Source organism: Sphingomonas sp. P4_D12, from assembly GCF_056401895.1.
Genome location: NZ_JBFUIL010000010.1, coordinates 1 through 113749, shown reverse-complemented (window position 1 = coordinate 113749; position 113749 = coordinate 1). Strand labels below are relative to the sequence as shown.

General features: G+C 65.1%; 101 protein-coding genes, 1 tRNA gene and 2 pseudogenes (1 of these 104 cut by a window edge). 46 read left to right on the top strand and 58 right to left on the bottom strand.

All coding sequences use genetic code 11. The annotated features are described in order from the left end of the window. Both typA and AC1DSD_RS18565 read left to right on the top strand, forming a co-directional pair. A protein-coding gene (typA, locus tag AC1DSD_RS18570) for a translational GTPase TypA (protein ID WP_478032188.1) crosses the window boundary here: on the top strand, nucleotides 1–813 show its 3' end. The gene continues 1026 nt to the left of window position 1, outside the view; 813 of the gene's 1839 nt are visible here — the last part of the coding sequence; its start codon lies off the left edge, out of view; its stop codon occupies nucleotides 811–813. 141 nt (nucleotides 814–954) lie between these two features. Next, nucleotides 955–1404 (top strand): DUF805 domain-containing protein, encoded by a 450-nt coding sequence (locus AC1DSD_RS18565; RefSeq protein WP_478032186.1) that lies wholly within the window; start codon nucleotides 955–957, stop codon nucleotides 1402–1404. A gap of 22 nt (nucleotides 1405–1426) precedes the next feature. Here AC1DSD_RS18565 and AC1DSD_RS18560 read toward each other — a convergent pair whose 3' ends face one another. The 3 genes from AC1DSD_RS18560 to AC1DSD_RS18550 all read right to left on the bottom strand — a co-directional run bounded on the left by AC1DSD_RS18560 (nucleotide 1427) and on the right by AC1DSD_RS18550 (nucleotide 4456). After that, nucleotides 1427–2095 (bottom strand): peptidylprolyl isomerase, encoded by a 669-nt coding sequence (locus tag AC1DSD_RS18560; protein ID WP_478032184.1) that lies wholly within the window; start codon nucleotides 2093–2095, stop codon nucleotides 1427–1429. A gap of 69 nt (nucleotides 2096–2164) precedes the next feature. Next, nucleotides 2165–3592 carry a GH1 family beta-glucosidase gene (locus AC1DSD_RS18555; RefSeq protein WP_478032182.1) on the bottom strand — a complete coding sequence of 476 codons (1428 nt, stop codon included), beginning with the start codon at nucleotides 3590–3592 and terminating at the stop codon, nucleotides 2165–2167. A gap of 51 nt (nucleotides 3593–3643) precedes the next feature. Further along, nucleotides 3644–4456, bottom strand: coding sequence for an SDR family NAD(P)-dependent oxidoreductase (locus AC1DSD_RS18550; RefSeq protein WP_478032180.1), 813 nt, complete (start codon nucleotides 4454–4456; stop codon nucleotides 3644–3646). Nucleotides 4457–4529: 73 nt separating this feature from the next. Here AC1DSD_RS18550 and AC1DSD_RS18545 point away from each other — a divergent pair, with 73 nt between their 5' ends. After that, nucleotides 4530–4973 (top strand): winged helix-turn-helix transcriptional regulator, encoded by a 444-nt coding sequence (locus AC1DSD_RS18545; RefSeq protein ID WP_478032179.1) that lies wholly within the window; start codon nucleotides 4530–4532, stop codon nucleotides 4971–4973. 56 nt (nucleotides 4974–5029) lie between these two features. Here AC1DSD_RS18545 and AC1DSD_RS18540 read toward each other — a convergent pair whose 3' ends face one another. The 4 genes from AC1DSD_RS18540 to AC1DSD_RS18525 all read right to left on the bottom strand — a co-directional run bounded on the left by AC1DSD_RS18540 (nucleotide 5030) and on the right by AC1DSD_RS18525 (nucleotide 7464). Then, nucleotides 5030–5917 carry a hypothetical protein gene (locus tag AC1DSD_RS18540; protein ID WP_478032178.1) on the bottom strand — a complete coding sequence of 296 codons (888 nt, stop codon included), beginning with the start codon at nucleotides 5915–5917 and terminating at the stop codon, nucleotides 5030–5032. Beyond that, complete coding sequence (locus AC1DSD_RS18535; protein ID WP_478032176.1) at nucleotides 5914–6513, bottom strand: sigma-70 family RNA polymerase sigma factor; 600 nt, start codon at nucleotides 6511–6513, stop codon at nucleotides 5914–5916. The genes AC1DSD_RS18540 and AC1DSD_RS18535 overlap by 4 nt, the downstream gene beginning before the upstream one ends. Nucleotides 6514–6577: 64 nt before the next feature. Then, entirely contained in the window at nucleotides 6578–7066 is a 489-nt protein-coding gene (locus tag AC1DSD_RS18530; protein WP_478032175.1) for a P-loop nucleotide/nucleoside kinase family protein, read from the bottom strand. Continuing rightward, nucleotides 7063–7464: an EVE domain-containing protein gene (locus AC1DSD_RS18525; protein ID WP_478032173.1), complete on the bottom strand. Its 402-nt coding sequence runs from the start codon at nucleotides 7462–7464 to the stop codon at nucleotides 7063–7065. Before AC1DSD_RS18525 ends, AC1DSD_RS18530 begins: the two co-directional genes overlap by 4 nt. Nucleotides 7465–7602: 138 nt before the next feature. On the opposite strand from AC1DSD_RS18525, the gene AC1DSD_RS18520 reads away from it, so the two are divergent. From AC1DSD_RS18520 to AC1DSD_RS18510, 3 genes are all read left to right on the top strand, one after another. Beyond that, nucleotides 7603–7986, top strand: coding sequence for a hypothetical protein (locus AC1DSD_RS18520; protein WP_478032171.1), 384 nt, complete (start codon nucleotides 7603–7605; stop codon nucleotides 7984–7986). 216 nt (nucleotides 7987–8202) lie between these two features. Continuing rightward, nucleotides 8203–8475, top strand: coding sequence for a DUF3297 family protein (locus tag AC1DSD_RS18515; RefSeq protein WP_478032169.1), 273 nt, complete (start codon nucleotides 8203–8205; stop codon nucleotides 8473–8475). Between the two features lie 60 nt (nucleotides 8476–8535). Next, nucleotides 8536–11346: a bifunctional YncE family protein/alkaline phosphatase family protein gene (locus AC1DSD_RS18510; RefSeq protein ID WP_478032168.1), complete on the top strand. Its 2811-nt coding sequence runs from the start codon at nucleotides 8536–8538 to the stop codon at nucleotides 11344–11346. 235 nt (nucleotides 11347–11581) lie between these two features. Here AC1DSD_RS18510 and AC1DSD_RS18505 read toward each other — a convergent pair whose 3' ends face one another. Continuing rightward, the gene (locus AC1DSD_RS18505; RefSeq protein WP_478032167.1) at nucleotides 11582–12310 is read right to left on the bottom strand and encodes a DUF3142 domain-containing protein; all 729 of its coding nucleotides are present in this window, start codon (nucleotides 12308–12310) and stop codon (nucleotides 11582–11584) included. A 3-nt stretch (nucleotides 12311–12313) separates the two neighbouring features. Further along, nucleotides 12314–14407, bottom strand: coding sequence for a PA5441 family protein (locus AC1DSD_RS18500; protein WP_478032166.1), 2094 nt, complete (start codon nucleotides 14405–14407; stop codon nucleotides 12314–12316). Between the two features lie 252 nt (nucleotides 14408–14659). Between AC1DSD_RS18500 and infA the strand changes: the two genes are divergently transcribed. The 7 genes from infA (at nucleotide 14660) to AC1DSD_RS18465 (ending at nucleotide 17979) form a co-directional block, all read left to right on the top strand. Next, complete coding sequence (gene infA / locus AC1DSD_RS18495) at nucleotides 14660–14905, top strand: translation initiation factor IF-1 (RefSeq protein ID WP_026325702.1); 246 nt, start codon at nucleotides 14660–14662, stop codon at nucleotides 14903–14905. Between the two features lie 75 nt (nucleotides 14906–14980). Continuing rightward, nucleotides 14981–15550 (top strand): Maf family protein, encoded by a 570-nt coding sequence (locus tag AC1DSD_RS18490; protein ID WP_478032165.1) that lies wholly within the window; start codon nucleotides 14981–14983, stop codon nucleotides 15548–15550. Further along, complete coding sequence (locus AC1DSD_RS18485; protein ID WP_478032164.1) at nucleotides 15543–16481, top strand: ribonuclease; 939 nt, start codon at nucleotides 15543–15545, stop codon at nucleotides 16479–16481. The genes AC1DSD_RS18490 and AC1DSD_RS18485 overlap by 8 nt, the downstream gene beginning before the upstream one ends. After that, complete coding sequence (locus tag AC1DSD_RS18480; RefSeq protein ID WP_084238509.1) at nucleotides 16478–16654, top strand: DNA gyrase inhibitor YacG; 177 nt, start codon at nucleotides 16478–16480, stop codon at nucleotides 16652–16654. The genes AC1DSD_RS18485 and AC1DSD_RS18480 overlap by 4 nt, the downstream gene beginning before the upstream one ends. Nucleotides 16655–16684: 30 nt before the next feature. Then, nucleotides 16685–16760, top strand: a tRNA-Phe gene (locus AC1DSD_RS18475). A gap of 221 nt (nucleotides 16761–16981) precedes the next feature. Continuing rightward, nucleotides 16982–17215 carry a DUF6894 family protein gene (locus tag AC1DSD_RS18470; RefSeq protein WP_478032163.1) on the top strand — a complete coding sequence of 78 codons (234 nt, stop codon included), beginning with the start codon at nucleotides 16982–16984 and terminating at the stop codon, nucleotides 17213–17215. 287 nt (nucleotides 17216–17502) lie between these two features. Next, the gene (locus tag AC1DSD_RS18465) at nucleotides 17503–17979 is read left to right on the top strand and encodes a hypothetical protein (RefSeq protein ID WP_478032162.1); all 477 of its coding nucleotides are present in this window, start codon (nucleotides 17503–17505) and stop codon (nucleotides 17977–17979) included. On the opposite strand, the gene AC1DSD_RS18460 is transcribed toward AC1DSD_RS18465, so the two are convergent. The 3 genes from AC1DSD_RS18460 to ftsZ form a co-directional block, all read right to left on the bottom strand. Further along, entirely contained in the window at nucleotides 17929–18549 is a 621-nt protein-coding gene (locus AC1DSD_RS18460) for a response regulator transcription factor (protein ID WP_478032161.1), read from the bottom strand. The two genes, AC1DSD_RS18465 and AC1DSD_RS18460, sit on opposite strands and share 51 nt — an antisense overlap. Continuing rightward, on the bottom strand, nucleotides 18524–21112 hold the full coding sequence (locus AC1DSD_RS18455) for a PAS domain S-box protein (protein WP_478032160.1): 2589 nt from the start codon (nucleotides 21110–21112) through the stop codon (nucleotides 18524–18526). Before AC1DSD_RS18455 ends, AC1DSD_RS18460 begins: the two co-directional genes overlap by 26 nt. A 254-nt stretch (nucleotides 21113–21366) precedes the next feature. Continuing rightward, nucleotides 21367–22899: a cell division protein FtsZ gene (gene ftsZ, locus AC1DSD_RS18450; RefSeq protein WP_478032159.1), complete on the bottom strand. Its 1533-nt coding sequence runs from the start codon at nucleotides 22897–22899 to the stop codon at nucleotides 21367–21369. Between the two features lie 261 nt (nucleotides 22900–23160). On the opposite strand from ftsZ, the gene AC1DSD_RS18445 reads away from it, so the two are divergent. Next, the gene (locus AC1DSD_RS18445; protein WP_478032157.1) at nucleotides 23161–23739 is read left to right on the top strand and encodes a DUF2939 domain-containing protein; all 579 of its coding nucleotides are present in this window, start codon (nucleotides 23161–23163) and stop codon (nucleotides 23737–23739) included. 2 nt (nucleotides 23740–23741) lie between these two features. Here AC1DSD_RS18445 and AC1DSD_RS18440 read toward each other — a convergent pair whose 3' ends face one another. Further along, nucleotides 23742–25925, bottom strand: coding sequence for a penicillin acylase family protein (locus AC1DSD_RS18440; protein WP_478032155.1), 2184 nt, complete (start codon nucleotides 25923–25925; stop codon nucleotides 23742–23744). Between the two features lie 34 nt (nucleotides 25926–25959). Between AC1DSD_RS18440 and AC1DSD_RS18435 the strand changes: the two genes are divergently transcribed. Together AC1DSD_RS18435 and AC1DSD_RS18430 are read left to right on the top strand one after the other, a co-directional pair. Next, nucleotides 25960–27231, top strand: a complete 1272-nt coding sequence (locus AC1DSD_RS18435) for a metal-dependent hydrolase family protein (RefSeq protein ID WP_478032153.1) — start codon at nucleotides 25960–25962, stop codon at nucleotides 27229–27231. A gap of 15 nt (nucleotides 27232–27246) precedes the next feature. Further along, the gene (locus AC1DSD_RS18430; protein ID WP_478032152.1) at nucleotides 27247–28353 is read left to right on the top strand and encodes an acyltransferase family protein; all 1107 of its coding nucleotides are present in this window, start codon (nucleotides 27247–27249) and stop codon (nucleotides 28351–28353) included. A 127-nt stretch (nucleotides 28354–28480) separates the two neighbouring features. On the opposite strand, the gene AC1DSD_RS18425 is transcribed toward AC1DSD_RS18430, so the two are convergent. Further along, on the bottom strand, nucleotides 28481–29260 hold the full coding sequence (locus AC1DSD_RS18425; RefSeq protein ID WP_478032151.1) for a transglutaminase-like domain-containing protein: 780 nt from the start codon (nucleotides 29258–29260) through the stop codon (nucleotides 28481–28483). A gap of 91 nt (nucleotides 29261–29351) precedes the next feature. Here AC1DSD_RS18425 and AC1DSD_RS18420 point away from each other — a divergent pair, with 91 nt between their 5' ends. Then, nucleotides 29352–30200, top strand: a complete 849-nt coding sequence (locus tag AC1DSD_RS18420) for a YkgJ family cysteine cluster protein (protein WP_478032150.1) — start codon at nucleotides 29352–29354, stop codon at nucleotides 30198–30200. Between the two features lie 172 nt (nucleotides 30201–30372). Here the strand turns inward: AC1DSD_RS18420 and AC1DSD_RS18415 are convergent, their stop codons facing one another. The 6 genes from AC1DSD_RS18415 to AC1DSD_RS18390 form a co-directional block, all read right to left on the bottom strand. Next, complete coding sequence (locus AC1DSD_RS18415; protein WP_478032149.1) at nucleotides 30373–33459, bottom strand: type I restriction endonuclease subunit R; 3087 nt, start codon at nucleotides 33457–33459, stop codon at nucleotides 30373–30375. Between the two features lies 1 nt (nucleotide 33460). Next, the gene (locus tag AC1DSD_RS18410) at nucleotides 33461–34174 is read right to left on the bottom strand and encodes a TIR domain-containing protein (RefSeq protein ID WP_478032148.1); all 714 of its coding nucleotides are present in this window, start codon (nucleotides 34172–34174) and stop codon (nucleotides 33461–33463) included. Nucleotide 34175: 1 nt separating this feature from the next. Continuing rightward, nucleotides 34176–35441 carry a restriction endonuclease subunit S gene (locus AC1DSD_RS18405; RefSeq protein ID WP_478032146.1) on the bottom strand — a complete coding sequence of 422 codons (1266 nt, stop codon included), beginning with the start codon at nucleotides 35439–35441 and terminating at the stop codon, nucleotides 34176–34178. Further along, nucleotides 35438–37660 carry a type I restriction-modification system subunit M gene (locus tag AC1DSD_RS18400; RefSeq protein WP_478032145.1) on the bottom strand — a complete coding sequence of 741 codons (2223 nt, stop codon included), beginning with the start codon at nucleotides 37658–37660 and terminating at the stop codon, nucleotides 35438–35440. The genes AC1DSD_RS18405 and AC1DSD_RS18400 overlap by 4 nt, the downstream gene beginning before the upstream one ends. Before the next feature lie 87 nt (nucleotides 37661–37747). Then, entirely contained in the window at nucleotides 37748–38092 is a 345-nt protein-coding gene (locus AC1DSD_RS18395) for a helix-turn-helix domain-containing protein (protein ID WP_478032143.1), read from the bottom strand. After that, nucleotides 38089–38457, bottom strand: coding sequence for a type II toxin-antitoxin system RelE/ParE family toxin (locus tag AC1DSD_RS18390; protein ID WP_478032142.1), 369 nt, complete (start codon nucleotides 38455–38457; stop codon nucleotides 38089–38091). The genes AC1DSD_RS18395 and AC1DSD_RS18390 overlap by 4 nt, the downstream gene beginning before the upstream one ends. A 180-nt stretch (nucleotides 38458–38637) precedes the next feature. Between AC1DSD_RS18390 and AC1DSD_RS18385 the strand changes: the two genes are divergently transcribed. Further along, nucleotides 38638–39876, top strand: coding sequence for a PAS domain-containing protein (locus AC1DSD_RS18385; RefSeq protein WP_478032140.1), 1239 nt, complete (start codon nucleotides 38638–38640; stop codon nucleotides 39874–39876). A 251-nt stretch (nucleotides 39877–40127) separates the two neighbouring features. After that, nucleotides 40128–44735, top strand: a complete 4608-nt coding sequence (locus AC1DSD_RS18380) for an NAD-glutamate dehydrogenase (RefSeq protein ID WP_478032139.1) — start codon at nucleotides 40128–40130, stop codon at nucleotides 44733–44735. Between the two features lie 244 nt (nucleotides 44736–44979). Here the strand turns inward: AC1DSD_RS18380 and AC1DSD_RS18375 are convergent, their stop codons facing one another. The 9 genes from AC1DSD_RS18375 to AC1DSD_RS18335 form a co-directional block, all read right to left on the bottom strand. After that, nucleotides 44980–46095, bottom strand: coding sequence for a PepSY-associated TM helix domain-containing protein (locus AC1DSD_RS18375; protein WP_478032138.1), 1116 nt, complete (start codon nucleotides 46093–46095; stop codon nucleotides 44980–44982). 2 nt (nucleotides 46096–46097) lie between these two features. Then, the gene (locus AC1DSD_RS18370) at nucleotides 46098–46781 is read right to left on the bottom strand and encodes a Fe2+-dependent dioxygenase (protein WP_478032137.1); all 684 of its coding nucleotides are present in this window, start codon (nucleotides 46779–46781) and stop codon (nucleotides 46098–46100) included. Next, entirely contained in the window at nucleotides 46775–47467 is a 693-nt protein-coding gene (locus AC1DSD_RS18365) for a tetratricopeptide repeat protein (protein ID WP_478032136.1), read from the bottom strand. Before AC1DSD_RS18365 ends, AC1DSD_RS18370 begins: the two co-directional genes overlap by 7 nt. Before the next feature lie 38 nt (nucleotides 47468–47505). Further along, nucleotides 47506–50067, bottom strand: coding sequence for a TonB-dependent receptor (locus AC1DSD_RS18360; RefSeq protein ID WP_478032135.1), 2562 nt, complete (start codon nucleotides 50065–50067; stop codon nucleotides 47506–47508). Between the two features lie 70 nt (nucleotides 50068–50137). Continuing rightward, complete coding sequence (locus AC1DSD_RS18355) at nucleotides 50138–50404, bottom strand: ribbon-helix-helix domain-containing protein (protein WP_478032134.1); 267 nt, start codon at nucleotides 50402–50404, stop codon at nucleotides 50138–50140. A gap of 109 nt (nucleotides 50405–50513) precedes the next feature. After that, the gene (cobT, locus tag AC1DSD_RS18350) at nucleotides 50514–52340 is read right to left on the bottom strand and encodes a cobaltochelatase subunit CobT (protein ID WP_478032133.1); all 1827 of its coding nucleotides are present in this window, start codon (nucleotides 52338–52340) and stop codon (nucleotides 50514–50516) included. 10 nt (nucleotides 52341–52350) lie between these two features. Continuing rightward, nucleotides 52351–53355: a cobaltochelatase subunit CobS gene (cobS, locus tag AC1DSD_RS18345; protein ID WP_478032131.1), complete on the bottom strand. Its 1005-nt coding sequence runs from the start codon at nucleotides 53353–53355 to the stop codon at nucleotides 52351–52353. A gap of 111 nt (nucleotides 53356–53466) precedes the next feature. Continuing rightward, on the bottom strand, nucleotides 53467–53928 hold the full coding sequence (locus tag AC1DSD_RS18340; RefSeq protein ID WP_478032130.1) for an SRPBCC domain-containing protein: 462 nt from the start codon (nucleotides 53926–53928) through the stop codon (nucleotides 53467–53469). 2 nt (nucleotides 53929–53930) lie between these two features. Beyond that, nucleotides 53931–54614, bottom strand: a complete 684-nt coding sequence (locus AC1DSD_RS18335; protein WP_478032129.1) for a winged helix-turn-helix transcriptional regulator — start codon at nucleotides 54612–54614, stop codon at nucleotides 53931–53933. Between the two features lie 105 nt (nucleotides 54615–54719). On the opposite strand from AC1DSD_RS18335, the gene AC1DSD_RS18330 reads away from it, so the two are divergent. The 8 genes from AC1DSD_RS18330 (at nucleotide 54720) to AC1DSD_RS18295 (ending at nucleotide 60257) form a co-directional block, all read left to right on the top strand. Continuing rightward, nucleotides 54720–55157: a VOC family protein gene (locus AC1DSD_RS18330; protein ID WP_478032127.1), complete on the top strand. Its 438-nt coding sequence runs from the start codon at nucleotides 54720–54722 to the stop codon at nucleotides 55155–55157. Nucleotides 55158–55325: 168 nt separating this feature from the next. Beyond that, a complete protein-coding gene (locus AC1DSD_RS18325) occupies nucleotides 55326–55751 on the top strand; it encodes a DoxX family protein (RefSeq protein ID WP_478032125.1) in 426 nt (141 codons plus the stop codon). Between the two features lie 25 nt (nucleotides 55752–55776). Continuing rightward, nucleotides 55777–56493 (top strand): DUF1428 domain-containing protein, encoded by a 717-nt coding sequence (locus tag AC1DSD_RS18320; protein ID WP_478032123.1) that lies wholly within the window; start codon nucleotides 55777–55779, stop codon nucleotides 56491–56493. Between the two features lie 23 nt (nucleotides 56494–56516). Further along, entirely contained in the window at nucleotides 56517–57299 is a 783-nt protein-coding gene (locus AC1DSD_RS18315) for a VOC family protein (RefSeq protein WP_478032121.1), read from the top strand. Next, nucleotides 57296–57787 (top strand): VOC family protein, encoded by a 492-nt coding sequence (locus AC1DSD_RS18310; protein WP_478032119.1) that lies wholly within the window; start codon nucleotides 57296–57298, stop codon nucleotides 57785–57787. Before AC1DSD_RS18315 ends, AC1DSD_RS18310 begins: the two co-directional genes overlap by 4 nt. Then, complete coding sequence (locus AC1DSD_RS18305; RefSeq protein WP_478032117.1) at nucleotides 57784–58254, top strand: SRPBCC family protein; 471 nt, start codon at nucleotides 57784–57786, stop codon at nucleotides 58252–58254. The genes AC1DSD_RS18310 and AC1DSD_RS18305 overlap by 4 nt, the downstream gene beginning before the upstream one ends. Then, entirely contained in the window at nucleotides 58247–58909 is a 663-nt protein-coding gene (locus AC1DSD_RS18300; RefSeq protein ID WP_478032115.1) for a dihydrofolate reductase family protein, read from the top strand. The genes AC1DSD_RS18305 and AC1DSD_RS18300 overlap by 8 nt, the downstream gene beginning before the upstream one ends. A 64-nt stretch (nucleotides 58910–58973) precedes the next feature. Further along, nucleotides 58974–60257, top strand: a complete 1284-nt coding sequence (locus tag AC1DSD_RS18295) for a phospholipid carrier-dependent glycosyltransferase (protein WP_478032113.1) — start codon at nucleotides 58974–58976, stop codon at nucleotides 60255–60257. Between the two features lie 104 nt (nucleotides 60258–60361). On the opposite strand, the gene AC1DSD_RS18290 is transcribed toward AC1DSD_RS18295, so the two are convergent. Next, complete coding sequence (locus tag AC1DSD_RS18290; protein ID WP_478032112.1) at nucleotides 60362–60814, bottom strand: nuclear transport factor 2 family protein; 453 nt, start codon at nucleotides 60812–60814, stop codon at nucleotides 60362–60364. A gap of 88 nt (nucleotides 60815–60902) precedes the next feature. Continuing rightward, nucleotides 60903–61799, bottom strand: coding sequence for a LysR substrate-binding domain-containing protein (locus AC1DSD_RS18285; RefSeq protein ID WP_478032110.1), 897 nt, complete (start codon nucleotides 61797–61799; stop codon nucleotides 60903–60905). 165 nt (nucleotides 61800–61964) lie between these two features. Between AC1DSD_RS18285 and AC1DSD_RS18280 the strand changes: the two genes are divergently transcribed. From AC1DSD_RS18280 to AC1DSD_RS18270, 3 genes are read left to right on the top strand one after another with little or no spacing between them, the layout of a single operon-like run. Further along, on the top strand, nucleotides 61965–65150 hold the full coding sequence (locus AC1DSD_RS18280; RefSeq protein ID WP_478032109.1) for an efflux RND transporter permease subunit: 3186 nt from the start codon (nucleotides 61965–61967) through the stop codon (nucleotides 65148–65150). Continuing rightward, nucleotides 65143–66282 (top strand): efflux RND transporter periplasmic adaptor subunit, encoded by a 1140-nt coding sequence (locus tag AC1DSD_RS18275; RefSeq protein WP_478032107.1) that lies wholly within the window; start codon nucleotides 65143–65145, stop codon nucleotides 66280–66282. Before AC1DSD_RS18280 ends, AC1DSD_RS18275 begins: the two co-directional genes overlap by 8 nt. Continuing rightward, entirely contained in the window at nucleotides 66272–67675 is a 1404-nt protein-coding gene (locus tag AC1DSD_RS18270; RefSeq protein WP_478032105.1) for an efflux transporter outer membrane subunit, read from the top strand. Before AC1DSD_RS18275 ends, AC1DSD_RS18270 begins: the two co-directional genes overlap by 11 nt. 113 nt (nucleotides 67676–67788) lie before the next feature. On the opposite strand, the gene AC1DSD_RS18265 is transcribed toward AC1DSD_RS18270, so the two are convergent. The 4 genes from AC1DSD_RS18265 to AC1DSD_RS18250 are packed head-to-tail and all read right to left on the bottom strand — an operon-like array spanning nucleotide 67789 to nucleotide 71139. Then, the gene (locus tag AC1DSD_RS18265; RefSeq protein ID WP_478032104.1) at nucleotides 67789–68889 is read right to left on the bottom strand and encodes a glycosyltransferase family 2 protein; all 1101 of its coding nucleotides are present in this window, start codon (nucleotides 68887–68889) and stop codon (nucleotides 67789–67791) included. After that, on the bottom strand, nucleotides 68886–69950 hold the full coding sequence (gene leuB, locus AC1DSD_RS18260; RefSeq protein ID WP_478032102.1) for a 3-isopropylmalate dehydrogenase: 1065 nt from the start codon (nucleotides 69948–69950) through the stop codon (nucleotides 68886–68888). Before leuB ends, AC1DSD_RS18265 begins: the two co-directional genes overlap by 4 nt. A 33-nt stretch (nucleotides 69951–69983) precedes the next feature. Continuing rightward, the gene (recO, locus tag AC1DSD_RS18255) at nucleotides 69984–70595 is read right to left on the bottom strand and encodes a DNA repair protein RecO (protein WP_478032100.1); all 612 of its coding nucleotides are present in this window, start codon (nucleotides 70593–70595) and stop codon (nucleotides 69984–69986) included. 58 nt (nucleotides 70596–70653) lie between these two features. Next, nucleotides 70654–71139, bottom strand: a complete 486-nt coding sequence (locus tag AC1DSD_RS18250; protein ID WP_478032099.1) for a hypothetical protein — start codon at nucleotides 71137–71139, stop codon at nucleotides 70654–70656. 325 nt (nucleotides 71140–71464) lie between these two features. On the opposite strand from AC1DSD_RS18250, the gene AC1DSD_RS18245 reads away from it, so the two are divergent. Then, nucleotides 71465–72268 carry an arginyltransferase gene (locus tag AC1DSD_RS18245; RefSeq protein WP_478032097.1) on the top strand — a complete coding sequence of 268 codons (804 nt, stop codon included), beginning with the start codon at nucleotides 71465–71467 and terminating at the stop codon, nucleotides 72266–72268. Nucleotides 72269–72291: 23 nt separating this feature from the next. On the opposite strand, the gene AC1DSD_RS18240 is transcribed toward AC1DSD_RS18245, so the two are convergent. From AC1DSD_RS18240 to AC1DSD_RS18220, 5 genes are all read right to left on the bottom strand, one after another. Beyond that, nucleotides 72292–72990, bottom strand: coding sequence for a transglutaminase domain-containing protein (locus AC1DSD_RS18240; protein WP_478032095.1), 699 nt, complete (start codon nucleotides 72988–72990; stop codon nucleotides 72292–72294). Further along, on the bottom strand, nucleotides 72990–73925 hold the full coding sequence (locus AC1DSD_RS18235) for an alpha-E domain-containing protein (protein WP_478032093.1): 936 nt from the start codon (nucleotides 73923–73925) through the stop codon (nucleotides 72990–72992). The genes AC1DSD_RS18240 and AC1DSD_RS18235 overlap by 1 nt, the downstream gene beginning before the upstream one ends. A 157-nt stretch (nucleotides 73926–74082) precedes the next feature. Continuing rightward, the gene (locus tag AC1DSD_RS18230) at nucleotides 74083–75543 is read right to left on the bottom strand and encodes a circularly permuted type 2 ATP-grasp protein (RefSeq protein WP_478032091.1); all 1461 of its coding nucleotides are present in this window, start codon (nucleotides 75541–75543) and stop codon (nucleotides 74083–74085) included. A gap of 143 nt (nucleotides 75544–75686) precedes the next feature. Then, entirely contained in the window at nucleotides 75687–76523 is an 837-nt protein-coding gene (gene bla / locus AC1DSD_RS18225; RefSeq protein WP_478032089.1) for a subclass B3 metallo-beta-lactamase, read from the bottom strand. Then, nucleotides 76523–78559 (bottom strand): protein-disulfide reductase DsbD family protein, encoded by a 2037-nt coding sequence (locus AC1DSD_RS18220; protein WP_478032087.1) that lies wholly within the window; start codon nucleotides 78557–78559, stop codon nucleotides 76523–76525. Before AC1DSD_RS18220 ends, bla begins: the two co-directional genes overlap by 1 nt. Before the next feature lie 79 nt (nucleotides 78560–78638). Here AC1DSD_RS18220 and AC1DSD_RS18215 point away from each other — a divergent pair, with 79 nt between their 5' ends. Beyond that, nucleotides 78639–80279 carry an alkaline phosphatase family protein gene (locus AC1DSD_RS18215; RefSeq protein WP_478032086.1) on the top strand — a complete coding sequence of 547 codons (1641 nt, stop codon included), beginning with the start codon at nucleotides 78639–78641 and terminating at the stop codon, nucleotides 80277–80279. Beyond that, nucleotides 80276–80629: a VOC family protein gene (locus AC1DSD_RS18210; RefSeq protein ID WP_478032084.1), complete on the top strand. Its 354-nt coding sequence runs from the start codon at nucleotides 80276–80278 to the stop codon at nucleotides 80627–80629. The genes AC1DSD_RS18215 and AC1DSD_RS18210 overlap by 4 nt, the downstream gene beginning before the upstream one ends. 108 nt (nucleotides 80630–80737) lie before the next feature. Here AC1DSD_RS18210 and AC1DSD_RS18205 read toward each other — a convergent pair whose 3' ends face one another. From AC1DSD_RS18205 to AC1DSD_RS18180, 6 genes and pseudogenes are all read right to left on the bottom strand, one after another. Next, entirely contained in the window at nucleotides 80738–81673 is a 936-nt protein-coding gene (locus AC1DSD_RS18205; RefSeq protein ID WP_478032083.1) for a right-handed parallel beta-helix repeat-containing protein, read from the bottom strand. 300 nt (nucleotides 81674–81973) lie between these two features. Next, nucleotides 81974–82387: a nuclear transport factor 2 family protein gene (locus AC1DSD_RS18200; protein WP_478032081.1), complete on the bottom strand. Its 414-nt coding sequence runs from the start codon at nucleotides 82385–82387 to the stop codon at nucleotides 81974–81976. 85 nt (nucleotides 82388–82472) lie between these two features. Then, complete coding sequence (gene metH / locus AC1DSD_RS18195) at nucleotides 82473–85133, bottom strand: methionine synthase (protein ID WP_478032079.1); 2661 nt, start codon at nucleotides 85131–85133, stop codon at nucleotides 82473–82475. A gap of 100 nt (nucleotides 85134–85233) precedes the next feature. Continuing rightward, nucleotides 85234–86094: pseudogene (locus AC1DSD_RS18190) on the bottom strand (homocysteine S-methyltransferase family protein); the annotation flags it as partial. A gap of 63 nt (nucleotides 86095–86157) precedes the next feature. Continuing rightward, nucleotides 86158–87096 (bottom strand): methylenetetrahydrofolate reductase, encoded by a 939-nt coding sequence (metF, locus tag AC1DSD_RS18185; RefSeq protein WP_478032078.1) that lies wholly within the window; start codon nucleotides 87094–87096, stop codon nucleotides 86158–86160. Next, a complete protein-coding gene (locus AC1DSD_RS18180) occupies nucleotides 87096–88055 on the bottom strand; it encodes an ArsR/SmtB family transcription factor (protein WP_478032076.1) in 960 nt (319 codons plus the stop codon). Before AC1DSD_RS18180 ends, metF begins: the two co-directional genes overlap by 1 nt. Before the next feature lie 103 nt (nucleotides 88056–88158). On the opposite strand from AC1DSD_RS18180, the gene AC1DSD_RS18175 reads away from it, so the two are divergent. The 4 genes from AC1DSD_RS18175 to AC1DSD_RS18160 are packed head-to-tail and all read left to right on the top strand — an operon-like array spanning nucleotide 88159 to nucleotide 90445. Next, the gene (locus AC1DSD_RS18175; RefSeq protein WP_478032074.1) at nucleotides 88159–88458 is read left to right on the top strand and encodes a hypothetical protein; all 300 of its coding nucleotides are present in this window, start codon (nucleotides 88159–88161) and stop codon (nucleotides 88456–88458) included. Beyond that, nucleotides 88458–88655, top strand: a complete 198-nt coding sequence (locus AC1DSD_RS18170; RefSeq protein WP_478032073.1) for a hypothetical protein — start codon at nucleotides 88458–88460, stop codon at nucleotides 88653–88655. Before AC1DSD_RS18175 ends, AC1DSD_RS18170 begins: the two co-directional genes overlap by 1 nt. Further along, nucleotides 88652–89596 (top strand): aldo/keto reductase, encoded by a 945-nt coding sequence (locus AC1DSD_RS18165; protein ID WP_478032071.1) that lies wholly within the window; start codon nucleotides 88652–88654, stop codon nucleotides 89594–89596. The genes AC1DSD_RS18170 and AC1DSD_RS18165 overlap by 4 nt, the downstream gene beginning before the upstream one ends. Before the next feature lie 24 nt (nucleotides 89597–89620). After that, nucleotides 89621–90445 carry a protein phosphatase 2C domain-containing protein gene (locus tag AC1DSD_RS18160; RefSeq protein WP_478032070.1) on the top strand — a complete coding sequence of 275 codons (825 nt, stop codon included), beginning with the start codon at nucleotides 89621–89623 and terminating at the stop codon, nucleotides 90443–90445. A gap of 65 nt (nucleotides 90446–90510) precedes the next feature. Here AC1DSD_RS18160 and AC1DSD_RS18155 read toward each other — a convergent pair whose 3' ends face one another. Beyond that, entirely contained in the window at nucleotides 90511–90915 is a 405-nt protein-coding gene (locus tag AC1DSD_RS18155; protein WP_478032068.1) for a GFA family protein, read from the bottom strand. 86 nt (nucleotides 90916–91001) lie between these two features. Between AC1DSD_RS18155 and AC1DSD_RS18150 the strand changes: the two genes are divergently transcribed. Next, nucleotides 91002–91691, top strand: a complete 690-nt coding sequence (locus AC1DSD_RS18150) for a helix-turn-helix transcriptional regulator (RefSeq protein WP_478032066.1) — start codon at nucleotides 91002–91004, stop codon at nucleotides 91689–91691. A 245-nt stretch (nucleotides 91692–91936) separates the two neighbouring features. Here AC1DSD_RS18150 and AC1DSD_RS18145 read toward each other — a convergent pair whose 3' ends face one another. Together AC1DSD_RS18145 and AC1DSD_RS18140 are read right to left on the bottom strand one after the other, a co-directional pair. Beyond that, the gene (locus AC1DSD_RS18145; RefSeq protein ID WP_478032065.1) at nucleotides 91937–93532 is read right to left on the bottom strand and encodes an isocitrate lyase; all 1596 of its coding nucleotides are present in this window, start codon (nucleotides 93530–93532) and stop codon (nucleotides 91937–91939) included. Nucleotides 93533–93670: 138 nt separating this feature from the next. Beyond that, on the bottom strand, nucleotides 93671–94198 hold the full coding sequence (locus AC1DSD_RS18140; protein WP_478032063.1) for a lipocalin-like domain-containing protein: 528 nt from the start codon (nucleotides 94196–94198) through the stop codon (nucleotides 93671–93673). Between the two features lie 89 nt (nucleotides 94199–94287). Here AC1DSD_RS18140 and AC1DSD_RS18135 point away from each other — a divergent pair, with 89 nt between their 5' ends. Then, a complete protein-coding gene (locus AC1DSD_RS18135) occupies nucleotides 94288–95175 on the top strand; it encodes a LysR substrate-binding domain-containing protein (protein ID WP_478032062.1) in 888 nt (295 codons plus the stop codon). 3 nt (nucleotides 95176–95178) lie between these two features. On the opposite strand, the gene AC1DSD_RS18130 is transcribed toward AC1DSD_RS18135, so the two are convergent. From AC1DSD_RS18130 to AC1DSD_RS18110, 5 genes are all read right to left on the bottom strand, one after another. Further along, a complete protein-coding gene (locus tag AC1DSD_RS18130) occupies nucleotides 95179–95634 on the bottom strand; it encodes an AAC(3)-I family aminoglycoside N-acetyltransferase (RefSeq protein WP_478032061.1) in 456 nt (151 codons plus the stop codon). Between the two features lies 1 nt (nucleotide 95635). Then, nucleotides 95636–97027 (bottom strand): helix-turn-helix domain-containing protein, encoded by a 1392-nt coding sequence (locus tag AC1DSD_RS18125; protein WP_478032059.1) that lies wholly within the window; start codon nucleotides 97025–97027, stop codon nucleotides 95636–95638. A 320-nt stretch (nucleotides 97028–97347) separates the two neighbouring features. Further along, the gene (locus tag AC1DSD_RS18120) at nucleotides 97348–97965 is read right to left on the bottom strand and encodes a DUF4893 domain-containing protein (RefSeq protein WP_478032057.1); all 618 of its coding nucleotides are present in this window, start codon (nucleotides 97963–97965) and stop codon (nucleotides 97348–97350) included. Nucleotides 97966–98041: 76 nt separating this feature from the next. Further along, nucleotides 98042–98827, bottom strand: coding sequence for a 3-hydroxybutyrate dehydrogenase (locus AC1DSD_RS18115; RefSeq protein ID WP_478032055.1), 786 nt, complete (start codon nucleotides 98825–98827; stop codon nucleotides 98042–98044). 13 nt (nucleotides 98828–98840) lie between these two features. Continuing rightward, on the bottom strand, nucleotides 98841–99974 hold the full coding sequence (locus AC1DSD_RS18110) for a patatin-like phospholipase family protein (RefSeq protein WP_478032054.1): 1134 nt from the start codon (nucleotides 99972–99974) through the stop codon (nucleotides 98841–98843). Between the two features lie 107 nt (nucleotides 99975–100081). On the opposite strand from AC1DSD_RS18110, the gene ypfJ reads away from it, so the two are divergent. After that, on the top strand, nucleotides 100082–101005 hold the full coding sequence (ypfJ, locus tag AC1DSD_RS18105; protein WP_478032053.1) for a KPN_02809 family neutral zinc metallopeptidase: 924 nt from the start codon (nucleotides 100082–100084) through the stop codon (nucleotides 101003–101005). Nucleotides 101006–101084: 79 nt separating this feature from the next. Here the strand turns inward: ypfJ and AC1DSD_RS18100 are convergent, their stop codons facing one another. From AC1DSD_RS18100 to AC1DSD_RS18090, 3 genes are all read right to left on the bottom strand, one after another. Beyond that, on the bottom strand, nucleotides 101085–102746 hold the full coding sequence (locus AC1DSD_RS18100; RefSeq protein WP_478032051.1) for an ATP-binding cassette domain-containing protein: 1662 nt from the start codon (nucleotides 102744–102746) through the stop codon (nucleotides 101085–101087). A gap of 317 nt (nucleotides 102747–103063) precedes the next feature. Next, the gene (locus AC1DSD_RS18095; RefSeq protein WP_478032049.1) at nucleotides 103064–103663 is read right to left on the bottom strand and encodes an alpha/beta hydrolase; all 600 of its coding nucleotides are present in this window, start codon (nucleotides 103661–103663) and stop codon (nucleotides 103064–103066) included. Between the two features lie 150 nt (nucleotides 103664–103813). Then, entirely contained in the window at nucleotides 103814–106435 is a 2622-nt protein-coding gene (locus tag AC1DSD_RS18090; RefSeq protein ID WP_478032047.1) for a DUF4118 domain-containing protein, read from the bottom strand. 257 nt (nucleotides 106436–106692) lie between these two features. Here AC1DSD_RS18090 and kdpF point away from each other — a divergent pair, with 257 nt between their 5' ends. The 6 genes from kdpF to AC1DSD_RS18060 all read left to right on the top strand — a co-directional run bounded on the left by kdpF (nucleotide 106693) and on the right by AC1DSD_RS18060 (nucleotide 113417). After that, on the top strand, nucleotides 106693–106782 hold the full coding sequence (gene kdpF, locus AC1DSD_RS18085) for a K(+)-transporting ATPase subunit F (RefSeq protein ID WP_066809408.1): 90 nt from the start codon (nucleotides 106693–106695) through the stop codon (nucleotides 106780–106782). 10 nt (nucleotides 106783–106792) lie between these two features. Beyond that, entirely contained in the window at nucleotides 106793–108526 is a 1734-nt protein-coding gene (gene kdpA, locus AC1DSD_RS18080) for a potassium-transporting ATPase subunit KdpA (protein ID WP_478032045.1), read from the top strand. A 12-nt stretch (nucleotides 108527–108538) separates the two neighbouring features. Continuing rightward, nucleotides 108539–110560 carry a potassium-transporting ATPase subunit KdpB gene (gene kdpB / locus AC1DSD_RS18075; RefSeq protein WP_478032044.1) on the top strand — a complete coding sequence of 674 codons (2022 nt, stop codon included), beginning with the start codon at nucleotides 108539–108541 and terminating at the stop codon, nucleotides 110558–110560. Nucleotides 110561–110689: 129 nt separating this feature from the next. Continuing rightward, on the top strand, nucleotides 110690–111286 hold the full coding sequence (gene kdpC, locus AC1DSD_RS18070) for a potassium-transporting ATPase subunit KdpC (protein WP_478032043.1): 597 nt from the start codon (nucleotides 110690–110692) through the stop codon (nucleotides 111284–111286). Between the two features lie 279 nt (nucleotides 111287–111565). After that, nucleotides 111566–112258, top strand: coding sequence for a response regulator (locus tag AC1DSD_RS18065; RefSeq protein ID WP_478032041.1), 693 nt, complete (start codon nucleotides 111566–111568; stop codon nucleotides 112256–112258). Between the two features lie 109 nt (nucleotides 112259–112367). Continuing rightward, nucleotides 112368–113417 carry a LacI family DNA-binding transcriptional regulator gene (locus tag AC1DSD_RS18060; RefSeq protein WP_478032040.1) on the top strand — a complete coding sequence of 350 codons (1050 nt, stop codon included), beginning with the start codon at nucleotides 112368–112370 and terminating at the stop codon, nucleotides 113415–113417. A 77-nt stretch (nucleotides 113418–113494) separates the two neighbouring features. On the opposite strand, the pseudogene AC1DSD_RS18055 reads toward AC1DSD_RS18060, so the two are convergent. After that, nucleotides 113495–113749 (bottom strand): annotated as a pseudogene (locus tag AC1DSD_RS18055) (S8 family peptidase); the annotation flags it as partial.

The window sequence follows — 113749 nt, the reverse complement described above, 5'->3', positions numbered from 1 at the left end:
GCCGAGAGCAACGTCGCGATCAAGGTGACCGAAGCCGCCGACCGCGACAGCTACGAAGTCGCCGGCCGCGGCGAGCTCCAGCTCGGCGTGCTGATCGAGACGATGCGCCGCGAGGGCTTCGAGCTTGGCATCAGCCGCCCGCGCGTGCTGTTCGGCGAGGATGAGAGTGGCAAGAAGACCGAGCCCTACGAAACCGTCATCATCGACGTGGACGAGGAATATTCGGGCACGGTCGTCGAGAAGATGGCGATCCGCAAGGCCGAGCTGACCGACATGCGCCCGTCGGGCGGCGGCAAGACGCGCATCACCTTCTCGGCGCCCAGCCGCGGCATGATCGGCTATCACGGCGAATTCCTCTCGGACACGCGCGGCACCGGCATCATGAACCGGCTGTTCGAGAAATATGGCCCGCACAAAGGCAATATCGAGGGCCGCAAGAACGGCGTGCTCATCTCCAACGGATCGGGCGAGGCCAATAGCTACGCGCTCGGCCCGCTGGAAGAGCGCGGCATCCTGTTCGTCGGGCACGGCGAGGCGCTCTACGAGGGCATGATCGTCGGCGAGAATGCCAAGCCGGATGACCTCGAGGTCAATCCGATGAAGGCGAAGCAGCTGACCAACTTCCGCGCATCGGGCGGCAAGGACGACGCGATCCGCCTGACCCCGCCGAAGAAGATGACGCTGGAACAGGCGATCGCCTATATCGACGATGACGAAATGGTCGAAGTGACGCCCAAGTCGATCCGGTTGCGCAAGCGCTATCTCGACCCGCATGAGCGGAAGCGGGCCAGCCGGGCGAAGCAGGCAGCGTAAGGCAAACGGGCCGCGAGACACTCGACCGCAAGCGCGCGAAGCGAGTGAGCGAAGCGGCCTGATCGGTCGATCCGACCAACTGGTCAACAAGGCCCCGCGCGGCTAACGTCGCGTGGGGCTTCTGTTTTTTTGGGGGAAATGATGAAACCTTCGATCCGGTCGTGGCGCGATCCTTTCGACTTTAAAGGACGTTCAACGCGAACCGAATATGGCTTGTATCACCTTGCTGCGATCGCCCTGTTCGTCACGCTCGAAATCATATTTATTGGGATCAATATCGGACTCAGCGGGCCTATGGGAGCCTCCCACGACAATCCCGTCGTGATGATAGTTAGCCTACTTGGCGGGCTGACCTTCCTCGTCGGTCTACCGTTGCTCTATATCGCGCATGTCGCGATCAGCATCCGTCGCCTGCACGATCACGGCGAGCCTGGAATCAAGTTCCTGCTGACCTTCATTCCGCTCATCGGAATCATCTTTTGGGTGATGATGGTGTTCACCCGTGGCGACAGTTTTGAGAACGACTACGGACCCGATCCTCGCCAGCCCGAAGCGGGCGGCGGCAACGAACTCGGCGGCGTATTTTCCTGAGTGACTCGCCGGTCGGCGCCGATCACTTCATCCCGGCGAACAATTCCCACACTTTCGCGCGCCCGGTCGGCTTGGGCGTGCCGTCGAGCCGCTGCGCGCGGATGATCGTGACCGGGCGGATCAGCATCTGGCCTTTCATCGCACCTTCCCCGCCGGGGCTGGTCGGCATCGCCAGGATCCGCTTCACCACGTCCATGCCGCCGACGATGCGGCCGAACACGGCATAGCCGGGCGATCCCGGCCGCGCGTCCATATTGGGGCTGGCGCCGACCATCAGCGAAAAGTTGGCCGTCCCCGAATTGGGGCTGTCGTAGCGCGCCATCGAGATTGCGCCGTCGACATGATGCAGGCCCGTCTTGCTGGTCGGCTCGAGCGGCACCGGCTCAAGCCGGCGCCGCGCATCGGTATCGATCCCGCCCTGGACAAAGCCGAGATTGGGCGCGCCCTTGCGCCGCGCCGCGCGATAGAAGCGCGTGCCGTCGAGCCGGCCGTCATCGACATAGGCCAGGAAATTGGCACCGGTCTTCGGCGCGTGCCGGACATCGATCGCGAGCGTGATCACGCCGGCCGATGTGGTCATCCGGACGCGGACGATCGGCGGATCCTTGGGAGCAGCCGTCTTTTGCGGCGCCGCCGCCGAAACCGTCGCGCCGAAGGCCAAAGCCAGAACCGTCAGCTTCGCGAACCGCACGTCATATCTCCCAACTAAGCAGGAGACGCCGATAGCTGATCCCGCGCCCGGAGGAACCCCCGTCCGCCTCTAAACCAGCGCGTTGCGCCTGATCAGCTCGCGATACCAGGCGGCGCTCAGCTTGGGGATGCGCGCCTGCGTCTTGAAGTCGACATAGTGCAGCCCGAACCTCTTGCCGTAGCCATCGGCCCATTCGAAATTATCCATCAGGCTCCATAGGAAATAACCGGCCAGCGGCAACCCCTCCGCGGTCGCGCGCTGCGCCTGGCCGATATAATTACGCAAGTACATCACGCGGTCGGCATCGTCGATCCGCCCGTCGGTCACCGGATCGTCCGCCGAACAGCCGTTTTCGGTGATGTAGATCGCCTTGGGCTTCCACAAATCCGTCGTGTTGCGCACTGCCCAATAAGCGGATTCGGGTCCGACGCGCAGCCAGGGCGACGCCATACGCGGCGACGACGCCAGCATCGGCAGGACCGTATAGCCCTGGGCATTGGCGTCTGCCCGGACGAATTGCGGCGCGTAGACGTTGATCCCGACGAAATCGAGCGGGCTGCCGATCGCCTTCATATCGCCTTCCTCGACCTTGGGCGCGGCCGCGCCCTGCGCCGTCAGGTAGCTGTCGATATAGCGACCCTCCATCACCGCGGTCAGCGCGGCGGCGTTGACCTCGCGCATCGCCTTGCGTGCCGCGTCGATATGCTCGGGGGTCTCGATCACCGGGACGGTTATGGAGGGATTGTCGGCGAGCCCGATTTTCGTCCCCGCTTTCGCGCTTGCGCGGATCGCCTGGACGCCAAGACCATGCGCCAGGACGCCGTGATGGCGCACCTGATTGACCCCGGCGGGATCGAGTTGGAGTCCCGGAGCGTGGATCCCCACCTTGTGGCCAAGATCGGTGAAGCACGCGAATTCGTTGATCGTTATGAAATGCTTCACGCGATCGCTGAGCTTGCCCGCCATGAACCCGGCATAATCGGCGTACGCCTTGGCGGTGTCGCGCGATTGCCATCCGCCGGGCAATGCCGAGGGCAGATCCCAGTGGAACAAGGTGACGTAGGGCGTGATGCCGTTGGCCAGCAGGTCGTCGATCACGCGGCTATAATGGTCGATCCCGGCCTGGTTGGGCTGGCCGCGTCCTTCGGGAAAGATGCGCGACCAGGCGAGCGACATCCGGTAGGTCGAGACGCCGAGAGTCTTGAGCAGCTGGTGATCCGCGCGATAGCGATGATAGCTGTCGCAGGCGACGTCGCCGGTGTCGCCGTTCGCGACCTTGCCCGGCGTGTGCGAGAAGATGTCCCAATTGGTTTCGCCGCGGCCATCTTCCTTGACAGCGCCTTCGACCTGATAGGCGGCGGTCGCGCAGCCCCATTTGAATCCCTTGGGGAAACGACGCTCTTTCACCGCGCCGGCAGCCAGCGCCGGGCTGGTCGCCGCCATTGTTGAGAACGTTCCCAATATCGCGCCGATCTCACGCCGGGAAAACTCTGCCACGCGCCTCTCCTGTTCCTGGAATGGCGCGCAGCGAACGGGCGCCCGTCCGGTTCACACCAGCGCGGGTTGACGATAGCGGTCCGCGACCGCGCGGTTGCTGAGCTTACCGCCCAACGCGACGCGCGATGCCTGCATGGCGTCCCATTGCGGCAAATCGGCATCCGCGAGCGGTGGGATCGTCACGTTCTCGCGACGGTCGAACCCGGTCAGTGCCGCATCGACGAGATCATCGACATCCATCACCCATTCGGGCGGAAACGCATTGACGTCCTTGCCCGATCGTTCCCAGATTTCGGTCCGCGTCGCGCCCGGCAATACCGCCTGCACGTACAGGCCCTTGGCGCCATATTGCGCCGCCAGGCTCTGGCTCAGATTGAGCAGATAGGCCTTCGATCCCGAATAGACGCCGTCGAACATCTCAGTGACCAAGGCGAGAACCGAGGCGAGATTGATGATCGCCCCCTCGCCGCGCGCGACGAATGCCTTGCCCGCGGCGCCCGCCAGCACGGTCGGCGCAGTGATGTTCAACGCAACCAACCGCTCGATCTCGGCCGGCTCGACCGAGATCGCGTCCCCGGTCATCGACAGGCCGGCGTTATTGACGAGCAAGGTGATCGTCGGATCGCTGGCAAACCGTCCCGCCACGCGCGCCAAATCGGCGCGATCGGTGAGGTCGGCGCGGACCACCTCGATCGTACGGCCGGTTTCGCCGCGCAGCCGTTCGGCCAGCGCCTCCATCCGCGCCTGATCGCGCGCCACCAGGATCAGATCATAGCCGCGATGGGCCAGGCGATCGGCATAGACAGCGCCGATGCCGGTCGACCCGCCGGTGATGAGCGCGGTCTGGTTGAGAGCTTGAGTCATCGAATTTCTCCTTCGCGCCCGGCACCGAGTCGAGCGGCTTGCATTTTGATAGTTATGTGACTATCATTTTGCAATGGACACTGAGAAATTATCCTGGGGCGTCTGCCCTGTCGGCCGCGGACTGGCGCGGGCGGGCGATGCGTGGAGCATGCTGATCCTTCGCGATGCCGGGCTTGGCCAGACGCGGTTCGACGATTTTCAAAAGGGCTTGGGGATCGCGCCTAACATCCTGACGAAGCGGCTGGCTGCGTTGGTCGAAGCAGGCCTGCTCGAACGCCGGCGCTATAATGACCGCCCGCCACGCGACGAATATGTCCTGACCGAAGCAGGGCGCGATTATCTGCCGGTGCTGCAAGCGCTCGGCGGATGGGCGCGCAAGCATTTCGGCGAAGGCGCGATGAGCGACCTGATCGAGACGAGCAGTGGGCGGACGATCACCCCGCTGGTAGTCGATGCCGAGACTGGCGTGCCGCTGTCCGAAATTGCGGTGACGCTGCGCCAGCCCGGCGACGCCTGATCCAGAGCTAGCGACGGAGCTGCCGAAATTGGAGGAAGGCAGCCCCGTCTTTGCGTTCAACGCTCGGGCGTGCTCCGCCCTTCGTCGCGTCGATCGTCAGGCAACGGCCGGCCGGACTGCAACCGCATCGCGCGGCGCTGCAGCCACCATAGGCGGCGTGCCTGACGCCGTTCGAACCGCTCCTGCGGCGTGAGTCGATTGGCCATCGCGGCGTCGGGCCCGATCGTGCCGCCGGGAAGCGCGGCGTCCGGCTTGATCGGATCGCCCGCGGACGCGGCCAGCGCCGACCTCGCTTCCAGCCGCCTTTCCACCTGCGCAGCGACGCGCGGGTGGGTCGCGAGATAATCGGCCTTGAGCTTGGCGATCTCTACCTTGCGCTCGGGCGGTGGCAGCGCCTTGATCCGCCGCCATTCGGCAACCGCCGCCTGGCGCTGAGTCGCGGGCATCGCCCGGAAGCGCGCCATCAGCGCCCGGCGCACCAGCGGCCGCCTGACCGGCAGCCCCGCTGCGATGCGCGCCTGGCGCTGCGCGCGCCAGAGCGCCGGGGGCACCGGATCCGGTAGCAAGACCGGCGCCGCGTCGGGGATCGGCGCCAGTGCTTCGGTACGCCCGATCGACGGTTTGGGCTTTTCGACACGCACCAGGTGCTTGGGTTTCTTCACCTCGGGCGGTGCGGCAATGGTCCGCGTGATGCCGGGAATCGCGATCGGCAGCTTGCCAAACCAGCCGGTCGCCGCCGCGGTCGCGCTTGCCAGCAACAGCGCGCCGGCCCCGATCAGCACGCGGCTCTGCGCGCGCCATCCGCTCCGCGGGCCGCGCCGCGGCGGTACCCGAGTCCCTGACGCCGCGGCTGCGACGATATCGGCGGCCAGCCCCGGCCGCATCGCCGGGACCGTCACGCGGTCGAGCGCGGCACGTTCGGTCGCGGTGAAGTCGGCGCTCATGACGCGATCTCCCCCGCCAGCGAGGTCAGCCCTCGCGCCGCCAGCGCGGCACGCATCGCACCACGCGCGCGCAGCAACAGCGACTCGAACGCTTTCAGGTTCAGCTCCAGCGCGTCCGCGGCCATCGAATTGGGTAACTCCTCGTAATAAGTCAGCACGATCGCGGCGCGATGCCGCTCGCTGAGATCGCCCAGCGCGGCCCGCGCCGCGCCGCGCAAACGTTCTTCTTCGACCAGAGCCTCCGCCCCTGGCGCTTCGTCGGCGCGCTCGGGCGGCTCCTCGTCGCTGGCAAAGCGCCGCCGCCTGAGGCGATCGAGGCACTGGTTGACTGCGACTCGCGTCAGCCACGCCGCAATTCCCGCCTGACCCGGCCGCCAGCGTTCGGCCGACGCCCACAACCGCAGCAACGCCTCCTGCGCGACATCCTCGGCCTCTGCCGCGTCGCCGATCATGCGATAGGCGATGCGGTGGAGCATCGCGGCATGGGCATCGACCACGCGGCCAAACGCCACGGCATCGCGCCCGGCGATGCGCGTCATCAACGCATCGTCGTTGTCAGCCGCCGCGGCCTCCCGCGCGGCGCTCGAAAACCGCATCAACACGTATCCAATCTGGTCCTTGCCAGCTTAACGCGCGATAGCGTCGAACCCTTCGCGCAGATTATGCCGGCCCGTGCCGCACGATCGCAAAGCCTTCGTCGGCGTGCGGCGGCACGAAATGCGCGGTGAACTGGTCGAACTCGGCATCGCTCGCCTGATAGGCGTGGGTGCCGGCGGCGTTGCGCGCATGGAGGCGAGCGCGGCAAATCTCATCCGGCAGATCGAGGAAATGTAGCGTCGCGGTAATTCCCGCGTCGTCAGCCAGTCCGCGCATCCACGTCCGGCTGGCGACGGTATTGGCCGGAAAATCGAGGATGATCGTCAAGCCGCGCCGCAACAGGTCAACGATCAGTGGCGCGATTGCGGCACGGAAACGCACGCTCTCGCGCCGATAATCATCGAGCGACGTGATTTGCGCCGGATAGAGCGTCGGCAGCCAATGGTCCTCGGCCAGCACCAGCCCGCCCGTCTCCACCGCCAGCTTAGCGGAGAGCGTCGATTTGCCCGCGGCGATCTTGCCGGTGATCAGATGGAGGACGCCGGCGCTCACCCCTGCGCCATTTCCATCAGCACCGCCCATTCGTCGTCACGCACCGGCGTCACCGACAGCCGCGACTGACGTAGCACCTCGATTTTCGCGAGGCGCGGTTCGGCCTTCATTTCGGCAAGCGTGACATGGTGCTGCAATGGCCTGACGGGCTTGACCGCGACCGAAGCCCAATCGCCCTTCTCGCCGTCCGGTTTCCAGGTGCGTGTGATCTCCATGATCCCGGCACAGGCCTTTTCGGTGTTCGAATGATAAAGGATCGCCTGATCGCCGACCTGCATGTCCTTGAGGAAATTGCGCGCGGTGTAATTGCGGATGCCGTCCCATTCGGTGCCACCGTCGCGGACCAGGTGATCCCAGCCATAGACTTCGGGCTCCGACCGCAGGAACCAGTACGCCATCCGATATCTCCCTACCTAAATCCCAAGTGAACGCCCGTCTCAGCGGCCATTCAGACCGACTCGCATAGAAGGATGCAACAGGCTCGGACAGTCTGCGTTTAGTGTATGGTATCCGAGTGCTTGACGATGGAGTTTCACATGAACAAGTTCCTGACCAAGGCGGTGCTGGGCACCACGCTCGCAGCCACCGCACTGACCGCCGCCGCTCCGGCCGATGCACAGCGTTATCGCCGCTGGCACCGTGGCCATGACGATACCGGTGCGGTGCTCGCGGGCGGCATCGTCGGCCTGGCGCTGGGCGCGGCGATCGCATCCTCGTCGAACGACCGTTACGACCGTGATTATTATTATCGCAGCCGCGGCTATCGCGCTGATTACGATAATTATTATTATCGCGAGCGCGGCTATTATCCGCCGGACGGCTATTACGCCTATCGCTATCGCGACTATCGCCGCTGCTGGGTCGAGCGCCGCTACGACCCCTATTGGGATCGCAGCGTCCGGGTCCGCGTCTGCAACTGATCCTTTTCAGCTCCGCTGATCGGTGCCGGCCCGCTCCCCCACCCGGCCGCCCATAGAATACCCTGCCGGGTGGCCGGGTGGGGGAGCGGGCCGGCACCGCAACCGTTTCAGCTCTGCTGAAACCATAGAAGCCGACGCAGGCATGATTGGAACGGCGCGGGAGGCATCTCCCGCGCCGTTTGCTTTTTGGGTCGGCTCGCGGCAATAGCCCGCGCCATGACCGATACGCCCCCCGATCATTTGTCGAGCAATCCTCGCAGCCCCTTTTTCGACCAGGACGCGCTGCAGCGCGGCGTCGGCATCCGCTTCAAGGGTGCCGAGCGCACCGATGTCGAGGAATATTCGATTTCGGAAGGCTGGGTCCGCGTCGCGCTCGGCAAGAAGGTCGATCGCCACGGCAACCCGCTGACGATCAAACTGTCGGGTCCGGTCGAGGCCTATTTCCATACCGCTGCGGATTCGGACGAGGGCGCGGACGAGGCCGAGTAAGGCCCGTCATCGAAGCGTAGCAACCGCGTCCTATCCGCCCCGGATGAAGGGGAGACGTCAATGAGGATGCGCGCGCTAATCGGACTTGTCGCCGGGCTTGGCGCCGCGGCGTCCGCCCAGCAATTGCCCACCGGCCAGTCGCTCTCCCCACTCGCCGCGCCCGGCGCGGTGTTCCGTCCATTGGTGTCGCGGGTCGGCCCGCATCCCGATTATGTCGCCGACGGCGCCGCCGCGATCGCGGTCAGCCCCGATCGCCGCGAGATGCTGGTGCTGACCAGCGGGTTCAATCGCTTCAACGGCCCCGACGGCAAGATCGTCGCCGCGCAATCCGGCCAATATGTCTTCGCCTATCGCATCGATCGCGCCGGCGCGCGGTTGGAGCAGACATTGGTCGTGCCCAATGCCTATTCGGGCGTGGCCTGGACGCCCGACGGGCGAGGCTTTGCGGTCGGCGGCGGGGTCGACGACGTCGTTCATCTATTCCGCCGCGGCAAGACCGGTTTCGCGCCCGCCGGCAATCCGATCAAGCTCGGCCACGCGACCGGCAATGGCGTCGACGTCAAGCCGCAGGCGGCGGGCGTCGCGGTCAGCCCCGACGGCAAGCGCCTGCTGGTCGCCAATTATTACAACGACTCGGTCACCCTAATCGATCTCGCTACCCACGCGATTATCGCCGAACAGGATTTGCGGCCGGGCAAGATCGATCCCGCCGCCGCCGGCCAGCCCGGCGGGGAATTCCCCTTCGCGATCGTCTGGCGCGACAATAAGCGCGCTTATGTCTCGGCGCCGCGCGACCGCCAGATCGTCGCGCTCGACATCGCCGGTCGCGCCATCCGCGTCGCCAAACGCATCGCGACGACCGGCGAGCCGACCGCGATGCTGATCGCGCCGCGGACGCACCGCCTCTACGCTACCGAGGACAATGCCGATCGCCTGGCGATGGTCGACCTGACGACCGACACGCTCGCCGGCGAGCCACGGCTTGGCCTGCCCGACAGCCTGTCGACGGGCCCGCTCGGCAAGGGGCTGAACCCCAATGGCCTCGCGCTGACGCCGGCGGGGACCTTGCTGGTCACTTATGGCGGGATCAACGCGCTGGCGATAGTCACGCCGAGCGCAGCGACCGCCGAGGTGGTCGGCGTGGTGCCAACCGGCTGGTATCCCAGCGCGGTCGCGACCAGCGCCGATGGCGGACGCGTCTTCGTCGTCAATCGCAAGAGCCCGCCCGGCCCCAATCCCCAGGGCTGCGCACCCAAGATCGCTGTGCAAAAGGCGCAGCCGAGCGCGTGTGGCGCTGCCAATCAGTATATCTTCCAGCTCGAAAAAGCCGGACTGCTGACCTTCGCGATGCCCGACGGCCGCGCGCTGGCCAAGACCACGCTGCAGGTCGCCGACAATATCGGCCTGTCGAACGCCACGGCGCGCCGCGCGGCGGAGGCACGGATGGCCGAGGTCGCCAAGCGCATCAAGCACGTCGTCTTCATCGTTAAGGAAAACCGCACTTATGATCAGGTGCTGGGCGACCTCGAGGTCGGCAATGGCGATCCCCGCCTGGCGATCCTGGGCGAGGCGCTGAGCCCCAACCATCACAATATGGCGCGCAATTTCGTCACGCTCGACAATTTCTACGATTCGGGCGAGCAATCGAGCACCGGTTGGACCTGGACCACCGCCGCGCGCGTTCCCGATCTGCTCGAAAAGACCGCACCGGTGAATTACGCGGCACGCGGCTTGGCTTATGAATCGGAGGAAGCGGATCGCAACGTCGCGACCAGCCTCAGCCTGGCCGAGCGCCGCAAGGTCGATCCCCGCCATCCCGACGATCCCGATCTGATGCCCGGCCCCGCTCTGCTCAACGCGCCCGATGCCGATGACGACAAGCTGCCCGGCCAGGGCTATCTGTGGAACGCGGCGATCCGCGCCGGACTGACCGTGCGCAATTACGGGTTCGCCGACGCCTCGGTCTATGACAGCGAATCGCCCGGTTTCGTCCCGCTGCTGCGCGAGCCGTTCAAGGACAAGCGCACGATCTGGACGCCTGCCGATCGCGACCTCGCCAGCCGCAGCGATCCCTATTTCCGCGGCTTCGACCAGAAATTGCCCGATTATTGGCGTGTGCTCGAATGGCAGCGCGAGTTCGACCAGCAGGACAAGGCGGGAACGATGCCCGCGCTCACCCTGCTGCGCCTCAGCCACGACCATTTCGGCGACTTCAAGGAAGCGGTCGACGGGGTGAATACGGTCGAGGCCGAGATGGCCGACAATGATTATTCGGTCGGCATGGTGCTCGAACGTATCGCCAATAGCTCGTTCAAGGACTCGACCCTGGTGTTCGTGATCGAGGACGACGCTCAGAATGGCGGCGACCATGTCGATGCACGCCGCAGCATCGCCTTCGTCGTCGGGCCGTATGTCAAGCAGCACGCTCTGGTCACGACCCGCTACACCACCGTCAGCATGCTGCGGACGATCGAGGCGGTGCTCGGCCTGCCGCCGCTCGGGCTCAACGATGCGCTGGCGGCGCCGATGGCCGATGTGTTCGACCTCAACCAAAAGGACTGGACCTTCCGCGCGACAGCAGCCGACGTGCTGCGCGGCACCAAGCTGCCGATTCCGGCCGAGCGCTTCGTCGCTGCGAAGACGGCTGCGAATGTCTGCCCGCCGCGCGACGCCGGCTGGTGGGCGGCGGCGATGCAGGGCCAGAACTTCACCAGCGAGGACCGGCTCGACACGCCGCGGTTCAATGCCGCGTTGTGGAAGGGACTCGCCGATGGGCCCGAGCCACAGGCGCGGAGTGGCGCTGATTTGAGGGCCAACCGGGCGAGCTTGCTGCGAACGGCGGCGGCTGGGCGGGTGTGTCCGGGGTCTTAGGGGGCACCGATTTCTCTACGCTTCCCCGGCGAAGGCCGGCGCCCAGTCCCGATGCGCTCTCAGCCGCGGGACGCGATCGCTAATTCGCCTAAGCTTGGCCGCCTACGCCGCCGAGTAACAGCCGTCACCCCAGCGAAAGCTGGGGTCTCGTGCAGTATATCAATCGCATGAGATCCCAGCTTTCGCTGGGATGACGGAATGCCGGCCTTCGCCGGAGAGGCGTTGGGGAAGCGTTCTACTCTTTATTTTCGGGGGCGGTCGGATTGACCAAAAAAGTCACATACCCCTGAAACCACGGATTCTCCTCCAGCCCCGGCGGCGGCTGCCACTCACCCCCCTGCAGCAGGCCGATCCGGAACGGCAACTTCAACCGATCGAGTTTCGCCAGATACGCCTGATACCCAGGAATGACATGATCCCCCTGGTAGATTTGCAGCACCGCCTCATCGACTACACCAGCCAGCGCATCGAGCCCTTTCGGATCCCCGTTCGCACTCCAGTCGAGCAATCCAGTAATCCCCAGGTGACAGTCACCCGGCAACCGCGCGCGCAATCCGCGCAGGAAAGCGGCATAATCCTCCAGATGCCGCGTCCGCGCGTCGAAATCGATCTGGACGCCGACGACGCGACTGCCCGCCGCGCGCCACCGCCTCAGCGCCGCGAGCAATTGGTCATAGATGGCGGGCGACCAGGCGAGCGTCTCGACCCGCACCACCATCCAGACTTCGCGATTGCCCAGCCGCGGAATCGCCGCGCGTTGTGCCGCATAGCGGACCGGATCGGTCGCCTCGATTTGCCCCTGCAACAGATACAGCCGCCTGGCCGTCGCCAGCGCCGGCTGCGCCTTCACCCCGGCCCATAACCAGACCGCGTCATAGGCCGGCGCGACGCGCCCCTCCCGCGCGATCGGGACCGGCAGCAGCGCGATGCCCATAGCCGCGACGGCGATGGCGGCGCGGATCACTGCCTACCAATAATAGCGCAGCTCGCTCGCCCAGCGCGATTTGGGATAATCACTCTTGAGCCGCGTGAACCACGATTTGCGTATATTCTTGTCGACATCGGCCCCGCCGCACGAATTGTTGCCCGACGGCGCATAGCAATTGACCGCGCGGAACAAGGCATAGGCCTTGTCGTCGCCTGGCGCCTTGGGGTCGGCGACGATCGCTTTATAGACCTCCAGCCGCGAATAGACCGGCCCGGCGAACAGGGTCCTGGTCCCGCCGAGATCCTGTTTGGGCGGTTGGGTGTCGAGCACGAACTGGTCGAACCCATTGGCGCGGAAGAAATCGGCCAGGCACAGCCGGGCATGCGCGCTACCCGGCGCCGCGGCGAGATCCGACGCGAGGCGCTTGAGCGCGGGGCAGTCGATATCGCTCGCCTGGGTGGGCTTGAGGAACAGGCCGAGCGGCAATTGCTCTGACCCCAGCAAGTCGTAGAAATTGGTGTCGCTCGCAGCACCCGCCGGCACCAGCGCTAGGTCGGTCCCGAAATCGCGATACGCGCCGCGGCTCAATTCCTTGTAGAGCAAGGTGAACAAGGCGAGCTGACGTTCGTGCGGCGCCTTCGCCCCGGTCGCCTGTTTGCGCAGCAACCCGGCATCGGCGACGTTCATCAGCAGGATGCCGCGCAACGTCGCGTCGTCGACCGGCGAATCGGGCGCGAACACCCGCGCCAGCCCGCCGGTCCGCTCGTCATGCCAGGCAAGCGCGAGTTCGAGCGCCGAATGCTGCGCGTCGAGCTTCGCCCCCGGCAGCATCTCCAGCCAGAAGCCGCGCGCATTGCGATCGCCGACCGCGTCGAGCGCCATGCCGCGCAGCATCTGGCGGCTGAACTGGACCTCGCTGAAGCTCGATTGCCGCGCGGCATCGGGGATCAGCTTGAGCACTTCCGCCGGCTTCCTGCCGATATAGAATTGGTGCGCCGCGACCAGATAGTGGAACAGCGGCTGGTTGCCGGCGAACGCGGCGCGCTGGCCGGTGATCTCGGCGAGCGTGATCGGATTGGTGCAGCAGCCCGCGCTGACCTCGTCATCCGCCATCCGCATCCGCCGCAGATCGAGCACCGCGAGCAGGGTCGGATCGCGCGTGTCGCCGATCGTCAGATCGGGCAGCAGCTTGGTGTCCATCTCCTCGGCGAGATCGACATCGTTCAGTCCGCGCGCCGCCGCCGGCTGCGCGAACAAGGCGACATATTGCTGCGCGAGCAGATCGCGCTTGCTGCCGAACCAATAGACCCGCCGCAACAATCCCCGCGCCGACGCCGCGTAGAGCCCGTTGGGATAGTCCTTTATATAGCCGCGCAAGCCCGTATCGGCCGCGGCGACGGCCTTCTGGTCGACCGTCTTGAGATCCTTGATATTGCCGTATTCGTCGAACAGGCCGACCTGGATGCGGTTCACTTCGACCCGCGCCGCCATGTAGCGTGCGGTCTCGCGCAGCCACGCGTCACGCGCCCCGCCCAGACCGGCGAACCGCGTCCCCGCCGTGTCGAAATCGCCGTCGTAAAAAGCCTGCGCGCCGGCGAGATAGGCCGCGAACGCCTTGCCCGCGGGCGACTTGACCTGCCCATCGAGCACCGCGCTGACGCTCGCGCCGGGCTTGGCGCAATCCGGGCTGAGCGCCCTGCGCGCCGCGATCAACGCAGCGCCCTCGCCACCCGGCAATCTGGCCGCGTTGACGGCAGCCTCGAACGCCGCAGCGCCGCTGCCGTTGGTGCGGCAGCGCGACCCCTCGCCCGACGAATAGTCGCTGTCGCTATTGTCGGGGCGAACCGCCAACCAACCCGACAAGGTGCGCCAGTCGAACAAGGCCCCAAGCGGCTGCGGCGGCGCGCCCTCGCCCGGCTTGGGCAGCGACCCGCGGCGATCGAACAGCAGCATCGTCAAATTGGTCCGCGTGTCGTTGCCCGGCCCGAGCATCGCCATGTCGTCGCAACCGGTCAGATTGGCGTGGCTCAGCCGCCAACTCGGCGAACACCCGAAATCGCCGCTGGCGTCGGCGGGAAGGGGAACAGCGAAACAGGCAGCGAGCGCGGCAAGCGAAACGCAAAGACGACGCATGGTAAAACCCCCGGCGAATGACCAAGCGGCAAAAATGACATGCGGCCAGCGCCTTGCCTAGGCGATTTGCGTCATCGTGCGCACTTTGGGTCAATCCCTGGGAAGTGTCTTTGCTCTTGTCGCCCAAGAGCACAATCTCCATATCTTAGACGCGCGCGCCGCCCCGTCCCGGCAGCGCAGCTTCCCTTTTCGTTCCCCATCCGCTAAGGGCGCGCGTCACGCGGCGCGGCCCGCATACTCATGAGGCATTGTTTGGCTAAAGAAGAACTTCTCGAAATGCGTGGCCAGGTAGTCGAACTGCTGCCCAACGCCATGTTCCGCGTCCGGCTGGAAAACGACCATGAGATCCTGGGTCACACCGCCGGCAAGATGCGCAAGAACCGCATCCGCGTGCTGGTCGGCGACGAAGTTCTCGTCGAACTCACGCCTTACGACCTGACCAAGGGTCGCATCACCTATCGCTTCATGCCGGGCCGCGGCGGACCGGGGCCGCAATAATGCCCCGTCACCCCAGCGAACGCTGGGGTTCCTGCGGCACGAGATGCCAGCTTTCGCTGGCATGACGCCCTAAAAATGAAGCTCGTTCTCGCCTCGACCAGTCCTCGCCGCCGCGAATTGCTCGCGCGGATCGGGATCGTGCCCGCGCGCCTCGCCGCGCCCGACATCGACGAGACGCCACTCAAGGCCGAACCGCCGCGTGCCTATGTCGCGCGGCTTGCCGAGGCCAAGGCACTGGCGGTCGAGCGCGCGGCAGACGAGATCGTGCTGGCCGGCGACACGACCGTCGCGGTCGGACGCCGCATCCTGGAAAAACCGGCCGACGAGGCGGATCTGCGTCGCATGCTCGGGCAGTTGTCGGGCCGGCGGCATCATGTCTATTCGGGCGTGTGCGTGATCGGGCCGGACGGCCGTCCGCGCGTCCGCGTCGCCGACACGATCGTCGCGTTCAAGGCCCTCTCCCCCGCCGAGATCGACTGGTACGTCGCCAGCGGCGAAGGCATGGGCAAGGCCGGCGGCTACGCCATCCAGGGCAAGGCGGAAGCGTTTGTCCGCTATCTGGCCGGCAGCCATTCCAACGTGGTCGGGCTGCCGATCTTCGAGACGCGCTCGTTGCTGACCTCGGCAGGCCTGCCGCTTGGCTGAGTGGCTCTATGAGGCCGGGATCGGCGAAGCGCGCGCCGCTTTGGTCGAGGATGGCCGGATCATCGAAGCACGGATCGAGCGGCCGGGCGGGCTGAAGCTCGGCGCGGTGATCGAGGGTCAGCTGATCGAGCGCGTCGCCGCCGGGCTGAGCAGGATCGAAACGCCGTACGGCGGCGCGGTGATCGAGCGCTTGCCGTCCGGTATCACCTTGGGTGCGCGACTGAATGTCGAGGTCGTGCGTGAAGCCATTCCCGAACCGGGCCGCCCAAAGCTCGCCAAGGTAACGGCAAGCGAGGCCGCGCCGCGCGACGCCGACGACCTGTTGGCGCGGTGCCGGGCAAGCGACTTTCCGGTCCGCCTGTTGCGCGCCCATGAGCCGGACTCGCTCGAGGCCGCGGGCTGGTCCGAAGTGCTCGACGAAGCGGAGACTGGCGAGATCGCCTTTGCCGGCGGCGCACTGCGGATGTCGCCGACTCCGGCGATGACCTTGTTCGACGTCGACGGCCCCGGTGCCCCTGCCGCGCTCGCGCTCCAGGCGGCGCGCGCCGCGGCGATGGCGATCGTCCGACTCGATATCGGCGGATCGATCGGGATCGATTTCCCGACTCTGGGCAATAAGGCGGAACGCCAGGCAGCGGCAGAGGCGATCGATGCCGTCCTGCCCCAGCCATTCGAGCGCACCGCGATCAACGGCTTCGGGTTTCTCCAGATCGTCCGTCCACGCCGCCGCGCCGCGCTCCCCGAGTTGCTCCGCGCCGACCCCGTCGCGGCCGCGGCATTGGCCCTGCTGCGCACGATCGAACGCACGCCACCGCCGGTGCCGCCGGTACAGTCGGCCGGGCCGCGCGTCGCCGCCTGGTTGGCAGCGCATCCCGATTTGGTCGCCGAGTTGTCACGGCGGACCGGCGCCCCCATCTCGTTCGTGTCATGACCAAGGCCAATAGCTGCCCGCTTTGCGGCAACATCACCGATCCCGCGCACAAGCCGTTCTGCAGCCGCCGCTGCAAGGATCGCGACCTGCTGCAATGGCTGGGCGAAGGTTATCGCATCCCGGCGGGACCCGCCGACCCGGAAGCACTGGACAGCGGTGTTTCGAGCGATTAGAGGCCGCGTCTTCCGCGCTTAGCCGGATATGCCCAAGTAGCTCAGTTGGTAGAGCATGCGACTGAAAATCGCAGTGTCGGTGGTTCGATTCCGCCCTTGGGCACCATTTCTTACAGCCTCCGGAACGCAATAATCGTCCAGGCGCAATAGATTCGGGCGGACTTCGGCAGCTTTATTAGACGGCCGTGGTTGTAGAGAGCCTGATCCTAATCCATGTTAGTTGTATAGATCGTAAAACTAATCTAGATTAGGATTATCGCTTGCCATCGAAATAAGGCGCCAGCGACTGAGAGACGCCGAGCTCCCGCCTTAGGCCTGGAGCGAGTCATGCCACGCTATTTCTTCGACATCGTGGACGGCGATGATTTTACCGATCACCAGGGTTCTGAATGGCCCGATCTCGCGGCGGCGCGAATTGAGGCAGTGCGCTATGCGGCAGAAGTGCTCAAGGAGATGCCGGAGCGCTTCTGGAATACCGAGGAATGGGTAATGACCGTTCGGGATGCGCTGCGCAGGCCGATTCTCACCCTCGCATTTACCGCCGTCAACTTGGCACCCTAGCTTTTCACCGGCCGCCTTTCACCGGCGATCTCGACCGGGTTGAACGCGATTGCGGAGAATTGCCGGGGGAAAGCTGGCGTCAAGAATCGGGGGCGCAAGCGCGGGGCGGTACAATTTATCAAGCCGTTGAAGCATCGCGGCAAAATACTTAGGACACCAGTACCGGCCCAGTAACCGGGGGTGGACGAAGATAGCGGGGAACAGTTTCCGCTACGTAAGTTTCCCGAGCCGACGGTCTCAATGCGGCTCGCTAGCCTTTCGCAGCACCCTTCTATCTGGACGTTGCCGTGCCTCTGGATCTTGTTGTCCTGCAAATCTCCGAAGATGACCTGCGCAGCGCCCTGACGGCCAAGCTGACGATGCTGGGCTTCAATGTGATCACGCTGAGGCCTGGTCAGTTGACCGGCGGGCTGTCCGGCACGACGATCGAACAAGCAGTGCTGATCACCGACGACGACGCTTTGGCGGCCTGCACCCCGGCCCGGGCGTGTTCGCTGGCAAGGAGCGGTGTGCAGCGCGTAGCGGCGCTACGCGCAAGGACCGCGACGCAGACCAGCGGGCGCGCCCGGGCAATCACGACGCGGCGGGCGCCTTTTGGCGCATTGCAGCGCCTCTCGTCGGTCACGATGCATTTTGCATCGCTCCGCTCCTCGTTCCTCGCCCTGCGCCAAAATCCGCTCCGTCACGGCGGGGCAAACTCACGTCATCACGCTCTAGCCCGGCGAAATAAGGCCGGCGGCGAACGCCACGCGCAGCGCCTCTGACAGACTGCGCACACCCATCTTGGTCATCAGGTTCGCGCGATAGATCTCGACGGTACGAGGACTGATCGCGAGGTTGTAGGCGATGACCTTGTTCGACCGACCCTCGATCAGCCCGGTCAGCACATCGCGCTCTCGGGGCGAAAGGACGTCTACTTTGGCGCGCGCGCTTTCGATCTGCGCCGATCCCGCGCTGTCATGCTCCATCCGGTCGAACGCCTTGTTGATCGTTTCGAGCAGCGCGTCCGCTTTGTACGGCTTTTCGAGGAAATCCAACGCGCCGGCCTTCATCGCTTGCACCGCGACGTCGATATTGCCTTCGCCGGTCAGGATGATGGCCGGGAACCGCGCATGTGAAAACGAGCCGAGCTGCTCCAGAACCTCAAGCCCGTTCTTCCCGGGCATGTGATAATCGAGCAGCAGCACCCCCGATTCGAGGTCGGGGGCCCGCTCCAGAAACTGATCGCCCGAGCGAAAATTGCGCACGACGAGATCGGAGCGCAGCGACAGCAGACCGTGCAGCGACGCCCGCACGGCATCATCGTCATCAATCAGATAGATGTTCCGGATCATCTTCCAGCTCCTCGAACACCGGCAGGGTAAAGCAAAACGCTGCCCCTCCCCCCGGTTGGTTCTCCGCCGTCAGGACGCCGCCATGCGCCTCGACGATACGTCTCGAAATGGACAGGCCGATCCCCATCGCCGTGCCCGACTTGGTGGTTGAGAAACGCGCATAGAGCTGTTCGCCCAACGCGTCGGGGATGCCCGGTCCTGTGTCCTTGATCGAGAGCATGACCATGTCGTCGTCGCCGCGTTGCGACTTGATCATGATCCGCTGGGGCTGGCCCGCGTCGAGCGACCGCAGAGCCTCGACGGCATTGCGCAATAGATTGACCAGTACCTGCTGGATTTGCACGCGATCGGCGAAGATCGTGTCGCAGGTCGGATCGAGCTCGTAGCTGAGGTCCATCTCCTCGCGCCCGCTGCCGAAAAATACCAGTGCGACCGCGCCCCTGGTCACATCCTCGAGCGATTCGGGGCGCATTTCGATATCGCGCTTGGCCAGGAAGTCGCGCAATCGCCGAATGATGTCGCCCGATCGCTGGGTCTGCTCTTCCGCCATGTGGAGCAGATCGGCGACGCGCTCGCCGCTTGCGCCCTGTTCGATCAGCATCCGCGCCGCGGCGATGAAATTGGACGTCGCGCTGAGCGGCTGATTGAGTTCGTGCGCCAGATCGGCGGCGAGCTCGCTCATCGCACGCTGGCGGGAGATATGCGCCAGTTCCGCGCTGAGTTCGGATAGACGCTGCTCCTCGAACAGCCGCTTGGAGACGTCGCGAATGATTCCGGTAAAGATCCGCTCCTCACCGATCCGGGCCTCTCCGACATTGAGTTCGATCGGAAACTGCGTGCCGTCGGCGCGGCGCGCGGTCAGTTCGCGGGTCATGCCGATCACCTTGCGCTCCCCGGTGCGGAGATAATCGGCGATCGCCGCGTCGTGGCGCAACGCAAGCATGTCGGGCATCAGGATTTTGACGTTGCGCCCGATCACCGACGCGGCGGAATAACCGAACATCGCTTCGGCGGCCGGGCTGTAGCTCTTGATGATCGCGTGCTCGTCGATAACGATCGTCGCGTCGGGTACCGTCTCTATCATCGAATTGAGCCGCATTTCCGCTTCGCGGCGGTTACGCTGCGTGACATCAATGACCGAGCCGACCGATCGCACGAAATTGCCCTGCTCGTCATACAGGCAACGCGCGTTTCCTTCGAGCGTGCGCGGCGACCCCGCGTCGGGAAGGAAGCGATATTGGAAGGCGAAGCGATCGCGCCGATCTGCGACCGCGCTGTCGATCGACGCCATCACATCGAAAACATCCGCGGCCTCGACATGATCGCGCCACATATCGAACGTGTCGATCGCACCGGCGGGCAGCCCCAGCCGCTGCTCCGATCCGGGCGACCAGCTGATGCGCCCGCTCGCGACGTCCCAATCGAACACGCCGATCTCATTGACCTCTGCCGCGATCGCTAGGCGATTCTCACTGACGCGAAGTTCCTCCTCGGCCTGGACGCGCGACGTCAGGTCGAGCATCTTGAGCACGACCACGTCGTCGGGGCCCGAGCGCTGCAAGTATCGCCGCCGCTCCATCACGTTGAGGTCGATCCCGTCGCGGGTGCGCTCGAGGAATTCGGCCTCGCCGTCGGCGGACAATGGTGGCGGATCGGCGCCTCCGGTCGCGCGCGATTGCAACAATTCATGCTTGTTGCGTCCCACCGCTTCGGTGTCGGTCCAGCCGTAAAGCTCGGTGCATCCTCGCGTCCAGTGGAGGATCGTCCCGTCCGGTCGGACCAGTGCAATGGCGGCGCTGTCGAGCGCGTCGCTGAGGTCGCCCAGCGCCGTCCGCTGGCGGGTCAGGCGATCGGATACCAGCAACAGGATCGTGCCCATGATCAGCATATTGACCAGGATCGCGATCAAGGCGGCGCCTTCCGGCGGGACGCCGCTGGCCCTTATCGACCATTGTTCGAACACAATGGGGATTGCCGGAAGAACGAACAATATGGGGAAGACCAGCCAGCGCAGGGGTTGTCCCATCTGATCGGCGGACAGCAGCCCGGTCCATCCCGCCTCATGCTTCCACCACAGAAAAGAGCAGGAGAGCGCCAGCGATGCGACGCCGGCCGGCAACGGCGCGATGAAAAATTGGTTGAGCGGGGCTCCGGCGCCGATCCACATCAATGCTATCGTTGAATAGAGACCGAGACACAGTGCCAGCGCGGCAAGCACGTTCCCCGCCTGATCCAGCCAAGTCGACCGTCGCTGGGCGAACAGGATCGCCGCCGCGAGAAACACGAACGACAGCAGCGAATTGAATCCCGGTCGCCCGGGATTCGGCGCCGTCGTGCGTGCGAGTTGATCGGAAAAGAGCAACTGATCGATGCCCGGACGAATGCCCGATACGCTTTCGCCAATCACCAGCGCGGCCAGGACCAGGACCGCGATCGCCGCCACCGTCGCGACCCGCTGCCCAAGGATGACCGCGATCATCGCAAAGGACAGCAGCAAATAGCCGGTAGTCGTGAGCGGCCAGGCCGGCGCGTAACTCGCGCCAAATGAGGCGAGTGCCGGCATTCTTAACAGCCAGCCAAATAACGACGCAGATGCAGCAAGGGCGGCAATTCCAGCCAACACCAATGCAACTTTGTCACGCCTCGATGCGTCGCTGCCTCGACGCATTCGACCAGGCATTTTCCCCCGTCCTTATGTTACCAGCCATGCGGGACAGCCGCATTTTACTAACCGATTGGTAGCATCAGGGAATATTTTCAGAAATTCAATAACCTCGCGGTGTTTATCGGGATAAAAAGAATCCATTTCGGACGGAATTACGTCGCCAACGACGCCTTGCCGCCGCGATAGGCGATCATCGAATGACGCCCGAAGCCCAGCCGGAAGGTCATCGAGCGAAATAAGCCCTTCACTGCGTTGGATATCTGCTCGACCAGACTTGCGCGCCTGGGATCCTCCAATTGGAAATCGCCGAGCCAGAGTTCGTCCATCGTGCAGGTCTTGAGGTTGACCGCCGCGGGCGCCTCGGCGCGCGGTTGCACAGGCGTTTGCTGCTCCGCCGGCCGCGGTAGCCGCTCGATCAGGTCGAGCAACGGCGCGTCGCTCGCCGGTTCGACGAGCGCCGCGGTGAGATCGCCCGGGCTACTCGCTTGCGTCGCGCCGAGTGGCGCCGGGGCTGCGACAAAGGGGGTAGAGATGTCGGTCGCCGGCGCGACGACCATCGGCTCCGCTATCGCGACCGCGGCCGCGATCGCCGGCCTTGCTGCTACCGGTGGCTCGGCGGCAATGGTCATGCCCGGCGTGATGGTGGCCGGCTCCGGCGCGGCAACCGACGAGAAGATGGTCGCCATGGAGGCCGGTGCGGCGCGAACGACTGCCGCCTGCGGGCGCACTTGGGGCCGATGGCCCTGCGCGATGAGGGCGACGCGAACGACGCCGTCGAGCGCCTCCGACACCGACGCTCCCCAGGCGAGCTCGACGTCCGGCGCGGCCTGGTCGGCGATCGTCGCGACGATCGCGTCGAGTTCCATCAGCGACATGTCGGTGCCGCCGCTGATCGAGATCATCAACTTGCCCGCACCCGCGATTTCGTCGTCGATCAGCGGACAGGCCATTGCGCGTTCCGCTGCGAGCACCGCGCGGTCCGTGCGCTCGGTGGCCTCGCCGAACCCGATCACTGCCCGACCCATCTCGGCGATCACGTTGCGCATCTCGGCGAAACCGATCTGCTTGAGCCCCGGGGTTACCAGCAGATGGGCGATCCCCCCGACCGCATCGGCCAGTACCGCGTTAGATTCCAACATGGCGGATTTGAACGTCATCTCGAGATCGCCGATGCCGAGCAGCCTTTGGTTGGGAACGACGATCAAGGCGTCGACCAGCGGCTCGAGCGTGGCGATGCCCTGATCCGCCCTGCCCGCCCGCCGCAACCCTTCGAACTCGAATGGGCGGGTCACCACCGCGATGGTCGGAATGCCGCGTAGCCGGGCGCGCTCGGCGAAGATCGGCGCTGCGCCGGTCCCGGTGCCGCCGCCCATCCCGGCGGCGATGAAGCAGAAATCGACATTCTCGAGCGCTGCATCGATTTCATCCATGACTTCCTGCGCGGCGGCGCGACCGACTTCCGGCCAGGCGCCCGCCCCCAGCCCCTGGGTCGCCATCCGCCCGAGTTGCAGTTGCTGGCGAACGCCCAACATGCGCAGCGCCTGGGCGTCGGTATTGGCGACGATCAATTCGACGTTGGGCAGATTCTCATCGACCAGACCGGCAACACCGTTCCCGCCCGCACCGCCGACTCCGAAAACGGCGATCCGCGGCATCACCGCCTCGATAGTGCCCATAAAGCTCATGACCGTTCCCCCGACTCGCTGCATCCTGGGGACTCCTATCGCGGCAATGATGGTTAACGCGCCACGCTGGGAAACTACTATCGTAGAATCCCGGCAACTCTCCCCTCCCGCTTGCGGGAGGGGCTGGGGGAGGGCCTGTTTTTAGGCGCCATCGCTGACAGACACGCCCTCCCCTAACCCCTCCCGCAAGCGGGAGGGGGACAGCGACATTGCCGGGACGAACCCGCCACCTTAGGTTGGGCCGGGGGCCGAAAGGATCGCATGCGCAAGGGCTGGATCATCGCAATCGGCGCCGCGTTCGCGTTGTTCGCGCTGGCTTATGGTGCGTCGCCTTATGTCGCGGTGCGCGATTTCGTCGCCGCGGCGAAACAGGGTGACGCGGAGAAGCTGCGTGGCTCGGTCGATTTTCCCGCGGTGCGCGCCGACCTGAAACCGCAGCTGACGGCGGCGGTGACCACGCGAATGGAACGGGACCCAGCGATGCGGGGTAATCCGCTCGCCGGGCTCGGCGCGATGCTGATGCCGTCGATCCTCGACCGGATGATCGACAGCGTCGTGACGCCGGAAGGGATCGCGGCGTTGGTTCGGGCGGGCAGGGTCGGTAGCGGCGACACGGCTTCCGCGACGCCCCGGCGGGTTGATTATGGCTTTCACTATGTGGCGCTCAACCGTTTCGACGTCACCTTGCGACGCCAGGGCGCGGCTGACGACCCTGTGAACCTAGTGTTCCAACGGCGCGGCCTGTTCGCGTGGAAGCTCGTGCGTATCGCGCTGCCGCAGAGCAGCCTGGCCGGTCCCGCGGACGACAGCGCGCCAGATCCCGACGCGAACGCAGCCTGAGGTTATTCGCCCGGGCGGTAGCGCCGCTCGACATGTCCCGTGAGTTCGTCCGGATAGAAATAGACCGGACGCAGCCGTCCCTCGGCATAGCGGCCGATCTGGTCGGCGAAATGGCGCGAGGCCAGATCGCCGCTCTGCCCGCCGGCCATCACCGCCATCGCCTTCACCCTTGGCCCAAACTCCACCACCGCGACGAAGCTGTTGCCGCTGGTGCCGTAATAACGCTTGGTCCCCGGCCAGGTCTTGGCGCCGAATGACGCGAGGCTGCCCCACTGCGCCGAGGTGAAGGGTATTGGGGTCGAATCTCGGGCATCGTCGAAATGCGGCGCGATCGCGTCGTCGAGCCGCTGGAAACGGTTGATATTGGCCCACGGCACACGCCAGTCGCCGAAGTCGCGCTTGAGCCGGTCGGTGGCCGCCGCCAATGCGTCGAGCTTGTCGCCCGGTTTGACTCGCGTCGCGATATAATCGGGGACGTTCATCCGCTCGGCCTGGGCGAAACCGCCGACCTCGCGCCACAATTGGTCGCCCCAGAACACCGCCAGGCTGGTCGCGGTGGACTCATAGCCCCAGCGGCGATCCCAGTTGCGCAACAACGCGATCGGCTCGGCCAGTCGGGCGCGGCGCGGATCGTCGGCGGGGAGCCCATCCCAAGCCTTGACCAATCCGGGGATCAGCTCAGCGAAGGCGGGCAAATAGCTGTCGAACGCCGCGACACGCAGCTTTTCCGGCGTCCAGCCGCTCTTGCCCTTGAGCAGCAGGTCGGCATGCGCACCGCGCGCATTGGGACCGATCTGATCCATGTAGCGCGGATAGTTCGCCGCCTTGGGACTATCCGGGCCCGCCGCATCCCACGGCCAGTCATTGGTATTGTGCACCCAGCCGACGCGAGGGTTGAGCACGCTGGGCAGGCTGGGCAGCGTGTGCAGTCCTTTCCAGTCGGTCGCCGGATCGGCGCCGTCGACCGGCCGGGTATAGTCGAAGCGGTTGTCGCGCAGCGGCATGAATTGCGGCATCAGGAACGCGATTTCGCCCTTGCTGTCGGCGAACAAGGTGTCGTTCGACGAATTGGCTCGGCGCGATGCGACCTGAAGGAAGCTCTTGAGGTCGCTGGTCTTGGTCCTGAGCCAGCTCTGCTCGAGCGCGGGCACCGGCTTCCACATCAGGGCCTCAGCGATCCAGCGCCCGTTCTTCGCCGCGACGATCGGGCCGTGATGCGTGCGCCAGGTGGTGAAGCGGCGTTCGCCTAGCGACCCGTCGGATTTGCGATAGAGCAAGGTCACTGCCACGCTCGTCACCGTCCGCTCCGCACTGCCGTAGCGATAGACGTAGCCGCCGCCGCGCTTCGTCACGCGCTCGGCGAACTCGTCGACATTGTCGACGGTGGATGAGGTGTGCATCCACCCCGCTTTGGCGTTGAACCCCTGGTAGATGAAGAACTGCCCCCAGGTGGACGCGCCATAGACGTCGAGCCCTTGCGCGCTCGACATCTGCGCCTCGGAGCGGAAGTAGAAACTGGTGTGCGGGTTGATCAGCAGCAGTGCCTTGCCGCCCGAGGTCAGTTTGGGCGCGATCGCGATGCCGTTCGAGCCGGACGGCTCGCGCGGCACCATGCCGAGTTCCTCGGGCGTCGGCGGCGTCGGCTTGCCGTAGAAAGTCTTGAGATCGCTGAGCGAAATCCGCTCGATATCGCCGCCGATACTGCCCTCGGTGAAGCTCAGCGCCATCCACGGTTCGAAATGCGTGAGCACCTTGGGCTTGGTGCCGGGATGCCTCGCCAGGTAGAAATTGAGCCCGTCGGCCCAGGCATTCATCAGCGATTTCAGCCATGGCGCGCTGGCGGCATAGTGCGCCTTGAGCTCGGCGGGATCGACATAGAGGCGTTGGCGCAGATCGCCCCAGATCGCGTCCTCGCCCTCGGCCTCGGCGGTGCGGCCGAGCGCGGTCAGGTAATTCGCCTCGACGCGCGAGAAATCGTCCTCGGCCTGGGCATAGATCAGCCCGAACACCGCATCGGCATCGCTCTGCCCGCGGACGTGCGGGATGCCCCAATCGTCGCGCGTGATCGTGACGCGCGCCGCCTGCGCTCGCCAGCGCGCCATGTCAGCGGCAGCGGGGTCGGGCGCGGTCGGCGCCATGGTCAGTACGGCAAGGGCTAGGAGCGGGAGGCGGAGGGCTCTATCCATATCGGGAGCGTAACGCGACACCGGGGAGAAAACCATGCGCTGGGTGGCACTTGTACTGGCGATGTTGCTCGGGCCGGCGGCCGCCCTTCCCGCCGCCGAAGTGCCGAAACAAGTCGTGCTGCTGAAGCCCGCGCGCGTTTTCGACGGCTTGGACGGCAAGACGCATGCCGGCTGGCAAGTATTGGTCGAGGGCGATCGCATCGCCGCGGTCGGACCCAATTTGTCGGCGCCGGCCGACGCCAAGGTGATCGACTTGCCCGGCGAGACGCTGATGCCCGGGATGATCGAGGGGCACGGTCATCTGTTCCTCCACCCCTATAACGAGACCAGCTGGGACGATCAGGTGCTCCACGAGCCGCTCGCGCTGAGGACCGCGCGCGCGGTGGCGAGTGCCCGCGCGACCCTGCTCGCCGGGTTCACCAGCGAGCGCGACCTCGGCACCGAAGGCGCGGGCTATGCCGATGTCGGGCTGAAGGCGGCGATCGATCAGGGCATCGTCCCCGGTCCGCGGCTCAACGTCGCGACGCGCGCGATCGTCGCGCTGGGCGCTTACGGTCCCAAGGGGTTCGAACCCGGCGTCGCCATCCCGCAAGGCGCCGAGGAAGTGTCGGGAGTCGAGTCGATCGTCGCCGCGGTACGCCGCCAGATCGCCGGCGGCGCCGATTGGGTGAAGCTCTACGCCGATTATCGCTGGCGCCCCGGCGAGGACAGCCGCCCGACGCTCAGCCTGGAGGAGATGAAAGCCGCCGTCGCCGCCGCGCACGATGCCGGCCGCCCGGTCGCAGTCCATTCCGCCACCGCCGAAGGAATGCGCCGCGCGATCGCCGCGGGAGTCGATACGATCGAGCATGGCTATGGCGGCACGCCCGAGATATTCGCCGAGATGGCAAAGAAGGGCATCGCGCTCTGCCCGACGCTCGCCGCGTCGGACGCGACGTCGCGCTATCGCGGCTGGACCGGAACCGAGCCGGCGCCCGAAGCCGTCCAGATCAACCGCAGGAGTTTCCAGATGGCGATGAAGGCCGGCGTCCATCTCTGCATGGGCGGTGATGTCGGCGTGTTCGCGCATGGCCAGAACGCGCGGGAGATGGAGCTGATGGTCGCCGGCGGGATGACCCCGACCGACGTGCTGATCGCCGCGACTTGGGGCAATGCGCGTTGGTTCCACCTCGACAACAAGCTCGGCGCGGTGAAACCCGACCTGCTCGCCGATTTGATCGCGGTCGAGGGCGACCCCACGGCCGACATTGCCGCGGTCCGCCAGGTGCGGATGGTGATGAAGGGTGGCATGGTGATCGCGGGCTGATTAGGGACAGGACCAATGGATATGTCGAAACCGGTCCGCGTCCGCGACGAAGCGCTCGATGCGCTGCGCGGCTTTGCCATTTTCGGAATGGTGCTCGCCAACCTCCAGGGGTCGGAAGAGCACGCTTTCTGGTGGATCAACCATGCGCCGTGGAACGGGCTGACCTTCGCCGATCTGGTGTTTCCGATGTTCCTGCTCGCGGTCGGCCTCGCGCTGCCGCTGACGATGGACGGGAAGATGCCGCGGCCGTCGATCGCGAAGATCGTGCGACGCTCGGCGTTGCTGTGGTTCATCGGTTTCGCGATCGGCTTCATCGTCCATTTCAGTCTCAAGCTGGAGGAGATCCGCTTCACCGGCGTGCTCGAGCGGATCGGCATCGTCTATCTGGTCTGCGCGATCGCGTGCCGCCAGACGACGACGTGGAAAGCGCCGGCCATCGCCGCCGGCGTGCTGATGCTGGTTCATGGCGTGCTGCTTCATCTGCCAGCGCCGGGCGACCTGATCGCCAGCATGGCGCCGGGCGAAGGGATGAGCGGCTGGCTCGATCATGTCATCCTCGGCGGCACGCGGCTCTATGGCCAGCCCGATAACGGCCCGCCATTCGATCCCGAAGGGCCGCTATCGACGCTATCGGCGATCGCCACGACGATGATCGGGATCGCGGTCCAGCGCATGTCGGTGCGCCGCAAGAAGCCGGTAATCATGATCGCCGCGGTCGCCGTTCTGTGCCTCGGCCTGACGCTCGGCGCCGCCTGGTTCTGGCCGATCAACAAGAATTTGTGGACGCCGACCTTCACCCTGATCAACGCGGCGATCGGGCTCGGCCTGCTGGCGTTGCTCAAGATCGTCTGGCCGCGGATCGGTGCGTCGCGCCTCGCCCAGACGATCGCCGCGCTCGGCGCGGTGTCGCTGACGCTCTATGTCGTCCACGATGCGGTGGCGATCGTGCTGATGATGGTGCCGGTCGGCGGCGAGCATCTGGGCGAAAAGCTGCTGGCGGGGATCGCCGCGACGGGATTGCCGCTGGATTGGACGTCGATGCTGTATGCGGTGATTGCGGGGGGGATTTCGATCGCGATTACGCTGTTCCTGCGGGCGCGGGGTTGGGTGTTGAAGGTTTAGGTGAGGCAAATAAAGCCCCTCCCCTTCAGGGGAGGGGTTGGGGTGGGGCAGTCACAGGCGATGTGCTCTGCGAGGCATCCCCCACCCCCTACCCCTCCCCTGAAGGGGAGGGGCTTAAGCTACCCACTCACCCCACCCGCTCGACCGTAACACTCTGCGACAGGCATTCCGCCTCGCCGAAGATGGTCATGAAGCTGATATCGGTGGCATCGCGCCCAACCCCGATCCGCACCAACCCTTCTACCGGCGCCAGCCCGGTAGGGTCGATCAGCCGCCACGCGCCGTCCAGCCACACTTCCACCACCGCATGGAAATCGGGCGGATCGAGCCGCCAGGCATAGGCGGCGACCATCCGCGCGGGGATATCGGCGGCGCGGACGAAGGCGATCAGCAGATGCGCGAAATCGCGGCACACGCCGCGATGCGCGATATAGGTGTCGGCGGCGGTGGTGGTCGCGTCGCTCGACCCGACGACATAATCGAGATGCCCGCGGATCCACGCCGCCATCGCCTCGACCCGATCGCCGCCCGACAGCGCGCCGAACTCGCGCCGGACGAGCGCATCGAACCGGTCGGATTCGCAATAGCGGCTAGGGAACAGGAACGGCACCACGTCGGCCGGCAGCTGCTTGATGTCGTCGGCGGCGAGGCCGTGAAGCGTCGCGTCGGTCCGGTCGATCTCGACCGTCGCGGTATAATGCGCGGTCACCCGCCCCTCTCCCCGCGTCCAGGTGCGCCGCCCCAGCCCGTTATCCGCCGGGATCGGGCGCAATGCCTCCACCCCGCCGATGCGCAACAGGTCGGTGACCAGATGCTGATCGGGCGTCTGCGCCACTTCCAGCGCGAACAGCAGGTCGGCCGGCGCGGCAAGCCAATAGTCGAGCCGGGCGTCGATGGAGAGGCGCATGGAGTCTTTCTGGAACGGAGTCGCATCGATCCTATCCGATAACCGCCCTGCTCCGCTATGCTCGGGATCAGGAGAAGGGGAGCAGGCGAGCATGCCGTCCGACGACCCGACGCCGGCCCCGATGACGGCCGGCACGCGGTTCAGCTATCGCTGCACGCGCTGCAACAGTTGCTGCGTCGACAAGCGCATCCAGGTCAATCCGTATGAGATCGCGCGGCTGGCGCGCAATCGCGGCGTCTCCACTGCCCAGGCGCGCGACGATTTCACCATCGACGGCGCCTTGCGCCAGCAGGAGGACGGGCGCTGCATCTTCCTGGGCGATCAGGGCTGTACCGTCCATGCCGACCGCCCGCTGGTCTGCCGGTTGTTCCCGCTCGGCCGCGTGATCGATGCCGCGGGCAAGGTGCATTTCGTGCCCTATCCCGATCCCCTGGCCGCGCACGGCGAGTTCGGCAAGGCGGGCGTGGTCGCCGATTATCTGGAAGCGCAGGGCGCGACCGCGTTCATCGCCGCGGCCGACGCCTATTTCGCCTTTTTCTGCCGCGCCAATGCGCAGATGAGCGCAGGCACGCCGGTCGTCGCCGACCCCGACCGCGACCTGCTCGACATCGACAGCGAGCTCGCCGCGGCGTGCGCGGCCAGCGGCATCGCGGAGCCCGAGGATCTGCTCGAAATCCCATCGGATCGCGCGGCCTGTTGTTCCGGTGGCGGGTCGCCCCGCCGCCGCGCCGATTACTCGGCGACGTTGCTGGCGTTGGCCGTGACGTCGCTGACGTTCTCGTCGGTGATGTTGGTGGTGTCGGTCAGGTTCACGTCGTCGGTGTTGGTGACGACGACGGCGTTGTCGGCCGCCTTGTTGCCGCCGCAAGCCGCGAGGCCGAGCACGACAGGAGCAATCACCGAGAGAACTACGAGCTTCTTCATGGACAAATCTCCGTAAAATCCAGGCCGCGCCCCCGCTCGGCACAGCGCCTCGCGAATTGGTCCTGGGTCAGTCCGGCGGTGCGTATGGCGCAATTCCCATCGGATTGGTAGGGGAAAATGCACCGTTCGTCGCAAGGAGGGGGGAGCCGGTGGAGCGCAGTCCCTCGCGATACCGCTCGCAAGCAGGCTTAGCCGCTTTCGGACTCCCGGTGAATTTCCGCTCGAATTCGTTCGTAGACCTCGCGAGCAATATGCTCCTGCGCCGCGCCTCGAAACTGGTTGTCGCTCATCACGCGGCGGAAAATCTCCTCATTGCCGTCCATCCGATCGATAAACAGGTCTTCGAGTACCCGGCCGAAATAGGCAGCGAAGTTTGGGAAATTATTGGCCTGTGCGGCTTCCACTACCTTCTCGTCCCGCTCGGCGGTAGCCCGGACCTGATCGAAAAAGAGCTGATCCGCCTCGGTGAAGTCGGTTCCGAAACGCTCGTTGAGTTTGGCCACCAGCGTTGAGAGCGCGACATCCACGTCCCGCACTCTCGCGCTGCCAACGTCCGTCGGACCTTTGAGCGGGTAAGCCTCCCCTTGGGAAAGATCGATGATGCCGTCGCTGACCTGCTGGAGGCGAAAGAACTTCAGCGCCACGTCGTCATCCAGCGTGAACTTTGATCCATCGCCAGGGCGCGGCAGCTTCGGGGACAGGTTGCGCAGGAACGCGTAGAGCCGTTCGAGACCCTCATCGAAGTACGGCATGATCTGCGACAAGAAAGAATAGAGATTGTTGAAGGCGGTCATCTGACCGCGAAACTCCTCCTGCACCACCTCATCCAGATCATTGAAACGATCGACAGATCGGTCGAGCACAGCATTCATCAGCCGGTGATCCTGCCCACTATGATCGCGCCGAAGCTTGAACCAGACTTCGGCAAACTCATCTACGTCGACCGGCGTAAACACAGCCGGCTGCAATAGCTTGTGATGAAGTTCGTTGAGCTTTTGCGGGTCGGCATTTTCGCCGACCGGCGTGGCTTCGTAATATGGCTTGAACGCCTTGTAGATGTCCGCTTCCTCGTTCCTGAAATCCAGAACGAAAGTTCGAGTCTTGCCTGGGGCGGTGCGATTGAGGCGCGAAAGGGTCTGTACCGCCTGTACACCCGCAAGCTTCTTGACCACGTACATGGTCTGTAACAACGGCTGGTCGAAGCCTGTCTGGTACTTCTCGGCGACGATCAACACGCGATAATCGTCGCCGCCGAACCGTTCGGGAAGTTCGCGTTCGGGCAGGCCGTCGTTCATGCCGACTTCGGTGAACGATGATCCGGGATCGTCAGGATCTTCGACCGTTCCCGAAAAGGCGACCAGTGCGCGGATACCCTGATAGCCACGATCCTGAATGTACCGGTCGAACGCCCGCTTGTACTTGACCGCCGACAGACGCGATCCGGTCACAACCATCGCCTTCGCCCGGCCGCCGAGTTCGTGCATCACCCGCAGGCGGAAGTGCTCGATGATGACCGCGATCACCTGCTCGATGTTGACCGGGTGAAGCTCGAGATACTGGCCCAGAGCGTTGGCGGCCCTCTGCTTCGGCACGTCCGGGTCATGCTCGACCTGCTTCACCAACCCGAAGAAGCGCTTGTAGGTTACATAATTCTGCAGGACGTCGAGGATGAAGCCTTCTTCGATCGCCTGGCGCATCGAATATTCGTGGAATGGCGCGGCGCCGGTCGGTCCTGGTTCGTCAAACACCAGCTTGGTCTTGAACTTGGGTGTCGCAGTGAAGGCGAAAAAGCTCAGGTTAGGCTGGCGCGCGCGCTGCAACATCTGCTGGCGGATCGCGCCCTTGGCCTCCTCGGACAGATCGTCATCCTCCTCATCGCCTGCCTGCGCGGCGATGGCGTCGGCGATGCCGTCCTTGTTGAGGATGCCCTTGAGCGCGGCGACCGTATCGCCCGATTGCGAGCTATGCGCTTCGTCCACGATCACCGCGAAACGCCGGTTGCGGGTGTCGATGGCGACGCTTTCGCCCTTGGCCTCCAGCGTCCTGATCGCCTGAGAAATGAAGGGAAATTTCTGGATCGTCGAAATGATGATCGGAGTACCGTTCGACAGCGCCTTGGCAAGCTGCTGCGTGTTCTCGTCGATCTTTTCGACCACGCCGGTCTTATGCTCGAATTGGTAGATGGTGTTCTGCAATTGCTGGTCGAGCACGCGCCGGTCGGTGATGACGACCACCGAATGAAACACTTTATCGTCGGCTGCATCGTGGAGCGTTGCCAGCCGGTGCGCGAGCCACGCGATGCTGTTCGACTTGCCCGAACCGGCCGAGTGCTGAATCAGGTAATTGTGGCCGGACCCGTGCGCCTCGGCATGGGAAACCAGCTGCCGCACCGAGTCTAGCTGATGATAGCGAGGGAAGATCATCGCTTCCTTACGGATCGTGCGAAAGCCGGTCGAAGTCTCGATCGTCCGCTCGCTCACCTCCAGATGCATGAACCGCTGGAGAATATCGAGCAGGCTGTCGGCGCACAGCGCCTCGTCCCACAGATAGTGCGTTTTCCAATTGCCCTCGACCGGTGGGTTGCCCGCACCGTAATTGTGGCCGCGGTTGAACGGCAGGAAATAGGTATCCTCCCCCTTCAACTGCGTTGCCATCCATACTTCGTCGGGATCGACGGCAAAATGCACCAGCGCCCGCTCCTTGAAGCGAAACAATAGGTCGCGCCCATCGCGGTCCCGCATATATTGTTTGCAGGCATCTTCGGCGCGCTGGTGGGTGAGCGGGTTTTTGAGTTCCGCCGTTACGACCGGCAGCCCGTTGACCGACAGCACCACGTCGATGACGCATTTGCGCTTGCCGCCATCCGGACGCTTGAGCACGTCAGAGACGAACTCGACTTGCCGGGTGATGGTCAATCGGTTGGCGGCGTATCGCGCTGCGCTTTCCGGGTTCAGCCCGGAGTTGGGCCGGAAATAGGCGAGGCGCAGCGTCTTACCGTAACATTTGAAGCCGTGGCGCAGCACGCCCAGACTGCCCTTGCTCGCCAGTTCCTTGGTCAGGCTGTCGATAATCGTCGCCGCGGTGCGATCTTTGAGCATCGCCTCTAGCTGATCCCAGCGCGCGGACTGGCTGGCGCGGATGAAGCCGATCACCTCGCCGGGAAACAGCGCCGTTGCCGGATCGAAGGTTTTGGGATCACCCTTGGCGTAGCCACCGCCGGCGATCAGGCCGTATTCGATGGCGTATTCGAAGTCGGCTTCGGTGTGACCTGCCATATTAAAGCTTGGCCACGTCGATGTTATAGCCCTGCGCTGCCATTTCCTTCGCTAAGGCTGGTCCCGCCTCTCTCTGCAGGTCGTCTTTGAATGGTATGTAGATTAGACCCTGGATGTCGGAGGGACGCTCCATCTCGACTTGATTGCCGAGCATAATGGCGACCTTCGGCCGTCCCAGTTTGACAAGCAACATGCCTAGTTCAAGCACGACATTTTGGCGCGCGCGATAGGCTTTCTGGTCCTCATGATCCTTAGGAAAACCAAGATCGTCAGGCGTCGCTAGCACAACGCCAAAACCCACATCTTCGGTATAGTCTTCAAGTTTCTCAATAATGGTCTGCCCTTTGGACGGAAGCTGATCGAGAATGATCGGTTCAAGCCCCCAGCGTCGCAACATCGCATCGAGCTGCGTTCGGGCGCGCTCGTCGTGCCCGTAAACGACAAACACCTTTTTGTTGGGATCGGCGGGGGCGGCCGCTGCGACGGGGCCCGCTTGACCGTCGTCTATTGCCGAAAAAAGAGCTTCTAGGTCTTCTTTGCCCGGGGATCTTCCCTGTATCGAAACTGTGTTCGTGCTGGGCCAGTAACTCATCACTCCGCCCCGCAGAGACCGATACTGCAGGGAACCGTTTAGCTCTGACCAGTTGCCTTTCACTCCAGAGCCGTCCACCAGCGCCCTAAAGGCCTCCGGTCCATCGAAGAACTTTATGGCCATCCTAAATCTCCATTCGTCCGGTAACGGCGGACGTGACCAGTGCGGAACGGTGTTCGACAAGCAAGGAGATACTATCGAAAATCGCCCGCTCAACAACTTCGGCCTTTGCTACTGCGGCGCGAACGAATGTCGAAATGGCAACTTGTTCATCTTTTGGCGGCATTGGAAGTGAGTACTTCTTTATGACGTCTACGTTGACTCGTTTGAAGGTAGCCCCAACGAGGTAGCTTCCCAGTTGCGTCAAGCAGGCCGTTGAGTTCAGGAAATACTCAAGAAAGCTGGGTAAAACGGCCGAAGGCCGAACGAGACATAAATCCTGTCCAAGGCATATTGCGCGATTGTCCCGGACGAGAGCGGCAGAGCCAACGGACGCATTTCGACTATAGATGATGTCGTCCGTCCGGGGACGCCTACCACCCTCGGACATCACTGCCAACTCATCTTCACTGACCTGCCGTTTCGTTTGGTAATCGATCTTATAAGGCGATATTTCCGTGGTGCTAACCAACGGGATGCCATCATCGATGTATTCCGGCGTACGGTGTTTGCAATCAAGCACTTGTGAAACGAAGGAAAGCCGTTTCACTTCCCAATGCGCGGGGATTTGGCCGAGCCAGTTTATGCCGCTATCTTTCAAGGGCGCGCCGGGGTTCAGGCCTTTGGTAACGGCTTGAGTGATGATCGCCTGCCGTTTTTCAGCGAGGCGCTCCAGCAGCACTTGCTTGCGGGCAATCAGCGTGTCAATTCGAGTCGTCTTTTCATCCAGAACGGCGGCAATGCGCTTCTGGGTCTCGAGAGATGGCCATTTCCACGGTAGCTTGAGAATGTCTGCGGGATTGACCCGCTGATGGCTGCGTGTGGCCGACTGGACAATTGCCGACAGGCGATCCGTGACTTTCTCGCTTAGCCACACATAATAGCCATAACGTTGATGAAAGTGGTCCGATTGGATCGGTACAAACTCGCCCGACGCCAGCGTGACCATATCGCCCTGCGGCTCTGCAATGCAGATTGTCCGCTTGCGCGGGTTGAGCTTGGAAACCAAAAGTGTTGATTTTGAGATCAGCAGCTTGGTGCTGTCGATGTCATCGGCTGGCTCAATCAGCGGCCCGCCGGTCTCCTGCACCTGCGGGATGGAGTAGTGGGCGACCATATTCCCTTCAAATCGTTCGGGCGACACTGTTACGCGATAGGGGTTGCACAGAAAGTCAGCACGCAATTCCGACCACTCGGGCGGAAACTCCGCAAGCCAGTCCGCTTCGATCACGAGACCAACCCCTTGAGCAAGCCGGAAATCTCGCTCTCCAGCTTGTTGATGTCCGCCTCAATCTCGCCCAACGACCGCGGCGGTTTGTAAACGTAGAAATGCCGGTTGATCGGGATTTCATAGCCGACTTTGGTCTTGGAATAGTCCACCCAGGCATCGGGCACGTGGGGCAGCACTTCGGCGGCGATATAGGCTTGGATGGCGGGCTTCATCGCCGCGACCAGATCGTCATTGGGCATGTCCGGCCCGAACTTCATCGGCAGCTGTAGGGCGGTGCCGGGCGGCAGCGGAATATTCTCGGTATCGCGCAATTCGCTGTCCGGCTCCGGCCGGCCCTTGGTATCGCGGCAGATCTCCGCCGTGGCATCACGCTCGCCTAGAGCTGCGAAGATTGCTTTCTTGATCGGCGCGGGGAGCTTGAGCTTCGCGCGCTTAGCGGCAGCCTCCAGCGCGACCTCGAAGCGATCCCGGTCCTTATGCAGACCGCCGTCTGCGAACGTACCGAGCATGGACCGTATCGCCTCTTGCACGCCCCTGCCTTCGGCCTCTTCGGCTTCCGCCGCATTGGCGTCCTTGCGCTTTTTCGATACGGCGAGCGCGATAAAGGCCGATTGATCGTCCAGCCGCGCGATCCGCTCGGGCGTCGCCTCGAAATTGAGGCGCAAGGGCCGCTCGACAGTGACTTTCAGAAAGCCAAATTCGCGGTTCTCGAAGATGCGACTGACAACGCGCTCTTCCCACGTTCCAGCCTTTTCGTCAGCGCAGATCCGCGCCATCTCGCCATCGATGAAATTGTCATAGAGCCGGGTGAGGTCGGCGATATGCGCGTCGCTCAATTCGTTGCGCTTGTTATTGAGACTCTTTTTCATCTTGGCAAAAAAGCGAGTGCCGTCGATGAGCTGGACCTTGCCGCGCCGCTCTGGCTGCTTTCGGTTAGTGACGAGCCAGATATAAGTAAAAATGCCAGTGTTGTAAAAGAGTTGATCGGGCAGCGCGACGATAGCGTCGAGCCAGTCGTTCTCGATGATCCAGCGACGGATATTGGACGGACCGGACCCGGCATCGCCACTGAACAAAGGCGATCCGTTGAAGATGATCGCTATCTTCGATCCTGACCGATCAGGATCCCCCGCGGCATAGGGATGCATCTTGGCGATCATGTGCTGGAGGAACAGCAGCGAACCATCGTTGATCGCCGGCAGTCCCGCGCCGAATCGGCCGCCAAAGCCCAGTTCCTCTGCCTCCTTGGCGACGACTTTCTGCTGATCTTTCCACTCTACGCCGAAAGGCGGGTTGGCGAGCATGTAATCGAACTTCTTTTCTGGGAAGCCGTCGTGCGTCTTGCCATCACCCAGCGTGTCGCCAAGGATCAAGTTGTTGGTTTCCTCATCTTTGATGAGCATGTCCGAGCAGCAGATCGCCCAGCTTTCGTCGTTATATTCCTGCCCATATAGGCCGAGCTCGGCCTTGGGGTTTCCGGCGCGGATCGTTTCTTCGGAAACGGATAGCATGCCGCCGGTTCCGCAAGCCGGGTCATAGATTTCGCGATAAACGCGCGGTTTGTAGACATCTTCCTCGCCCGTATAGACGAGATGCGTCATTAGACGGATGACTTCGCGCGGGGTGAAATGATCCCCAGCCTCTTCGTTCGCCTGCTCGTTGAACTTCATCACGAGGTGTTCGAACAGATAGCCCATCTGCAAATTGTCGATGTCGTTGTCCGGGTGAAGATCCACCTCGGCCATCGCCTTGACGATCGTGTAGAGCCGGTTGCTCGCATCGAGTTTCTCGATCTGCTCGCCGAATTTGAACTTATCGAAGATCGCTCGAGCGGTTTCTGAGAACCCGTTGATGTAGGAGACGAGGTTCGGAGCGATGTTTTCGCTGTCCCCGAGCAGCTTCTGAAAGGTGAAGGGGCTGGTGTTGTAGAGCGGTTGCTTACGATCCTTGTCGACCACCCGGGTCAGCAGCCTGGGGATCGCGTTCTCCGGCGTGCCCGCCGCAACCAGCCGCTGATACTCCGCAACGACGGCCTCTTTGGTCGGCTCCAGCACACAGTCGAGCCGGCGCAACACAACCATGGGAAGCATGACTAAGCGATATTGTGGCGGCCGATACGGCCCTCTCAGGCGATTAGCGACTTCCCAGATTTTGCCGGCAATGAGCTTGTGGCGTTCAGTAAGCAAAATGACCCTCCCGTTCGGCTGGGGTCGTGCCAAACGGTGAACGAGATGTCACCGGAAACTTGGGTCGAGGTGATTGGATTTGAACCGCTTTGGGCGGGATTCGGGCTGCCACCCCTCCGCTCACGCCGTCTCCAACGCCCGATCAGTTTGCTCCACGCGGAGTTCGCCGACGCCGTCGTGTCGACCGGTGGCGATAGTGATGACCACGTCATGCCCTAGCTGTTGCAGACAATCCTCCAGACGCTCGCGCGAGATGTCCTTCAGTTTCCCCCGACAAATCTCCGAGATTCTGGCCTGTGGAATGCCGGTGCGCTGCTGGACCTGCCGCTGGCTGAGCCCAAGCTCCTGGATGGTCTTGGTGATGATGATCGCGAGCTTGGCCTTGGCGGCAAAGGATGGGCTGCGGCCGAGATGGTCAAGAACGCTCTCACCGGCGGGTACGGTGTATCCGATGTCGATGGTCATTTGCCTCGGTCCTTCTTCATCTGCTCAATCTTGATCCTGGCTGCCGCCAACCTGGCATCGATCGTCGCCTTGTCAGCCGCCGGGATCTCCCCGCCCTTCTTCGACTTCTTCTTGAAACAGTGGAGGACGAACACGACGTCCTCATGCTTCAAATAATAGACCGCCCGATAGGCATCGCCATCGTGGCTGTCCCTCAATTCCCACACGCCGTTTTCGAACGTCTTCGTAAGGTGCTTGGCGCCCTCTGGTGTTACGTCATTCTGGACAAGGCCGAGTTCGTAACCGAACTGATCGATGACCTCCTCCGGCATATCCAGGAGATCCTTGTAGGAGGATCCCAGGAAATCGACTCTCTTGTTGTCCATCTTGACGTGGCTCCCTAGTGAGTGTTGATATCAATACTGGTATCAATTGTCAATGGGCGAGCGCTCTCCATCCGCCCTACCACCCCAAAATCACCCCACCCCAACACCCTTTACGCTTCGTTTACCACGCCCGGCGCAAAACACGCTCTGTGCAGGGCGATGTGCGCTCAGGGGACGCTTATGGATTCGCAGCGCGGCTACGAAGAGGACCGGTCGGATGCCGATCGCGTCGTCGCGGATGATGGGATCGACGACACGGTGGCGGCGGCGATCGGCAACGATGAGCGGCGCATGCACGTGCGCGCGTACAACCATTGGGTGTCGTTGCTGCGTGGGCGCGCTTATCCGTCGATCGAGGATCTCGACCCCGCCAATATCGCCGATTTCGGCCCGCATTCGGTGCTGCTCGATTTCACCGCCGGGATCGAGGATCCGGCGATCGCCTATCTCGGCCGCGCGCTGCGCGACGAGACCGCGCTCGATCAGTCGATCACCCATATCTCGCAAGTGCCCAGCCGGTCGCTGCTGTCGCGGCTGACCGACCATTATCTTCAGATCATCGCCAACCGCGCCCCGATCGGGTTCGAGGCCGAGTTCGTCGGCACGCGCGGCTATAACACCATGTATCGCGGCATCCTGATGCCCTTCTCCTCGAACGACGACACGATCGATTTCATCTATGGCGTGATCAACTGGAAGGAACTGGTCGACGCCGAGACGCAAAAGAAGCTCGACGCCGAGGTCGATACCGCGCTGCGCGCCGCGCCCAAGCCTCAGGCGGCCGCCCCGGTCTGGGCCGATGGTCCCGCCGCCGACGTGTCGCCGGTCGCCGAGCCAGACGATCTGGCCGGCAAGCTGGAACAGGCGCGGCAAACCGCGCAGGCGGCGACCAATGCCGATACGCGCAGCCGCGCCGCGCTCTATCGCGCGCTGGGCCGCGCGCACGATTTCGGGCTCGCCGCCGAACAGGATAGCGACACTTACGACCGGTTGCTCGCCGATGCCGGGGTGACCGTGCAGGAGCGCGCGCCGATGACCGCGGTGGCGAAATTGGTGTTCGGCGCCGATTACGACAAAGCGCGGCTGACCGAATTCGCCGCGGTGCTGGCCCATGCCCGCCGCCACGCCATCCCCGTGGGGCAGCTGACGCCGTTGCTGGAAACCGTCAACGGCGGGATCAAGGCAGTGGTCGCGGCTGAGCGGGCGGCGCGTAATCCTGCGAAGGAAGAGGGGCGCGATCCGCTTGCGGATATTGCCGAGCGGCTGGTGCTGGCGAGTGTCGAGTTTGCTACCGGGCTGGAGCCTGGGGAGCTGGTCGTGCTGCTGGGGCGGGCGACGGGTGAAGGGACGGTGGATATCGTTGCTTCGGTGGCGAATGACCGGTCGCTCGCGGCTCGGACGTTGAAGGCGGCGAAGTAGTTCCAAAGCTCGGCGCATCTCCCGCGCTGTCTTACACTCCTGCGTCATCCCGGCCTTGTGCCGGGATCCACGGTGCCGCAAGCGCGGAACCCTGAGCCTCTTGCTTCTCAGCCAGCCTCCCGGTGGATCCCGGCACAAGGCCGGGATGACGGTTGGAATAGGCCGCACCCGCCCGTCTTATTACCCCCACAAACCAAGTTACACCCGAAACTATCCTTGAGCCCGCCGGTCCGCGGGGGCATAGGACGGCGATGGCCAAGACCACGCTGAAATCGCTGTCGGACGCGCTTGCGGACCGGCTGACCAAGGGCGCCTTGCCGGGAGAGCTGCAGGGGTTTGGAAAGGCGGAGCGCGCGGAAGCCGCGAACTTCGTCGCCACCGCCGCGTACAACCGCCCGCCGGGCGGGCCGACCATGGCGATCGAGCCGATCGCGGCCAACGATCCGCGCCGCCGCATGCGCGTGGCGATCGTTAATGACGACATGCCGTTCCTGGTCGATTCGGTCGCGGCGACCATCGCGGCGCAGGGCATTGCGGTGGATCGCATCATCCACCCGGTCATCCCGGTCACGCGCGACCCCTCGGGCGGGCTGATGGGCGTCGGCGACGGCAATCCCGAATCGATGATCTATATCGAGATGGAGCGGGCCGATGCGCGCGAGCGCCGGGCGCTGGTCACCGCGCTCGAAGACAATCTGAAGGACGTGCGCGCCGCGGTGTACGACTGGGTGCCGTTGCAGGAGGCGATGGCGACCGATGCCGCGACGCTGACCGGCACGGGCGCGGAATTGCTCCGCTGGTTCCTCGACCGCCATTTCACGCTGCTCGGTCACGGCAAGTTCGGCCGCGAAGGCGGCGCGCGCGATCCGCTCGGCATCTGCCGCAACAAGCACGAGACCCCGATCCTGGCCGAAGCCTCGCGCGCGCTGGCGATCGAATGGTTCGAAAAGGGCAATGAAGCGCCGTTGCTGCTCAAGTCGAACTTCATCTCCAGCGTGCATCGCCACATCCCGCTCGACCTGATCGTGGTGCCGATCCGCGATGGCAAGAAGGTTTCCGGCCTGTCGATCCATGCCGGCCTGTGGACCTCTTCCGCGCTCAACTCACCGCCCGACGACGTGCCCGGGCTGCGCACGCGGCTGGGCGATTTGCAGAAGAAATTCGGGTTCGATCCCAAGGGCCATGCCGGCAAGGCGCTCGAACACGCACTGACCACCCTGCCCCACGATCTGCTGATCGCCTTCACGCCCGAGGCGCTGGAGGACGTCGCGCTGACCGCGATGAGCCTGGCCGACCGGCCGCGGCCCAAATTGGTGTTGGCGCGGTCGATCCTGGGCCGGCATCTATTCTGTTTCGTGTGGCTGCCGCGCGACGAATTCACCACCGCGCGCCGCATCGCGATCGGCGACATGCTGGCCGAGGCGGCCGGCGGCGCCGTGCTCAACTGGGCGATCGCGATGGACGATCTGGTCGCGCTGATCCGCTATACGGTCGATCTGCGCGGCGAGAGCCGGATGCCCGACGTCGCCGCGCTCGATACCCGCCTGGCGCGGATGATGCGCGGCTGGGCGCCGGCGGTCGAAGCGGCGCTGGCCGAAACCGATGTGGCGCGGTCGACGCGATTGGCGCTGCGCTGGGCGAATTGCTTCCCGCAAGGCTATCGCACGGTCAACAGCGCCGACGAAGCGGCGCGCGACATCCTCAGCCTGTCGACGCTCGAAACGCCGGAGCAGCGCGCGGTCCGCCTCTATCGCGACGCGCGCGGCGAAGCGCGGCTGAAACTCTATCGCCTCGGCGGCTCGATCGCGCTGTCGGATGCGGTGCCGGTGCTGGAGAATTTCGGCTTCCGCGTGATCGAGGAAGTGCCGACCGCGCTGACCGACGAGGGTCAGGGCTACATCCACGAATTCCTGATCGAGGCGGCGGGCGGCGTCGGCGCGGTGTTCGACGGCAATACCAGCGTGCTGGAAAATGCGGTCGCCGCGGTGCTGGAAGGCAATGCGGAGAACGATGCGTTCAACCGCCTGATCGTCGACCTCAATATGGCGCCAAGCTCGGCGGTGCTGTTCCGCGCCTGGTTCCGCTATCTGCGCCAGGGCGGACTGAACTATGGCCTGACCACGGTGGTCGACGCGCTGCGCCGGGCGCCGGTGGTCACCGCCGCGCTGATCGACCGGTTCGACGCCGCGCACGGGCCGGGCGGCAAAAGCGAAGCCGGGGTGATCGCCGCCGATGAGGCGATCAAGGCCGGGCTCAACAATGTCTCAGCGATCGACGACGACCGCATCCTGCGCGCGATCCATGGCGTGATCGCCGCGACGTTGCGCACCAACGCTTTCACCCCCGCGGCGGACGAAGCGCTGGCGTTCAAGCTCGACAGCCACAAGGTGCCGGGCCTGCCCGCGCCGCTGCCTTGGCGCGAGATCTGGGTGTACAGCCCGCGGGTCGAGGGCATCCATCTGCGCGCCGGCCCGGTCGCGCGCGGCGGGCTGCGCTGGTCCGACCGGCGCGACGACTTCCGCACCGAGATTCTCGGCCTGATGAAGGCGCAGCGCGTCAAGAACGCGGTGATCGTGCCGACCGGCGCGAAGGGCGGCTTCTATCCCAAGCAGCTCCCCAGCCCCGCGGTCGATCGCGATGCCTGGTTCGCCGAAGGGACCGAGAGCTACCGCATCTTCATCCGCACTTTGCTGTCCGTCACCGACAATATCGTCGAGGGCAAGGTCGTCCATCCCAGGGGCGTGACGATCCTGGACGGCGACGATCCCTATTTCGTCGTCGCCGCCGACAAGGGCACCGCGACCTTCTCCGACGTCGCCAATGCGATCGCGATCGAGCGCGGCTTCTGGCTGGGCGACGCTTTCGCCTCGGGCGGCAGCTACGGCTATGACCACAAGGCGATGGCGATCACTGCCAAGGGCGCCTGGATCTCGGTCCAGCGCCATTTCGCCGAGCGCGGGGTCGACGTTCAGACGCAATCGATCCGCGTCGTCGGCTGCGGCGACATGTCGGGCGACGTGTTCGGCAATGGCATGTTGTTGAGCCAGGCGATCAAGCTGGTCGCGGCGTTCGACCACCGCCACATCTTCCTCGACCCCGATCCCGATCCGGCCGCGAGCTGGGCGGAGCGCGAGCGCATGTTCAACCTGCCGCGGTCGAGCTGGGCGGATTACAATCCCAAGCTGATCTCGAAAGGCGGCGGCGTGTTCCCGCGCAGCGCCAAGACGATCCCGCTGTCGAAACAGGTCAAGGCCGCGCTCGACATTCAGGCCGACGAGCTCGAGCCCGCCGCGTTGATCTCGGCGATCCTCAAATCGCCGGCCGACCTGATCTGGTTCGGCGGCATCGGCACCTATGTGAAGGCCGCGAGCGAGAACCATATCGAAGTCGGCGACCCGGCCAATGACCGCCTGCGCGTCAATGCCGAGGATCTGCGCGCGACCGCGATCGGCGAAGGCGCCAATCTGGGCGTGACCCAGGCGGGACGCATCGCCTTCGCGTCGAAGGGCGGCCGGATCAATACCGACTTCATCGACAATTCGGCCGGCGTCGATTGCTCGGATAACGAGGTCAATATCAAGATCGCGCTCAACCGCGAGATGATCGAAGGCCGGCTGCAATTCGAGGCGCGCAACAAATTGCTCGTCCAGATGACCGACGACGTCGCGCACCTGGTGCTCGAGGACAACCGCCTGCAGACGCTGGCGCTGTCGATCATGGAGCAAGACGGCGCCCAAGCCTTGCCGAGCTTCGTCCGCCTGATCGAGATTTTCGAAAGCGCTGGTCGGCTCGACCGCGTGGTCGAGGGCCTGGCCGATAACGGCACCTTGCTCCGTCGCGCGCCCGAAGGCCGCGGCCTGACCCGTCCCGAACTCGCGGTGCTGCTCGCCACCGCCAAGCTCGCGCTGCAGGACGCGATCGAGCATTCCAACCTAGGCGGCGATGACCAATTGCTCACCGATCTCCACGCCGCTTTCCCGCCGGCGATGCGCAAGAAATTCGGCGAGGCGATCGACCACCACCGCCTGCGCGGCGAGATCATCGCGACCAAGCTCGCCAATCGCGTCGTCAACCGCTTGGGCGTACTCCACCCGTTCGAGCTGGCGGAGGAAGAAGGTGCTGCGATGGCTGACATCGCGGCGATGTTCGTCGTGGTCGAGCGGCTCTACGATCTCGACAAATTATGGGCGGAGATCGAGCGTGCGCCGATGCCCGAAACGGGCCGCCTGGCGCTGTTCGACGAAGTGGCGGTCGCGGTGCGTAGCCAGATCGCCGATCTGTTGCGGGTGACCGCGCCCGGCGCCACGCCGTCGGTCGTGATCGCGCGGCTGGCCAAGGGCGTCGCCGCGCTCGACCGCAAGACCAAGGAATTGCTGCTCGAGGAAGCGAGCGCGCAATCGGTCCGCATCTCGACCAGCCTGGAAGCGGCTGGCGCACCGGCGGCGCTGGCGAAGAAGGTCGTGCGGCTGTTCGAGCTCGACGGCGCGGTCGGCCTTGCCGATCTTGGCGCCGAGCTCGGCATGGACGAGACCGTCCTGACCCGCGCCTTCACCCATCTCGGCCAGGCGCTCGGGCTGGACTGGGCACAGGCGACCGCGGCGCGCATCCTGTCGAGCGACCCGTGGGAACGCCTGCTGATCGCCGGGCTCGCGCGCGACTTCCAACAGCTCCGCCTCGAATTCCTCGAACGGCATGCCGGCAAGGATCCCGAGGCCGCGGTCGAGATGTGGCTGGGCGCCAATGCTGGCCGCGTCGCGCAATTCAAGGGCGTGGTCGACCGCGCCCGGACGGCAGCGACGCCGAATGCCGCGATGCTGGCGCAGATCGCGGGGCAAGCGCGAGTGTTGCTGGGGCGGTAATCGCTAACCCTCTCCCGCGTGCGGGAGAGGGAGGGGCCCGCCGCCGAAGGCGGTGGGAGGGTGAGGGTCTTCTTACTTCTTCTGTCCCGGCACCCGCGCCTCGAAGAAGAAAGAAGACCCTCACCCAACCTGCACCGGGTGAACAGCGCCCCGCGCTGTTCAGGTCATGCCGGGGGCATGACCGACCCGGTGCACCCGCGTGCGGGAGAGGGCTTGAGCGCAGCTGCCGTCTACGACTGCAGGTTCAAACTTTAACCTCAATCTTCGCCCTCTGCCGCGCCTTCAACTCACCCTTCCATCCCCGCGCGCGCCACCACATGATCACCCCGGTGACTGCCAGTACGGCCGGCAGCAACCCGCCGAGGAAAATCACCACCTGCCACAGCAAACCCATCCGCGTGCCGTCATGGATGCGGCGCATCAGGCGGGCAGTGTCTTCCCTGGGCGGCGGCGAGGCCTTCGCCGTTCCGGTCGCATCGTCGACCTTGACCTGACGCCCGGCCCCTTCGCCGATCGTCACGGTCCATTCGGGCTTGAGGTCGGTCGGCCAGGCGATCATCGCAACGTCGCCGGGCAATGCCGCCCGGGCGCTGGCGATCGCGGTATCGAGGCTGGTCTTCGGCGCCTCCAAAGGCTTGGCGCGCGCCATCGCGGCGCGGTCGGGGCCCTTTTGCGGCTGCGCGCCCGACATCGCGCCGAAGAATTGCGGAAAGCTGATCCACGCGCCGGTCAGCGACAGTGCGAATAACGGCAAGGCGATCCAGAAGCCGAACAGATGATGCAGATTGGTATCGAGATGGCGATGCCGCCGCCACCTGAGCCCGCGCACCCATTTGCCGACGGTCGGCCACCACAGCCAGATGCCGGTAAAGCACGAGAACAGCATCGCGACGCCCAGCCAGCCGACGATCGAGCGCCCCCAGACCGGGACCATCAAACTGCCATGGATCATGTGCATCGCGCGGATCAGGCCGGAATTGCTGTTCGCGTGATCGAGCACCCGCGCGGTGGGCGGATCGAGCCAGACGTTGGTGCGCGTCGGTGGTCCCGCTTGCGATCGGGCGCCACCCGGTATGGCCGCGACGATCACCGGGCCATCGCGCTGGGGCAAGGTGATCGACTGGATACGGTCGTCGGGCTTGAGCACCGATTTCGCCGCCGCGACATAGAGCTGGGAATCGAGCGTCTGCGCGCCGCTTACCGTATAACGCTGCGGGTTAAGGCCATGGTCGAGCGCTTCGTCCCATACCAGCGCAGCGCCGGTCACGCACAAGGGGATGATCAGGATCGCCAGAATCAGCCCGATCCACTTGTGCACCTGGAACCAGAAATTGCGCAGCCCGATCTTGGTCATCGTCATCCTTATGCCTCGGCCCAGCGCCGCAGCAGGTTGTGATAGGTTCCGGTCAGCCGAACCACCGCCGGGTCGTCCTGGCCGAGCCGCGCCGCGACGTCCTGCACCGCCTGGTCGAGCTCGAACAGGATGCGGCGCGCGCCATCGTCGCGAACCATCGACTGGATCCAGAAGAAGGAGGCGATACGCTCGCCGCGGGTGACCGGTTCGACGCGATGCACGCTCGACGCCGGATAGAGCACCATGTGCCCGGCGGGCAGCTTGACGCGCTGCTCGCCGAACTGGTCCTCGATCACCAATTCGCCGCCGTCATAGCTGTCGGGGTCGGACAGGAAGAGCGTCGCCGACAAATCACTGCGCACGCGAAAGTCGCTGCCGCGGCGGATACGGATCGCGCTGTCGACATGCGCGCCGAACGTGTCGCCGCCGGCATAGCGATTGAACAGGGGCGGATAGACTTTGAGCGGCAAAGCGGCGGCGACGAACAATGCCGTGCCCGACAAGGCATCCAGCGCCACCGTCCCCGCCTCGCGCGCCGCTGCCGACTCCTCGGGCAGTTGCGCATTCTGTTTGGCGAGCGCCGATTGATGGCCGGAGGTCGCATTGCCATCGATCCATTCGGCCGCGTCGATCATCGCGCGCAACCTGGCGACGCCCGTCGCGTCGAGCACATCGGGGATCGCGATCAGCATCGCGCGGCTCCGCGCTCGATGGCGGCGCGGCCGCGCGCGCGAAAGGCGGGCACCGGCGAGGCGTCGAGAAACGCCGCTGCTTTGGCGACAAAAGCCGGCGTTGCCCGCTCCCCTGCCCGTTCGATCCAGCGAAGCGCTTCCTCCCCGCGTCCCTTGGCGCCGAGCATGCGCGCGTGGTTGAACATGCCGCGGAAATCGCCGCCCTCGGCCGCGCGTTCGTAGAGCCGCGCCGCCTTGGTCAGGTTGCGGGCGACTACCCAGCCATCTTCATGGAAGCTGCCGACGAAGTTGATCGCTTTGGCATTACCCAGCTTGGCCGCCTTCTCGAACCAGGCGAACGCCGCCGCCTTGTCCTCGGCGACACCGTGCCCGAGCGCGAGCAAGGTTGCATAATTGTACATCGCCCAGTCGAGTCCGCGCTCAGCGGCGATGCGATAACAATCCGCCGCACGCGCCTTGTCGACCGCGACGCCCCAGCCGAGATCGTAACAGCGCCCGACCATGTTGAGCGCCATCAAATGGCCCTGCGCCGCGGCGCGATTGAACCAGGCGAAGCCGGCGGCTTCGTCCTTGGCCACGCCGTTTCCGTCGAGCAGCACTTGGCCGTAAAGTGCCTGCGCCTCGGCCTCTCCGCTCTCGGCGAGCCGGCGAAGAAACGCCGCGCGCTCGCCCGGGTCATCGGGCAAGCGCGCGGCACTGACGACGGTGGAGGGGGGTACCGTCGTCAGAACTTGAACTCCACCGACCCGAACACCGTCCGCCCGGTGGCGATCGACGCGTAATGGCTGGTATAGACCTGGTTGAAATAGACCTTGTCGGTCAGGTTCTGCGCGTTGACGCTGAGCTGAATGTTCTTGGTCAGCTTGTACGAGGCGCGCGCATCGAACCGCCAATAAGACGGGATCATGCGATAGAGCACCTTGGTCGCAGGCGTGACCGTCACGACACCGCCGTCGGTCTGCGTCGCCGCACGGTTATCGGCATAGCCGCCGAACTGCTTGTCCATATAGAGCGCCCCGCCACTGACCGAGAAGCGCTTGGTCACGTCGACGGTGGTCCAGGCGGTGAACGAGTTCTTCGCGGTTTGCGGCACCTGCTTGCCGGTGTTGACCGACACCACCTGCACCGTCGTCGCCTTGGCAGCGCCGTTGGCCGGTACGGTCAGCGCGGTGAAGCCGCCATCGGTGATCTTGGGATCGAGATAGGTATAGCCGCCGAACACCGTCCAGCCGGGCAGGATCGTGCCGTTGACGGTGAGCTCCAGCCCGCGAATGCGCGTCTTGCCCAGGAAGGACGGCAGGCCATCGTTACCCGTCACGCGCGCATTGTCGATATCGGTCTGGAAAATCGCGAGACCCAACCCTAGCCGCTCCTTGAACAGGCTCGCCTTGGCGCCGACTTCGTACGACTTGGTCTTCTGCACCTTCAGCGCGTCGAGGATCGCCAGATTCTGATTAGTGACGGTGGTCGGCAGCGCATTGTCCTCGCGACCCTCCCCCAGCAAAGTGTTGGGCGGCGTCGCGGCGGTCGCGTAGCTTGCATAGAGGCTGGTCTCGGGGGTCGGTTTGAACACCAGGCCCGCCTGCCAGTTGAACAATTCGTCGGTCCGGCCGAGCCTGAACGATTGGGTCGCCGCATAAGTCTGACCAGGCGTGGTCACGGACTTGAAGCGGTCGAACCGTGCGCCGAGGTTGAGGATCAGTTGCGGCGTCAAGGTGATCGAGTCGAAACCGTAGATGCTGACGGTGTTGGCGTCGTTCTGCGTCTCTTCGAGCGGCAGGGATTTCACGATCGGCGACGGCGCGGCCGAGGCGTCGCTCGCGTAATTGACCCAGTGATCATAGGGATTCGGGTTGAACAGGCTGGTGCAATAATAACGCGACACCGTCGCCGTGTTGCAGCGCGGGCTGATGGTCGAGCCGGTCGACAATGTTTCGACGCCGGAGGAATTGAGAAAGCCGCGCGTCACGAACGTGCCGCGGCGTGCCTTTTCCCAGGAGAATTCCGCGCCGACCGCGATGCTGTGCTTGATCCCGCCGGTATCGAACGTGCCGTAGAGATCGATCTGATCGGTCAGCGCGTCCGAATAACTGTACCGCGTATTGGCGCGACGCCAGACATAACCGCCGCTAACGAGGTCGCCGCGCGTTCCCGCCGCTCCGGTCGTCGGATTGGTTGACGCGGTGCCGTAGACGTTGCCGGTGCTGTCGTCGGGCAGCAGGAAGATATAGGCCTGCGTCGAATGCGACCAGCGCGCGGTGTTGCGGATGGTGAGCGTCGGCGACAGATCGTGTTCGAAGCGGATCGTCGCCTGATCGGTGGTCGCGTCGCGGAAATCGCGGTCGACCAGTCCGTAGAAATTGCTGCGATCGACATAGCCGGTCTGGCCGCCAGCGGTGGTGATCCGGCCGAGCGCCGGTTGGGTATAGATGTTGCCCGTGCCCGGCGCGTTGGCGATCGTGTAAAGATACGGAATACCGCTATCAGGCAGTTCGTGGCTTTCCAGCCGATAGTAACTCGCGGTTAATCGCGTGGCCGTGCCGAGACCGATCGTCAGCGATGGCGCGAAACCCCAGCGCCTGGCCCAGATCGCGTCGCGGCCGGAAAAGTCTTGATCGTGCCACAGGCCCTGCACGCGGAACGCCACGGTCGGCGTGATCGCGATGTTGAGATCGGCGGTGACGCGCTTGTAATCGGCCTCGCCATAGCTCGCGGTGACACTGCCGAACGTGCCGGCCTTGGGCAATTTGGAGATGATGTTGATCGTTCCGCCGGCCGAGCCGCGCCCGCCCAGGGTCGAGTCCGAACCGCGGACGATCTGCACCGAATCGATCGCGAAGGTCTCGCGCGTCTGCGACGACAAATCGCGGACGCCATCGACATAGATCGACCCCTGGCTGTCGAAGCCGCGAATGAACGGACGGTCGCCGATCGGATTGCCACCCTCGGCCGCGCCGAAGGTGATGCCCGGTACGGTGCGCAACGCGTCCTGGAGCGAGGCCGATCCGGTTTCCTCGATCACCTTGCTGGGGATGACGACGATCGATTTGGGCGTGTCGACGACGCGCGCCACATCCTTGGGCCCGCTCGGCTCCGCCTCGGCTTTGATCAGCTGACCATTGATGATGATGTCGTGGCGACGATCCTGATCGTCGCCGTCGTCATTGGCGGGCGTCGGATCGGGGCCATCGGCGGCCAGCGCCGGATGCGTGGCGAAAGCGCCGACGCAGGACAGAGCCAGGAAAGCAGGCTGCGCGACGCGACGCGCGGCATTGTTGCGATTCACTCTTATCTCCCTTGTTGGGAGATCCGCTATTGAGAGTCGTTCGCAGTGTCAACGCTATTGAGAAATATTCTCAACTACTCTGGTCATTCGCCTCGCTAAACGCCCAGGTCCGCAGCGCGCTGGCGAGATTGGGCGGATCGTCGGCGAGGATGCGCAGCGCGTCGATCTCTGCGACCAGCGCAGAGAGCGGCAAGCCGCGGATCTGCGCCGCGTGTTCGAGCGCTCGCCAGAATATGGGTTCGAGCGTGATCGAGGTTTCGTGCCCGGCGATGGTGATCGAGCGTTTGACGGGGCCGGCGAAACCGCCCGGAGGAGGAGATATTTCCCTCGTCGTCATGCCGGGCTTGTCCCGGCATCCACCGCGCAACAACGCCTCAGCTCGGTTGTGGAGGAGTGGACCCCGGCACAAGGCCGGGGTGACGGCTGTTGATTCAGGCTGCTCTCACTCAAGGCTTGTCGAACAATGCCGCGAGTTGCTCGATGATCGCGCCGCCCAATTGCTCGGCGTCCATGATCGTCACCGCGCGCTCGTAATAGCGCGTCACGTCGTGGCCAATGCCGATCGCGACCAGTTCAACCGGCGAGCGGTTCTCGATCCAGTGGATCACCTGACGCAAATGGCGTTCGAGATACGATCCGCTGTTCACCGACAAGGTGGAGTCGTCGACCGGCGCGCCGTCGGAGATCACCATCATGATCTTGCGCTCTTCTGACCGCCCGATCAGCCGCGCATGCGCCCAGAGCAGCGCCTCGCCGTCGATATTCTCCTTGAGCAGCCCTTCGCGCATCATCAGCCCCAGGCTGGGCTTGGCGCGGCGCCACGGCTCGTCGGCCTGTTTGTAGACGATGTGGCGGACGTCGTTGAGGCGGCCGGGCTGCGGCGGGCGCCCCGCGGCTAGCCAGCTCTCGCGCGCCTGCCCGCCTTTCCACGCGCGTGTGGTGAAGCCCAATATCTCGGTCTTGACCCCGCAGCGTTCGAGCGTGCGTGCCAGGATGTCGGCGCTGATCGCGGCGATCGAGATCGGCCGCCCGCGCATCGACCCCGAATTGTCGATCAACAAGGTGACGACGGTGTCCTTGAATTCGGTGTCGCGCTCGATCTTGTAGCTGAGCGACTGCATCGGGTTGATCACCACGCGCGCCAGCCGCGCAGCGTCGAGCAGCCCTTCTTCCTGGTCGAAATCCCACGACCGGTTCTGCTGCGCCATCAGCCGGCGCTGCAGCCGGTTGGCGAGCTTGGTCACCGCACCCTGCAGATGGACCAATTGCTGGTCGAGATACGAGCGCAGCCGCGTCAGCTCCTCGGCGTCGCACAGCTCGGTCGCGGCGATCACCTCATCGAACTGGGTGGTCCACGCTTTGTAATCGAATTGCGACGAGGGATCGGCGAACGGGCGATTGGGGCGGACGGGGAGCATCCCCTCCTCGCCTTCGTCGCCGGCCTCGCCATCGGCATCCTCGAAGGATTCGTCGCCGGCCTCCGAGCCCTCGCCATCGTCGCTGTCGGCCTCGGACTGCTCGCCACGCGCTTCGACTTCGCCCTGGCCCTGCTCGCCCTGGTCGTCGCCTTCCTCGCCCTGATCCTGCTCCTCGTCAGTCCCTTCGTCGTCCGAGCCGCCGTCATCGCTGTCCTCGGGGATCTGGTCGCCTTCGACCAGTTCGAGATCCTCGAGCAATTTGGTCGCCAGGCTGGCGAACGCACGCTGATCGTCGAGCGCGAGGCGGAGCGCGTCGAGATCGCCGCCCGCTTTCTCCTCGATCCACTCGCGGACCAAATCGAGCCCTTGCCGCGCCACGTCGGGCGCCGCCTGGCCGGTCAGCCGCTCGCGCACCAGCAACTGGATCGCGGTCGATAGCGGAACTTCGTCACGGCTGCGCGCCCGCGTGATCGGGTCCGAGCGCAAGCGCATGTCGAGCGCATGGTTCAGATTGTCCGAAATCCCGGCATAGCCGCGCGACCCCAACGCCTCGACCCGCGCCGTCTCCGCCGCATCGAACACCGCGCGCGCGACGGCATCGTGCGGCGCATTCTTGAGGTGGAGCGACGGGTTGTGGAGTTTCAGCCGCAGCGCGAATGAATCGGCAAAGCCGCGCGCCTCAGCGACCTGGTCGGCCGGGAGCGTCCGCGCCGGCATCGGCACCTTGATATGCTTGCCCGACTGCGCCGGCGCGTCGGCGGTGAACGCAAGTTCGACCTCGGCCTCGTCGGCAAGCGCGCGCGACGCGCCGCCGAGCACGGCCTTGAAGCGATCGAGGGGTGTATCCTGCGCCACGCGCTCGCTGTTACGCCTTCGCCACTACGCTCTCGGGCAAATCTTTCCCGAACACGCGCTGATAATATTCCGCCACCAGCGCCCGCTCCGCTTCGTCGCACTTGTTGAGGAACGACAAGCGGAACGCGAAGCCGACATCGCCGAAGATCAGCGCGTTCTGCGCCCAGGTGATCACGGTACGCGGGCTCATCACGGTCGAGATGTCGCCGTTGATGAAGCCCTTGCGAGTCAGATCTGCGACGCGGACCATGTTGTCGACGACCTGCTTGCCGTCGGGCTTGTCATATTCGCCCGACTTGGCGAGCACGATCTGCGCCTCGACCGCGGCGGGCAGATAGTTGAGCGTCACGACGATGTTCCAACGGTCCATCTGACCCTGGTTGATCTGTTGCGTGCCGTGATAAAGGCCGCTGGTGTCGCCCAGGCCGACCGTGTTCGCGGTCGCGAACAACCGGAAATAGGGGTTGGGGCGGATCACGCGGTTCTGGTCGAGCAGAGTCAGCTTGCCCTCGGTCTCGAGCACGCGCTGGATCACGAACATCACGTCGGGGCGGCCGGCATCATATTCGTCGAACACCAAAGCGGTCGGCGTCTGCAGCGCCCAGGGCAGCAGGCCTTCGCGGAATTCGGTGACCTGCTGGCCGTCCTTGAGCACGATCGCGTCGCGGCCAATCAGGTCGATACGGCTGATATGCGCGTCGAGGTTGATGCGGATGCACGGCCAGTTGAGGCGCGCCGCGACCTGTTCGATATGCGTCGACTTACCGGTGCCGTGATAGCCCTGGACCATCACGCGGCGATTGTGCGCGAAGCCCGCCAGGATCGCCAGCGTGGTGTCGGGATCGAACACATAAGCGGGGTCGAGATCCGGCACGCGCTCGTCGGCCTCGCTGAACGCGGGCACTTCCATGTCGCTGTCGATGCCGAACAGGTCACGGACCTTCCTGATCTGGTCGGGCGCGTCGAGCAATGTCGTCTGGCGGCTGTCGGGCTGGATGTTGGGGATATCGGTCATCAACTATTCCTTCGCGGCGCCCTCCCTAGACGCGGCGGTACGGCGAAGTCGAGACGTGATTGCGGACCCGATGTTCGAAAATCCGCCTTCGTCAGATGCGCGCGCTTGCCTCTATTCAAGGAAGTCTGCGAGGTTGGAGAGGGTTGAGGCGAGCCCCCGAGCATGATCCTCGGCCGAGATGCCGGGCGGTACATCGGACGCGGTAATCATGACCACCGTTCCTTCTGGGACGGCGCGAAGCAACCAGGTCATCGTTATCGTGCCGGCGTAAGCGGGGTCGTCCGACTCGAAATCAGCGGTCTGGACGATGCGTTCGCCGGGGATCAGTTCGACCAGCCGCCCGTCCACAGTATCGGCATCGGCCGAACTCTTGCCGGCGGTGGCGTGCTCGCCGGTAAAGGTCAGCGTCAGGCGATAATGCCCGCCAGGCCATGGCTCGAACCGATCGAATTTCCCCGTCATGCCCTCAGGCGGTAACCAACGCGTCTGCGCTTCGGGATCGATGAAGGCGTCGTAAATCGCCTCGGGCGTCGCTCGGATGATCCGGCTGGCGCTGTCGGTCCGCCCAGTCACGATCAATCCTCGGTCCATTTGGGCGGCAGCGGGAACAGCGTGACGAACCGCTCGGCGAGCGCACGGTCCCCTTCGACCGTGACCAAGCCTAATTTCTCGCCTTCCGCGATGGGCACGCCGCCATAGGTCAGCGCGGCAAATCCGCGTGGGGTCGAGGTGAAGACGAGATCGGCATCCACTGGTTCGGTCCGCGCCACTTGAAAGCTGCTATTGGCGAGTTCGGTGGTGAACACCTCATCGCCCAGCCGAAAACCGATCCTCGCGACCATGCCCGCCGAACGTTCGGCCGACAACATGGTGCGGAACGACAGCATCAGCGACGCCGCCGACAAGGGCAAGGACGGATCATGCGCGGGCGATCGCGTCGCCCAGCGGCCGAGCTCCTGGATCGCGGTTTCGCTTTCATAACCCCAGCGAGTCAGCTCATAGATCTGGACTGAGGCGGGCGGCGGCAGTTTGCGCTTCTGGAGAATGCCGGCGGCCTCCATCCCTTCGAGCCGCTGGGTCAGCACATTGGCGCTGATGCCGTTGAGCGCGCCTTTGAGCTCGCCGAAGCGCCGGCCGCCGAACATCAGCTCGCGAACGATCAACAGCGACCAGCGTTCGCCCACCAATTCGAGCGCCATCGCGGTGCCGCAGGCATCGTCATACCACCGTTTTTCCACCATTTTTTCCAGCTTAGTCACTTTTTATAACTTCATGGTTGCTTTTTGTAACTTGAGTCGGCATAAAAGTCAAGTCAGCCGATTCGCCAGCCCCCTTGGCGGTCCCCGGCTCTAGGGAGAGAACAGATGACCAAGATGATTTTCGTGAACCTGCCGGTCGCCGATGTCGCCAAGTCGACTGCCTTCTACGAAGCGATCGGGTTCGAGAAGAATCCGCAGTTCAGCAACGAACAGGCGTCGTGCATGGTCTGGTCCGACGCGATCCACGTGATGTTGCTCGACCATGGCTTCTACCGGACCTTCACGACCAAAGAGATCGCCGACACGCACAAGACCAGCGCCACGCTGATCGCCTTGTCGCGCGACAGCCGTACGGAGGTCGACGCGATCACCGATGCCGCGATCGCCGCCGGCGGCCGCCAGACGCGCGCCACGGAGGACGGGGGCTTCATGTACAGTCGCCCGTTCGAGGATCTCGACGGTCATACGTTCGAGCCGATCTACATGGACATGGAAGCGTTCCCCGCCGCGACGACCGATCAGCTTGAGGGCGCCGCGGCCTAAGCGCCGCGCCCCTCCCCCCAAAGGAGATTTCCGATGCCCGAACGTTTCCGCCCCTGGATTGCCGGCCTTTTCTGGTTCGCCGTGACCGGCATCGTCATCCTCGACTATCCGGCGCTCGCCGGCATGCCGATCGTCGCGTGAGCAACCACCAGCTTTAGGAGAGAAGCCATGGCTACTACCTATCAAGCCGCTTCGGCGGCGCCGACCCCGCGCGCCCTCCAGCTATGGACTGGCCGCATCCTGACTGCGCTGGTCATCCTGTGCTTCGGTGCCGATGCCGCGGGCAAACTGATCGCCCCGATGACGATGATCGCGCACAGTCCGCCGCTGGGGCTACCCGCCACGTCCGGCTTCTACCGGCTGCTGGGAGCAATCCTGGGCGTCGCGACCGCGCTTTATGCCTGGCAGCGCACGGCATTCCTCGGCGCGGTCCTGCTGACCGGCTATCTGGGCGGCGCCGTGGCGACCCATTTGCGGGTCGGAAGCCCGCTGTTCGGCTACACGTTGTTCGGCGTCTATGTCGGGATCATGCTATGGGGTGGATTGTGGCTGCGCGACTCCCGCATCCGCGCATTGCTGCCCCTGAATCGTTGACCAAAACAACAAGAGGAGAGGCATCATGACCTATGTGCAGGGCTTCATCATTCCCGTGAAGGAAGGTGACAAACAGGCCTATCTCGACTTGGCGACAAAGGCAGCGCCGGTGTTCGCCGAATATGGCGCGACGGCGACGGTCGAATGCTGGGGCGAGGAGGTACCCGACGGCAAGCGCACCGACATGAAGCGCGCGGTCCAGGCCGAGCCTGGCGAACATATCGTATTCTCCTGGGTCTGGTGGCCCGACAAGGCGACGTGCGACAATGCCGCCGAGAAACTGATGGCCGATGAGCGCATGCAGCCCGATGGCGAGATGCCGTTCAATCCGCAGCGCATGATCTATGGCGGCTATGAAGCGGTGTATGATGGCGGCGATGGCGGCAGCTTCGGCTATGTCGACGGCGTCGTCGCGCCGACATCGGTCGATAAGCAGGCCTTTGCCGACCATGCCGCGCGCATTTCCGCTTATTTCCTGAAGAGCGGCGCGACCCGCATCGTCGATGGTTGGGGGACTGACGTCCCCGATGGCAAGGTCACCGACTTCAAGCGCGCGGTCGCGGCGGAGGATGGCGAGACGGTGATTTTCGGCTGGGTCGAATGGCCCGACAAGCCGACCCGCGATGCCGCCTTTGCCGGGATGATGGACGATCCCGACGTCCGGGCCGCGCCGCCTGCGTTCGACATGCAGCGCGCGATCTTCGGCGGCTTCGTGCCGATGCTGGATACCGATCACCAATAACGACCATCAACAGGAGAGAGATGATGGCTACCCGAACCGGAATGCCGATCTGGTATGAATTGATCACCACCGATGTCGAGGCCGCCAAGCGATTCTATGGCGACATCGTCGGCTGGACCACGACCACCTTTCCTTCCCCCGCGGGCGGCACGCCCTACAACATCCTGAATTATGGCGAGACCGGGGTCGGCGGGCTGATGACGTTGCCCGACGGCGCGCCGACCGGCCCCGGCTGGTTCGCCTATTTCCACGTCGCGGATGTCGATGCCGGTGTGGCGCAGACCGAACAGGCAGGCGGCAAGACGCATATGCCGGCGACGGACCTGCCCGGCGTCGGGCGGATCGCGATGATCGCCGATCCGCAAGGCGTGGTCTTCTATTTGATGACTCCCGATCCATCGATGGGCGACCAGGAAAGCACCAGCTTCTCGGCCACATTGCCCGGACGGTGCAGCTGGAACGAACTTGTCACCAGCGACCAGAAAGCAGCTTTACCCTTCTATTCGTCGCTGCTCGGCTGGACCTCGACCGAGGCGATGCCGATGGGCGAAATGGGGGACTATACCTTCGTCGATTGCGGCGACGTGCGACTGGGTGCGATGATGGATCGTGCCAGTCCTGAGCAGCCGCTCAAATGGACCTTCTACTTCGCTATCCCCGATGTCGACGCTGCGGTCGACAAGGTGAAGGCAGGCGGTGGCACCGTCATCATGGGACCGATGGACGTCCCCGGCGGCCAGCGCATCATCGTCGCGGTCGACCCGCAAGGCGCGTCGGTCGGTTTCGTTTCAGGAGAACGGCAATGAACAAGATCACCACCTGTCTGTGGTTCGACCACGGCAAAGCCCGCGAAGCGGCTGAATTCTATGCCGCGACCTTTCCCGACAGCCATGTCGGAAGCCCGCATAAAGCAGCGTCCGATTTTCCGGGCGGCAAGCAAGGCGACGAGCTGACCGTCGAATTCACGGTGCTCGGCCAATCGTTCGTCGGGCTGAACGGCGGCCCGACCTTCACCCCCAACGAGGCGGTGAGCTTTCAGGTCTTCACCGACGACCAGGAGGAGACCGATCGCTATTGGAACGCGATCGTCGACAATGGCGGCGCGGAAAGCGCGTGCAGCTGGTGCAAGGACCGCTGGGGCTTTTCGTGGCAGATCGTGCCGCGTGCGTTGATCGCTGGCATGAGCGATCCCGATCCCGCCGTCGCCAAGCGCGTGATGGACGCGATGATGACGATGAAGAAGATCGACATCGCCACGATCGAGCGCGCCCGCGCCGGGGAGGTGGTGGCATGAGCGGCGCCGAATACGAACTGTCGATCGAACGCCTGATCGACGCGCCGGTCGAGGCGGCGTGGAGGGCCTATACCGACCATCTGTCCGACTGGTTCTGCCCCAAGCCCTGGCGTGCCGAAGTGGTAGCGATGGACTTGCGCGCCGGCGGCCGTGCCGCGACCACGATGCACGGCCCAAACGGCGAAGTGATGCCCAATGAAGGCGTCTATCTCGAGGTCGAGCCGATGCGGAAGATCGTCTTCACCGACGCTTTTCGCGAAGGCTGGATCCCGCAGGGACCGTTCATGGTCGGGTTCTTCGAATACACGCCCGAAGGCGACAAGACACGCTTTCGCGCCGGTGCGCGCCACTGGACCAAGGAAGCGTTCGAGCAGCATCGGGCGATGGGCTTCGAGCAAGGCTGGTCGGTCATGGCCGAGCAACTCGAGGAAGTCGCCAAGCGACTGACGGAGACGGCCGATGCGTAAGATCGTCGGCACCGTCTTCGTCTCGCTCGATGGTGTGATGCAGGCACCAGGCGGGGTGAACGAGGATATCACCGGCGGCTTCGCGCATGGCGGTTGGCAGTTCAAATTCCCCGACCCCGCGGCCGACGCAACGCTGGGCGCCACGTTCGATGGTTATGATCTGCTGCTCGGGCGAAGGACCTACGACATCTTCGCCGCTTACTGGCCCTATGTCGAAGGTGAGGAAGCCACATTGGGCGAGACCTTCACCAACGCCGGCAAATATGTCCTGACGCGCGGCGATCAGCCGCTCGAATGGGAAAACAGCCACCGGTTGAAGGGCATGGACGATGTCGCGGCGTTGAAGCAGGGCGACGGCCCCGATCTGATGATCTGGGGGTCGAGCGAAGTCTATCCCGGCCTGTTGTCAGCCGGACTGCTCGATCGGCTGACGGTGATGATCTACCCCCTGACCCTGGGCGACGGCAAAAGGCTGTTTGGCGACGGCACGCCCGCCGGTGCACTGAAGATGGTCGATCACCAGGTCACGCCGTCCGGTACGATCATCGCGACCTACCAACCCGCTGGCCCGATCCCCGAAGGCGCGTCGGTGCCGCCGATCGCTACCGCGCGCGAGGCGGAGCGGCAGCGTCGGATGCAGGAAGGGACGTGGTGATCCCCACCTGATCGGACGTAAATTGCCGTCGCCGAAGCGCGAACGGCACGCTAAGCGGGCGGGGATGCATGGTCGTCCCCGCCCGTTTCTCGTCGCGATCCTGATCGGGCTGGCTGCGGAAGCCTTGTTCCTGTGGGGCGTCACGATCCCGTCGAAGATCGTGTTCGACGAGATCCATTACGTGCCCGCCGCCCGGGCGTTGCTTTCCCTGTCGGGGCCGGTCAACACCGAACACCCCCTGCTCGCCAAGGAGTTCATCGCCGCGGGGATCGCATTGTTCGGCGACAACAGCCTAGGCTGGCGCTTCTTCTCGACGATCGCCGGCGCGGCGACGGTGATGGCGGTGTTCGCGATCCTGTGGCTGCTCTACCGCCGCATGCGCCCGGCAGTGATGGGCGCGATCTTCGCGCTGCTCAACTTCACCATTTATGTCGAAGCGCGGATCGCGATGATCGATCCGTTCCTGGCCGCCTTCACCCTCTGGGGAATCGCGACGATGCTGTGGGCGATGCGTGCGCCCGCCGGAAAGGCCTGGCCGCGCTGGATCCTGTCGGCCGTGCTGTTCGGCCTGGCCGTTGGTACAAAATGGGCGGCCGTCCCTTATGTCGCTTGGGCAGGGATCGGCTTCCTGGCGGTACGCTGGCGCGACACGGCGAGAGCGAAACGGCCGCTCGCGACTTTGTGGTCGGGCCGCGATCAGCCGCACTGGCCGGGACTTCCCGCGATCCCGGCGCTCGCCGTCTTCGGACTGGTATCGATCGCGATCTATTTCCTGACCTTCGCGCCGGCCTTTTTCTACCACGACCAGCCGCAGACGCTCGCCGATCTGCTACCCTTCCAGGACATGATGTACCGCGAGCAGACCCAGGTCCTGCCGCACCACACCTACCAGTCAGCGTGGTGGAGCTGGCCGCTGATGATCCGGCCGATCTGGTATTTCTACGAGCCGTCGGACGGGGCGATGCGCGGCGTGCTGATGATCGGCAATCCGGTGATCCTATGGGGCGGATTGCTGGCAGTGCTCGCTTGCCTATGGGGTTGGCTGCGGTCTCACGATCCCCGGCTGTTGTTCGCCGCCGGGCTGTGGCTGGCGAGCTATCTGATCTGGGCGATCATCCCCAAGTCGCTGGGGTTCTTCTATTATTACTATCTGCCCTCGATCTTCCTGTGCATCGCGCTGGCGGCCGCGTTCGAGCATTTCGGCAAGGGCAAGCTGCAGCATTGGGTTGAGGGGTTCGCGATCCTGGCGTTCGGCATCGCGGTCTATTTCTTCCCGATCATCTCCGCCGCGGCGCTGCCGGGAGAGCAGGCATTCATGCACTGGATGTGGTTTTCCACTTGGCCCTAGCGGAATAGCGGATGCTATTCCGCGCCCGAGGGCCAAGTCGGCCGGCGGCGCGCAGCGCCGACCGACGGCGCGGATTAACTCCGCGCCGTCCCACGGCCTTCCCACTACTTCACCATATTCGCCTGCGTGAACACCACTCGCCAGCGCCCGTCCCGCTTCGCCCAGACGTCGACGAACCGAGCGTGCGCCGTGATCGGCTTGCCGCGATCGAACCCCTTGGCATCGACCGTCCCGCCGAGCACGGCGCCGTCCGACCACACACGACGGACCGTCAGCGAGAGCGCGACATAGGTCGTCCTGCTGCCCGGCGCGGTTGCTTCGGCGATATATTGCGCCTTGGTCTGATTCTTCCCGTTCGACCCCGCGAGGATGTAATCGTCGGCGAGCAGCCGGTCGAGCTCGGCGCGGTTGGCCTTGAATTGCGCGAGATCGTAAGCGGTCGCCGCGGCAGCGAGATCGCGCGGCAACCCGCGATAATCGGCGCCTTGGAGACCCGTCTGCGCCGAAGCTCCGGTCAAGGCCATAAGCATGCCGATGACCCAGATTGCCGACCGCATGATGTGACTCCCCTGCAATGTACGGGCAAGAGTAGCCGGACGGCTCGCCGCGGCAATGACCCGCGAGGTCATGGCCAACGATGCACCACTAAGCCTCCATCGCGCTCGCCGGACGAGTGAGTACCTCGAGAAAATGCGTGCATGGCAGCGTCAGGTCGGCGGCGTGATGGACCAGCCACAGCATCATCGTCACGCCGGTCAGCGGGCGATAGGCCAATGCCGCCGATTGCAGATTGCACAAGGATTCCGCCAGTACCATCACGCCGATCCCAGCCGCGGTCAGCCCGAACAGGGTCGACACGTCGCTCACCACCTGCGCGACGTTGGGCTCGACGCCGCGTTCACGCATCAACGCCATCAACTCGCCGGTGAACAGGCTGCGTTCGGTCGAGTAGAAGACCATCGGTTCGTCCGTCAGATCGACGAGGTCGACCGTTTCCTGCGCTGCCAGCCGATGATCGGGCGGCACCCCGACGAACAGACGCTCGCGGAGGAAAGGCTGCGCGATCAGGCCGCGCGGCAGGACGGGTTTCTCGCGGCTGCGCATGAAGCCGATGTCGAGCAGCCGGTCGTCGATATCCTCGACCTGGGCGCGTCCCGACGCCTCGCGCAGCACCAGCTTCACATCGGGATAGAGCCGGCGGAATTCGGCGATTGCGCGCGCGATCTCGGGAATGAAGGGGGCCGAGGCGTTGAACCCGATCGCCAGTTCGCCAAGCTCGCCGCGCGCCGCGCCGCGCGCGACCGCCATGGCGTGCTCAGCCTGGCGCAACGTCGCCCGCGCGGCGTCGAGGAACAGTTTGCCGGCAGGAGTCAGCGCGACGCTGCGGCTGGTACGGTCGAGCAAGCGCACCTGCAGTTCGTCTTCCAATGCGCGGATTTGCTGGCTGAGCGGCGGCTGCGAAATGCCGAGATGCTTCGCCGCGCGTGCGAAGTGCAGATCCTCCGCAACCCGGACGAAATAGCGCAGATGACGTAACTCCATGATTGATACGTAATAAATATCAATCATGCCGTAAACAATATTGGACAGGCGCGATTGTCGCGCCCACTTCGCCGCAACGCAGCATCGGCTTGCCACCGGTGCCATCACCAGATCGCCGACGGTGCCCCCCGCCCCGCCGCCGGCAATCGAGCATGGGAATCGTCGATGATCGGAATCGTCCGCATAGCGCTGACGCGACCGCTGACCTTCGTGGTCATGGCCATTCTGATCGCACTCATCGGCGTACTGACCGCGATCCGGACCCCGGTCGACATCTTCCCCAATATCCGCGTGCCGGTGATCGCGGTCGCCTGGCAATATAGCGGCCTGCCGCCCGACCAGATGTCGGGACGCATCATCACGCCGTTCGAACGCGTGCTGACGACCACGGTCAACGATATCGACCATATCGAGAGCCAGTCGATGCCCGGCATCGGCGTGACCAAGATCTATTTCCAGCCGGGCGCCGATATCCGCACCGCCACCGCGCAGGTGACCAGCGTGTCGCAGACCGTGCTCAAGCAGCTGCCGCCGGGCGTCACCCCGCCGCTGATCCTGAACTACAACGCCTCGACCGTGCCGATCCTGCAGCTCGCTTTGTCGGGCAAGGGTCTGTCCGAAGGCAAGATGTTCGACCTGGCACAGAACCAGGTCCGCCCCGGCCTGGTGACGGTACCGGGCGCGGCGATCCCCTATCCTTCGGGCGGGCGTCAGCGCCAGATTCAGGTCGATCTCGATCCCGCCGCGCTGCAGTCCAAGGGCCTGTCGGCGCAGGATGTCGGCAACGCGATCGCCGCGCAGAACCAGATCAACCCGGTCGGTTTCGCCAAGATCGGCAGCTTCCAATATAGCGTCGCGCTCAACAACGCGCCGGGTTCGGTCGAGGAACTCAACAACCTCCCGGTCAAGGTGGTGAACGGCGCCACCATCTATATGCGCGACGTCGCGCACGTCCGCGACGGATCCGCGCCGCAGACCAATGTCGTCCATGTCGACGGGTCGCGCTCGGTGCTGATCACGGTGCTCAAGAACGGTGCCACCTCGACGCTGGCGATCGTCCAGGGGATCAAGGACGCACTGCCCAACATCCAGGCGACCTTGCCCGGCGCGCTCAAGATCGTGCCGATCGGGGACCAGTCGCTGTTCGTCAAGGCGGCGGTCGAAGGCGTCATCAAGGAAGGTGCGATCGCCGCCGCGCTCACCTCGGTGATGATCCTGCTGTTCCTGGGTTCGTGGCGGTCGACGGTGATCATCGCGATCTCGATTCCGCTCGCGATCCTGGGCGCGATCATCGCGTTGGCGGCGACCGGCAATACGCTCAACATCATGACCTTAGGCGGCCTGAGCCTCGCGGTCGGCATCCTGGTCGACGACGCCACGGTGACGATCGAGAATATCAACTGGCACCTCGAACAGGGCAAACCGGTGTTCGCCTCGATCATGGACGGCGCGGCGCAGATCGTGACACCGGCGTTCGTCTCGTTGCTGTGCATCTGCATCGTGTTCGTGCCGATGTTCTTCCTGCCCGGCGTCGCCGGTTTCCTGTTCGTGCCGATGGCGCTCGCCGTGGTGTTCGCGATGATCATGTCGTTCATCCTGTCGCGCACGTTGGTGCCGACCATGGCGAATTATCTGCTGAAGCCACATGCCGGCGACATGCACGCGGCCGGGACGCCCGCCTCGCGCAACCCGCTGGTCCGCTTCCAACGCGGATTCGAACAGCGCTTCGAACGGTTTCGCAAAAGCTATGGCGCCTTGCTCGAACGCGCGCTGGCCAAGCCGCGCCCGTTCGTCATCGGCTTCCTGGCGTGCGTCGCGCTGTCTTTCCTGCTGGTGCCGTTCCTCGGCGAGAATTTCTTCCCGTCGGTCGATGCCGGGCAGATGGCGCTCCATGTCCGTGCCCCGGTCGGATCGCGGATCGAGGATACGTCGGCGCAATTCGACCGGATCGAGCAGCGCATCCGTCAGATCATCCCGGCGGACGAATTGGTGTCGGTAGTCGACAATATCGGCCTGCCGGTCAGCTCGATCAACACGACCTATAACAATTCGGGCACGGTGGGCCCGCAGGACGGCGACATCCTGATCCAGCTGACCAAGGATCATAAGCCGACCGACGATTATGTCCGCATGCTGCGCGAGCAATTGCCGCACGATTTCCCCGGTTCGACCTTCTCGTTCCTGCCCGCCGACATCACCAGCCAGATCCTGAACTTCGGCGCCCCCGCCCCGATCGATATCGCGATCTCCGGCAAGGACGGCGACGGCAATGCCGCCTTCGCACGCGAGGTGCTGCGCCGGATCACCGCGATCCCCGGCGTCGCCGACGCCCGCATCCAGCAATCGGCGCGCTATCCGCAGCTCGACGTGAACGTCGACCGTAGCCGGATCGGCCAATATGGCCTGACCGAGCGCGACGTGACCAATAGCCTGGGTAGCTCACTCGCGGGCACATCCCAGACCGCACCGGTCTATTTCCTCGATCCGGCAAGCGGCGTGTCCTACCCGGTGGTGGCGCAGACGCCCGAATATCAGGTCGGGTCGATCAGCGACCTCGCCAATGTGCCGGTATCGGCCGCGGGTGCGAGCAGCCAGATCGTCGGCGGCATTGCCACGATCGGCCGCTCCTACGCGCCGACGGTCGTATCGCACTATAATATCGCACCGGTGGTCAACGTGTTCGCGACCACCAACGGGCGCGATCTCGGCGCGGTGGCCGGCGATATCAATCGCGTGCTCAAGGATATGAAGGCGAAGGCGCCCAAGGGCACGACCGTCACCCTGCGCGGCCAATATGCGACGATGAATGCGGCATTCTCCGGCTTGGCCTTCGGCCTGCTCGGCGCGATCGTGCTGATCTACCTGCTGATCGTGGTGAACTTCCAGTCGTGGCTCGACCCGTTCGTGATCGTCACCGCGTTGCCCGGCGCGCTTGCCGGGATCGTCTGGATGCTGTTCGCGACCGGGACGACGTTGTCGGTCCCCGCTCTCACCGGCGCGATCATGTGCATGGGTGTCGCCACCGCGAACTCGATCCTGGTGGTCAGCTTCGCGCGCGAACGCCTAGCCGAGCTGGGCGACGCGACCGCGGCGGCGCTCGATGCCGGCCTGGTCCGCTTCCGCCCGGTGCTGATGACCGCGCTGGCGATGATCATCGGCATGCTGCCGATGGCGCTGGGCCTGGGCGAAGGTGGCGAGCAGAACGCCCCGCTCGGCCGCGCGGTGATCGGCGGCCTGATGGTCGCGACTTTCGCTACCCTGATGTTCGTCCCCGTAATCTTCAGCCTCGTCCATCGGCGCCACGCCGAAAAGGCGGACGCGGCTCCCAAGCTGGAGGAAGCCTATGCCTGACGGCGACGGCCCCAATCTGAAACGCACCGGCATCATCGCCGCGGTCGCCGCGATCGCGGTGGTCGGGATCGGGATCGGCACGCGCGTCCATTCGCAGGCGCAGCTCGCGACCTGGACGCACGACCAGTCGACCCCGACGGTCAATGTGATCCACGCCAGGCCGAGCGCCGCGACGACTGCGCTGACGCTGCCGGCGACGCTGCAGGCGTTGCAGAGCGCACCGATCTACGCCCGGACCAGCGGCTATGTTCGCAAATGGTTCGTCGATATCGGCGATCCCGTGCGTCCGGGTCAGTTACTCGCGGTGATCGACGCGCCAGAGGTCGACCAGCAACTCGCCGCCGCGCGCGCCGATCTACAGACCGCCCGCGCCAACCAGCAGCTCGCCGCGACCACCGCGACGCGCTGGCAGACGATGCTCGGCAAGGATGCGGTATCGAAACAGGAGACCGACGAAAAGGTCGGCGACCTCGCCGCCAAGTCGGCCGTCGCCAACGCCGCGCGCGCCAATGTCAGCCGGCTGCAATATCAGCAGGGTTTCACCCGGCTGACCGCGCCGTTCGCGGGTATAGTGACGACACGGTCGACCGACATCGGCGCGCTCGTGACCGCGGGCAGCGCCGCCAGCGCGCCGCTGTTCACTGTAGCCGACGTCAGCAAGATCCGCGCCTTCGTGAAAGTGCCCCAGGCCTATTCCGCACAGGTCCATCCCGGCATGGAAATTCAGCTGAGCCTGCCGGAATATCCCGGCCGTCCGTTCAAAGCGGTGATGACGCGATCGGCTGGCGCCGTCGACACCAGTTCGGGCACCGTGCTGGTCGAATTGCTCGCCGACAATGGCGACCGCGCTTTGAAACCTGGCGCCTATTCGCAGGCGACCTTCCCGATCGGCGGCGCGGGCAATGCCGTCGAGCTCCCCGCCAGCGCGATGATCATCGGCAAGAACGGCACCCAGGTCGCGGTGCTCGATACCGGCGGCAAGGTGCAACTCAAGACGGTGACGATCGGACGCGATCTAGGCGATCGCGTCCAGATCAGCGCCGGCCTGACCCCCGCCGACCAGGTAATCGACAACCCGCCCGATTCGATCCAGTCGGGCGACAAGGTGCAGGTCGCGCGCGGTGGTAATTAGGCGTCTCCTCGCGCTGTCGCTGGCGTTGCTTGGCGGGTGCTCGCTGGCGCCCGATTATCAGCGCCCGGCGATCAGCACGCCCGCTGCGTTCAAGGAAGCGCCGTGGCAGCCCGCCGGCAGCGATGTCGCCCCGTCCGGCAAATGGTGGGAAGCGTTCGGCGACCCCGCGCTGACGGCGCTCGAGGAACGGATCGACAAGGGCAATTTCGACCTCGCCGCCGCGTCCGCGCGCTATCAGCAGGCCTTGGGCGCCGCACGTCAGGCCCGTGGCGACCTGCTTCCCCAGGTCGGCGCATCGACCAGCATCGAGCGCCAGCGCCAGTCGGCGAACCGGCCCAACAGCCCGGGCAGGTCCAGCATCTTCACCGACAAGGCGATCGGCGCCTCGCTCTCCTACGAACTCGACCTGTTCGGCCAGGTACGAAACCGCGTCGCCGCGGGTGACGCGTCGGCCAAGGCCGCGGCGTTCGATGTCGATGGCATCCGGCTGGGCCTCCAGGCCCAACTCGCCTCGACCTATTTCGATTTGCGCGGGCTCGATGCGCGGATCACGCTGCTCAAACAGACCGTCGCGTCCTACCAGCGCGCCTTCGACCTCACCGATACGCGCCATTCGGGCGGGATCGCCTCGGGGATCGACGTCAGCCGGGCGCAGACGCAGCTGTCGAGCGCCAAGTCCGAATTGTCGACGGTCGAGATCGACCGCGCGCAGGACGAGCACGCCATCGCCGTGCTGGTTGGCGAAGCGCCAGAGACCTTCTCTATCCCGGTGGCCGATCAACAGACGAAGCCGCCCACGATCGCCGCGGGCATTCCCTCGACCCTGCTCGAGCGGCGCCCCGATATCGCCGCCGCCGAACGCCGCGTCGCCGCGGCCAACGCCGAGATCGGTGTGGCGCGCGCCGCGCTGTTTCCCAACATCACCCTGGGCGGCGCGGCCGGTTACGAGGCAGCCGGCGGCAGCTGGCTGAGTGCGCCAAGCACCTTCTGGGCGCTCGGCCCACTCCAGGCCGTCCTGTCGATCTTCGACGGCGGCAAGCGCCGCGCTGGCGTAAAGATCGCACGAGCACAATATGACGAAGCCGCCGCCAATTACCGCCAGACCGTCCTCACGGCATTCCGCGAGGTCGAGGACGATCTCGCGGCGCAGCGCTTGTTGATCGCGAGCGAAGCCGATCAGGCAGAGGCGACGCGAGCGGCCGAGCGTACGCGCGACCTGGCGTTGACCCGGTATCATGACGGGGCGTCGGATTATCTTGAGGTGGTACTCGCTCAGACCGCGGCATTGGATGCGGAACGTAGTTTGCTGCAGCTGCGCGCACGGCAATTGCAGGTGGCTAGCGATACGTTCCGGGCGTTGGGTGGGGGATTAGGGGCCAGCGCGTCGCAGTGATCCGCCGGCGAGCCGGCGCGAAGTGAATTCGCGCCGTCGGTCGGCGCTTTGCGCCGCCGGCCGGGCTCGGCGCCGAGGCACGGAATAGCATCCGCTATTCCGCTGCGCCGAGCCTAATACCTCCCCCAAACAAACTTCGACGACAGCGCGTAATTCCACACCGCGCCGATCAACACGCCGACCATCGCCGACGCCGCCCAGCCGCTGTCGCGGAAATCGTGCAGGAACCCTGCAACGCCGATATTGGCGACTAGACCCACCGCGCAGACCGCGCAGAACGAAATCCAGCCGTCGATCAGTTGACGCACGCCTTTCAGCCGGCGGTCGCGATAAGTCAGCGCGTTGTTGAGGAAGAAGTTGCCGGTCATCGCCGCGACCGCGGCGATGATCTGGCTGGTCAGGAAATGCACGTTCAGTACGAACATCGCGAAGGTCAGCACCGCCATGTGCACGCCGACGCCGATCGCGCCGATCGCCGAAAACATCGCGAAGCGCACCGGGATGACGTTCCCGAACATGCGGTCGTAGAGCGCGATCAGATATTCCATCGCGACGACGTGATCGAGCTTGCTTTCGCCCTCGGTGCGGACGCGGAATGTGTACGGCAGTTCGCGGAAATGGAGCGGGCGCGGCGACCCGGTCATGATGTCGAGCAGGATCTTGAACCCGATCGCGGCCAGGCGCGGCGCGAGTTTGCGCACGATCTCTGTGCGGATCATGAAGAAGCCGCTCATCGGATCGCTGAGATCGGCTTCGAGCACATGCCGGGCCAGCCTGGTCGCCAGCGCCGATTTGGCGACGCGGTCCTTGTCCCATTCGCCTGTCCCGCCGCCATCGACGAAGCGCGACCCGATCACCACGTCGAGCGTGGCATCCCCATGCAGCGCTTTGACCATGGCCGGCAGGATCGTCTCGTCATGCTGCAGATCGCCGTCGATCACCGCGACCAGGGGCGCGGCGGTCGCCAGCATTCCTTCGATACACGCCGAGGACAGCCCGCGCCGCCCGATCCGCTGGATCACTCGCACGCGGCGATCGACCCTCGCTAGTTCGCGCGCCGCATCCGCGGTGCCGTCGGGACTGTCGTCATCGACGAAGATCGCTTCCCAGGCGATGTCCTTCAGCGCCTCGTCGAGCTTGGCGACCAGCACGGGCACGTTGCGACGCTCGTTGAACGTCGGAATGACGACCGCGAGGTCGAGCAGGTCGCTCACAGGCCGGCGAGGATCGCGTCGCCCATCGCCGAGGTCGACAGCGTACCGCCCAGATCCGCGGTGCGCGCGCCGCTCGCAATCGCCTTGCCCACCGCCGCGTCGATCCGGTCCGCCGCCGCCGCCATGTCGAGCGAATGCCTGAGCATCATCGCCGCCGACAGAACGGTCGCGCAGGGATTGGCCTTCCCCTGGCCGGCAATGTCGGGCGCCGATCCATGGATCGGTTCGTACATACCGAGGCTCGACCGCCAGCTCGACAGCGAGGCCGACGGCAGCATCCCGATCGACCCTGCGCACATGCTCGCCTGATCCGACAGGATGTCGCCGAACAGATTGCCGGTGACGATGACGTCGAACTGACCCGGATTGCGGACCAGCTGCATCGCGGCATTGTCGACATACATGTGGGTCAGCTCGATATCGTCATAATCCTCGGAGACCTCGTTGACGATGTCGCGCCACAATTGCGAGGTTTCGAGGACATTGGCCTTGTCGACCGAGCACAATTTGCCGCGGCGGCGGCGCGCGGTTTCGAACCCGACGCGCGCGATACGTTCGACCTCGGTCTCGTCATAGCGCATCAGGTCATGGCCCTCGCGCACCCCGCCGAGCCCGACGCGGCGGCCCTTCTCACCGAAATAGACGTCGCCGGTCAGCTCGCGGACGATCACCATGTCGATCGCGCGGGCGATCTCGGGCTTGAGCGGCGAGGCATCCTCCAGCCCAGGAGTCAGCTTGGCCGGGCGCAGATTGGCGAACAGGCCGAGTTCGCGGCGCAGCCCCAGGATCGCAGCTTCGGGGCGCAACCGGCGTTCGAGCGCGTCGAATTGCGGATCGCCGACCGCGCCGAACAGGATCGCATCGGCGCGTTTGGCGAGCTCAAGCGTCGATGCCGGAAGCGGGTTGCCCGCTTGCAGATAGGCTTGGCCGCCGACCGGCGCCTGCTCGAACGTCAAGTCGAGCGCCAACGCGTCGAGCACGCGGCGCGCTTCGGCAATGACTTCGGGTCCGATCCCGTCTCCGGGCAGCAAGACGATCAACGGCACGCGACTTCCTTTCATTCGACGCGGTCGCCTTTGCCGGGACGAACGCCGTCACGCAACCGCGCGCTTGAGCCTTTCGACCAGGCGCGCGCGCGCAGCCAATGCCTCGGCGCGGCGATCGGTCAACAGATGGGTCTCAATCTCGCGGCCCGTCAGCGCCAGCGCGGCGATGATTTCGGGCCAGCCGGACTCGCCGCTCACCGTCTGCGACTGGCCGAGGCCATAGCCAAGCTCGGCCAGCAGCAGATCCTCATACCGCACCAATGCCACCGCCCAGCCGCGCGCGGCGGGCGCCGCCTCGATCGCCCCGATCATGCCGTCGAGTGCACCATAAAGCCGTGGGTAAGCCTGGTTTTCGGGCAGCGCGATCGCGGTCAACGCGGTCACCCATTCCAGCGCGGCACTTGCCAATGGCTCGGAATAAAGTGGGGCGCGGCTGTGGATCAGTTCGACGGTCAGCCCGGCAAGCTGATCCTCGGTCCGCGCCCGCCACTCCCCCACCACGAGATTGGCCGGCTGCAACACCGGCCGCAGCGCCCGCGACCGCCCGCCACGAACATAGCCCGCGATCATCCCCGCCTCGCGCGTCAGGCAGCGCACCACGGCATTGTGCTCGCCATGCTGGCGGACCGACAGGACCAGGGCTTGCGCGCGAAGGTGCATGAGGCCGGGGTAGAGCGCGCGGCGGCGCTATGCCACCCCGAGCCTCAGGCAGTCCACGTTATTCCGCCGCCGGCCGCAGCACCGGCCCGGTCGCACGGCGACCGATTTCGTTCACATCATCCAGCGCCTGGACCAAGTCGCGATAGCGCGGCCTGGTGCGGCTTTGCTGCATCAAGGTCACGGTGTGGACGCGGCCGTTGACACGGCGCGTCAGCGCGCAGTCGATGCCGTCCATCACATAAGGCTTTTCCGGCGGCACTGTGCGTTGCTCGAAGCGCGCGAAGTCGAGTTCGCGCCAGATCTTGCTCACCTCGGCCTTGGTCGCCCGCGCCCGCAACACGCCATCCGACCGGCGAGTCACTTTCATCACCTGGCCATTGGCCAGAATCCGCGTCTGCTCATAGCGCCCGTCGAATCCACCGGTGCAGACGCTTTCGACATAATCGATTCCGCGCGGCGCGAACGGGAGAACGGGTTGCACGCGCTGCGCCGTCGCGGGGACGGCAAGTGGAACGATCAGGGCGGCAATCAACAAGCGACGCATCATCATCTCCTTAGAGTCCCTTGCAGCTACGCTGAGACGGTGCCGGGCCGGTGCCGCAACCGTTTCAGTTCCGCTGAAACAGAGCCGTCGCGGTTAATCAGGACTCCCTGAACCGAAGCTTGCGACAAAACGAATCGGAGCAGCGACGAGCCGCCTTGCGCCCGCGAGTCGCGAGGCCGTATTCTGTATCCGCAAGGCGGTTCGTCTCATTCTGGTGAATCATTAACCACCTTTCTTGGTAAAGCCGCTTTTCATCACGCCCCACTCGATTCATAGTGCGTTCCAGAGGCCGGATGGACCGGCGTCTGAGGGGACATATTCGTCGGTGACCGCGCCATTTCGTTTTCCGCGCTTTTTCGTGACATCGCCGTCGCCATGTCCCTATTTGCCGGGCCGGCAGGAGCGGAAGGTCTTCACCGAACTCAACGGCCCGCACGCCAGCGAACTTAACGACGCGCTCGGCCGGATCGGCTTCCGCCGCAGCCAGTCGGTCGCCTATCGCCCGAGTTGCGCGGGATGCTCGGCCTGCGTCTCGGTCCGCGTCGTCGCGCCCGAGTTCAAACCCAATGCGAGCCAGCGCAAATTGCTGCGCCGCCATGCCGATCTCGAAATCACCGCCTGCAATCCCTGGGCGACCGACGAGCAGTTCCAATTGCTTCGCCGCTACCTCAGCGCGCGGCACCCGGGCGGCGGGATGACGATGATGGACGACAGCGATTATGCCGACATGGTCGAGCAATCGCCGGTCAATTCGGTGGTCGTCGAATATCGCGAGCCAAGCCTGCATGGCGAACGCGGCCGGTTGATCGGCGCGTGCCTGACCGACCAGCAGGCCGACGGCCTGTCGATGATCTACAGCTTCTTCCTGGCCGATGAGGAAAGCCGCCCGGGCTTGGGCAATTTCATCATCATGGACCACATATTGCGCGCCCGCGCCGCCGGCCTGCCCTATGTCTATCTCGGCTATTGGGTGAAGGGATCGGCACGCATGGCGTACAAGACGCGCTATCGCCCGATCGAGGTGCTCGGTCCGTCGGGGTGGTCGTTGCTCGAAGACGAAGAGGCGAATTACGCTCCGCCAATCCACCCTGCCGAACAGGCGTTGGCGATTACCAGCGAGTTCGTCTGAAACCCTCCCTTTCGGGGGAAGAGCTAAAGCCTAATACGGCCCCCAATCACTGTCGCCACGCCGCTGAGATCGATCGCGCTGGCGACCCGTGCATGATCCTCGCCCGCGGACAGGCCAATCGCGGGATCGAAGCCAACCCAACCAACATCGGCGACATAGGCTTCGGCCCAGAAATGCGGCGTCGCGCCGCCATCGCGCGCGAAATAGCCCGACACGCATCGCGCCGGATAGTTCAAGCGCCGCGCCGCCGCGACGAACATCGCAGCCAGAACGTCCGCACCGGACTCCTCCGCACGGCGATGGAGCGCCACGTTGAGCAGATGCAGGCGATCGATATCGCCCTCCGCTTCGTCGATCGCGTCGATCGCGAGGGCGGCAAGGTCGGGCGCCTCCGCATTGCCGGACGATTGGCGCAGGAACAGCGACGGCGGCAAGGGTTCGGGGTGCGCCGCGCTGAGGATGCCGCTCGATGGACCGGTGAACACTTCGCCGCCGACATGGATCTCGATCCGGTTGAGCGGACCGTCGGCGTAGAGCATCGTCAGGATATTGCCATAACCGTCGCGCCCGACGTTGAGGCGGGCGTCGCAATCGGGACCGATCCGCCAGCCGGCGACGGTCTGGTCGTGATTGTCCTCCGGGGTAACGCGCAGCGCCAAGGTGACGCGCGGCAACGAAACGGGGAAGTCGACGATGATGGTGTGATCGACGACGATCCGCATCAGGCGAACTTGAACTGCCGCCCGATCGCGAAGTGCAGATCGGCATTTTCGGCAATGAAGGTCTCGAGATATTGGTGCAGCCCGCCCAGGATCACGTCGGCCGACCGCGTCTTCATCATCCGCGCGTGCCGCCCCCGCGCCATGCGATCGGCCTCGCCATGGTGCCCGGTGCGCTTGGCGAGGAGCGACAGCAATTCGACCGATTCCTCGACCGAGGCGGCCAGGCTGCGCGGCAGCTCGTGGCGCGCGATCAGCAAGTCGATGACGTTGGCCGGCGACAGGCCGTCCGAATAGAGCCAGCGATAGGCGGTCACTGCCGACACGGTTTGCAGGATGGTGGTCCATTGGTCGCGATCGACCACGCCGCCGACCGTCTCATCCTCGGGCAGCAGGATATGGTATTTGACGTCGAGCAGGCGCGCGGTGTTGTCGGCGCGCTCGATTGCCTGACCCAGCCGGATGAACCAGGTCGTCTGGTTGCGCAGCATACGGTGGATCGCGCCTTCGAACCCGCGCGTCTCCGCCTTGACCGCCTCTGCCAGGTTGAGGGTCGCGGTGGCGCCGCCGGGCGACGAGCGGCTGTCGAACAACAGCCAGGCGCGATTGATTCCGGTCCAGGCGTCGCGGGTCAGTGCGGTTCGCACTGCGCGCGCATTGGTCCGCGCCTTGTCGAGGCATCGCACGATCGACCCGGGATGGCTGGCGTCGAGCGTCAGGAAGCGCGCCACCGACTGCTGCCCGATCGTCGCCCCCGAGGCCTCGAACGCTTCCTGCGCGTCGATCACCGCGAGCGCGCTGGCCCACGCTATATCGCCAGCGGGCCGGGGGGAGAGGACGTCGAGGCGGACTGTTGCCTCGACCAGACGCGCGATGAAGTCTGCGCGCTCGACGTAACGGCCGAGCCAGTAGAGCGAGGATGCCGTGCGGGAGAGCATCAAAAATCCTCCCCATTTACGGGGAGGAGGACCGCGACGCGCAGCGGCGTGGTGGAGGGGGTAGGCCACAAGCGATGTAGACGTGGAGGGCCCCCTCCACCATTCGCTGCGCGAATGGTCCCCCTCCCCGTCCCGGGGAGGATTTGAGGATCGCCCCTCACGACTGCACCTGGAAATGCGCTGGCCCGTTGTCGAGCAACACGAAACTATCCTTGGTCCCGCCGCCTTGCGACGAATTGACCACCAGCGATCCCTCTCGCAATGCCACGCGCGTCAGCCCCCCTGGCACCACTTGCACGCCCTTCGATCCGGTCAGCACGAACGGTCGGAAATCGACGTGGCGCGGGGCGAGGCCTTGCTCGACCAATGTCGGCACGGTGGACAAAGCCAAGGTCGGCTGCGCGATGTAGCGATGCGGTTCGGCGATCAACGCCGCGCGGAACCGTTCGATCTCATCCCTCGACGCGGTCGGCCCGACCAGCATGCCGTAACCGCCCGATCCGTCGACCAGCTTCACCACCAGTTCGTCGAGATGCTCGAGAACATATTTCAGCGCATCGGGTTCGCGGCAGCGGAAGGTCTGAACGTTGGGCAGCTTGGCCTCGGCGCCCGTATAATAACGCACGATCTCCGGCATGTAGGAATAGATCGCCTTGTCGTCGGCGATGCCGTTGCCCGGTGCGTTGAGCAGCGCGACATTCCCCGCCGCATAGGCCGCGATCAGGCCCGGTACGCCCAGCATCGAGTCGGGGCGGAACACCAGGGGATCGAGATAATCGTCGTCGATCCGGCGATAGATCACGTCGACCTTCACCCGCCCGGCGATCGTCCGCATCCAGACGATATCGTCGTCGACCACCAGATCCGCCGCCTCGACCAGCTCGACCCCCATCGAATCCGCGAGAAAGCTGTGTTCGTAATAGGCCGAATTGAAATGGCCCGGCGTCAGCACGACACAGACCGGGTTGCTCCCCGTTCCCTGCGGCGCGACCGATTTCATCGTCTGGAGCAAACGGTCGGGATAGGAATCGACCGCGGCGACGCGGAACTGGCGGAACAATTCCGGGCACAGCCGCAACATCGCCTCGCGATTTTCGAGCATGTAGCTGACACCCGACGGCGTCCGCGCATTGTCCTCCAGCACGAAGAAATCGTCGGGCCCGGTGCGCACCAGGTCGATCCCGCAAATGTGCGCCCAGATGCCGTGCGGCGGCCGCATCCCGGCGATCTCGGGCCGGAATTGCGGATTGCCGAAGATGAGGTCCTCGGGGAGGACGCCGTCCTTCATGATCCGACGGGCGCCGTAGATATCATCGAGGAACGCGTTGATCGCCTCGACCCGCTGCACCAGCCCCGCGGACAGCCGCGACCATTCGTCGGCGAGGAACACGCGCGGTACGATGTCGAACGGGATGATCCGCTCGCTGGCATCCTCATCGCCATAGACGGCGAAGGTAATGCCGAGTTGGCGGAACGTGACTTCGGCCGATTGCTGGCGGCGCTTGAGCTCGGCGGCGTCGGTGGTGTCGAGCCATTCGCCGAGCGCGGTCAGTTCGGGACGAACGAGCGCAGCACCCGAAGTGCCCATGATCTCGTCAAACGCCGGCCCGATTCCCACCAAATGTCAAAGCCCCGCCAGGTGTCAGAGTTCCATGCTGCAATGGAATGCTGCGGCGCACAAGCATCACCGATAAGAAATCTGCGCGGGGCGCAGATTTCCGGTGATGCTCGGTGAACGAAGAGAGCCGCAGGGAAGCTACATCACTTAGCGATCGCCTGCTGCTTGAGCAGTTCCTTGTCGAACGCCGCCTTGGACTCCGCGACCATTTTCGGGAGCAGGCCCGGGGTCAGCCACTTCCCGCTCACCTTGCGTCCCATCACGTCCGACAGTTCGGGGTGTGCGGTCAGCACGATATCCGCCTTCATCGCGCCGAGCCGTTTGAAGCTCGCGCGGTAATCGGCAACGATGCCGGGATAGGTCTTGTTGCCGTAGAGCTTGTTGCCGGCAACCGACAGGCTGCACGGGAACACTACACTCTTTACGCCCACCTTCAGCTTCACCGTCGTGGTCCAGGTCGTGCATCCGCGTGTATGCCCGGCGGTCACCAATGCGGTCATGGTCACCCCGCCCAGCGCCACTTTGTCGCCGTCCTTGAGGTGACGATCGACCTTAACCGGCGCGAAGGTGCCGACATAATTCTGATCGCCGAAATGCTTGCCGTTCTCCAGCGCCCAGACGTCGCCTTCCATCGCGTCGAGCTTGGCGCCGGTATCGCGCTTCATCGCCGCGAGCCCGCCGGCATGGTCGAAATGCGCATGGCTGTTGAGCAGGATCTTGATGTCGGACAGCTTGAAGCCGAGCGCTTTGATGTTCGCCTCGATCGCCGGGACATTCTCCTCCATCGTCGCGTCGAGCAGGATCAGTCCCTTGGGCGTGGCGATTAGATAGGATGCGAGGCCTGCGGTCCCGACATAATAGATGTTGCTGGCGATGCGGAACGGCGCCGTCGGCTGAGTCCAGGCCGGCGGATCGTTCGCTGGCGCTGCCGCGACGAGCGCGAGCGCGGCGATGGTCACGCCCAGCATTCTGACGATCATCACAACTCCTCCAGCAGCGACTGGCTCAACACCTGTGGCAGGATACGCGGTTCGCCGCCGCCCGCGGGATAATAAAGATAGAGCGGCACGCCGGCGCGATTATGCGCTTCGATGAAGCGGCCGAGCACCGGATCGCCATTGGTCCAGTCTCCGACCAGGACCGCGACATTCTTCGCCTTGAACGAGGCATGGACGGCATCGGTGTCGATCGCGACACGCTCGTTGACCTTGCAGGTCAGACACCAATCAGCGGTGAAATAAGCGAAGACCGGGCGCCCTTCCGCGCGCAACTGGGCAAGCCGCGCCTCGCTGAACTTCTCCTCACCCGAGCCGACGACCGCCGCTTGGCTGGGATGATCGCGCACCAGCCAGACGCCCACCGCCGCGACCAAGGCCAGGATCACCAAGGCTACCGCGCCAAAGCCCAGGCCCTTCGCCTGCCGCCGCCCCGCCGCCCACAAAACGATCCCGGCGCCCAGCGAGACGAGCAGCGCCAGCGCCATGCCGTCGACGCCAGCCTGCTTGCCCAGCACCCAGGCAAGCGCGACCGCGGTCAACCACATCGGAATCGACAGGATGCGGCGTAGCGTATCCATCCACGCACCCGGCCTTGGCAGGCGCTTGCGCAGCGCCGGTGCGAACCCGAGCAGCAAGAAGGGCAGCGCAAGGCCCAGCCCCAAGCCTCCGAACACAGCGAGTGCGGCGGGCCAGGGCAAGATCAACGCAGCGCCAAGCGACGCCGCCATGAACGGTCCGGTGCACGGCGTCGCCACGAACGCGGCGAGCGCACCGGTGACGAATGCGCCGCTCGCGCTACCGGTTCGGTTGACGAAGCCAGGCACGGGCACCTCGAACACGCCGGCGAGATTGAGCGCGATCGCGACGGTTAGCAGCAACAGCAGCATGACGACGCGCGGGTCCTGCAACTGGAACGCCCAGCCCACCGCGCTCCCACCGGCTCGCAGCGCCAGGATCGCCGCACCAAGCGCCAGGCACACCGCGATCGCGCCGCCGGCATAAGCCAGCGCCTCGTGCCGCGCCGCGCGCTCGTCGCCGCCGGAACGCGCCAGACTCAATGCCTTGAGGCTCAGGATCGGGAACACGCAGGGCATGACATTGAGGATCAGCCCGCCCAGCACGGCGCCGAGAAACGCGAGCAAGGCTGTCGACCAATCGCTCCCACCGGCAGTCGCAGTCGGCGCCGGAACGACGCCGGGGGCCGCCGTCAGTGCCAGTGCATGACCGTCGATGCTCAGCACGCCCTCGATCGGGCCCGGCGCGCCCTTGCCCTTGGTCGTGACGATCAGCCGATCGCCGTCGCGCACCACTTTTTGCGGTTCGGCATAGTCGATCGCATTGGCAGTAATCGGATAGAAATAGGCCCCTGCCCCGGCGGCGCCCGCCGGATAGGGGATCGCGATCCGCACCGCGCCGCCTTGCGCCTGATAGGTCGCGCGCGATCCCAGCGGCTGCGGCAATGCGCGCCTCCATTGCGCGAATTGCGGCGCCAGCGCCTGGTCGGGCTGCCCGTCGCCGACGGCCAGCTCCGTCGCGAGATCGGCCTGTTCGGGAACGCACAAGGTTTTGGTACAAACGAGATATTGGAGGTGCAGCTTGATCGGCAGCCGGGTTCCCGTCGCCAATCCCTGGGGCACGGTCAGCGGTACGATCACCGCATAAGGCTGCTCGAACACATAGTTCATCAACCCGGCGACGATCAGTTGCTGCGGCGCCGGATAGCGCGGATCGGCCGCGGTCACATTGCTTGGTAGCGTCCAGGCGAATTTCGCCGGAAATCCGGCGTCGCCCGGATTCTGCCAGTATCCATGCCAACCCTGCTGCGGCCGGCTATCGAGCGCGAGGTTGATCGTGCTGCCCGCTTTGGGCGTGCTTGTCTCCGCGACGAGCTGGATTTTCAGATGCGGCGGCGGATCGTTCGCCGGATCGCCTTGCGCGGACGCCGGAGCGGCCCAGGCGAAGATCGCCAGCATCATCGTCAGCATCATTGTCACGGGGACGAAACCGAACGCGCGCATGCGACCTCTTGTACCTGACACGTCCGCCCCTTAGCGGTCCTTCATCGCCTCGCCCAGCCCGCCAGCGGAGTTTCCCCCGATGCGCCTTGCCAAATTCGTCCCGCTCGCCCTCGCGCTCGTCGCCGCGCCGCTCGCCGCACAGGACGCCCCGCCGGCCGCCGCACCCGCCAAGGCGCCACCGCCGAAGCTCGTCGTGGTGATCTCGGTCGACCAATTCTCCGCCGATCTGTTCGCCGAATATCGCAATCGGTTCACTGGCGGGTTCAAGCGCCTGCTCGACGGCGCGGTTTTCCCCGCCGGATTCCAGAGCCATGCCGCAACCGAAACCTGTCCCGGCCATTCGACGATCATGACCGGCGATCGCCCGACGCGGACCGGGATCATCGCCAACGAGTGGTACGAATGGACCGGCCCGCGCCCCGGATCGATCTATTGCGCCGAGGATCCGTCGAAAGGCTCGGCCAAGGACTATGTCGCCTCCGACATTCACCTGCGCGTGCCCACGCTCGGCGAACGAATGAAGGATGCCGACCCCGACGTCCGGACGGTGTCGATCGCGGGCAAGGATCGCGCCGCGATCATGATGGGCGGGCACAGGGTCGACCAGCTCTGGTTCTGGCGCGACGGCAAGGGCTTCATTTCCTATGCCGGCCGCGCCGAGCCTGCCGCGGTGACCGCCGCCAACGCCGCGACGAAGGCCGAGATCGCCAAGCCCGGCGCCGCGTTCGCCGAGCCCGATTGGTGCAAGCCGGTCGACCGCGCAATGGTCGCCAACGGCCAGACCGTCGGCGCCGGCCGGTTCGAACGGGCCGCCAATGTCGAACCTAAATGGAAAGCCTCGCCCGCCTTCGACAGCGCGATCGTCGGGCTCGCCACCACCATGGTCCGCGACATGAAGCTCGGGCACGGCAAGTCGACCGACATACTGACGATCGGCGCTTCGGCGACCGATTATGTCGGGCACACCTACGGCACCGAAGGGTCGGAGATGTGCATCCAGCTCGCCAATCTCGACCAGACACTGGGCAAATTGTTCGCCGCGCTGGACAAGACCGGCGTCGACTATGTCGTCGCGCTGACCGCCGATCATGGCGGCAACGACATTCCCGAACGTGAACGTGAACGTGCGATGCCGATGGCCGACCGTGTCGCGCTCGCACTGACGCCCAAGACCGTTGGAGAGGTGATCGCCAAGGACATGGGGCTGACCGGTCGCATCCTGTACGGCGTCACCAATGGCGACGTCTGGATCGACCCCAAGCTGACCGGCGACCAGCGCGCCAAGGTGCTCGCCGCCGCCGTCGCGCATTACCGCGCCGATCCGCAGGTTGCCGCGGTCTATACCCAGGCGGAGATCGCCGCCGCGCCGCTGCCCGAAGGCCCGCCCGAGGGCTGGACGTTGCTCCAGCGCGAGCGCGCCTCGTTCGATCCTTCGCGGTCGGGCGATTTCGTCGTGTTCCTGAAGCCGCGCATCACCGCGATCCCGCCCGGCGATTATCCCGGCGCGGTGGCGACGCACGGATCGCCCTGGGATTATGACCGCCGCGTGCCGATCCTGTTCTGGCGCAAGGGGATGAAGGGGTTCGAGCAGCCGCTGTCGATCGAAACGGTCGACATCATGCCCAGCCTGGCCGGCGTACTCGGCTTCGCGCTCAAGCCGGGCGATGTCGACGGCCGCTGCCTCGATCTCGACGGCGGCACGGGGAGCACCTGCCCATGAGCTACGCGATGCGCCGCGTGATCATCTTCACGCACAATTTCGCCGCGATGCGCGACTTCTATCGCGACATGTTCGGGCTGGAGGTCGTCGAGGGGGACGATGGCTGGGCCGATCTGGCCGCAGGCGGCTGCAACATCGCGATCCATGCCGCAGGCAAAGGCGTCAAGATCGGTCCCGATTTCGAGGGCCCGCACAAGATCGTCTTTCACGCCGACGATGTCGCCAAGGCACGCGAGGATCTGGTGTCGCGTGGAGCCAAGATGGGGCCGGTCAAGGTGTTCGGCGATCTCCATCTGTGCGACGGCGACGATCCCGACAAGAACCGGTTTCAGCTGTCTAATCGGCCTTAAAACGATCCGCTTTCAGTGCTCCTGCGAAAGCAGGAGCCTAGGGTCGCAAGCGATTCCCTCTGTAACCCTGGGCTCCTGCTTTCGCAGGAGCACTTAGAGTAACGACCTTCAGCGCTCCTCGTATTTCCGGATGCCCGCCGCCAATTGGTTCTCGCCCACCTCCAACCGATCACGTCCGACATTGGCGACGAACGCCGGGCTCTTGGCGAAATTGGGCGCGAGGGTCGCGACATTGTCGACGACTTTCAGCCCGGTGGACGGATAGGTCCGCCCTTCCGCCGCGACGACGATGAAGCCGGTCCAATTCTCCTTGTTCGGTCCGTCGGCGAAGGTGTTGCGCGCGATCAGTCCGGTGCCGCCTTCCGACAAGTCGATCATGTAATTGGTCTTGCGGCCCTGGCTGTCGTCGAAGCTGTTGTCGGTGATCGACAGATTGGGCACCCGCAATTTGACGTAATGCCCGCCGGTGCCGCGCTCGAAGCGCGAGCGCGTGATCGTCACCGATCCCTTGTTCGCGAGATAGATCGAATGCGAACAATCGACCGTCTCGTCGCACTGGCCGAGCCCGGAAAAGGTCGAGCGGTCGATGACGATCTGCTGGCCCGCGGGCTGGCCGCCGAGAATGCCTTCCTGACTGTCGAGGAACATCGAGTTGCGCACGGTCAGGTTGCCCATCTCGGTGCGGATGCCGGCGCCGTTGCCGTCCGACACGCGCATGTTGCGGAAAACGATGCCGTCGACGACCGACGACAGTCCGCGCAGCACGAACGCCGCTTTGCCTTCGCACGCCTCGCCGTCGAAGATCACCTTGCCCGGTTCGGCCGCCTTGAAGGTGATGTTGCCGCCCGCCTGGACGGTGCATTGGTGATAGACACCGGGCGCGATCACGATCGTCGCGGTGCCCATCCGGATCGACTGCACCGCATCGTCGAGATTGGCGAAGCCTTGCCCGGTTTCCTGCACGGTGAACGGCGCGGCACCCGGCTCGGCCTGGAGGGGTGTTGCGGCGAGTAACGGGAGCAGGGCGAACAGGGCAGGGCGCATTGGGAGACTCCTTCGCGCGTGGCTATTCTACGCTCGGCGTGCCGACAGAAGGGCGAATGACGGTTAATTCCGCCTTTCCGCTGCGCGTGATCGCCTCAGATGTGAATCACGTCGAGCGATGACCCAATGGGAGACAAATTCCTTCTCCCCTTGTGGGAGAAGGAGGGAGCGCCGAAGGCGCGGAAGGATGAGGGGGGGTCTGCGAGGTGGCTGAGAGTCCCCCTCACCCTTCCGCCGACTACGTCGGCTCCCTCCCTCTCCCACAAGGGGAGAGGGAAAGAGTTGCGCAATCCCCGCGCACTACCCAGCCGCCATCGCACTCGCGGCCATCTGCGCCATCGTCGCGGTATCGGCGAACTCGACCAGCGACACCGCCTTCAAGTCGTCGTCCAGCGTCCAGATGTCGCATATTTCGGTGACGTCTCGCTCACCGCCGCGTGCGGAGACATCGATACGCCAGTGCATGAAGACGGTATGATCATTCACCGCGACGTGCAGCCGCTCCATCTCGTGGAAAGTGAAGAGGTCGATCAACTCGTTGATCGCGCCCAGCGCGTCGACCGGCCCCACATCGAATCCCATGACATCGCTTCGGCCGACGAGCCGAAAGGTGGCGCCCGGCGCAAAACGCGTGGCGAGCGCTTCCTTGTCGCCCCGTTTGCGCGCGGCATAAGCGGCGTCGATTGCTGCGAGCACGGCATCACGATCGGCCATTAGTCCCTCCCCATTTCTATCGGGGGAAGGTTACCAGCCGAGGACCTCCGCATCCACGCGAGATGCCTCCGTTTCGGACGCGATCTCAGTCGAGATTGGGCCGCAGCCACCGCTCGGTCGTCGGCAGGTCCGTCCCGCGCCGCGCGCCATAATCCTCGACCTGGTCCCGGCCGATCCGCGCGACGCCGAAATACTCCGCCTGCGGGTGACCGAAATAGAAGCCGCTGACCGCCGCGGTCGGCAGCATCGCGAAGCTTTCGGTCAGGCTGATACCCGTCGCATGATGCGCGTCGAGCAGCTTGAACAATATCGGTTTCAGGCTGTGGTCGGGGCACGCGGGATAGCCCGGCGCTGGACGGATACCGCGATATTGCTCGCGGATCAGCGCCTCGTTGGTCAGCTGCTCGCCTTCGGCATAGCCCCAGAGCGTGGTGCGGACATGCTGGTGGAGCCGCTCCGCCAGCGCCTCGGCGAAGCGGTCGGCAAGCGCCTTCAGCAGGATATCGGAATAATCGTCGATCGCCGCCTTGAACCGCGCGAGATGCGGTTCGATGCCGTGAATCGACACCGCGAAACCGCCGAGCCAGTCGCCCGCCGGGTCGACGAAATCGGCGAGGCACATATTGGGCCGGCCTTCGCGCTTGGCGATCTGCTGGCGCAGGAACGGCAGACGGACATGGCTCTCGTCGTCGGCCATGTTGAGGAAATCGAAGCTGCGCAACTGCTCGGCGGTCCAGTCGCCCTCGGGTGCGACCACGACATCGTCCTCATAACGCGCGCACGGCCACAGTCCGACCACAGCTCGCGCGGTCAGCCACTTTTCCGCGACGATCTTGTCGAGCATCTTGTTGGCATCGGCAAACAACGACCGCGCGCTTTCGCCGACGATCTCGTCATCGAGGATCTTGGGATAAGTGCCGGCAAGTTCCCAGGCGCGGAAGAACGGCGTCCAGTCGATGCATTCGCGCAGGTCGCTCAGATCCCAATCGGCGAAGACATGGCGGCCGGGTTGTTTCGGCGCCGACGGTTTCAGCGCCATGTCGGCCTTGAAGCCATTGGCACGCGCCTGCGCCAGCGGCAGCAGCTCATTCTGCCCCTTATTCTCGCGCGACTTGCGCACGGCGGCATAATCGTCGGCGATCTTGATGACATAATCGTCGCGTTGGGTGTCGGACACCAGCGTGGTCGCGACGCCGACCGCGCGACTGGCGTCGAGCACATGGACGACCGGACCGTCATAGGCGGGCGCGATGCGCAGCGCGGTGTGCACCTTCGACGTCGTCGCGCCGCCGATCAGCAGCGGCATCGTCATCTTGGCGCGTTTCATTTCCTCGGCGACGGTGACCATCTCGTCGAGGCTCGGCGTGATCAGGCCCGACAGGCCGATCATGTCGGCATCGTTCTCGTTCGCCGCCTCGAGGATCTTCGACCACGGCACCATCACGCCCAGATCGACCACGTCGAAGCCGTTGCACTGGAGCACCACGCCGACGATGTTCTTGCCGATATCATGGACGTCGCCCTTGACGGTCGCCATGATGATCTTGCCCTTGCCCTTGGCGCCCGGCTCCTTCTGCGCCTCGATGAAGGGCAGCAGATGCGCCACCGCTTTCTTCATCACGCGCGCCGACTTCACCACCTGGGGCAGGAACATCTTGCCCGATCCGAACAGGTCCCCGACGACGTTCATCCCGTCCATCAACGGACCTTCGATCACTTCGATCGGGCGCGCGGTCTGTAGCCGCGCTTCCTCGGTATCCTCGACGACATATTGGTCGAGGCCCTTGACCAAAGCGTGTTCGAGCCGCTTGTCGACGGTCCAGCTACGCCATTCCTCGGCCGCCTTTTCGGCCGCCACATCGGTACCGCGGAACTTCTCGGCAAGCGCGACCAGCCGTTCGCCGGCATCGGGATCCTTGTTGAGGATGACGTCCTCGCACGCCTGGCGCAACTCGGGATCGATCGTGTCGTAAACGTCGAGCTGGCCGGCGTTGACGATCGCCATGTCCATGCCCGCGGGGATCGCATAATAGAGGAATACCGAGTGCATCGCGCGGCGTACCGGCTCGTTGCCGCGGAACGAGAAGCTCAGGTTCGACAGGCCGCCCGAGATATGGACGTGCGGGCAGCGCTGCTTGATCTCGCGCGTCGCCTCGATGAAATCGACACCGTAATTGTTATGCTCCTCGATCCCGGTCGCGATCGCGAAGACGTTGGGGTCGAAGATGATGTCCTCGGGGGGAAAGCCGATCCCGGTGAGCAATTTGTACGCCCGCTCGCAAATCTCGACCTTGCGCTCTTTGGTATCGGCCTGGCCGACCTCGTCGAAGGCCATGACCACGGCCGCGGCGCCATAGGCCATGCACTTGCGGGCATGTTCGAGGAACTGTTCCTCGCCTTCCTTCATGCTGATCGAATTGACGATCGGCTTGCCCGACACGCATTTCAGCCCCGCCTCGATCACCGACCATTTCGAGCTGTCGATCATCACCGGCACGCGCGCGATATCGGGCTCGGCGGCGATCAGCTTGAGGAAGGTGGTCATCGCATGGACCGCGTCGAGCAGGCCTTCGTCCATGTTGACGTCGACCACTTGTGCGCCATTCTCGACCTGCTGGCGCGCGACCTCGACCGCCTTGGCATAGTCGCCGGCCATGACCAGTTTCTTGAACGCCGCGGAGCCGGTGACGTTGGTGCGTTCACCGACATTGACGAAATTGGCGGAGGAAGGCGTGGTGGTCGTCATTATTTTCCCAATTCGTCATCCCAGCGAAAGCTGGGATCTCACGCAGCAGACGCGCGCTATCAATCAAAGACCCCAGCTTTCGCTGGGGTGACGGTTGCGCTCAGGCGGCCATGATCATCGGTTCGAGGCCCGCGAGCCGCGTCCGTACCTCGGGCGTGACGATCTTGCGCGGGGTCAGTCCCTTCACCCCATCCGCGATCGCCTTGATGTGCGCCGGCGTCGAGCCACAGCAGCCGCCGAGGATGTTGACCTGTCCGGCTTCGGCCCATTCGCCGACCAGCCCGGCAGTGGTCGCCGGCTCCTCGTCATAGGCACCGAGTTCGTTGGGCAGGCCGGCATTGGGATAGACCATGATCAGCGTGTCGGCGATCCCGCTCAACGTCTTGACGTGCGGCCGAAGCTGCTCGGCGCCGAACGAGCAATTGAGCCCGATCGTCACCGGCTTGGCATGGCGCACCGCATGCCAGAACGCCTCGACCGTGTGCCCCGACAGGTTGCGGCCCGACAGATCGGTCAAGGTCATCGACAGCATGATCGGCAAGTCGCGGCCAAGCGCCTCGCCCGCCTCGATCGCTGCCATCACGCCGGCCTTGGCGTTAAGCGTGTCGAACACCGTCTCGATCAGCACGAAATCGATCCCGCCTTCGACCAAAGCGTCGATCTGTTCGCGATAAACGTCCTTGAGATAATCGAAGTCGATCTCGCGATAGCCGGGATCGTTGACGTCGGGCGACAGCGACAATGTCTTGTTGGTCGGCCCGATCGCGCCGGCGACGAAGCGTGGACGGCCGTCCTTGGCCTCGAACTCGTCGGCGATGGCGCGCGCCATCTTGGCGCTTTCGAGGTTGATCTCGCGGACCAGATGCTCGGCGCCGTAATCGGCCTGGCTGATGCGGTTGGCCGAGAAAGTATTGGTCTCGGCGATATCCGCGCCCGCCTCGAAATAAGCGCGATGAATCGAGGCGCGGCCGAGTTGACGGGCGCGAGATAACTTGACGGCCCCGGCCTYCGCCGGGGCGACGACCTAAGCCGCTTCCGCTTTCGCCGCGTCCTTGGGCCGGATCCCCAGCAAATGGCAGATCGCGTAGCTGAGCTCGGCGCGGTTGAGCGTGTAGAAATGGAAATTGCGCACGCCGCCCGCATAGAGTCGCCGGCACAATTCCGCGGCGATCGTCGCCGCCACCAATTGGCGCGCCGCCGGATGATCGTCGAGCCCATCGAACAGCCGTCCCATCCAGCTCGGCACCGCGGTGCCGCACATCGCCGACATGCGCTGGACGCTGGCGAAATTCATCACCGGCATGATGCCCGGAACGATCTCCGCGTCGATGCCCGCCGCGGCGAGCGCATCGCGATAGCGGAAGAAGGTCTCCGCCTCGTGGAAGAACTGGGTGATCGCACGGCTGGCGCCGGCATCGAGCTTGCGCTTGAGATTGTCGATGTCCGCCGCCGCATCGGGCGAGTCCGGATGGCATTCGGGATAGGCCGCGACCGAAATCTCGAACGGATGGAGCTTGCGCAGCCCCGCGACGAGATCGGCGGCATTCGCATACCCGCCAGGATGCGTGGCATATTTCTCGCCCGCGCGCGGCGGGTCGCCACGCAGCGCGACGATGTGCCGCACGCCGGCGTTCCAATAATCATCAGCAACCTGATCGATCTCTTCCCGGGTCGCCTCGACGCAGGTCAGATGCGCGGCGGCCGGGATATTGGTCTCGCGCGCGATCCGGGCGACGGTCGCATGCGTGCGCTCGCGGGTCGAGCCGCCGGCGCCATAGGTTACCGAGACGAAGCGCGGGGCAAGCGGGCTCAGTGTCTGCAGCGACTCCCACAACGTCTCTTCCATCTTCTCGGTCTTGGGCGGGAAGAATTCGAAGCTGACCTGGGCATCGCCCGCGACATCCGCGAACAACGGACTCGCCAGCGCCAGCCGCGCCTCCGCCATCTGCTTGACCGAAACCATTACGCTGCCTCCGCTATACGCGCCGGCGCGCCTGCCTTGCGCGCCAGCCACAATTTCACCGTCAGTTCGCCGCCCTCGAGCGTCTCGGTCCGCACCGGCGCGAGCCCCGCCTGCTCGAACCAGCCGAGCATCTGTTCGTCCGAAAAACCGAGACGCGCATGCGCGTCGCGAATCCGCAATTCCTCGCGTCCGTGCGGCGCGAAATCGACGATCAGCAACCGGCCGCCGGCATTGAGCACGCGCGCCGCCTCGGCGATCGCCGCGTCGGGCGTCTGCGCGAAGTGAAGAACGTGGTGCAGGATCGCGAGGTCCGCCGTGCCGCTATCGAGCGGCAGCGCGTAGAGATCGGCCTGGCGCAATTCGGTATTGTCGAGCCCGCGCTCGGTCAGTTTGGCGCGCGCCAGCCGGAGCATTTCGGAGCTGCGGTCGATGCCGAGCGCATGATCGGCCTGACCGGCGAACAATTCGAGCATGCGGCCGGTGCCGGTGCCGATATCGACCAGCCGCTCGACCCGGGCATCGCCGAGCACCGCGGCCATCGCCGCTTCGACCTGTTCCTCGGCGATGTGCAGCGAGCGGATCGCGTCCCACTCGCCGGCATTACTCTCGAACCAGCCCGCCGCGTGCGCCGCACGGTCGGCGCGCACCGCCGCCAGCCGTGCCGCATCGGCTTCGGCGCGGGCATGCGCGCGGTCGCCTTCCCAGGCATCGAGCGCGATGCAGAGCGGTGCGGCGACATCGCGCGCGCCCATCGCGACGAACACCCAGCTGCCTTCCTTGCGGCGCTCGACGATGCCCGCATCGGACAATATCTTCACATGCCGGCTGACTCGTGGCTGGCTTTGTCCCAGCACTTGCGCGAGTTCGCCGACTGACAGCTCCATCGAGCGCACCAGCGCAACGATCCGCAGCCGCGTCGAATCGGCAAGCGCGCGGAAGATGTCGAGAGCGTTCGGCATGTCAGATAGAGATATAAAGATATCTTTATATGCCGTCAACGCGTTGCGCGCGGAACGGGGCGGCGGTAGCGGTGTTTTCGATCAATTCCGCAGGAGAGTATAGATGACCAAGGCTCCCAAGACACTCGCCGTGTCGCTCGCGATCGTCGCCATGCTCGGCATCGCCGCGTGCAGCCAAAAGGCGCAGAACGAAGCGGCGCAAGCGGCCAACACCATGGCCGGTGACGCCAATGCGACGATGGCGCGTGCGGTCAACACCACCGACGCCGCGGTCGATTCGGCGCTGGGCGCCGCCGAGAACCACATGGATGCCGCATCGAACAAGATGGACAAGGCGACCAAGGACGCGAAGAAGGATGCCGGTCAGGCGCTGAAGGATGCCGGCAACGAGATCGAGGATTGATGCGCGCTCGCGTCGCTTTCGCCGGCCTCGCCCTCATGATGGGCATGGTGGCGTGCTCGAGCCGTGACGATACCGGCGGCGTATCGGCCGACGACCAGCGCGCGTTGAATGACGCCGCGGCGATGCTCGACGCCAACACTGCCGTGCCGGCCCAGCCATCCGATCCAACGCCGTCCGACCAAGGAAACGCGCAATGACCGATCTTCGCCGTCTCGGCGCCAGCCATCTGCATACGCCCAAGCTCTGCCTCGGCGGTAACGTGTTCGGCTGGACCGCGGACAAGGCGACCAGCTTCGCCGTGCTCGACGCCTTCGTCGATGCCGGCGGCACGCTGGTCGACACAGCGGACGTCTATTCGGCTTGGGTGCCGGGCCACAAAGGCGGCGAATCGGAAAACGTGATCGGCGAGTGGATCAAGTCGAGCGGCAAGAAGATCGGCGTCGCCACCAAGGTCGGCATGTTGCCGAGCGCGGCGGGCGAGAAGCTCGCGCCGGCGCGGATCGCGGAGGCGTGCGACGCGTCGCTTCAGCGGCTCGGAGTCGAGCAGATCGCGCTCTATTATGCCCACCAGGACGACGAAGCGACGCCGCAGGAAGCGTATATGGAGGCGTTCGCCAAGCTGGTCGCGGCGGGCAAGGTGGCGGTACTGGGCGCGTCCAATTTCCACGCCGCGCGGCTCAAGTCGGCCAACGACGTCGCGCGCGCCGCCGGTCTGCCGCATTTTCAGGTGCTGCAGCCCGAATACAATCTGGTCAGCCGGCACAAGTTCGAAGGCGAACTGCAGGATTATTGCGTCGAATATAATATCGGCCTGCTGCCTTATTACGGCCTCGCCTCGGGCTTCCTGACCGGCAAATATCGCTCGGCCGACGATCTCGGCAAGAGCGTGCGCGGCGGGCGGATGACCGCCTATCTCGAGGGCAAGGGCCCCGCGGTTCTGAAGGCGATGGATGAGGTGGCGGCGGAAACCGGCGCGACATTGGCGCAGATCGCGTTGGCCTGGCTCGCCGCGCAACCCGGCGTCACCGCGCCGATCGCCAGCGCGACCAGCGTGAAGCAACTCGAGGAATTGCTCCCGGCGATGGACCTGACGCTCAGCGCGGACCAACTCGACAAGCTCGACGCCGCCGGCGCCTGACTCCTCCAAAGCGAAGCGGCGAGCATGCATCTCGACCTGATCCAGTCGCTGTCGATCGCCGGCGATTCCTCCAAGGCGAATGACGACCGCGCCGGCGCGGGCCACGCTTGTGCCTGGGTGATCGACGGCGCGACCGATCTCGGCGAACCGGGGCTGCTCGGCAATCGCGGCGGCGCGGCGTGGATCGCGGCAGAGGCGGACCGCGCCTTCGCCGCCGCCCCGGAGGACGGATCGATCGAGCAAACGTGCCGCACCGTGTTCGAGCGCGTCGCCGCGGCTTTTGCCGAGCAACGCACCCGCACACCTGAAAGCTGGGAGCTGCCTTCAGCCTCGTTCCTCGCGGTTTCGATTGGAGAGAATGTGATCGATTGCGCCTGGCTCGGCGATTGCGCGGCCCTGCTGATCCGCGATGGCCAGGCAACCCGGATCGGGCCGCAGCGCGATATCCGCGACGACGAAACCGATCTCGCCCGTAGCGTCGCGCATCACGGCCTGGGATCGGTCAAGCGCGCAGCGCCGGTGCTCGACGTACTGCGGACGGCGCGCAGCCGACCCGATCGCCTGGTGCTCGGGGTCGATCCGGCGGGTGCCGAGCACATCTATTATTCGAGCCAGCCTTGTGTAGCCGGTGACGAATTGCTGCTGATGAGCGACGGCTTTGCTGCCGTCACCGATCTCTATCGCCTGATCGAACAAACGGCGCTGCCCGACCTGCTCGCCGATGGCGGGCTATCCGGCATTGCCGCGCAACTCCGCGCCGCAGAGGCCGAGGACTCCGAATGCATGCGCTGGCCGCGCTTCAAGCAAGGCGACGACGCAACCGCGATTTGGCTGCGCGTCGCGGCGTAATTCTTGGTCAGACCGAACCCGTCGTCGCCCGGACCACACGGGCCTTGCTGGCGCGCGAATAAAGATCACAGGTGGGACGTAACGGCCGGCGGTTCCCACCAGGCATTGTCGCGCCCGTTGGCGAAATTGACTGGCGCCTCCGCCAGGTCCTGATCGCTGACGTCGTCGAGGCAATTGACGTTGACCGATACGTAATCGCCGCCGATCGCCTCGACATAACCATCGCCGAACGACGCGACGCCGCAGGTCTTGCAGAAGCGGTGATGGCCGGATTTCGTCCCGAACTGATAGTCGGACAGATTGTCGGCGCCCGACAGCAGCCGGAACTGGTCGGGCTTGAGCAATGCACCCCAGGAGCGGCGCTTGGTGCAGATCGAGCAATTGCATTTCCCGGTGCCCGCGGCGAGATCGATATCCGCCTCGAAACGCACCGCGCCGCAATGGCAACTACCGTGATAGGTCTTCAACATCCCTGATCTCCTGTCGTTCACAGGAATCGACTTACTGCCACCCTGCTGCCACCATGCTGTCAGCATCGTGCAGCTAAAGAGCGGAAATGCGACGCGCCGACCGCCTGTTCCAGATCGTCCAGATCCTCCGCCGCGAGCGGCGGCCGATCACTGCCGAGGCGATCGCCATCGAGCTCGAGACCTCGAAACGCTCGGTCTATCGCGATATCGCCGCGTTGATGGGCCAGCGCGTGCCGGTGCGCGGGGAAGCCGGGATCGGCTATGTACTCGACGACGGCTATGACCTTCCGCCGCTGATGCTGACATCCGAAGAGGCAGAGGCTGCCGCGCTGGGCGCGCAATGGGTCGAAGGGCATGGCGATCCCGCCTTGGCGCGCGCCGCCCGCGACCTGCTCGCCAAGATAGCCGCGGTCGTGCCGAACGACATGGTCCCGCTGATCACCGATGCCGTGGCGCGCACCGCGCCGGGCTGGCGGATCGCGCCGGACAGCGTCGATGCCAGCCGATTGCGCACCGCCATCCGCAGCGGCAGCAAGATCCGCCTCACCTATCGCGACGAGCAGGACCGGGTCAGCGAGCGTATCGTCTGGCCAGTCGCGATCGGCTATCTCGACGCCGCGCGGCTGCTTGCCGCCTGGTGCGAGCTGCGCGAGGATTTTCGATCTTTCCGGCTCGACCGTATCGTCGCGGCGGATGTCCTGGAGGAACGTTATCCGGTGCGGCCGGCTGCGCTCAGGGCGCAATGGCTCGATCGCTTCCGCGACGGCGCGGCGTAAGTCGGCGCGGTGTCGCCTTGCCCTTCCGGTCTCTCTTTAAAAAACGAAACGGCCCGGAGGGGCTACTTCCTCCGGGCCGTCCCTGGTTCGCCGCATGCGGGGGCTGACGCGGCGAACGTCGCGGCCAGGCCGCGATTATATTGTTGCCGGTAACGCCGCGGCAAAGCCGCGTCGTCAGTCGGGGCTGTGGCCCCGCCGGCCGGGCGCGAGCGCTAGCGCGGGATAGCCTGCGCTATCCCGCTCGATCACGCCGCGAATTGGTTCATCGTATTGTGCGCGCCGCCCGCCTTGAGCGCCGCCTCTCCTGCGAAATACTCCTTGTGATCGTCGCCCAGGTCGCTGCCCGACATGTTCTGGTGCTTCACCGCGGCGATGCCCTGACGGATTTCCTGGCGCTGGACGTACTTGACGTAGCCCAGCATGCCGGCCTCGCCGAAATATTCCCTGGCCAGATTGTCGGTCGACAGAGCAGCGGTGTGATAGGTCGGCAAGGTGATCAGGTGGTGGAAAATCCCCGCTCGCTTCGCGGCATCCGCCTGGAAGGTGCGGATCCGCTCATCGGCCTCGGCTGCCAGATCGGTCGCGTCGTAATCCACGCTCATCAGCTTCGCGCGATCATAGGCCGAGACGTCGCGGCCCGCTTCGACCCAGGCGTCATAGACTTGCTGGCGGAAATTGAGCGTCCAGTTGAAGCTGGGTGAATTGTTGTAGACCAGCTTGGCGTTGGGCACGACTTCGCGGATGCGGTCGACCATCGAGGCGATCTGCTCGATATGCGGCTTCTCGGTTTCGATCCACAACAGGTCGGCACCGTTCTGCAGCGAAGCGATGCAGTCCATCACGCAGCGATCGGCACCGGTCCCATCGCGGAACTGATATAGGTTCGACTTCAGCCGCTTGGGACGGACCAGCTTCCCGTCGCGCTCGATCACGACGTCGCCAGCCTTGAGGTCGCCGATCGCAATCTCCTCGCAATCGAGGAACGAATTGTATTGGTCGCCGAGATCGCCCGGCGTGTGGCTGATCGCGATCTGCTTGGTCAGCCCCGCCCCCAATGAGTCGGTGCGCGTGACGATGATCCCGTCCTCGACACCGAGCTCCAGGAAGGCGTAGCGGCAGGCGCGGACCTTCGCGAGGAAGTCCTCATGCGGCACGGTGACCTTGCCGTCCTGATGCCCGCATTGCTTTTCGTCTGAGACCTGATTCTCGATCTGCAACGCGCAAGCACCGGCCTCGATCATCTTCTTGGCGAGCAGATAGGTCGCCTCGGCATTGCCGAAGCCGGCATCGATATCGGCGATGATCGGCACGACGTGCGTCTGGTGATTGTCGATCGCGTGGATCAGCCGCTGTTCGGCAACTTCGTCGCCCGCCTCACGCGCCTTGTCCAACTCACGGAACATCATCCCCAGCTCGCGCGCATCGGCCTGACGCAGGAAGGTGTAGAGCTCCTCGATCAGCGCGGGAACGCTGGTCTTTTCGTGCATCGACTGGTCGGGCAGCGGTCCGAAATCCGAACGCAATGCGGCTACCATCCAGCCCGACAGATAGAGATAGCGGCGCTCGGTCGAGCCGAAATGCTTCTTGATGCTGATCATCTTCTGCTGGCCGATGAATCCGTGCCAGCAGCCGAGCGACTGGGTATAGTTGGCCGGGTCGGCGTCGTACGCCGCCATGTCGCGGCGCATGATCGCCGCAGTGTAGCGGGCGATGTCGAGCCCGGTGCGGAACCGGTTCTGGATCTGCATCCGCGCTACTGCCTCGGCGCCGATTCCGTCCCAGGTGCCGTTGTGGCTCGTGATGAGCTGGCCGGTCGCAGCGATCGAATCTTGGTAGGTCACGGTACGTCCTCGCTTGTAGTGATGCGAGGTTATGTACAGCTATTTACATGATTCGCCGTCAGCGTCTCGAGGACGATAGTGGTCATGATGTGACTGCGAGCGCAGAATCGTCCGATAATATGTAATCTAATTTACAATCTAATCGACCTTCCGCCAGACCGAGATCGGGATGTCGCCATTGGGGCGCGCGGCAACGGTGTAGCGCAATACCTTGCCCTGCAACTCGTACTGCCTGACCTGCCTCGTCCCGTTCCAATTGGCGAAGCTCGCTTGCTCGATCGCGAAAGTCAGCGTGTGCGCCTTCACGTCCGCGCTCAACGTCCCGTAATGCACGCTCATCCCCAACGCAGTCTCGCGATATTCTTCCGGCGTGCCGGTGGCTCGGTCGCCCGAGGCGAAGCGGGGTCGTTCGCTCTTGTAGATCATCAGCGTGTAGCGCCCGGCAGCATCCACCATCATGCTGCCGCGCGGCGCCGCCCCATAGTCACGGCCGATACTGCCGTCGGGATGCCGGACGTCCGCGGCGACCAGCGACCAGGTACCGACCAGCGCGCGGGGCAGCGCCGGGCGCTCATCCGCGGCGGATGCCGTGGCGAGTGACCCGCCAATCAGGACGGCAGCGACAGCCACTTCGATCGTGCGCGGCGGCGGCAACAGCCTGAACATCTTTAGTCTCCTTCCTCATCGTCGCTACCCGAGCCCTCCAATCCACAAAAACGAATAGTTTTTATGCCTCACTTCAGTTATTCTGAAGTATGCAATTGCCCAATCTCGACATGGACGTGCTCCGGACGCTGGTGCTCGCCGAGCAATTGGGCGGTTTCGGCCGCGCTGCGGAACGCGTCGGGCGGTCGCAATCGGCGGTCAGCCAGCAAGTCCGCAAGATCGAGGATCAAGTCGGCGAGCCGCTGTTCGCGAAACAGGGCCGTGGCCTGGCGCCGACGCCGGCCGGTGAAATCCTGCTCGCTTATGCGCGTCGCATCCTCGACCTCAACGACGAGGCGCTGATCGCGGTCCGGGGCACGGCGGCGCAGGGACAGGTGCGCTTCGGCCTGCCGCCCGATCTCGCCGAAACCTGGCTTCCCGACGTGCTCGGGCGATTCAATCGCGCGCATCCGGGCGTGCGCCTGGAAACGATCGTCGATCGCAATCGTGCGCTGATCGACCGACTGGACCGCGGCGAGCTCGATGTCGCGCTCGCCATGAACCAGACCGAGCGCGCCGATGCCCGACCACTGGCCGCGCTGAAGGCAATCTGGATCGGGCCATCGCCCCGCCGTTTGCATTGGGATCCGGCGGGCAGCGAGCCGTTGCCGCTCATCCTGACCGAAGCGCCCTGCTTCTTCCGTCAGCGCGCACTTGCCTTGCTGGAAGCCGCCGGCATCCCGTGGCGCGTCGTGCTGACCAGCGCGAGCGCGCGCGGCCTGTGGGCCGCGGTCGAAGCCGGGCTCGGCGTGACCTTGCGCATTCCGGTCGGCGTCCCGGCCGATCTGCACGTCCTTGGCATCGAGCAGGGACTTCCCGATCCGACCGGCGAGCCGTTCGTCCTGTCGATCCATGATGGCGGCCGCATCCTCGAGCCCGCCGCTCGGCAACTCTACGATATTCTTGCCGCCGCGATGACCGACCGGCCCGGCGGCTAAGCTTCAGTCGAGATCGATATCGAAGTGCAACACGTCCTCGCGCCTGCCCAGTCCCGAGTAGAGGGCAATCGCGGGATCGTCGCCCAGGTCGGCCTGGACGAAGATGACATAAGCGCCGCGCGCTTTCACTTCGCGCCTCAATTCCCCAATCAACGCGGTCGCGATGCCGCACCGGCGCCAGGGTTCGGCCACCGCCAGATCGTAGAGATAGACTTCGCGTCGCGCCTGTTCGAACTTGTCGAGGACATAGGCCGCCATCCCGCCGACGACTTGGCCTTCGGCAATCGCGGCGAGGGCGACGAACGTCTCTCCGCCGAGCAGGCGCGCGAGCCAGGCGTCGTCGGGCCGCGCGTCGTCATAGGCGGCCGGATCCTCGAACGCCGCGCCGAACATGCCGAGCACCTGGCGCATCAGCGGCAAGTCGGCGGGCCCGAGCAATCTGATCTCAGCCGCGGCCATCTCAATCGCCGCCAAAGGTGAACGGACTGACCCCGCGCTCGCGCTCGTTGACCAGCAACGCACGACCCGCCGGCGCGGCGCTGCGTTGCGGGCAGGATGGGCGCGCGCAGGCGCGGCATCCCAGACCGATCGGGGTCGCCTCGCCTTTCAGGTCGATTCCCCGTGCCGCCGCCATGCCGCCCGCCACGTCCGCCGCGACGCCGAGTCCGACCGCGAATTCCGCCTGCACCGCGCCGTAACGGCGGCCCTGCGGCGTCACGGTGCGCGAGAGCGTCAGCCAGCGCGCGCCGTCCTCGAGTTCGACCAGCTGGACCGCAAGGTCGCCCGGCCGATCGAACGCCGAATGCACCCGCCAGAGCGGGCAACGCCGGTCGCTCTCGACCAACGGCGAACCGCTCGCGCCCGAAAAGCGCTTCGAGACCTGACCGGCGCGGTCGATCCGCACCATGAAGAAGGGCAGCCCGCGCGCGCCCACGCGCTGGAGCGTGGTCAGCCGGTGCGCGACCTGCTCGAAGCCCGCGCCGAAGCGCCGCTGCAGCAGTTCGAGATCGTAGCCGGTCGCCTCGCAGGCGCGCAGGAAACGGGCATAAGGCATCATCACGGCCGCGGCGAAATAGCTGGTGAGATAGCGGCGATAGAGTCGCTCGCCCGCCCGGTCGGCGAACGCTGCGCCCTGAACCAGCGCCTCGACCATCGATCGCGCCTCGATCTGGCCGAGTTGATAGGCCGCGGCGAAAGTACGGCTGGCGGCATCGAGCGTCTCGGACACTTGCAGCTGGCGGGCATGGAGATCGGTCCGCCGCAGCAGATCGGGCATCACGTCGACCGGCAGGATTCGGATGGTGAGCTGGTGCTTGACGCGCAGCCGTTCGGCGATCGCGCCGTAAAGGTCGCCGGCGCCCATGCGCAACTCGTCGGCCAGCGCCTCTGCCGCCGCGTCGAGATCGGCATAATGGCCGCGCCAGCGCTCGATCTCCTTGCGCAATTCGGCGATCACGTCGGTCGAGCCGCCCGCCTCTCCCGTCGCCGCGCCTTGTCCCAGCCGATCGAATACGCGCGCGAAGGCTTCGGCGCCGCCCGGCGCGCCTGCCAACCACTCCTCCACTTCGTTACGGTCGATCTCGAGGTCGGCGAACATCGGATCGGCCAGCCGCCGCCGGATCGCCGCCGCGCCGCCGCCAGGCTCGCCCGCCGCCAGCGCGCGCGGATCGAAATCGAATGTCTCGGCAAGCTTGACGAGCAACGCCGCCGATAGCGGGCGCTGATTCTTCTCGACGAGATTGAGATAGCTCGGCGAGATGACGAGCATCTCGGCCATCGCCGCCTGAGTCAGTCCAGCGCGCCGACGCAACCGTCGAACCGCATGTCCCGCCAGCAATTTGCGATCGGCCATGCCAGTCCCCGAATAGAATTGCCCGGCGGCAGCGATCCGGCGGCGGCGGCCAATTGTCAATACTTTACATACCGACCGACGATGTCGCCCGATCGGTCGACAGCCAGACCTCGGCACGGACCGATGCGATATCGCCCAACGCACGAAATTCGGCCAGTTGCCCGCTCAGAGACGAGCGTCTGCGCTTCAGTCTTGTAAGGTTTCCGACTTTCCTGGGGAGGAAAGGATGCCCGCCGGGTCGATCTCGGCGGGCATTTTCTTTGTCAAAATCCTGCAGCGGCGGGTGCGGAGGGCTGACCCGTGCCGCGGCACGCCGAGGATCAGTCGATCGGCACCAATTCGACCACGTCGAGCAAAGATTCGAAATGCGGATAGGGCAGCACCAGCCGCCAACGCCGCGGCCCGATCCGCTGGACGATCCCCGCCATGTCGCGATTGGCATCGCGGCCATAATCCATCGGATTCTCTTCGTCGCCGAGCGATAATGTGCCGAGAAATATCTGGCGATAGCGGTCGTCGTCGAACACCAGCCCCGCGGGGCGCTGCGACCCGCCGATCTTGTAGAAACTCAGCATCTCGCCTTCGGGATCGATGCGGCAGCGGAAGGCGGGATAGGCAGTGAAGTCGCGATTGCCCGGCCGCTGTCCGCCGAGCTTGAAGACGCGGCAGCGATAATCGCCGGCGGGTGGCTTGGCACCTACCAGAGCTCGATCAGGATCGAACAACACGCCTTGCGCGGCGATCGCCTTACCCTGGCCCGCCGCGCGTGCTTTGGCGAGCGCATCCAGCCACGCTTGACGCGTATTGCGCAACCGCACGCGGTCGTCCGCCGTCGCCACGCGCCGCCAGTCCGCCGGTATGTCGTCTTTCGCCATCGCCGGAGCGACCGCGACCACGAACAGGGCACCTATCAGCGCCCCGAAATGCGCCCTTTTCATGCCGAGACAACCAACCACCGAAGGGATGGTTGCGCAGGCGATACGTTAGAGTCGGTTTCAGCAAGCTGAAAAGACGTCAGGCCGCGGTCCAGCCGCCGTCGACGGTCATATTGGCACCGGTGATCGACTTGGCTTCGTCGCGGCACAGGAACAGCGCGAGCGCCGCGACTTGCTCGGGCGTGACGAATTCCTTGGTCGGCTGAGCGGCGAGCAGGACGTCGTTCATCACCTGCTCGCGCGTCAGACCGCGCGCCTTCATCGTATCGGGGATCTGGTTCTCGACCAACGGCGTCCAGACATAACCGGGCGAGATCGCATTGACGGTGATCCCGTCGGTCGCAACCTCGAGCGCCGCAGTCTTGGTCAGGCCGGCGATGCCGTGCTTGGCGGCGACATAGGCCGATTTGTTGGGGCTGGCGACCAAGCTGTGCGCCGAGGCGGTCGAGATGATCCGCCCCCATTTCGCCGCCTTCATGTACGGGATCGACGCGTGCATCATGTGGAACGCGCTGGTCAGATTGATGGCGATGATCGCGTCCCATTTGTCGGTCGGGAATTCGTCGATCGGCGCGACATGCTGGATGCCGGCATTGTTGACGATGATGTCAGGTCCGCCGAGCTCGTCATGGCAGCGCTTGACCATCGCCTCGATCGCCTCGGCCTTGGTCATGTCGGCGGCATCGTACAGCGCCTTCGTCCCGCTCGTCGCTTCCAGCGCGGCGCGTTCTTTCTCGATCGCGGCAGCGTCACCAAAGCCGTTGATCATCACGCTCGCGCCCTCGGCAGCGAACGCCTTGGCATAGGCCAGTCCGATGCCCGAGGTCGAACCGGTGACGATGGCGCTCTTACCCTTGAGGAACATGCGGGTCTTCTCCTTAGCGGGGGGTGAGGTCGAAGGCGGCGGTCTTGCCGTCGATGATGTTCTCGGCGACCAGTTCGGCATTGGCCATCGTCGCGGCGACGTCTTCGCTGCCCGCCTGCCAATGTTCGCGCATCGTCCGCGCCGAGAATTCGAAATCGCGCGCGCCGCCTTCCCAGGCATTGGCGCGATAGATCAGATGGACCAGATTGACCGGATATTCGGCCGATCGCTCGGCCAGCGCGCGAACGTCGGGGTCGTTGCCCATTTCGGGCGGCAGTTTGGCGAGCACGCGCCGCGCGATCTCGCGATCCTTGCGCAGCCGCATCAATTGCGTCGAGATTTCGCGCGAGCGGCTCGAGAAGCGGATTTCCTTTTCGCGCGCCATTACGTCCATGATCGTTCGCGGCCGCACCGCGATCGACGGGAACAGGTCGACCTGGAACACCAGCAGGGCTTCGGCCTGGTGATCGAGCACATGGCTGAGCGGGGTATTGGAGACGAGCCCGCCGTCCCACCACAGCCGACCCTCGATCTCGACCGGAGGAAGCCCCGGCGGCAGCGCGCCCGAGGCCATGATGTGGCGCGCGTCGATCCGATCGAGGCGATTGTCGAAATAACGGAAATTGCCGCTTTCGACATCGACCGCGCCGACCGACAGCCTGACCGGCCCGTCGTTGAGCAAATCCCAGTCGACCAGCTCGTTGAGCGTGTCGCGGAGCGGCGCGCTGTCGTAGAAGCTGAGCGCGGCGTCGGTCCCAGGCGCCGCCATCACCGGCGCCAGGCCGCGCGGCGAGAAAAAGCCTGGGACGCCGGCCAGCATCACAAAGCCCGCCGACCATTCGTGCAACGCCTCGCGCACCATGTCGTCGGGGAAGATCGGGAAGCTCGGCAGCGAACTCGTCACCTTGTCCCAGAATGCGGTCAGCCGTTCGACTCGCCGCTCGGGCGGGTTGCCCGCGACGATCGCGGCATTGACCGCGCCGATCGAAATGCCCGCGACCCAGTCGAGCTCGATGCCATTGGACTCCAGCCCTTCGATGACGCCGGCTTGATAGCTGCCGAGCGCACCACCGCCCTGAAGCACCAATGCCACCTGTTCGGGCAAGGGGAGCGCCTTGGCGCGGCGGCGGGCTTTAATATCGGCCATCGCGAGCCCGCATGGGCCAAGAGCCCGAGTCGATCAATCGGGCGATTGCAACCATGGCCGTTGGAGCGCATTTTGATACGCGACGAAAACGACAAAAGGGGCAGCCGATGCGGCTCGACGACTTCGATCCCAACATCAATGTCGAGGATCAGCGTGGCCAGGGCGGCAGCGGTTTCGGCGGATTCGGCGGCGGTGGAGGGGGCGGTGGACTGCTGTTCGCCTTCCTGCCCTTCATCTTCAACCGGTTCGGCTGCCTCGGCGTCGCGGTCGTCATCGGGCTGTTCTTCGTGTTCAGCGGCGGCCTGCAATTCGCCGACACCGGCAGCACCGGCGGCAGTCGCGCACCGACCGAAGCGAGCCGCACCGCCGGCGGCAGCGACGTCCGGTCGAGCTGCACCCTCGACGCGTCGTCCAAGGTCGCGTGCAATGCCTTCAGTTCGGCGGACAAGACTTGGGCGGCGATCTTCCAGCAACAGGGTCAGCGCTTCGTCGCCCCCAAGCTGGTATTCTATTCGGGCAACGGCCAGTCGGGCTGCGGCGCCGCGCAATCGGCGATGGGGCCATTCTATTGCCCCGGCGACCAGGGCATCTATCTCGACACCAGCTTCTTCCAGGAATTGTCGCAGCGCTTCGGCGCGCCCGGCGACTTCGCGCAGGATTACGTCATCGCGCACGAATTCGGCCATCATATCCAGAGTTTGTTGGGCATTTCCGATCGCGTAACGCGGCTGCAACGCAGCTCGAGCGAGGCCCAAGGCAACCGCTTATCGGTGATGCTCGAGCTCCAGGCCGATTGCTTCGCCGGCGTGTGGGCGGCGCAGAACCGCAATCGCATGGATCCCGACGATCTCCAGGAAGGCATGACCGCGGCCAAGGCGATCGGCGACGACACGCTGCAAAAGGAAACGCAGGGTCGCGTAGTCCCCGACAGCTTCACACACGGCACCTCGCAGCAGCGGATGACATGGCTGAAGCGCGGCCTCGACAGCGGAGACTACCATCAGTGCGATACCTTCGCGGGGGCGATCTAGACTTAGCCCTCGACCGTCACCCCGGCCTTGTGCCGGGGTCCACTGAGTAACGCCCGGCGTGACGTTGATGTGGAGGATGTCACCCCTCCACCCGCGCCACGCCGTCATCGACGCGGATCAGCGTGTCGCACAGCCGCAAGCTCGAATCGCGATGCGCGACGATCAGGATAGTCGGGCGCGGGTCGAGTGCGGCCAGACGCTTTAGCAAATCGCCCTCGCTGCCCTGGTCGATCGCGTTGGTCGCCTCGTCGAGCACCAGCAGGCGCGGCTTGCGCAGCAGCGCGCGGGCGATGGCGAAGCGCTGGCGTTCACCGCCCGACAGCAGCGCACCCCGTTCGCCGACGATGCTATCGATCCCCCTGGGCATCCGCGCCACGATTGCGGTCGCGCCGACCATCTCGATTGCTGCGTGCATCATCTCCTCGCTGATCGTCTCGTCGCCCCAATCGAGATTGCGGCGCACGCTGTCATGGAACAGGAAGCCGTCCTGCGGAACATAAGCAATCGCCCCGCCCCAGCCGCTGCCAAGCGCGCGGCCGCCGACGCTGATCGTGCCCTGTTGCGGTTCGAGCAGGCCGGTGATGATGTCGACCAAGGTGGTCTTGCCGCCCCCGCTCGCGCCGGTCAGCCCGGTGATCGATCCTTCGGCGATGGTCAGCGTCGCGTCGCCCACGCCACCGCCGCCGTGATGGCGATAGGTCACGAGCGACAGCTCGATCGGTCCGCGGGGTGGCACGTCGGCCTCGGCCTGCGCGAACGCGCCGAAATGCCGTTCCGCCTCGCGCACCGCTTCGAACGCGGGGACGCCATAAGCGACTTGCTGGATCGATTGCTGGATCGCCTGGGCCGGCCCCACCATCCGCCCGAACACCAGGACGACGATGATCAGCCGCGCCGGCGGCACGCCCAGAAGGTTGACGCCCGCGAGCACCACGCCCGCCAACGCCACCGCCGATCCCAAGGTAAACCACAAGCGCGCCCGCGCCTGGTCGCGCTGGAACCACAATTGCCGACGCCGCGCGACCGATTGCGATGCGGCAAATTCGTCGACGAAACGATCGCGCATCTGCTGCGCGGCGGCGATCTTGAGCCCGCCCAGAAAGCTGCTGGCGTTGCTCATCATGTTCTGGCCCGCGCGCATCGCCAGTTCGCCGCTACTGTGGTTGCGCGCCTGGTTGAGCGCGATCAGCACCGCCCCGATCACCATCGCCACGCCCGCGATCAGCGCCAGTACGGGCGCGAGCGCGGCGACGACGGCAAGCTGCACCAGCGTGGAGATCAAGGCGACAGTCATCTGGATCAGCTGCTGTGCCGTGACGCCAATCCGCATCACGTCGATTCCGATCAACGTCGTCGTCCGCGAATGGTCGAGTGCGGCGATTTCCCGCCACGGCGCGACCGCCAGCGCGCGCAGGACGCGCAGGCGCTGGGCATCGACGAAGCGCGCCTGGAGCGCCTGCATCGAAAGATCGCGCGCATAGAGCACCAACCCGCGCACGACCATCATCGCCATGAAGGCGATCATCATCCACGCGATCAGGTGTGGGGTGCCGGCAATGCCCCATTTCGCGGCATAGCGATGCACCCAGCCGGGGCCACCGCCCGTCACCACAGTCAGGATAGGCACGAGCAGCAACAGGCCTGCACCTTCGACCGCGGCGCCGCTAAGCGCGAGGCCCAAGGCGGTCGCCGTCCGTCGCGGGCTCATCGCGGCCAGGGCACGCGTGATCGCCAGCATCATTCGCAGCGTTCTTGTGGCGTCGCCCCCGGTCACCGCGCCTTGTTAGGGGCGAAGCGCGCCGCTGTCACCGCTGCGTGATGGGTATCGCAAGACATGTTTTGAGCTTGGCAATCCAGTGCGGGGCGACGTTCAAATTTTCCCTCCCTGCTTGCAGGGAGGGGATCAAGGGGTGGTTTAGCGTCGGGCGAGGCTCGATGCCTCGTCCGACGCTGTTTTGCCGGTAGGTCGATGAGTCTTTTTGGGCGCGCAGACGCGCGCACCCACCCCCAACCCCTCCCTTGCAGGGAGGGGAGTCTGAAAGCCGGACTATCGTTACCCTAATCGACCAGCGAGAGCAGTCGTTCCTGTTCGATGGGCGCCGGCGCCGGACTCGTAAAAGCATCGCCGCCAAGCGTCGCGAGCAAGTCGACCAGCCTTTGCTCGGCATGGGTGCCGGTCGCGCTGCGATTGCTCGGGTGACCGGGCATGAGACTGCTGGCGTCGACGAAGCGGCTTCCCCAGCTGTCGGCCAGCGCCAGCACCTGTTCGACCGCGGGCGACGGATCGCAGGCGACGATCGACGGGAACGGCAGCTTGGTAGCAGGACTCAGGCGGACATTGCGCGCGATCGCCGACTGGCCGAAGCCATAGCTTAGCGGCGACAATAGCACCGCGCCGCGGATGTTGCGCAGGTAGGAGCGCGGCGAGAGCTGCGCCCACCACGCCACCGCCAGGCACGCCACGCCCTGCGCCAGGATGACGGCGGGCTCGGCGCGATTGGCCATCACTGCGTCGAGCTGCAATGCCCAACGTCCGCTGTGGAAGCGGGAAAGGTCGAGTTCGGCGCGCTGCAATCGCGCCGCGATCTGGGTATCGCCCTTGACCGAGACGATGATCGGAACAGGCTTGTCGAACGACGTATCGAAGTCGCGATCCATGACAGCTCTCCCAAGCGGGCGCGTCGCCTCTGTTCTTGTTAGCGCCTCCGACTCGGGGGCGCCTGACCCAAAGCTATTCCGATCGGTTTGATGTACAATCGGCCTTGCGACGAAATGAGGTGCGGCAGAGCCGGGCCGGAAAAAAACCGGTTACACGGCGAAGGCGAGCGAGAATTCGGCGCCGCCATCGGGATGATTGCGCGCGGCGATGCCGACCTGCATCGCTTCGGCAAAGCCCTTGGCGATGGCGAGGCCCAGACCGCTGCCGCCGCTGCGGTCGCTGCCGCGCCCCTGCGCGAAGGTATCGAAAACGCGTTTTTCCGAGCCCGCCTCTAGGCCGGGACCGTGATCGCGTACCGCCAGCAAGACGGCATCGGGCATCCGCTTGCCGATGATCGCGACGCGTCCGTCGCCGCCATGGATCGCCGCATTGGCGAGCAGGTTGATCAGCACATGGTGAAGCAGGGTCGGGTCGGCACGGACCAGCGGCAAGTCCACCGGCACCTGCAAATCGATATGCACGCCGCGCAGCAAGTCTTTGAGATCGTGGACCGCACTCGCCACCGCGTCGGTCAGGTCGATCGCCTCTGGGGAGATCACCAGCGCCCCCGTATCGAGCCGCACCATGTCGAGCAGATTGTCGAGGAAGCGCCGCAGCCGCGCGATATCGGCGCGCGCCAGCGGCACCGCAGCAGCGTCGGGATATTGCCGCGCCAGCGCATCGACCGACGCGGCGACCGAGGTCAGCGGGGTGCGCAGATCGTGTCCGATCGACGACAGCAATGCCGCGCGCAACCGGTCACGCTCGCGCAGCACCGAGACGTCGCGCAATTGATCCTCGAGCTTCAGCCGCTCCTGCGCCAACGCAGCCTGGCCGAGCAACGTGGTCAGCAGCACCGCGCGATCCGCACCGACCGGGTTGCCCCCATCCTCGGCGAGCAGGCCCACGACACCGAGCACGCCGAGTGATGTCTTGAGCGGCTGGAACTGCCAATCGGCGGAGACCAAGGTTGCGGTGCCGACTCCGGTCGCCTCGCCCCTGCTCCATGCCCAGTCGGCGGCGGCGCGATCGACCGTGCCGAGTTCCGGGGTCGGGCCGGGTGCCGAAGCGATGCACTCGAGCTCGCCGTCGCGCTGGTCGAGCAGGATCACGGTCACGCCGAGCAACCGCGCCGCTTCGCTGCAGATCGTCTCGCTTGTCGTCCGCCAATCCGACGCGCGGGCCAGCGCCTGGCCGAAACCCGCCACCGCGGCGTTCTCGTGCGCGCTGCGTGCACCGATCGTCGCGCGCACTCGGAGCCGGCCGGTCAGATTGGCGGTGAAGGTGGCGATGCCGATCAGGACGAACATCGTCAGCACGCTCTGCGGATCGGCGATGGTGAAGGTGTAGAGCGGCGGCAGGAAGAAGAAATTATAGGCCAGTCCCGCCAAGATGCCGGTGCCCACGCCAGGCCACAGTCCGAGGCGCGCCGACGCCACGATCACCGGCAACAGATAGATGAGGTCGATCCCGCCGGGTCCGATCCACGGCTCGGCCGCCCGGGCCAGGATCGTCGTCATGGCCACCAACAACAGCGGCACGAACGCGTCGATCGCGAGGCTCCAGTCGCCGCGTGGAACGCTGGTCCTGATCCGCTGCGGCGCATCGCCGGCCGGAATGACATGGACTGCCAGGCCCTCGCCTGTCGCCAGCATCGCTTCGACCACCGAGCGATGGCGCAAGGCGAACCACCAGCTGCGGCTCGATTTGCCGATCACCAATTGCGTGATCCGTGCCTCGGCGATCTGGTCGCGCAGGCCGGCGGTGACGCTTTCGGCCGGTACGGTGGCGATCGTCGCGCCCAGGCTGGAGGCGAGCCCCAACATGTCCGCGATCTGGCGCCGCTGCTCCTCGCCGAACCCGGCGGCGCGCGGCGTTTCGATGAACACCGCTTGCCATGGCGCCTTCAACGCATCGGCCAAACGCTTGGCGGCGCGAACCAATGTGTCCGCGCCCGGCAGCTCGCTGACCGCCACCAGCACGCGCTCGCCGCCGGCATAGGTTCCCGTCACGGCATGGGTATCGAGATGCTCGGTCAGTGCCTGATCGACGCTCTGCGCCGCGCGGCGCAGCGCCATTTCGCGCAACGCCGACAGATTGGCCTTGGAGAAGAAGCGGTCGAGCGCGCGGGTCGCCTCGGCCGGAATGTAAACCTTGCCTGCTTTCAACCGCTCGATCAGCTCGTCGGGCGGCAGATCGACCACCTCGACCTCGGCGCCGTCGAACACGCTGTCGGGGACGGTTTCGCGCACCCGCACGCGGGTGAAGCTCGCAACGACGTCGTTGAGGCTATCGACGTGCTGGACGTTGAGCGTGGTATAGACGTCCATCCCCGCATCGAGCAGCTCCATCACGTCCTGCCAGCGCTTGGGGTGACGGCTGCCCGGTGCATTGGTGTGGGCGAATTCGTCGACGAGGACGAGCTGCGGCCGGCGCTCCAGCACGGCGTCCAGGTCCATTTCCTCGAGTTGGTGCCCTTGATAGTCGATCGGCCGGCGCGCGATAATCTCGAGCGGTTCGACCAGCGCCTGGGTCTCGGCGCGGCCGTGCGTCTCGACCACCGCGACCACCACGTCGATTCCGGCGCGCTGGCGCTCGGCGCCTTCGCGCAGCATCTCGAACGTTTTGCCGACCCCGGGCGCGGCGCCGAGGAAGATCTTCAGCCGCCCGCGCTCTTCGGCTTTCGCGGCGCGGAGCAGCGCGTCGGGGGAAGGGCGATTATCGTCGGGCAAGTGCGCAAAACTCCAGTGTCGAAAGCAGAGCACGGGATCGGCATGAACCGCGGATAAGGCAAGTCACGACGGCTCGATTCTAATGGCTTCTTAATGCCGCGGCCACGCTTTCGCCCGCGCACCTTAATGCCCTACCCTCCTATCTCGCCGGCCGACCAATAGGAGGCCGATCATGCCCGACATCATCTGGCTCGCCATACTCGGCGGGCTGTTCCTGGCGACGCTCGCCTTCGTGCGCCTGTGCGACAACGCCTGAAATGAACCTGCACCTCGCGCTCGCTGGGCTGACCGCATTCGGCCTGCTGATCTACCTCGTCGCCGTTCTCGTGCGGCCCGAACGCTTCTGAGGATATTTCCATGACGCTTCAGGGATGGGCGCTGATCGCGCTCTTCGTCGCCGTGCTGGCGGCATTGGCCAAGCCGATCGGGCTGTGGCTGTTCGCGCTTTACGAGGGGCGGCGCACGCCGCTTCACGTCGTGCTCGGCCCGGTCGAGCGCGGATTCTACCGACTGTCGGGGATCAATCCCGACACCGACCAGAGCTGGCGTCGCTACGCCGTTCATATGCTGGTCTTCCAGCTGATCACGGTGTTGCTGACCTATCTGATCCTGCGCGCGCAGGGCTTCCTGCCGTTCAACCAGGGCAAGCTGCCCGGGGTCGGCGCGGATGGCTCGATGAACACCGCCATCGCCTTCGTCACCAACACCAATTGGCAATGGTATGTCGGTGAATCGACCATGTCGAACCTCAGCCAGATGATGGCGCTGACGATCCACAATTTCCTCAGCGCGGCGACCGGCATCGCCATCGCCTTCGCGCTGTTCCGCGGGTTCGCCCGGCGCCCCTCCCCCAACCCGGCGCCGGGCGGCACCGCGTCGCCCGGTATCGGCAATTTCTGGGCCGATATCACCCGGATCACGCTCTATCTGCTGCTGCCGATCTGCGTCGTCTATGCGCTCTATTTCGTGCTGAGCGGCGTGCCGCAGACCTTCGCCATGTCGGTCGACGCGACCACGCTGGAAGGCGTCAAGCAGACGATCACGATGGGTCCGGTCGCCAGCCAGGAAGCAATCAAGATGCTCGGCACCAATGGTGGCGGCTTCTTCAACGCCAATTCGGCGCATCCGTTCGAGAATCCCTCGGCGCTGACCAATTTGGTGCAGATGCTGTCGATCTTCGCGATCGGCGTCGGCCTCACGTACACGTTCGGCAAGGCGGTCGGCGACACGCGCCAGGGCTGGGCGATCCTCGGCGCGATGACCATCCTGTTCCTCGCCGGCACAATCGTCGTCTATTGGCAGGAAGCCGCGGGTAACCCGGTCCTCCATCATCTCGGCCTCGCGGGCGCGAACATGGAAGGCAAGGAAGTCCGCTTCGGTACCCCCGCCAGCGCCTTGTTCACCGCGGTCACCACTGCCGCCTCGTGCGGCGCGGTGAACGCGATGCATGACAGCCTGACCGCGTTGGGCGGCCTGATCCCGCTGTTCAACATGCAGTTGGGCGAGATCGTCGTCGGCGGGGTCGGCTCGGGGATGTACGGCTTCCTGCTGTTCGCGATCCTGGCGGTGTTCGTCGCCGGGCTGATGGTCGGCCGCACGCCCGAATATGTCGGCAAGAAGATCGAAGCGCGCGAGGTCAAGCTCGCGGTGCTGGCGATTGCCGTGCTGCCGTTGTCGATCCTGGGGTTCACCGCATTGTCGGCGGTGATGCCCGACGGCCTCGCGGGCCCGCTCAACAAGGGACCGCACGGCTTCACCGAGATCCTCTACGCGTTCAGTTCGGCGACCGGGAACAATGGCTCCGCCTTCGCCGGCCTGACGGCGGGCACGCCCTGGTATAACGGCCTGCTCGGGGTCGCGATGTGGGTCGGACGGTTCTTCGTGATCGTCCCCGTGCTCGCCATTGCCGGCAGCCTGGCGGCCAAGAAATACACGCCGGCCGGCGCGGGATCGTTCCCGACCACCGGCGGCCTGTGGGTCGGGCTGCTCGTCGGGATCATCCTGATCCTGGGCGGTCTCACCTTCCTGCCGAGCCTCGCGCTCGGACCGATCGCCGATCATCTCGCGATGATCCACGGCCAGCTCTTCTGAGAGTAACCCAAGATGACAACCGCTACCTCGATGTTCTCAGCGAATCTGGTCGTCCCGGCGATCGGCGACTCCTTCAAGAAGCTCGATCCGCGCCAGCTGATCAAGAACCCGGTGCTGTTCACCACCGCGGTGATCGCGCTGCTGCTGACCGTCCTGCTCGCGCTTGGCGGTGAGCAGCTGCCCGTCGGCTTCCAGCTTCAGCTGATCGTCTGGCTGTGGCTGACGGTGCTGTTCGGCACCTTCGCCGAAGCGCTGGCCGAAGGTCGGGGTCGCGCCCAGGCCGCATCCTTGCGCGCCACCAAGTCGGAGCTCCAGGCCAAGCGCCTGACCGGCGTTGGCGACACCTGGGGCATGGTCGAGGCCTGGCGCCTCCAGAAGGGCGAGATGGTTCTGGTCGAGACCGGCGATCTGATCCCGGCCGACGGCGAAGTGGTCGAGGGCGTCGCCAGCGTCAACGAAGCCGCGATCACTGGCGAATCCGCTCCCGTCATCCGCGAGGCGGGCGGTGATCGCTCGGCGGTGACCGCGGGTACCCGCGTCATCTCCGACCGGATCAAGGTCCGGGTGACGCAGGAGCCCGGCCAGGGCTTCCTCGACCGCATGATCGCTTTGGTCGAAGGCGCAGAGCGGCAGAAGACGCCGAACGAGATCGCGCTCACCATCCTGCTCGTCGGCCTGACGATCATCTTCCTGATCGCGGTCGGCACGATCCCCGGTTTCGCCAGCTATGCCGGTGGCAGCGTGCCCGTCGCGATCCTCGCGGCGCTGCTGATCACGCTGATCCCGACCACCATCGCCGCCTTGCTGTCGGCGATCGGTATCGCGGGGATGGACCGCCTGATCCGCTTCAACGTGCTCGCCAAATCGGGCCGCGCGGTCGAAGCGGCGGGCGACGTCGATACCCTGCTGCTCGACAAGACCGGCACGATCACGATCGGCGACCGCCAGGCGAGCGAATTCCGCCCGCTGACCGGCGTCGATGTAAAGACGCTGGCCGAGGCGGCGATGGTCGCCAGCCTGGCCGACGAGACGCCCGAAGGCCGCTCGATCGTCACGCTCGCTCGCGAGAAGTTCGCGCTCGCCACCACCTTGCCGGCAGACGCCGAGATCATCCCCTTCACCGCGCAGACGCGCAGCTCCGGCGTCAAGGTCGGCGACGACAAGGTGTTGAAGGGCGCGGTCGATTCGATCCTCAGGATGCTCGGCGCCGACACTGCGGGTGCGGTCGAGATCAAGCGTACCACCGACGAGATTGCGCGCGGTGGCATGACCCCGCTCGCCGTGGTCCGCAACGGCCGGCTGCTGGGTGCGGTGGCGCTCAAGGACGTGGTCAAGGCGGGCGTCCGCGACCGTTTCGCCGAGCTGCGCCGCATGGGGATCCGCACGGTGATGATCACCGGCGACAACCCGCTGACCGCCGCCGCGATCGCCGCCGAAGCTGGCGTCGACGACTTCCTCGCCGAGGCGACACCCGAGGACAAATTGGCGCTGATCCGCACCGAACAGACCGGCGGCAAGCTGGTCGCAATGTGCGGCGATGGCACCAACGACGCCCCTGCTCTGGCGCAGGCCGATGTCGGGGTGGCGATGAACACCGGCACGCAGGCGGCACGAGAAGCCGGCAACATGGTCGACCTCGACAGCGACCCGACCAAGCTGATCGAGATCGTCGGGCTGGGAAAACAGCTGCTGATGACTCGGGGCGCACTGACCACTTTCTCGGTCGCCAACGATGTCGCCAAATATTTCGCGATCATTCCGGCGATGTTCGTCGTGCTCTATCCGGGGCTCGGCGTGCTCAACGTGATGGGGCTCGGCAGCCCGCGCTCGGCGATCCTGTCGGCGATCATCTTCAACGCGCTGATCATCCCGTGTTTAGTCCCGCTGGCGCTGAAGGGCGTCAAATATCGAGCGATCGGCGCCGGGCCGCTGCTCGCGCGCAACCTTGCCGTCTACGGCCTCGGCGGCCTGCTCGCGCCGTTCGTCGGGATCAAGCTGATCGACCTGGCGGTGGGCGGGCTGGGGCTAGCCTAGCCGCAACAAAGCCCCTCCCCTTCAGGGGAGGGGTTGGGGGTGGGGGATGCCTCGCAGAGCACATTGCCCGCGGCACTGCCCCACCCCAACCCCTCCCCTGAAGGGGAGGGGCTAGAAAGGAAGAAAGACATGCTCAAGGATTTCACCACCGCCCTCCGCCCAGCCCTCGTGCTGACCTTGCTGTTCGCCGCCCTGCTCGGCCTCGCCTATCCCGCCGCGATCACCGGAGTCGGTCAGCTGATCGCCCCCGGCGCCGCAAACGGCAGCCTGATCCGCGATGCCAAGGGCACTATCATCGGCTCGTCGCTGATCGGCCAGGGCTTCACCTCGGACCGCTATTTCCACGGCCGCCCCTCGGCCGCGGGCAAGAATGGCTATGACGCCACCGCCTCGTCCGGCTCCAATCTCGGCCCGACCAGCCAGGCGCTCGTCGACCGCGTCAAAGCCGACATCGCGTCGGCCAAGGCATCCGCTCCCGCACCAGGTTCCAATGTACCCGCCGATCTGGTGACGGCCTCCGCCTCGGGGCTCGATCCCGATATCAGCCCCGAGGCGGCTTTGTTCCAGGTGTCGCGCGTCGCCAAGGCGCGCGGGATCGACCCCGCCAAGCTGCGCCAGGTCGTCGCCGACAACACTGCCTATCCCTTGCTCGGATTCCTCGGCGAGCCACGCGTCAACGTCCTTGCCCTCAATCTTGCCCTCGACCGGATCGCGCCGCGCCCGTAACGTTGCTAGGGTGCAGACCGATTACCAATGAGGATCGAGACAGCCATGTCCGGGATGCTGTGGGAGGAGGAGTGCGAAGAACGGGGGTTTTCCCCCGTTCGAGCGCTCCGACGCGCCACAGCGCCCGGACATGGCTGCCGCGAAGCGGTGGGACGAAAAAGGCCGCTGGAGCGGTCGGACGCTTGCCAGATAGACACCGCTATCTGGCTGCGCGTCCTCTCTCCCAGCAGCCTTTTTCGTCTCCATCTCGACCTCATTGGTAACCGGTCTGCACCCTAAATGGCCGCCCAGCCCCGGATCCTGATCGTCGAGGACGACGCGCATATCCGCCGCCTCCTGCGCGTCGCGATCGAGCGTTCAGGCTATGCGGTGACCGAAGCGGCGACCGCGCGTGAAGCGCTGACGGCCGCCGATATCGACAAGCCCGAGGTCGTGTTGCTCGACCTCGGGCTACCCGATCGCGACGGGCTCGAACTGATCCAGCTTTTCCGGGCTCGCATCGGCGCCACAGTCATCGTCGTCTCCGCACGCGGCGAAACGGCGGAAAAGGTCGCCGCGCTCGACCTCGGCGCGGACGACTATCTGACCAAGCCGTTCGATACCGAGGAATTGCTCGCGCGAGTCCGCACGGCGCTGCGCCACCGCGTTGCCGGCGAGACGGGGCAGACGACAGTGACCACCGGCGACGTCGAAATCGACCTCGAGCGCCGCCGTGTCCGCCGAGCGAGCGAGGAGGTCCATCTCTCCCCCAAGGAATATGACGTTCTCGCCGAACTCGCCAGGCGGCCCGACCGCGTGATCGGACATCGCCAGCTGCTGCGCACGGTCTGGGGCCCGGCGCATGAGGACCATGTCGATTATCTGCGCATCGTCGTGCGCAACCTGCGCCAGAAACTGGAAGCCGACCCCGCGCGACCGCGGCTGATCACCAATGAGCCCGGCGTGGGCTATCGGCTGACCGGCGTCCGCTAGCGGACGCGGCATACTGGCGCTCCCCCTCGCCACCATTGCTTGCGCTTCTGATCGCGCGAGGTCGAATTTTAGAGACAGGTCCGCCGGCAACGTCGATAATTGCATCCCGATGCAAACCGAATTCGACGAGGAGAGGACCAGCGAGCGGGCGCATCGCCCTACCTCGTTCGACGTCGCATCGCTTGCCCAGGTGTCGCAATCGACCGTGTCGCGCGCCTTGCGCGGTGACGCCTCGATCACGGCCGAGACGCGCGACCGCGTCGCCCGCGCGGCGGCAGAGCTCGGCTATCGCCCCGACAGCCGGGCGGTCAGGCTCCGCGGCGGTGCGGTCGGGACGGTGGCGGTGGTTCTGTTGACGTCATCGGAACTCGAGCGGCGCGCGCTCAATCCCTTCTATTTCGACATATTGGGCGCGGTCGAGGCGGCGGCGGCGCGGCGCGGCATGGGTATCCTGCTATCGTATCAGAGCACGTCGGACTCGCTGCGCAGCGACTTCGAACAACGGCGCGAAGCCGACGGCCTGATCGTGATTGGCACCGCCGCGAACCGCTCGGCCTGGGACTATTTCGCCCGCGCGCGGCAGGCCGGCAGCAACCTCGTCGCCTGGGGCGCGCCGGATGACTCTCTACCGATCGTCCGCGCCGACAATCATGCGGCGGGCGTGCTGGCGGTCGAGCATTTGATAGGTGCCGGCCGCCGGCGGATCGCGTTCGTTGGACCCGGCTGGGAGGCACATCAGGCGTTTCGCTTGCGGCGGCAGGGGTATCTCGATGTGCTGGCGAAACACGGCCTGACCCCGATCGAGGCGACGGCACCGCCGATCGACGACCGCCACGCGCAGGGAGAAGCGGCGGCCGCGCAATTGCTGGCAATAACCTCCCCGATCGACGCCGTGTTCGCGGCGTCGGATACGCTTGCCTCGGGCATCATGCGCGGCTTGCAGGAAGCGGGCATCCGCATTCCCGCGGACGTCGCGATTGTCGGCTTCGACGGTGGTTTCGGCGCGCGCCAATCCACGCCAGCGCTGACGACGATCGAACAGGACGTGGCAAGCGCGGGCGAGATGTTGGTCGAGGCGCTGTTCGGACCGACAGAACCGGCGGGCGGAACCGGAAAGGCGTTCGTTCCCGTGCAATTGGCGGTTCGGGGAAGCAGTTAGAGTCTGAGCCGGCGGGTGATACCGCGCCCGTCGCAAGATTTAAGCGGTGCGTCAGAAACTCCAGCCCGCGCTCGCCGTCAGCGCGGCTTCCCCGCGAGCCGGTGGTCGATCGCGCACGAGCAATCACAGGCCGGCGATGTCCCGACCAGGGTCGCGCAGGCGTCGATCGCGCCGCCCGCCATACGGTTCAGCGCGATCCGTGTCGCGCGACCGCTGGACTGGCGCACCAGCGCGATCAGCCCGCTGACATGCGCGACCGCATAGGAACTGCCATTGACGAGGTACCATTTACCCCCCGGTTGTGTCGTCGGCACGTCGCGGCCGGGCGCAAT

What these genes read in the sequence shown, in the direction of transcription:
- AC1DSD_RS18320 (WP_478032123.1), top strand. Translation starts at nt 55,777, where the DNA reads ATGACCTATGTGCAGGGCTTCATCATTCCCGTGAAGGAAGGTGACAAA.
- AC1DSD_RS18310 (WP_478032119.1), top strand. Translation starts at nt 57,296, where the DNA reads ATGAACAAGATCACCACCTGTCTGTGGTTCGACCACGGCAAAGCCCGC.
- AC1DSD_RS18180 (WP_478032076.1), bottom strand. Translation starts at nt 88,055, where the DNA reads ATGCCGAACGCTCTCGACATCTTCCGCGCGCTTGCCGATTCGACGCGG.
- AC1DSD_RS18355 (WP_478032134.1), bottom strand. Translation starts at nt 50,404, where the DNA reads ATGACGACGAGGGAAATATCTCCTCCTCCGGGCGGTTTCGCCGGCCCC.
- AC1DSD_RS18550 (WP_478032180.1), bottom strand. Translation starts at nt 4,456, where the DNA reads ATGACTCAAGCTCTCAACCAGACCGCGCTCATCACCGGCGGGTCGACC.
- AC1DSD_RS18285 (WP_478032110.1), bottom strand. Translation starts at nt 61,799, where the DNA reads ATGGAGTTACGTCATCTGCGCTATTTCGTCCGGGTTGCGGAGGATCTG.
- AC1DSD_RS18415 (WP_478032149.1), bottom strand. Translation starts at nt 33,459, where the DNA reads ATGGCAGGTCACACCGAAGCCGACTTCGAATACGCCATCGAATACGGC.
- ypfJ (WP_478032053.1), top strand. Translation starts at nt 100,082, where the DNA reads ATGCGGCTCGACGACTTCGATCCCAACATCAATGTCGAGGATCAGCGT.
- AC1DSD_RS18410 (WP_478032148.1), bottom strand. Translation starts at nt 34,174, where the DNA reads ATGGCCATAAAGTTCTTCGATGGACCGGAGGCCTTTAGGGCGCTGGTG.
- metH (WP_478032079.1), bottom strand. Translation starts at nt 85,133, where the DNA reads ATGACGACCACCACGCCTTCCTCCGCCAATTTCGTCAATGTCGGTGAA.
- AC1DSD_RS18375 (WP_478032138.1), bottom strand. Translation starts at nt 46,095, where the DNA reads ATGACGATGACCAAGATCGGGCTGCGCAATTTCTGGTTCCAGGTGCAC.
- AC1DSD_RS18220 (WP_478032087.1), bottom strand. Translation starts at nt 78,559, where the DNA reads ATGCGCGCGTTCGGTTTCGTCCCCGTGACAATGATGCTGACGATGATG.
- AC1DSD_RS18425 (WP_478032151.1), bottom strand. Translation starts at nt 29,260, where the DNA reads ATGCGCCTCTCCATCGACGCCCGGCTCGACTATTGGCTTGCCGCGCCG.
- AC1DSD_RS18305 (WP_478032117.1), top strand. Translation starts at nt 57,784, where the DNA reads ATGAGCGGCGCCGAATACGAACTGTCGATCGAACGCCTGATCGACGCG.
- AC1DSD_RS18120 (WP_478032057.1), bottom strand. Translation starts at nt 97,965, where the DNA reads ATGAAAAGGGCGCATTTCGGGGCGCTGATAGGTGCCCTGTTCGTGGTC.
- AC1DSD_RS18295 (WP_478032113.1), top strand. Translation starts at nt 58,974, where the DNA reads ATGCATGGTCGTCCCCGCCCGTTTCTCGTCGCGATCCTGATCGGGCTG.
- AC1DSD_RS18330 (WP_478032127.1), top strand. Translation starts at nt 54,720, where the DNA reads ATGACCAAGATGATTTTCGTGAACCTGCCGGTCGCCGATGTCGCCAAG.
- AC1DSD_RS18430 (WP_478032152.1), top strand. Translation starts at nt 27,247, where the DNA reads ATGGATATGTCGAAACCGGTCCGCGTCCGCGACGAAGCGCTCGATGCG.
- AC1DSD_RS18315 (WP_478032121.1), top strand. Translation starts at nt 56,517, where the DNA reads ATGGCTACCCGAACCGGAATGCCGATCTGGTATGAATTGATCACCACC.
- AC1DSD_RS18440 (WP_478032155.1), bottom strand. Translation starts at nt 25,925, where the DNA reads ATGGATAGAGCCCTCCGCCTCCCGCTCCTAGCCCTTGCCGTACTGACC.
- AC1DSD_RS18390 (WP_478032142.1), bottom strand. Translation starts at nt 38,457, where the DNA reads ATGGACAACAAGAGAGTCGATTTCCTGGGATCCTCCTACAAGGATCTC.
- AC1DSD_RS18160 (WP_478032070.1), top strand. Translation starts at nt 89,621, where the DNA reads ATGCATCTCGACCTGATCCAGTCGCTGTCGATCGCCGGCGATTCCTCC.
- AC1DSD_RS18455 (WP_478032160.1), bottom strand. Translation starts at nt 21,112, where the DNA reads ATGCCGGCACTCGCCTCATTTGGCGCGAGTTACGCGCCGGCCTGGCCG.
- ftsZ (WP_478032159.1), bottom strand. Translation starts at nt 22,899, where the DNA reads ATGAGCTTTATGGGCACTATCGAGGCGGTGATGCCGCGGATCGCCGTT.
- AC1DSD_RS18200 (WP_478032081.1), bottom strand. Translation starts at nt 82,387, where the DNA reads ATGGCCGATCGTGATGCCGTGCTCGCAGCAATCGACGCCGCTTATGCC.
- AC1DSD_RS18275 (WP_478032107.1), top strand. Translation starts at nt 65,143, where the DNA reads ATGCCTGACGGCGACGGCCCCAATCTGAAACGCACCGGCATCATCGCC.
- AC1DSD_RS18250 (WP_478032099.1), bottom strand. Translation starts at nt 71,139, where the DNA reads ATGCGTCGCTTGTTGATTGCCGCCCTGATCGTTCCACTTGCCGTCCCC.
- AC1DSD_RS18140 (WP_478032063.1), bottom strand. Translation starts at nt 94,198, where the DNA reads ATGTTCAGGCTGTTGCCGCCGCCGCGCACGATCGAAGTGGCTGTCGCT.
- AC1DSD_RS18135 (WP_478032062.1), top strand. Translation starts at nt 94,288, where the DNA reads ATGCAATTGCCCAATCTCGACATGGACGTGCTCCGGACGCTGGTGCTC.
- AC1DSD_RS18235 (WP_478032093.1), bottom strand. Translation starts at nt 73,925, where the DNA reads ATGCTCTCCCGCACGGCATCCTCGCTCTACTGGCTCGGCCGTTACGTC.
- cobS (WP_478032131.1), bottom strand. Translation starts at nt 53,355, where the DNA reads ATGACCGATATCCCCAACATCCAGCCCGACAGCCGCCAGACGACATTG.
- AC1DSD_RS18480 (WP_084238509.1), top strand. Translation starts at nt 16,478, where the DNA reads ATGACCAAGGCCAATAGCTGCCCGCTTTGCGGCAACATCACCGATCCC.
- AC1DSD_RS18520 (WP_478032171.1), top strand. Translation starts at nt 7,603, where the DNA reads ATGAACAAGTTCCTGACCAAGGCGGTGCTGGGCACCACGCTCGCAGCC.
- kdpB (WP_478032044.1), top strand. Translation starts at nt 108,539, where the DNA reads ATGACAACCGCTACCTCGATGTTCTCAGCGAATCTGGTCGTCCCGGCG.
- kdpA (WP_478032045.1), top strand. Translation starts at nt 106,793, where the DNA reads ATGACGCTTCAGGGATGGGCGCTGATCGCGCTCTTCGTCGCCGTGCTG.
- AC1DSD_RS18110 (WP_478032054.1), bottom strand. Translation starts at nt 99,974, where the DNA reads ATGGCCGATATTAAAGCCCGCCGCCGCGCCAAGGCGCTCCCCTTGCCC.
- AC1DSD_RS18325 (WP_478032125.1), top strand. Translation starts at nt 55,326, where the DNA reads ATGGCTACTACCTATCAAGCCGCTTCGGCGGCGCCGACCCCGCGCGCC.
- AC1DSD_RS18165 (WP_478032071.1), top strand. Translation starts at nt 88,652, where the DNA reads ATGACCGATCTTCGCCGTCTCGGCGCCAGCCATCTGCATACGCCCAAG.
- AC1DSD_RS18100 (WP_478032051.1), bottom strand. Translation starts at nt 102,746, where the DNA reads ATGATGCTGGCGATCACGCGTGCCCTGGCCGCGATGAGCCCGCGACGG.
- AC1DSD_RS18095 (WP_478032049.1), bottom strand. Translation starts at nt 103,663, where the DNA reads ATGGATCGCGACTTCGATACGTCGTTCGACAAGCCTGTTCCGATCATC.
- AC1DSD_RS18395 (WP_478032143.1), bottom strand. Translation starts at nt 38,092, where the DNA reads ATGACCATCGACATCGGATACACCGTACCCGCCGGTGAGAGCGTTCTT.
- AC1DSD_RS18370 (WP_478032137.1), bottom strand. Translation starts at nt 46,781, where the DNA reads ATGCTGATCGCGATCCCCGATGTGCTCGACGCGACGGGCGTCGCCAGG.
- AC1DSD_RS18065 (WP_478032041.1), top strand. Translation starts at nt 111,566, where the DNA reads ATGGCCGCCCAGCCCCGGATCCTGATCGTCGAGGACGACGCGCATATC.
- recO (WP_478032100.1), bottom strand. Translation starts at nt 70,595, where the DNA reads ATGCACCTTCGCGCGCAAGCCCTGGTCCTGTCGGTCCGCCAGCATGGC.
- AC1DSD_RS18380 (WP_478032139.1), top strand. Translation starts at nt 40,128, where the DNA reads ATGGCCAAGACCACGCTGAAATCGCTGTCGGACGCGCTTGCGGACCGG.
- bla (WP_478032089.1), bottom strand. Translation starts at nt 76,523, where the DNA reads ATGATCGTCAGAATGCTGGGCGTGACCATCGCCGCGCTCGCGCTCGTC.
- AC1DSD_RS18130 (WP_478032061.1), bottom strand. Translation starts at nt 95,634, where the DNA reads ATGGCCGCGGCTGAGATCAGATTGCTCGGGCCCGCCGACTTGCCGCTG.
- AC1DSD_RS18525 (WP_478032173.1), bottom strand. Translation starts at nt 7,464, where the DNA reads ATGGCGTACTGGTTCCTGCGGTCGGAGCCCGAAGTCTATGGCTGGGAT.
- AC1DSD_RS18515 (WP_478032169.1), top strand. Translation starts at nt 8,203, where the DNA reads ATGACCGATACGCCCCCCGATCATTTGTCGAGCAATCCTCGCAGCCCC.
- metF (WP_478032078.1), bottom strand. Translation starts at nt 87,096, where the DNA reads ATGGTTTCGGTCAAGCAGATGGCGGAGGCGCGGCTGGCGCTGGCGAGT.
- AC1DSD_RS18280 (WP_478032109.1), top strand. Translation starts at nt 61,965, where the DNA reads ATGATCGGAATCGTCCGCATAGCGCTGACGCGACCGCTGACCTTCGTG.
- AC1DSD_RS18290 (WP_478032112.1), bottom strand. Translation starts at nt 60,814, where the DNA reads ATGCGGTCGGCAATCTGGGTCATCGGCATGCTTATGGCCTTGACCGGA.
- AC1DSD_RS18420 (WP_478032150.1), top strand. Translation starts at nt 29,352, where the DNA reads ATGCCGTCCGACGACCCGACGCCGGCCCCGATGACGGCCGGCACGCGG.
- AC1DSD_RS18470 (WP_478032163.1), top strand. Translation starts at nt 16,982, where the DNA reads ATGCCACGCTATTTCTTCGACATCGTGGACGGCGATGATTTTACCGAT.
- AC1DSD_RS18385 (WP_478032140.1), top strand. Translation starts at nt 38,638, where the DNA reads ATGGATTCGCAGCGCGGCTACGAAGAGGACCGGTCGGATGCCGATCGC.
- AC1DSD_RS18125 (WP_478032059.1), bottom strand. Translation starts at nt 97,027, where the DNA reads ATGGCCGATCGCAAATTGCTGGCGGGACATGCGGTTCGACGGTTGCGT.
- AC1DSD_RS18205 (WP_478032083.1), bottom strand. Translation starts at nt 81,673, where the DNA reads ATGCGCCCTGCCCTGTTCGCCCTGCTCCCGTTACTCGCCGCAACACCC.
- leuB (WP_478032102.1), bottom strand. Translation starts at nt 69,950, where the DNA reads ATGAAAGGAAGTCGCGTGCCGTTGATCGTCTTGCTGCCCGGAGACGGG.
- AC1DSD_RS18210 (WP_478032084.1), top strand. Translation starts at nt 80,276, where the DNA reads ATGAGCTACGCGATGCGCCGCGTGATCATCTTCACGCACAATTTCGCC.
- AC1DSD_RS18500 (WP_478032166.1), bottom strand. Translation starts at nt 14,407, where the DNA reads ATGCGTCGTCTTTGCGTTTCGCTTGCCGCGCTCGCTGCCTGTTTCGCT.
- AC1DSD_RS18565 (WP_478032186.1), top strand. Translation starts at nt 955, where the DNA reads ATGAAACCTTCGATCCGGTCGTGGCGCGATCCTTTCGACTTTAAAGGA.
- kdpC (WP_478032043.1), top strand. Translation starts at nt 110,690, where the DNA reads ATGCTCAAGGATTTCACCACCGCCCTCCGCCCAGCCCTCGTGCTGACC.
- AC1DSD_RS18535 (WP_478032176.1), bottom strand. Translation starts at nt 6,513, where the DNA reads ATGCGGTTTTCGAGCGCCGCGCGGGAGGCCGCGGCGGCTGACAACGAC.
- AC1DSD_RS18545 (WP_478032179.1), top strand. Translation starts at nt 4,530, where the DNA reads ATGGACACTGAGAAATTATCCTGGGGCGTCTGCCCTGTCGGCCGCGGA.
- AC1DSD_RS18155 (WP_478032068.1), bottom strand. Translation starts at nt 90,915, where the DNA reads ATGTTGAAGACCTATCACGGTAGTTGCCATTGCGGCGCGGTGCGTTTC.
- AC1DSD_RS18490 (WP_478032165.1), top strand. Translation starts at nt 14,981, where the DNA reads ATGAAGCTCGTTCTCGCCTCGACCAGTCCTCGCCGCCGCGAATTGCTC.
- AC1DSD_RS18540 (WP_478032178.1), bottom strand. Translation starts at nt 5,917, where the DNA reads ATGAGCGCCGACTTCACCGCGACCGAACGTGCCGCGCTCGACCGCGTG.
- AC1DSD_RS18435 (WP_478032153.1), top strand. Translation starts at nt 25,960, where the DNA reads ATGCGCTGGGTGGCACTTGTACTGGCGATGTTGCTCGGGCCGGCGGCC.
- AC1DSD_RS18170 (WP_478032073.1), top strand. Translation starts at nt 88,458, where the DNA reads ATGCGCGCTCGCGTCGCTTTCGCCGGCCTCGCCCTCATGATGGGCATG.
- kdpF (WP_066809408.1), top strand. Translation starts at nt 106,693, where the DNA reads ATGAACCTGCACCTCGCGCTCGCTGGGCTGACCGCATTCGGCCTGCTG.
- AC1DSD_RS18175 (WP_478032074.1), top strand. Translation starts at nt 88,159, where the DNA reads ATGACCAAGGCTCCCAAGACACTCGCCGTGTCGCTCGCGATCGTCGCC.
- AC1DSD_RS18300 (WP_478032115.1), top strand. Translation starts at nt 58,247, where the DNA reads ATGCGTAAGATCGTCGGCACCGTCTTCGTCTCGCTCGATGGTGTGATG.
- AC1DSD_RS18240 (WP_478032095.1), bottom strand. Translation starts at nt 72,990, where the DNA reads ATGCGGATCGTCGTCGATCACACCATCATCGTCGACTTCCCCGTTTCG.
- AC1DSD_RS18150 (WP_478032066.1), top strand. Translation starts at nt 91,002, where the DNA reads ATGCGACGCGCCGACCGCCTGTTCCAGATCGTCCAGATCCTCCGCCGC.
- AC1DSD_RS18215 (WP_478032086.1), top strand. Translation starts at nt 78,639, where the DNA reads ATGCGCCTTGCCAAATTCGTCCCGCTCGCCCTCGCGCTCGTCGCCGCG.
- AC1DSD_RS18445 (WP_478032157.1), top strand. Translation starts at nt 23,161, where the DNA reads ATGCGCAAGGGCTGGATCATCGCAATCGGCGCCGCGTTCGCGTTGTTC.
- AC1DSD_RS18060 (WP_478032040.1), top strand. Translation starts at nt 112,368, where the DNA reads ATGCAAACCGAATTCGACGAGGAGAGGACCAGCGAGCGGGCGCATCGC.
- AC1DSD_RS18460 (WP_478032161.1), bottom strand. Translation starts at nt 18,549, where the DNA reads ATGATCCGGAACATCTATCTGATTGATGACGATGATGCCGTGCGGGCG.
- AC1DSD_RS18510 (WP_478032168.1), top strand. Translation starts at nt 8,536, where the DNA reads ATGAGGATGCGCGCGCTAATCGGACTTGTCGCCGGGCTTGGCGCCGCG.
- AC1DSD_RS18115 (WP_478032055.1), bottom strand. Translation starts at nt 98,827, where the DNA reads ATGTTCCTCAAGGGTAAGAGCGCCATCGTCACCGGTTCGACCTCGGGC.